The following is a 115,343-nucleotide window of genomic DNA, read 5'->3' as shown; positions in this document are numbered from 1 at the left end:
AAAGCGCGTTGCTGGCGCTGTTCGAGCAGAATGTGCCGAATTTGTATGAGCACATCGAGGAGACGGTGTTCAGGGCGGCGTATCGGTATTGCCACGGCAACCAGTTGCAGACAGGGCGGTTGCTTAACATCAGCCGCAACATCGTGCGGGCGCGGCTGGAGAAGATTGGCGAACTGTCGAAGGCTTGATTTGCTTGTCTTGGGGCTGCTTCGCGGCCCATCGCCGGCAAGCCAGGCTCCCACAGGGACTGCATATGCCCTGAGGCTCATACGATCGGGGTGGGAGCTGGCTTGCCGGCGATGGGCCGCACAGCGGCCCGAAAGTGGCTTGGTTATTTGATGAAGCGCACCTGGCTGTTGATCTTCTCGATCACTGCCCCTTTACGTTCGTTGAAGCGGGCCTTGTTCTGCTCGAACAGGTTGTTGCCCTTGGTATCGATGGAGATGATCAGCGGCCCGAACTCGCGAACACGGTTCACCCAAAGGGTCTCCGGCATGCCCAGGTCCTGCCACTCCGCACGCTCTATCTCTTCCACCTGGGTTGCAGCCAGCACTGCGCAACCGCCCGGGAACACCGCATGCACCGCCTTGTTTTCCAGGCAGCCGGTGGTGGTTTCCGGCCCCATGCCACCTTTGCCGACAATCAGCTTCACACCGGTCTGCTCGATGAACTGCTTCTCGAACTTTTCCATGCGCATGCTGGTGGTCGGGCCAATGGAAACCATCTCGAAGCTGCCATCATCCTTCTTCCTGACGATGGGGCCTGCATGGAAAATCGCACCGCCACGCAGGTCAACCGGCAGTTCGCGGCCCAATTCGATGAGGCGCCGGTGTGCCACGTCACGGCAGGTCACCAGTTGGCCGGTGAGGTAGACGACGTCACCGACGTTGAGGTTGGCCAGGTCTTCGTCGCTGATCGGTGTGCTCAGGATCTTTTTCACAGTACTACCCCTTCGTGCGAGAGGATGTCGTAGGTCAGGTCGGCGTTGATGCGGATCTTGCCGCGGCGGTGCGCCCAGCAACCGGTGGACACTGCCACGCCGATGGTGGAGGGGTGGCGGGCCGAGGACTCGATGTTCACGCCCATTACGCTGCTGTTGCCGGTGAGCCCCTGCGGGCCGATGCCGATTTCGTTCAGCCCGTCCTCCAGCAGCTTTTCCATCATTGCTGCGCTTTCGTTGGGGTGGCTGGAGTCCACCTCGCGCAGGATGGCCTTCTTCGACAGGCGTGCTGCTGTCTCTACCGAGGTCGAAACCCCTACCCCCACCAGCAACGGCGGGCAGGCGTTGACCCCGCGAGAGGTAATCACATCGAAAACGAACTCGGTCACCCCTTCATAGCCTTGCCCCGGCATCAGCACCTTGGCCGAACCTGGCAAGGTGCAGCCGCCACCGGCCATGTACACATCGACGATGGCGTAGTCGGCATCGGGGATGATTTCCCAGTCCAGCCACGGGATTTTCGAGCCCGTGTTGGTGCCGGTGTTCTTCTCGATGAAGGTTTCCACCGCGTTGTGGCGCAACGGCCCCTGGATGGTGGCTTCCTTGGTGGCGTTTTCGAGGATGCTTTCCATCTCACCCAGCAGCGGGAAGCGCGCCCCGGCCGAGACGAAGTACTGGATCACGCCGGTATCCTGGCAACTGGGCCGGTTGAGCTTGTCGGCGTACTCCTGGTTGTCGGCCATCGAGTCGTACACGGCGATGGCCAGCGGGTTGGTTTCGGCGGCGCGCAACTTGGCGGTCTTTTCCTTCACGTCTTTGGGCAGGCGTTTGCCGATATAGGCGGTGAACTTGGCCATCACGTCGGTAAGCGATGACACGGCGGTTTCTTTGTCCATGATTATTTCCTCACTGCATCACAAGGCGGGTTCTTTTTGCTGTTATCGAAAGGTCAGGGTGTGGGCGTGCCGGCCTCCAGTTGTGCAAGGGCAGGGCGGGTATCGGTGGGTTGTGGTTCTGCCGGTAGCTGGCCGTCCAGGGCCTGGGCCATGCGTTGCTTGTCCAGTGCACCGACCCAGTTGGCGATAGCCACGGTGCCGACGGCATTGCCAATGGTGTTGGTGATGGCGCGGGCTTCGGACATGAAGCGGTCCACGCCCAGCAGCAGCACCATGCCGGCCACCGGGATGTTGTCCATGGTCGCCAGGGTTGCGGCCAGGGTGATGAAGCCCGAACCGGTCACCCCTGCGGAGCCCTTGGAGGTGAGCAGCAGCACACCGAGCACGAGCAGTTGGTCCATCAGGGTCAACGGGGTGTTGGTGGCCTGGGCGATGAAGATGGCGGCCATGGTGTAGTAGATGCACTGGCCATCCGGGTTGAAGGTAAGGCCCGAGGGGATCACCAGGCCCACCACCGGTTTGGACACGCCGACCTTTTCCAGCTTGTTCATCAGTTGTGGCACCACCGATTCGGACGAGCTGGTGCCCAGCACCGTGAACAGCTCTTCCTTCAGGTACTTGAGGAACTTCCACAAGTTGAAGCCGGACAACCTGGCAATGGTGCCCAGCACGATCACCACGAACAGGAAGCAGGTCAGGTACATGGTTGCCATCAGCTTGCCCAACGACACGATGGAGCCCAGGCCGTATTTGCCGACGGTGAAGGCCATGGCGCCGCAGGCGGCCAGCGGGGCTACACGCATGATCATGCCGACGATGAAGAACATACCGTGCGAGAACGCCTCCAGCACATCCACCATGGGCTTGCCACGAGGGCCGAGGTGCGAGAGGGCGATGCCGAACAGGGTGCTGAACAGCAGGATCGGCAGGATTTCGTTCTTGGCGAAGGCGTCGGTCACGCTACCGGGTATCACATGCAGCATGAAGTCGATGAAGCCGCCGCTGTTCCCGGCTGCGGCAGCGGTGTAGGTCGAGATGCTCTTGGCGTCGAGGGTGGCAGGGTCGACGTTCATGCCTTGGCCGGGCTGTACGATGTTGACCACCACCAACCCCAGTACCAGGGCAAAGGTGGACAGCACTTCGAAGTAGATCAGCGCGCGCACACCCACGCGGCCGAGTTCCTTCATGTTTTCCATCTTGGCGATGCCCAGCACCACTGTGGCGAAGATGATGGGGGCGAAGACCATCTTGATCAGTTTGATGAAGGCGTCGCCGATGGGCTTCAAGTCTGCGCCCACCTGGGGCCAGAACACCCCGATCAGCACCCCGAGGGTTACGCCGATCAATACCTGTACGTAAAGCTTGCCGAACAATCGCTTGGCCATTGCCGTCTCCGAATTATTGTTGTGAGTCGGATTTATCTGGCGGCCGGGCTGATCGTGGGGTGCAGGTCACACCTGGCCTTGGCGGCCGAAAAGCCCAGCTTCTTTGTGGTTAATCACGCAGGGCAAAAGGTAATGGTTTTTCAAACATGCTGTAATACAATGAAATTCAACTCATTGTTTCCCTCAGGTTAATTATGAATCCGGTATCGGAGCTGGCGTTCTTCACCCAACTGATCAGGGTGGGCAGCCTGGCGGGTACTGCGCGCGAACTGAACCTGACACCGCCCGCAGTCTCCAAGCGCCTGGCGCAGCTGGAACAGCGCCTGGGTGTGCGCCTGCTTAACCGCACAACACGCAGCATCAGCCTTACCGCCGAGGGCGAGACCTACCTGGTGAATGCCCGGCGGATACTGGGTGAGATCGAGGAAATGGAGCGCCAGGTGTCCAGCAGCCGTGCCGAGCCCAAGGGCCTGCTACGGGTCAATGCGCCGCTGGGTTTTGGTCGTACGCATGTGGGGCCGGCAGTGTCGTCGTTTGCCAGGCGCTACCCCGAGGTGGAGGTGCAGTTGCACCTCACCGACCGCCCAATCGCCCTGCCGAACGACGCTATCGATGTGGCCATCCGCTTTGGTGAGCTGCCTGATTCGCGTCTGATCGCGCGCAAGATCGCTGCCAACCGCCGCCGGTTGTGCGCGGCGCCCGGTTACCTGGAGGCCCACGGCACCCCAGAAGCGCCAAAAGACCTGGCCAGCCACAACTGCATCGTGTTGCGCCAGAACGATGCCGCGTTCGGCATCTGGCGGCTCAGCCGTGGCAAGCAGAGCGAGTCGGTGAAAGTGCGCGGCAGCCTGAGCACAAACGATGGCGAGGTCGCCCTGAACTGGGCCCTCGATGGGCAAGGCATCCTGATGCGGGCCGAGTGGAACCTGGCTGACCACCTGCGCAGTGGGCGGCTGGTGGAAGTGCTGGGTGACTACCACACCCCGCCCGCGGACATTTATGCGGTGTACCTGGAGCGCCTGAACCTGTCGGCCAAGGTGTCGTGCTTCGTTGAGCACTTGAGAACGTTCTTCCGACAGGGAGAAACTCTGGCTGCGTGGCAGTGAGCCGATTTGCCGATGGCGTGTGGTCGGCTCAGCATACCAAGGCTTGCCGAAAACCTTGGTTTCCCATGACCGCTGCGCAAAGCAATTGCGAAATCCGGTCAGACTCGGGTTAAATGAGAGTCATTATTAAAGACGCTCTGATCGGTTCTACCATGTCCTATGCTGACCCTTCCCTGCAAAAAGCCGTGCACACGCTCTACGAGGACCATCATTCCTGGCTGTGCGGCTGGCTGCGCAGCAAGCTCGGGTGCATGGAGCATGCGGCCGACCTGGCCCAGGACACGTTCATACGGGTGCTGACCCTGCGCAAGGCCGCGGAGCTGCAACAGCCACGGGCTTATCTGAGCAGCGTGGCCCGCAGCCTGATGATCGACATGTTCCGGCGCCGTGCCGTGGAGCAGGCCTACCTGGAAACCCTCGCGGCACGGCCCGAGCAGGTAGAGGTTTCGCCCGAGGCGCGCCTGCTGATCATCGAGACCCTGCTGGAAATTGATCGGCTCCTCGACGGCTTGGGCACGCGTACCCGCGAGATCTTCCTCATGGCCCAGCTCGATGGCCTGAGCTATGTGGAAATCGCGCGGCGCCTGGATGTTTCGCTCACTACCGTCAAAAAGCATGCAGTGCGGGCGCTGACCCATTGCCTGATGCTGGCCGAGGCGTGAACGATGGCGGGGGCTGAACCGTTGGACCGCAATACCCTGGAGGCTGCCGCACGCTGGTATGTCGAGCTGCGCTGCCAAGCGGATGACAGCACGCGAGCGGCGCATCAGCGCTGGTTGTTGAGTGACCCGCGACACCTGCAGGCCTGGGAGCGCCTGGCACGTTTGCAGGGCAAGCTGGCGCAGGTCACACCCGGTATTGCACGGCCAACGTTAAGCAGCGCCAGGGCCAAGCGGCGTGAGGTACTCAAGGTGCTGTCGGTGCTGCTGGTCGCGGGCGCGACAGGGGGTGTGGTGCTACGTGATGGCGGAGTTGCGCGGTTGATGGCCGACGTGCGCACAGGCGTTGGCGAGCAGCGTTCGTTGCGGCTGGACGATGGCAGCCAGTTGCAATTGAACACCGACACTGCTGTTGATATTCGCTACGACGGCCAGTGGCGCGCACTTGAGTTGCTTAAAGGGGAGATCCTGGTGCAGACCGCATCGGATGCATTATCCCGCCCGTTCATCGTGCATACCGGCCAGGGGAGTGTCCGCGCACTGGGTACGCGTTTTATCGTGCGCTGCGACGCCGACGTTACTCGGGTGTGCGTGCTGCAGCATGCGGTGCAAGTGCGCAGTGCACAGAGCTTGGCGGCTGTGCGGGTAGAGGCCGGGCAACAGTTGCAATTCAGTACCGAAAAGATGGGCAACGTGACACCGCTAGCGGTGATGGCAGACGCCTGGTCCCGCGAGATGTTGATCGTGGATGACTGGCGCCTCGCTGATGTCGTGAGCGAGCTGCAGCGGTATCGGCCCGGGTACCTGGGCTGCGATGAGGCCGTGGGCGGGTTGCGACTGTCCGGGGCGTTTCACTTGGGCGACATCGATATCGTCCTGGAAAACCTGACCACCACGCTGCCTGTGCGCATTCGTCGCTTCAGCCGCTACTGGACGCGCGTCGAGGCTGCCTGAAGCCTGATGCCGGTAGTTGAGCATCTTAGGGCTGCTGCGCAGCCCATCGCCGGCCAGCCGGGCTCCCACAGGTACAGTGCAATGCTTGAGGGCTGCTCCGTACCTTTGGGAGCCCGGCTTGCCGGCGATGGGCCGCAACGCGGCCCCAAAATGCTTGATTGAGTGTCATGGCCTGAAGGCCGGCGATTTTTTTGCCTGGGGGGTTATCGATTGTCGTTCTCGTTCGACTTGTAGGTAGACGCGCACCAAGCGCAATGAAAAAACTGCCGCAGGGCGAAAGGAAACCGCATGCTCGCTGTCAACGATTGCAACCGCATCTTCTTGATCAACTCGACCAAAACCAGACTGGCGCGTGCAGTGCATCGCGCATTGTTCAGTGTGGTGCTGGCCGCGCCATTGGCAACGGTGATGGTCGTCAGCCCTGCGGTTGCGCAAAGCCAGGCTGAAGCTTCGTTTGACATCGCCGCCGGCCCGCTGGCCACGGCGCTTACCCAATTTGCTTCGGCAGCGGGGGTAACGGTGTCCTTTGAACCGTCTTCGGTGCAGGCGCTGAAGTCGCCCGGCCTGCATGGCCGCTACAGCCCCGATGCCGGGCTGCGTCAGTTGCTGGCGGGTAACCGGTTGCAGGTGTTGAAGCAGGCCAATGGCAGCTACTCGCTGCTGCCCATGGTCGGTGACGATTCGACCCTGCAGCTTGATACCACCAGCGTGACCGGCGCGGCCTTGGAGTCCGCCTATGGGCCGGTGAATGGCTACGTTGCCAGCCGCAGTGCCACCGGCACCAAGACTGACACGCCCATCCTGGAGATCCCCCAGGCCATCAACGTGGTCACCGCCGACCAGGTGCAGGCCCAAGGCGCGCGCAACCTGACCCAGGCGCTGCGCTACACCCCGGGCCTGGCCACCGGTGGCTTTACCGATCGCAACAGCATTGCCGACGAAATCACCAGCCGCGGGTTTGCCCCGACCCCGCTCTACCTGGACGGCGCGTACCTGCCGTATGCCGGTAGCCTTGGGGGCGCACCTCAGATCGACCCCTACACGCTGGAGCGTATCGAAGTGCTCAAAGGCCCTTCTTCGGTGCTGTACGGGCAAAACCAGCCGGGCGGGCTGATCAACATGGTCTCCAAGCGACCCACCCGCGAGCAGCGTAACCAGGTGAAGCTTGGCGCTGGCAGCTACAACCGGGTCAACGGTGCCTTCGATACCAGCGGCCCGCTGGACGAGCAGAAGGCGTTTACCTATCGCCTGGTCGGCGTCGCCGACAAAGGCAACGAGATGGTCGCTCACTCGCACAGCGAGCGCTTGTTGCTGGCGCCGAGCCTGACCTGGGCGCCAAATGAAGACACGTCCCTGACGCTGCTCGCCCAAATCCAGCGTGATGATGGCCTGCCCGATTATCAGACGTTGCCGATGATCGGCTCGCTCAAGCGTGGCCCGACAGGCCAGCATATCGACCGAGACTTCTTTTCGGGGGACTCGCGGTACAACGATTACAAGCGCAACCAGTACATTTTTGGCTATGACTTCAGCCACCGTTTCAACGAAGACCTGGCCTGGCGCTCAACGGCGCGATACACCGATGTGCGCGACCGCTACAGAGGCTTCTACCTGCGCAGCTTTGTGACGGATGGCGATGTGGTCGACTACACCCGCGCCAACCGGGTCAAGCTTGACTGGCGCCAGCACAACATCGCCTACACCATCGATAACAACCTGGAGTACACCTTTGACACGGGCGCACTGCGGCACACCTTGCTGGCCGGCGCGGACTACCGTCACTTCTCGCGCAAGTACGATGGTTACAACGCCTACAACGTGTTGCCGGTCGACCTGTATGGCAAGAACAACTACCCCACCAGCAACGTAACGCCGGTGCTGGATACCCGTTGGGACAACACCCTGCGCCAGACGGGGCTGTACGTGCAGGACCAGATCAAGCTGGACAACTGGATCCTGACGGTAGGCGGGCGCCAGGACTGGGCGGAAGTCGACAACAAGGATCTGCTGGCGCACAGCATTGCCTCCCAACGCGACACCAAGTTCACCGGGCGCATCGGCCTTACCTATGTCACCGAGTTTGGCCTGGCGCCGTATGTCAGCTATTCCCAGTCGTTCTTGCCAACCGTGGGCACGGCAGCGCCCGAGCGCGGTGGCAAGGCGTTCGAGCCAAGCGAAGGCGAGCAATACGAGGTGGGGCTGAAGTACCAGCCTGTCGACGGTACCTTGTTCACGGCTTCGGTGTTCCAGGTGAAACAGAAGAACATGCTGACCGGCGATACCGAGTACCCGCAGTACCAGACGCAAAATGGCGAGGTGCGCTCGCGTGGTGTGGAGCTGGAGCTCAAATCCAGCATCGAGAATGTCGATGTACTGGCCGCGGCCACCTACATCGACTCGTTCTATACCAAAAGCACCTATGGCGACCAGGGCAACCGGAATGAGGCGCAGGCCCCGGTGTCTGCCACATTGTGGGTGGATTACCACTTCACCCAGGCCACTCTCAATGGCCTGACGTTTGGCGCCGGCGCACGTTACACCGGCCGCAAGCAGGGTAACTCGGCCAATACCTTCGAAGTACCGGCTTATGCCGTGTATGACGCCACCGTCAGCTACGATCTTGCCAAACTCGACCCAAGCCTGCGCGGCCTGCAGGCCAGCGTGAATGTGCAAAACATCTTCGATCGCGAGTACGTATCCGACTGCAACTATGCGTTCGGCTGCTATTACGGACAGGAGCGGGTTGCGTCGGTAGAGATGACCTACGACTGGTGATCAAGCCCCCGCGCCACGCGGTATACTCCGCGCCATTTTGCCAATGGCGGGAGAACGCTATGCGCCAGGTTTTGCTCATCGTCGATGTCCAGTCCACCTTCAGCCCGCCCGAGTGGCTGGTCGATGGCTTGCGGCGGTTGTCAGCGAACATTCCTACCATTGCCTCGGTCGAGTTGCACGACGAACAGGTCACGCCGTTCGAGCGGCAGCTCGGCTGGCACCCGGCGGCCGAGGACGAAAGCCTGGTCGAGGCCGACCAGGTGTTCATCAAGCATGGCTACGGGCAGAGCGCCGAAGCCATCGAGTACATCAGGCAACTGGGTGTGGAGCGGGTGCTGGTGTGTGGGCTGCAGACCGAAACCTGTGTGCTGGCCGCTGGCTTTGCCCTGTTCGATGCGGGGCTGACGCCCACCCTGGTGACGGACATGACGGTAGGGTCTTCGCTGGACCGGTCCGCCAAGCTGGGTATCGAACTGTGGCAGCATCACTTCCGCCAGGTCACGACCTCGGCTGAAGTGCTGGCCGAACTGGCGGGACAACGCTAAAGACTATTGTCACTTTGCCATCATGCGGCGCCAATGCGTATCATTGTCGATTGCATTCCGCTGATCGAGAAGGATCTCCATGCTTAAAAAGCCATACCTGGCAGCTGTTCTGCTGCCTGTCACAATGCTCTGGGCGGGCCTTGCCCACGCCTTTACCGATGGTATCGACCGTTCAATCACCCTGGAAAAGGTCGCGCAGACGTTCGTCGTGCAGAAGGACGGCAGCTTCCGTCTTGATGTCGACAGCGTCATGCTGATCAACGAAGAACGCGCCATCAAGACCAATGCCCAGCACCCGATAAGCTACAACCGTTCGCTGGAGACGCTGGAGGTGGTCGAGGCCTACACGCAAAAGCCCGACGGCCGCAAAGTGCAGGTGGATGCCGCGCACATCAAGGAGCAGCAGGAGCAGGCTTCTGCGCAGGCGCCGATGTTCCAGGACTCGGTCAACAAGGTGGTCATCTTCCCCGAGGTTGCGGTGGGGGACCGGCTGGTGCTGCGTTATCAACGTAACCGCGCTACGCCGCTTTTCCCTGGGCAGTTCGAAGACATCACCGTGCCGCAGTTCTACCCGGTCGGGCAGTTTTCGCTGACCTACGACCTGCCCCAGGGCATGCCGCTGCAGGCCGATGCCCGTGGTTTCAAGGCGTCGTCACCCGCCAGCGGGGAAGGGCGCACGGTGTATCGCTGGGACTATGTACCGGCGGCGCGGGCGCGGATCGAGACAGGTGCAGTGTCGTACCTGGACTACGGCCACTACCTGGCGGTTTCGACGTTCTCCGGCTTCAAGGACTTCGCCCAGGCCTACCAGGCCAGGGCCACGGTCGAGGTCACTCCGCAGATCAGTGAACTGGCGAAGCGCCTGACGGCCGGCTTGCCCACCGCGCGGGAAAAGGCGCTGACCCTCAGTGACTGGGTACGCGAGAACATCCGCTATGTGGCGGTGTACGTTGGCGCTGGCGGGGTGGTACCGCATGCCGCGCAAACCGTACTGGACAACCGCTACGGGGACTGCAAGGACCATGTTGCGCTGCTGGAGGCGCTGCTGGGCGCGGCAGGCATCAAGAGCACCCCGGCGCTGGTGAACCAGGGCACTGCCTATGTGTTCCCCAAAGTGCCGACCTTGGGTGTGCTGAACCATGTCATCACCTATGTGCCGGGCCTGGACTTGTACCTGGACTCGACTGACCCATCGGTTGCTGCCGGTTACCTGCCGTTGACCGTGCTGAACAAGCGAGTGCTGCTGACTGCCACTGGTGAGTTTGGCAAAACCCCGGCCATGCAACTGAACCAGGTTTCCAGTGACTTGCTGTTCAAGGTCAAGACCGATGGTGGTGCCGACTTCACCAATGTTTCGACGGTGAAGGGCTGGGCCAGCGAGATGAGCCGCTTCGGCTTGAAGTTGATGAAACCGGAAGACCGGGAAATGCTGGTCGAAAGGGTGCTGGCCGCCTATGGGCAGCGTGGCAGTGGTTCGATCAAGATCGAGCCGCCCACCGCCAACGGCGACTTTGTCAGCAATGTGGATGGGCACACGGAAAACCTGGTCAACCTGCCGGGGCCGGTGGGTGTGGCGACCCTTACCAGCCTGGCGGGCGGTATCTCGCAGAACGTCTACAGCTTCACCCTGGAGAAGGAACGCAGCCAGAGCTTCGTGTGCATTGGCAACGACACGGTGGAGACCTCGCGCTTCGAGTTCCCCGCCCAGGTCAACGTGCTGGCAATCCCGAAACCTGTGAAGCTGCATGACGGCAATGTCGACTACAGTGCGCGTTATTCCCAAGAGGGCAACGCAGTGTTGGTGGAGCGGCGTTTCAAGTTCAGCCACCCGGATGTAGTCTGCTCGCCGGAGGACTTTACGGCCATGAAACCGGCGCTGGAGGCAATGATCCGCGACCTGCAAAGCCAGATCATCGTGCAGGCAGGGTAGCTCTGACACCGGCCGGTCAAGCAATCAGGGCCGCTTTGCGGCCCATCGCCGGCAAGCCAGCTCCCACAGGCCCAGCGCAGGTCTCAAGTCCTGCGCGGTTCTTGTGGGAGCTGGCTTGCCGGCGATGAGGCCAGGACGGGCAGCACAAGGCAGTAGCTCTAGAAGTCCCAGCGCGTCGTCACCATCATGTTGCGTGGCTCGCCGTAGTACGTGGTATCGAAGTTGCCAAGCCCGGTCAGGTAGACCTTGTCGAACACGTTGTTGGCATTGACCGTGAAGCTCAGGTGCTCGCTGTACTGATAGCGGGCCATCAGGTCCACCAGGGTGTAGCCGCCTTGTTTGATGCGGGTGTAGTCGTTGGCGATCGGGCTGTAGATGTTGCCGTAGAAGCCGCTCTGCCAGCGCAGCCCACCGCCCACGGTCACCTGGTCGAATGCGCCAGGCAGGCGGTAGGTGTTGAACAGCCGCACTACGTGCTCAGGCTTGGTGGTTGCCAGAGGGAAGCCGAAAATCCGTTGGTCGTCGGCGTCGCGGGTACGGGCGTAGGTGTAGCCGGCGGTGACGTTCCAGCCGGGGGCCAGTTCGCCGGCCAGCTCCAGTTCGACGCCCTTGGTGGTGGCACCGTCGATGGCCTTGTAGATACCTTCGTTGGTCACCGGGTTGGTTCCGATGTTGGAGGCGACGTTGTCTTGCTCGATGCGGAAGAACGCCAGGGTGCCGTTCAGCCTGCCGTCGAACCAGGCAGCCTTCAGCCCGGCTTCATAGCCGTCACCTTCGACGGGGGCGAGGGTGGCGCCGTTGATGTCCTTGTAAACCTGCGGCTGATAGATCGACGTGTAGCTGGCATACACCGAGTAGGTGTCGTCCAGGTCATAGACCACGCCCGCATAAGGGGTGACCACACCGTGTTCCTTGTAGCTTGCGTGGGTGTCGCTCAACGAAGACGTTGGGTAATAGTCCTGATCATCGTTGTACTTGAAGGTGCTGACCCGGGTGCCGAGGATGAGCGAAAGCTTGTCGGTCGGCCTCAGGCGGGTGGCCACGTAGGCGCCGTTCTGGCTTTGCGTGGTGGTGTAGTCGCCGTTTTTCGGGAAGTTCTGTTCCGGCAGTTTGCCATTCCAGTCGAAGATGGAGCCGGGCACCATGGCGAACGCGCTGCCGTCGTAGGTATCGCCGGTCTGCTTCGAATGAGAGGTCATGAAGCCTGCCACCAGGTCGTTCTCGCGGCCGAACAGGGTGAACGGGCCGGAGACATTCACGTCTGCGGTGTTCTGCACGCGGTGACCCTCCCAGCGCCCCCAGTACAGGAACATGCCCTCGCCGGTCGCCGGGTCCGGGTTGCCGCCGCTGGCGGACGCCAGGCGCGTGTCATGATCGCTGATCATGTGGCTGAGGCTGAGCTTGACTTTCCAGTCGTTGGCCAGGGCCTGCTCCAGTGAGGTGAAGTAGGTGGTGGACTGGAAGTCGCGGCGGCTCCAGTCTGCCGCCGGGTTGTGCGAACGCGAGAAATCGGTGCGGCTGCCGTCGGAAAAGTAAGTCGGGTTACCTGTCCAGGACGACCCGCGCGGGGTGGTGGCCTGGTTGTCGATGCCGAAGGTGAGCAGGGTGTCTGGCGTCAGGTCGGCTTCAAGAATGCCGTAGTAGACATCCTTTTTCTGCTTGTAGTGGTCCAGGTACGACTTGCGGTCCTGGTAGGCACCCACCAGGCGGCCACGCACGCTACCGCTGTCGTTGAGCGAACCCGAAATATCACCTTCGGTACGGTAGTTGTCCCAGGACCCTGCACTGGCGGTGATCGACGCCTTGAAGTCTTGAGTGGGCTTCTTGCGCACCAGGTTGACCGTCGCAGAGGGGTCGCCAGAGCCGGTCATCAGGCCGGTCGCACCCTTGATGACTTCGATGCGGTCATAGGCGGCCATGTCGACGTGGGTCACGCCCTCATCGTAGACGCCGTCGTAGATGGTGTTGATGCCATCGTACTGGTAGTTGGTAATGGCAAACCCGCGGGCGGAGTACTCCATGCGTTCGCTGTCGTAAGCCTGAACCGAAACCCCGGGCGTGTTGCGCAGCACGTCGCCGATGTCTTGCGAGCCATGGTCGTCGATCACCTGGCGGGTGATCACGCTGACCGACTGCGGCGTTTCGCGCAGGGTCAGCGGCAGCTTGGTTGCGCTGGTAGAACCGCCGGTGGTGTAGGCGCCGGTACCCTCGGTGACGTTACCCAGCCCCAGGGCATCGACGCGGCTGGGGGCTAACTCCAAGGCATCGCCCTGTTGGGTGCTTGACAGCAGCGAATAGCGCCCGTCGCTTTCCCGGGTAGCCTGCAACCCGGTGCCACTGAGCAGAATCTGCAAGGCTTGGTCGACGTCATAGCGCCCCTCAAGCGCAGGCGAACGTTTACCGCGCGTCCAGTGGGTGTCGAACGACAGCACGATGCCAGACTCAGCAGCGAACTGGGTCAGCGTTTCGCCAAGGTCGCCCTGCGGCAGGTGGTAGTCATGGGCTTGCGCGGCGCTGGCAGCGCCAGGCCCCGCTAGCAGTGCAGTCAGTAACAGGCAGGTGCGCAGGCCTGGCGCAGTGAAAGGCCTGGGGTTGAAGCGGCAGGTCATCGTCGCGTTTCTCTGATAGGTAAAAGTCGGGATACCTATGAGTCGGATAACCCCTGGCAAAGTGATCAGGCGCCCAGCATTTTTTTTACGCCGCCGTGATGGTGACCCAGAAACGCGTACGCACCTGGACCTGCACCGGCAGTGACGTGGTCAGCGCGCGCAGGATCTGGTCGGTATCGTCGAGCCGGTAGGTGCCGCTAATGCGCAGGCCTGCCACGGCTGGCGTGCAGCGCAGCCAGCCCGGGCGGTAGCGTGAAAGGTTGCTGATGAACGCGTCGAGGCGCTGGTCATTGGCGATCAGCAACCCCCGGCCCCACGCATCTGCGGCCAAGGGGACGGTTTCCAGCGCGGCGAAGCCCTGGTCGTTGAACCGACAGCGCTCGCCGCTGTTTACCAGCAGGGTCTGGCCCGAGCTCAGGGTTACACGCGCCTGCCGGGCAAATACCTCCAGGCTGCTGCCGTCATCGAACAAACGCAGGGCGAAGCGGCTTTCGCCTGCCTCGACCGTGCCGTTTCGGGTGCTGACCGTGCAATGCTCGCGAGTTGGCACCGTGACCATGACTTCACCTTGGCGCAGCAGCAAGCGTGCAGGGCCGAGGCCGTCATCCACATCGACTGCAGAGGCGGTATTGAGCATCAACGCAGTGCCATTGCTCAGCATCAGCGAACGCTGTTCGCCCACGCCGGTGCGCACGTCTGCCAGCAGTGGAGACTGCTTGACCTCCCGGTATCCCCCCAGGCCCAGCGCGCCGCCGCCCAGCAGTATCAAGCCAGCCTTGACCACCCGCCGACGGCTAGCGTTGCGGCCGTGGGCTGCCAGCGCCAGTACGCGTGCAGACGCCGGGTTTTCGCTGGCTGCCATGCGCGTTTGCAGGCGCTCTGCCTGCTGCCAGGCCCAGGCATTGACCGGCGTCGCATTCAGCCACAGTTGCCAGGCCGAGTAATCACTGGCCTGCACCTCACCGCTGTTGAGCTGGCTGAACCAGTGCGCGGCCTGGCGCAATGAAGCCAGTTGCTCGGCATTCAGGTTCATGCTCAGTGACCATGCCCAAGGCTGTAGATCATGCAGTGCTCGGCCGCCTTGGCAATGTAGCGGCGCACACTGACTTCGGAAATACCCAGCTGGGTGGCGATGTGTTTGTAGGGCATGCCATCGATCTGCGAAAGCAAAAACGCTTCACGTACCTTGGGCCCGAGCGCGGCTAGCATGGCGTCGAGCTCGAACAAGGTTTGCAGCAACGCCACGCGTTGCTCAGGTGAGATGTCCAGTGCTTCGGGTTGCTCGGCGAGCACCTGTAGCCAGGCCCTTTCCAGGTGCAGCCGGCGTAGGTGATCGATCATCAGGCGGCGAGCGATGGTTGCCAGGTAGCCTTTGGGTTCGCGCACGGCGTCCAGCTTTGCGGCGGCGTCGGCTGCAGACATGACACGCACGAACACATCCTGGACAAGGTCTGCTGCCAGGTGGCTGCAGTTCACCCGCGGTTTCAGCCAGTTATGCAACCATTTGCTCTGGGCGCGGTATAGCTGGCTGACTTGAGAAGTAAAAGCTATATCCGGGATGCTCATCCATGCCGCCTGAAAATGTTTACAAATGTTAATGGTTCGCATTTTAGGCAGAGTATTTCAGGGTTTGCAATCACAGCGCCATTGCCGGCAAGTCAGCTCAAGCAGAGGTAGCACGCTCGGCCGCATCGGCTCCACGCGCCTGGTTTTGCTTGTTCCATCGCGTAAACAGCAGACGCAACAGGGTGTTCCAGCAGTAACCCACCAGTACCCCTCCGGCGAGTGCCAGGGCGACCTCGAACAGCGGATGCCTGAAAACATGGTCCGCCAGCGACTGGAACTGGAAATGCGTCAGGTAGATGAACAAGGTTGACGATGCAATGACCGCACCTCCCCGTGCAACCAGGGCGGGCACTGGCACCGAGCGGACCCAGATAAGGGCCAGCATCGCCGGCAGGGCGATATCGATATAACGCAAGAAAGCCTCCCAGCCAACGCCGGCAACCGCCATCAGGTCCAGCTCGCCGACCACCAGCACGGCCACCGCGCTGGCCACCCACTTGCGCGCGGTGGTATCGGCATGGTGCACGGCCATGCCCAGCACCATGACCGCCAGAAAGTGCTGCGGTACCCGGTTGAGCAGCGCACTGGCGTCGAACACGAAGCGGCTGAGCAGCACATCCAGCGCCACCAGCGCACAGGCCGCAATGATCAGGCAGCGGAACGGGTCGGCGAGGACGGCTTGGCGCACGCGCCTGATGGACAGCACCACACCGATGATCAGGATCATCTGTACCAGCACTTCGATGTACCAGTAATTGAACAGGCTGACCTCGCTGGCCGGGAACCAGTTGGACACCAGCAGCAGCGATTGCCAGTGCAACCGGTCGAACACCAGCTGGATCAGCGCGGTGTACAGCAGTGTGGGCACCACGATGGCCGTCAGCGACCTGAGCAGCGTGCGCGCATCGCCACGCTCTTCGATGGCTTTGAGCTGGAACCGCGCCAGGCTGATGCCGGAGACCAGGAACAGCACCGATGTTTCGCCGACGATCAACCAATGGTCGAACTCGCTCAGGTGGCCGACCACGATCAGGATGATGGCCAGCATCCGCACGAACACCGGCATCTCCATCACCCGCCACGCGCTTTTCGGGGGCGCATTCAGCTCGGCCAGCTGGCACACCGGCAGCGTTTCCCAGCGCTGTGGCAGGTGGCCGATCAGCTCCTCCAGCACCCGCGAGGCTTGCACGAACGACAGCGAGTCGCCGCCCAGTTCGACAAAGCTCAACCTGGCGTCCAGGCGCGGTACCTGGAGGATGCGCGCCCAGGCCGTGCTCAGTTTTTCCGCCAAGGGGGACAAGGGAAGGCTGGCGCTGTCGTCAAATGGCGCAGGCAAGGCGCGTTTGTCCACTTTGCCGTTAGGGGTGAGCGGCAGGGCCTCGAGGAACATGAACAGCGCTGGCACCATGTAGTCCGGCAGCTGGCCGGCGAGCGCCTGGCGCAGTTCATCGGCGCTGGTGGGCTTTTGACCAACGCAATAGGCCACCAGCCGGATCGACGCGCTGTCGTGGTTGGCCACGACCACGCATTGGCCGATGTGGGGGTGACGGGTGATGGCATTCTCGATTTCCGCCAGCTCGATGCGGTGGCCACGGATTTTCACCTGGCTGTCACCGCGCCCCAGGAAACTGGCGCTGCCATCGGCCAGGTAGGTGCCCAGGTCACCGGTGCGGTAACAGCGGTCGCCTGCGTCCCCGGTGAACGGGTTGACGATGAACTTGGCCTCGGTCAGCGCCGTGTCGCCCCAGTAACCCTGCGACAGATAGGGGCTGCGGATGAGGATTTCACCGGTTTCGCCCACGCTGACCAGCTGGTTGGCCGCGTTGACCACCAGCAACTGCGCATTGGCGATACCTTTGCCCAAGGGCACCCGTGAACTGTCCCCGTCAGGGGAGAGGGTATGGAAGGCCATGGCTTGTGGCGTTTCCGTGGTGCCATAGAAGTTGACACTGACAGCGCAGGGCGCAATGGCGCGGATCTGCTGGTACAGCGCCGGGCTGAGCGCATCGCCGCCCCAGAACAGGTAGCGCAGTTGATCGAGTACCTGGCCATTCATGTGTGCGCCGGTCTCGATCAGCTTGCCCAGCGGCGGGGTGAGGTGGATTACGCTCACGCCGTGCTGTTGAATCCAGGCTGCCAGCTGTGACGGGTCGGTCAGGGTCGGCTGGGCGGGGCAGGCGATGGTCGCGCCAATCGACAGGGGCGTGAACACGTCGCGGTACACCGGGTCGTGGCCCAGACCGGAAAGCAGGGAGAAAGTATCAGCCTGGGTAAAGCCATGCTGGCGCACATGCCAGTCGATGAAGTGCACCAGGGGCGCGTGGTGAGTAACGATACCCTTGGGTTCACCGGTGCTGCCCGAGGTGAAGGTGATGTACGCCGGTTGCTCGGGGTTGACGATGGGCAGCGCGACCTGTTGCCAGGGAAAAGCTTGCAGTGCCTCGGCGGGGGCTTCCGGCACCGTAACCACAATGGGACCGGAGACGTCGAGGGGGGCCTCGCCACAGCGCAGGACCACGGCAGGCGCCAGTGTACGGATGATCTGCCCGATGCGCACGGGAGGGTATGCAGCGTCGGCCACGGTAAAGGCCAGGCCGGCACGCAGGCAGCCGAGCATGGCGTACACCAGGGCGGCGCTGCGGCTGGCGACGATGACCACACGATCGGTACCACTGGCAGCGTTTTCTACCAGATACGCGGCAATGCCCTGGCTTATCTGCGCCAGTTGGGCATAGCTGCAGCTGCTGTGCCGGGCAAGGATGGCGGTGGCATCCGGGCAGCGGCCGGCCTGTTCGAGGAAGGCGTGGTGAATCGGCTGGTCGGCACGGTACTCCAGGCGCAGCGTTGGGTTCGGGCGCAGGTCCGGCATGATGGGTGAGGGCTCCGCATGAACGTTGGGGCTGGCTGGTAGCACAACGCTAGTGCAGGGTGGCCGATGGCGCCAATGTTCAGCGGGTTTGGGAGGTGCTTGTCGACAGTCGGGTGCGCAGCGCGCCGCTCTCGTGACACAAGGCGGCTCCCACAAATATGGCGTGGGCCCGGAACCTGTGCAGTCCCTGTGGGAGCTGGCTTGCCGGCGATGAGGCCAGTACAGGTATTGCAAGGCAGCCTGCACCGGCCCGATCCATCAGGCCACATCCACCAGCACGATCTCGCTGTCCTCGATGGCGGTCACCCGCAGCACGTCTTCCTGCTCGATCGCTACACCGTCCCGCGCCTTGGCCCGCAGCCCGTTGACGTCCACCAGCCCCTTGGCCGGCACCAGGTAACCCCTGCGGGCGGCATCGAAGCGGTACTCGGCGGTTTCACCTGCACGCAAGGTGGCGGCCACCAGGCGGGCATCGGTGCGAATCTGCAGGCTGTCTTCGTCACCGGCACGGCCGCTGGCCAGGGTCACGAAGCCTTCGCCACGTTCGCCTTTGGGAAACGGCCGGCTGCCCCACTGCGGTGCTTCACCCGTGCGCTCCGGCACGATCCAGATCTGGAAAATACGCGTATCTACGTCTTCCAGGTTGTACTCGCTGTGCACGATACCGATACCGGCGCTCATCACCTGCACGTCACCGGCTTCGGTACGGCCTTTGTTACCCAGGCTGTCCTGGTGGCTGATCGCGCCTTCACGCACATAGGTGATGATTTCCATGTCGCGGTGCGGGTGCGGCGGGAAGCCGTTGCCAGCCGCGATCAGGTCGTCGTTCCATACCCGCAGGTTGCCCCAGTGCATGCGCGTCGGGTCGTAGTATTCGGCGAATGAGAAATGGTGGTGGGCATCGAGCCAGCCGTGGTTGGCGTGGCCGAGACCTTCAAAGGGTCGCAGTTGCAGCATGGTCGTGCTCCTTGAATCAGTGGAATGACGCCATGATGCGCTAATGAAACATCGAAAATAAGCGTAAATATCGGCTTAAAAATATCATATTGTTCGATGTAAATTGCTGCCATGCTTTATTCGCTTCATCGCCTAATCCACTGATCTGCAAGCATTCGCTGGCGATTTTCCGTCGATGCGGCGAACATGCCAGCTGTTTTTGTTTTTCAACGGAGTGACCGTGGCCCACGAGCAACCCCAGGCCCCCGCCGACCTTACCCCACCCGCGCAATTGCCCTGGTTTCGCCGCCTGGCCGCCCGCCTGCTGGGGCGTGGCCTGACCCGTCTGCAAGCCCAGCACCGTGACTCCTGGTTCCTCGGCCACGCCACCGGCCAGCGAAGTGGCCACGCCGATGGCGTTCGTGAAGGGTTCGACCGCGGGCGGGTGGAGGGTTACGAAGCCGGGCGCCAGGTGCTGGTGATCCGCGATACCCGGCCTGACATCGCTGCCGTGCCCGGTCAGGACGACAACCTGTTCGACGACTGGCGCCTGCCGTTGACAGCCGAGCTGAAAAAGCGCTTCAAAGCCGACGTCGCCCAACGCCTGCCCGCCGAGGCGCAACCCAGCGCCGCGCAGTGGAAACTGATCTTCAGTGACACCCCGTCCACCTGTGTGGTGGCCGGCGCCGGGGCAGGCAAGTCCACCTCGCTGGTGTTGCGCATCCTGCTGCTGCGCCATTATCTGGGTTACGAGCTGGACGCGATGACCGTGGTCACGTTCACCCGCGAGTCGCGCAAGGACTTCATCAAGCGCCTGGTGCAGGTATTCGCCCTGTGGCAGATCAGCCTGCAACCGGTGCAGGCTCGCGAACTGGTGCGTACCTTCCATTCGCGCATCCTGCCGCTGGTACGCAGCCTGCCGGGCTTCGGCCAGGTGCGCGCCTTCGAGACACTGGGCAACGAGATGCCTGCCGGGCGTGATGCCGAGGCCGACAGCAACCCGTTCGACCTGCGCCTGAACGATGCCCAGCGCCAGCAACTGAACCAGTGCTATAGCAGCGTGCTGGGTGAGAGCCCGCGTTTTGCCGAGCTGGTCGGCCTGTTGCGCAGCGAAGCCTTGCAACTCAAACCACTGGACCCGAACAACCCTGACGTGCAGAAGCGCGCACAGGTGACCCAGTTGGCCGCCCAGCGCGACGAAGAACTGTGCGACGTAATCGAGGACCTGTGGTTCGCCGCCGGCGCCTGGCCGATCAAGGGCATCGAGCCTTGCCGCGAAACTGTCGACATCCGTGGCAGCCGCTTCCATGTGCATGGCCGCCTGGCTGGCCAGGGGCCATTGGTGGTGCTGGGCTTCGACCCGGCTGAAAGCCCACAGTACCAGCGCCCCGGCGCCAAGTTGGCAGTGCGTGCCGAGTGGGCGGTCAAGCGAACCCTGTTGCAGGCCTTCTGCGACCGGCCGCTGATCTGGCTCGACAACTATGCCATGGCCCGGCGCCTGGCGGCCTCGTTGGCTGGCGATGCCGTGGCCGGCCCGGGGTTCGAGTACAAGGTCAAGGGCGAACTGGCACCGGCGCCGTTGCTGGACGCCTTTGTCGGCGCGGCCAACTTCATCGAGAACCTTGGCCTGGACGTGAACAACGCGGTGGCGGCGATGAGCTTCCCGCCCGGCGACAGCGATGCCTTGTTTTTCGAGGCCCTGGCCCTGTACTGGAAGGCCCTGGAAGCACACCTGCTGGACCAGTCGCCGCCGGTGATGAGCTACAACCGCATGTTCGCCCTGTTCAGCGAGAACAACCCGGAAAACCTGCAACTGCTGCCCGACCCGTTGTTGCGGCCTCTGGCGCACCTGATGATCGACGAGTTCCAGGACGTGTCGCCGCAGATCGTCAGCTGGCTGCGCGCCAGCCTGGCTGAAATCCGCCGGCGTGGCCCGACCATGCACACCGGGCGCCATGCCCAGCATTCGTCGCTGCTGTGCGTGGGTGACGACTGGCAGTCCATCTATGGCTGGCGGGGCAGTTCGCCCAAGTACTTCATGGAATTCGCCAAAGCCTTCCCGTCGCCGGCCAACACGCGGGTGATGCTGGTCGACAACTACCGTTGCCAGCAGCAGGTGATCGACGCGGCCGAACACCTGGTCAAAGGCACCCCGGCGATTGCCGGCAAGAAAGCCCGCGCCAGTGGCCCGGCAGCCGAATTGCCGGGCTCTGCGGTCAAGGTGTTCGACCGTGACGAGGCCGCCTTGGGTGAAACGCTGATCGAGCACTACCAACGGGGTGAGACGGTCATGATGCTGTACCGCAAGGGCAGCGACAGGGCCTTGATGAGCGACCACCTGCAGAGCGTGCTGCACGCCGAGGCGGCGTTGCCGGCCGAGCAGCGCCGGCTGCGTCAGTTGACCTACCACAGTGCCAAGGGCTTGCAGGCCGATGCGGTGTTCATGCTGGGCGACTGCCAGTACCTGACCAGCTCGCCCTACAAGAACCAGGTGTACCGCCAGGCGGGTCTGGGCAAGGCCGGGGATGCCCAACCGTTCGATACGGCGCAGAAGGAAGAAGTGCAGCGCCTGGCCTACGTGGCGGTGACCCGCGCGGTGCAGCACTGCTACTGGCATGTCGAGCCCGCCAATGGTGATGCGGCGGCTGCCCCAAGGGCGTCGAGCCAGGTGGATGGCAGGCAGGCCTTCTTCGAAGACCTGCGCGGGCAGTAGGCCAAAGTCCAGGCATTACTGGGGCTGCTCTGCAGCCCTTCGCGGGCATGCCCGCTCCCACAGGTTCAGGAATGCGCCGTCCTGGTGGGAGCGGGCGTGCCCGCGAAGGGCCGCAGAGCGGCACCAAATGGCTTGACTGAGAGACTTCAGTTGAACCTGTTCAAAAGAGCGGTTCAGTTGTTCGGATCTTGCGCGCGGGTGAGTGATTCAAACAACGCTTCGCGCTGCTGGTCAAGCCCGGCATTCAGGCGCCGGCAGGCCTGTTTGAAGACCTGCGCGGCGACTGAGTGCGGTTTAACTGCCGAGTGTCTGCAGTTGGCGAGTGAGGCTGGTCAACAGACCGGTTTCAACCTGTTGCTGCTCGGCGGTCAGCATGTCCACGCCCTGGCGATACTGCTGCTCGTTGATCGCCACGCGTCGCAGGATGCCGCTGGCATCTAGTGGGCTTTCAGGCATGACGCTGGCCAGGGCTCGCAGCAAAGAGTTGTCCAGGGACGTCACCGGGTCTGCGGTTTCATCCAGGCAGTAATACAGGTAGTCCAGCCCTGGCCGCCAAAAGTCGGTTATCAGGCTGAATTGCGCTGCATGCTCTCGCCTCAGGTACTCAACCCAGCCCGGCTGCCGGTTCAGCCATTGCTCTCGAGCGGTGGCATCCGTATCCAGTTCAAGGACCGCAGCTTTCACCTTGTCGATGATTGTCTGGTTGATCCTGGCCGTGCTGCGGTACAGCATGCCGCTGCTCGGCTCAGGGTAGTCCAGCACGGTAGCCAAGGACTGGCGCAAGGCCAGGCGCAGCTCGATATCGTCCACCAGCCCGGTTGCCAGGGCGGAGTCCGGAAAGGCAGAGGGTTCGTCGAGCACATCGTATGAGGGTAGATCTTCATCGAAACCATCATTCAGTAGCGCCTGCTTGCGCAAGGACCGTTTCCAGCTGATGCGGTCCGCCAGTTGATTGACCTGATCGCGACGATACAACTTTCGATACAGGTTCAGCAGATCGGCTGGCCGACTACCGGCATGGCCGGCAGCGTCGTGGGCCAGCACTTCTATCTCCAAGGCACTGAATGCGTCGGCACCTGCGTCGCCGCAGGTTGGGGGGAAGTCCCCGGCCACTGTCGCGAGGCGTTCGCGCAACACGGTGTCGTGGGCAGCGTCATCCAGCAGCTCCCATACGCGCTCCCTCAGGGCCTCGGCATCACGCCGCGCCTCTGCCGACTGGGCAACACGTTCAAGCACCCCCAGCAACGCTGCGTTTTCACCTTGGTCAAAGAGGCCGCTCCACAGCTGCTCTTCGGCACTGCTCGCGCCGCCACGGAAAAAACCTTGCCACGGCGGCACGTCTTCTGCGTGCTCGAATACATTGACGCCACTACTGCCCAGGCGCGCACGTGCCTCGGCTTCCAGCGTGTTGTAGTTGAACAGCCAGCGGCGCTCAGGCAAGCGAGCGGCGACATCGCGGGCGAACGGGGTGCGCAGTACACCTGGCAAGTCTGGCAGGGTACGAATGCGGTTGGAGGAGAGGTTCAGATAGCGCAGCTCGTACTGGGGCTGGCTCATGAGGGTTGTCAGGCTGTCGGGCCATTGCTGCAGTTCGCAGCGGTCAAGGTCCAGGTGGCTGAGGCGGGCCATGAAGCGCAGGTCTGGCGCCAGCCGCAGTGGGTTGCCCGACAGGTGTAGTACCTTGGGATGGATCATGTCCTGAAACTGGGCGGCCAGGCTCTCATCAAGTGTGATCTGGTTGCTGCCCAGGCCAAGTCCATCCAGGGGCAAACGCGTCAGGAAGGCCAAGCTGGCATTATCGAGCCGCAGCCGGTTACGGCTGAGGCCGAGCACCCGCAGGCCAGGCATCGCCCCAATGGCCTGCTGGGCAGTGGCTGAAAGGGTAGTAAGGCCATTGCCTGCCAGGCCCAGTTCGCGTAGCCGTGGTGCAGACTTGAGCGCCTCGAACAATGCTTCAGCGTCCATCTCCGGGTTACCGATGATTTCCAGGGTGTCCAGGTCAGGGAAGTTTGCCAGGAAGCCACCCTCCAGGCGTCGCATCTGCAACCCATCAAGGACGAGTTGCCGGATATGCGGCATACGGGCAGTGAACGCTGGCAGCGCTTCCAGTTGCATCTGGCTCAGCACCAGCACTGCGCGTTGCGCGCCGCCTTCACGCCGCGAAGCACTCATCAGTCGCTCGGTGAATTGCTGGCGATCAAAGCGTTCTTCAAGGGTGCGTGAGGTGCTGACCCAGCGGTTGAGATCACGGTTAAGCGTGCGCTGCTCGGCTTCCAGTTGGCTGATTGCACTACCCAGGTCGCCTCCTTGGGCAAGTTCGGTTTGCAGCGCGCTGATCTCCTGGCTGCTGAGTTCGGGGTAGAGTGCCCGAAGTCGACGCGCGGCTGGCAAGGCTCGCGTTTGCAAGCCACGGCCGCTCAGGGGATAGCCAAGCTGGCCGTTGGCCAATCGCAAGGGGGAGCGGAACCTGGGATTGATGGGTTGCTGGCCGAGCAGTGAGGCGCAGTGCTGGCGATCGCCGAGGGCGAGTTCCAGCAACAGGGCAGGGTCAGCCTGCGGGTGTTCGGCTTGCAGCGCCTGTTGCAGGCGCAGGCTGTCGTCGTTGGCCAGGCTGGGCCTGAACAGGCCGAGGAGGGCGCGGTCAAGCCGCACTCGAGCTTGCAGAAGGCGCGCTTCCTCGGCAATGCGAAGCGGCACCCGCCCGTTTGTCAGGCGTTGCCGTTCGGCGTTGCTGATGTTGGCAAGCAATTCTTCAAGCGCGCTGTCCGGTAGCCCGGGAAACTGCCGGGCGAGGGTTTGTGCGGTTGCTGGGCGTGTGGGACGGTGTCTTTGTTGCAGGCTCTCGAACAGCGCCTCGCGATGCTGTTCCAGGTGTTGCGCGAGCTTGTTGTTCAGCGCGTGCGATCGGTGCTCGGCTGGTGTGTCACCTAGCAACTGCTCAATGGCTTCTTCATCCATCTGATCCAGCACGGTCTGGCTCAGCTGGCCATTGTCCAGGTCGGTACGGGTAATTTCGATTTCCACTTGGCCCAGCGTGTACGGGGGGCCGTAGCGCACAGATTCGCCCCAGGGTTCTGGCCCTTGGTAAACCTTGAGCACGTTCCCCTCGGGCCACCCCGGCAGGCGCAGCAACTCAGGCAAGGCGAAGTTCTTGTACGCAGCCAGCGGCAACCCATGGCGTACGCAGTTGATGATCTGTTGAGTTTGATTGTCCAGTTGCAACCGCTGCAGCGCGTCGATCAACAAAGCGGGTGGGCGCAGGCCCCCTGCCTGAGCGCGGCGCAGCACGTCTGGATCGGTACCGGTACCGCGCATGGCATGGTCCAGTTCGCTGTCGTCCAGGCCTGCGCTATGGTCGCCAAGGCGGCGCATGAGCTGTTCGCGGTCCCATTCCAGAGGCTGCTCATGAGCCAGTTGCCAGCGGGCATTACCGTGGTGGAGCAAGCGTGGGGCATAGGCCTGTGCATCCTCGGGGTGGCGCACGTACCATTGCTGGTCTGCGTCCTGAAACACTTCGTACAGCGTCCCATCCAGCTGGAGAAAGGTCTTCCCATCGATGTGCACATGGCCGAGCAGGTCGGGTTGGGCCCCATCAGGGATAGCCGTTTTGCTCGCATAGGGCGTCATGTCGGGGTGCCAGAGCACTTCTTTGTCTTCATGCCACACACTCGTCAGCGCATCGACAAAGCCTGACGCCTGGACGAGCTTGGCGCCGGTAGCAAAGCCGGCAATCACTGCCGCATTGATTGCCAACGATTCCAGTTGCGCCAGTGCTTGCCGGGTATCGCCTTCTTCCCACGCCTCGAACCCGGTGAAAACCGAGCTCATCAGGTCGTAAGCGAAAACGCCGAGCATGACTGTGTTCAACCCTGGTACGAAAAACGCAGCGACGTTCAGCACATTCATGCCCACCTCGAGCCAGTGCTTCAGTCGCTTGTCGCGGGCCTTGGCGTCGACCTCGGCGGTGGGGACCGCAATGGTTCTTGCGTCGGCCTTCATCCGCGCAAGGTGGGCGTTGTACAAGGTCGCCCAAGGGTCGGTTCTGATTGGCGAGAGGGTGAAGGGGATTGCGGGCATTTTTCTGGGTTTGCGTCTGCCTGCTTCATCCTGTTCGAACAGCGCATTTTCCAGTTTGTCGGCCAGTTCCTTTTGCCTGTCTTTGTAGGCGAAATGCACCACGCTTTGGCGAAACTCGCTTTGCAACAGGCGGCTACGCAGGTGTTTGCCGGCTTCCTGGCGAGAAGCAAACTCCCTTATAGGGTGCTCGCTGTCGCCAGGCATATACAGGACGCAGGGGTTTGTCCGGTCAGGATTGTCTGGCCCGATGAACAGCATTTCGTGGACGGGGATACCGAACAGGCTGAAGTTCCAGCAATGCAGTGCCTGTTTTTCATAGGTAGGTTGAGGCTTGCCGTCGCACAGTTGCACAAGCGCATCGAGCCCATGTTCGCTCAGCAGGCCTTTGAGCTTTGCAATCAGTGCCTGAACCCTCAGGGCCTCGCGACTCGCTGCTATTGACAGGCGCTGGACTTCAGCGCGATTGGCACCCTCATGGGTTGCCAGCAGATGTTCCTGATAGCGTGCGCCCAGGTCCAGCCCCCGACAATGGTTGACGAAGTCCGCCATCGCCAGGCCCGGTAGAGGCGAATCGCTGCCAGCAGCGCTGGTGAGCCTGCTGTAAGCACCTACTTCGGCCAGGCCCTCGAAATTGTGCAGGGCAGCCTCCAGCAAGCTGCGTGTTTGCGGTTCGCCCACAGGGCGGGTGGTCAGCACATCCACCTCAAGGTCGGGGACCAAGGGCGTTTCTACGTCGGGTACGCCGACCCAGATGTTGGCGTCTGATTCAAAGGGCTGGAACACATATTGCGCCCTGTCTACGGGCACGCTCACCTTCAAGCGCTTGGTCAGCAGTGGGGTGCAGAAGCCGACGATGTCCTGGAAACCCGCCAGTGCCTGCCTGACTTGTACCAGGCGTTTGTCCCGCGTTTTGATAGCTCTGAGCAACTGCTCACGCGCTGGCTCATCGGCAGTGGCGTACCAAGAGTAAGGGGAGCCATCTTCATCCAGATACTCCTTGCGCAGGCTTTGCAGCACTTTGTGCGTATGTGCGGGCTGAAGAACCTTGCTCCATTTCGGTAATGTTCGGGTTATCTGGCTTTCATGTAACGGCGTGGGGTTGGTCATGGCAACGGTCTCTTGCGTTGGGGGCCAATAGTCCACGCTCATCAAGGCGCCATGGTGCGGTAGATAGTTGTCGTCAAGGGTCGGTGCTGCGCATGCGCGGGTCGGTGAGGGGCTAGCGGCGAGGGGGGATGTGCGAGAGGGTGAGGCAGGCCAAGACGCAGGCAGCCAAGGAGAATTGCAATGCGTTCGCTGTGCAGTCCGAAAGATCACCTGCTCGACCTCGATGGTATTGAAATAGCGGTCCGCACCTGGGGCGCCGAAGACGGTATTCCCGTCCTGGCCTTGCATGGCTGGCTGGATAACGCTGCCTCGTTCGAACGCCTGGCACCGATGCTGGACGGTTGCTTTGTGGTGGCCCCCGACCTGGTCGGCCATGGCCGTTCGGACCATCGCCGCCGCGACAGTGGCTATTACCTGTGGGAGCATGCCGAAGACATGCTGGCGGTGACCGACAGCCTGGGCCTGGCGCAATTCCATGTGCTGGCCCATGGCATGGGCACCGGTGTGGCGTCGCTACTGGCGGCCATGACCAGTGGCATTGCCAGCATGACCTTCCTCGACGGCATGGGTGCCCCGTTCACGGTGGCCGAGGATGACCGCGTGCAGCACCTGGCGCGGGCCTACCGGCTCAAACGTATGGTCCAGCGCAGCCAGCTGCCGGGCTTTGCCGAGCCGGACGTCGGCCGCTTCGACGACCTGGACACCGCCCTGGCGCAACGGCGCGAGCGCCTTGACACCGAACTGTCGGAAGGTGCCGCACGGCTGCTGGCGTTGCGCGACCTGCTGCAACTGGGCGATGGCTATTGCTGGCGCCACGACCCGCGGCTGGTGTTGCCCGAACCCATGCCGCTGACCGAGCGCGACGCATGCGACCTGCTCAACCAGATCCGCTGCCCGCTGTACCTGCTGTTCGGCCGTCAAGGGGCATTCACCGGCGAGGCTTTTACCCGGCGTCAGGCAGCCTTGCCCAGCCATGCCAAGGTTTCCTGGCATCCCGGCGGGCACCACTTCCACCTGGATGCCCCGGACCGGGCGCTGGTCGACCAACTGCTGCGTATCCTGGCGCACCATGAAGGGGGCGTGCTGCAACGCTTGGTAAACGAGTAGCTGGTTCTGTTCACTCCGGGCGAAGCTGGGCTATGGTGGCGAAACTATTCGCACTCACGGCACAAGGAGCCCGGTATGCGACCGTTCGCTATCAAGCACATAGATCATCTTGTTCTGCGGGTCAGCGACCTGCCGCGCAGTGTTGCCTTCTACACCGAGCTGCTCGGTTGCCATGTCAGCCGCGTGCGCGAAGACCTGGGCATGGTGCACCTCGCCACGGGCACGGCGATGATCGACCTGGTGGCCCTGGACGGCCCGCTGGGGCGGCCAGGCGGGGCGGCGCCGGGGCTGGAAGGGCGCAACCTGCACCATTTCTGTCTGCGTATCGAGCCGTTCGACGAGGCCGCCTTGATCGCCTACCTGGAAGCCGCCGGGGTAAAAGTGGAACCGGCAGAAAAGCGTTATGGCGCTGAAGGCGAGGGACCGTCGCTTTACTGCTACGACCCGGATGGCAACCAGGTCGAGTTGAAGGGGCCGGTAGCGGAGGCGGTATGAGCGACCTGCACATGCGCGAGCACTGGGTCGACACCGCGCAAGGCAAGTTGTTCGCCCAGGATTGGACGCCGTTGCAGGCACAGGGGGCGCCCATTGTCCTGCTGCATGATTCGCTGGGGTGTGTGCCGTTGTGGCGCGACTTCCCAGCGCAGTTGGCGCAAGCCACCGGGCACCGGGTAATCGCCTACGACCGCTTGGGCTTTGGCCGTTCGGACGCGCATCCGGGCAGTTTGCGGTGATGCCTTTGCGGACATAGTCGGTCTTGACGGCTGGCGCTCCCACAAAAGTCCGTGATGTGCCGCTACAGCTGCTGCATGCCCGCCCTCTACGCCCCACTGTTCTTCATTGGTTTCATCGCCGCAGCACTGTCATTGGCAGCCCACCCGGTGATGCCGTCTCGTTCATGCCGCCCTCTTGTGTATGGCCAGGCGGGTGGATATCCCGGCAATCCCGATTATGCTTCATTTACCTTGCTGCGATCCGAGGCGGCCCGCCTCGTCGTGCTTCGCGCAACCAAAGCAAGCCCCAGGGCCTGGGTGCGACGGTGAAGTGGTTGTGAGGTGCTCCGGCCTGTATGACGACATGACGGAGGCAACCCATGGCGGTTCTCGACAGCGCATCCACGGGCAGTAGCGCGCCCCAACGCGGTATCACCAAGGAGGAGCGCAAGGTCATCTTCGCCTCATCCCTGGGCACGGTGTTCGAATGGTACGACTTCTACCTGTACGGCTCCCTCGCCGCGATCATCGCCAAGCACTTCTTTGCCGGTGTCAATGAAACCACCTCGTTCATCTTCGCCTTGCTTGCCTTTGCCGCCGGTTTTGCCGTACGGCCGTTCGGGGCAATCGTGTTCGGCCGCCTGGGTGACATGATCGGGCGCAAGCATACGTTCCTTATCACGATTGTGATCATGGGCCTGTCTACCGCGCTGGTGGGCCTGCTCCCGAGCTACAGCGCGATCGGCGTGGCCGCGCCGGTCATCCTGATTACCTTGCGGTTGCTGCAGGGCCTGGCCCTGGGGGGGGAGTACGGCGGCGCGGCCACCTATGTGGCCGAACATGCGCCCAAGGGCCGTCGCGGCTTTTTCACCGCCTGGATCCAGACCACAGCCACGTTGGGGCTGTTCCTGTCGCTGCTGGTGATCATGAGCTGCCGCACGGTCATGGGTACTGAGGTGTTCGAGGCCTGGGGCTGGCGGGTGCCGTTCCTGCTGTCGATCCTGCTGCTGGCGATTTCGGTGTACATCCGCATGCAGCTCAACGAGTCGCCGGTGTTCATGAAGATGAAGGCCGAGGGCAAGGCATCCAAGGCACCGCTGACCGAGTCGTTCGCCCGTTGGGACAACCTCAAGGTGGTGATCATGTCGCTGCTGGGCGGCACCGCCGGCCAGGCCGTGGTGTGGTACACCGGGCAGTTCTATGCGCTGTTCTTCCTGTTGCAGATGCTCAAGATCGAGCCGCAGACGGCCAACCTGCTGATTGCCGGCTCGTTGCTGATCGGCACGCCGTTCTTCATCATCTTCGGTAGCCTGTCCGACCGCATTGGCCGCAAGAAGATCATCATGGCCGGCTGCATCATCGCTGCGCTGACCTATTTCCCGATCTTCAAGGCGCTGACCGAGTACGGCAACCCGGACGTGTTCGTCGCCCAGGAGCAGAACCCGGTCGTGGTAGTGGCTGACCCTGGTCAGTGCGCGTTCCAGTTCGACCCGGTGGGCAAGGCCAAATTCACCAGCTCCTGCGACATCGCCAAGAGCCTGCTGGCCAAGCGCGCCATTCCCTACACCAACCAGGCGGCCGAACCTGGCAGCGTGGCGCAGATTCGCATTGGTGAGCGGGTGCTGCCGAGCTTTGAAGGCAGCAGCATGGCCGCAGCGGACTTCAAGGTGCAGAGTGAAGCGTTTACTGCCACCTTGAGTGGTGCGTTGAAAGAAGCCGGCTACCCGGAAAAGGCCGACCCGGCGAAGATCCACTACCCGATGGTGCTGTTGCTGCTGACCATTTTGGTGATCTACGTGACCATGGTCTACGGCCCGATTGCTGCCTGGCTGGTCGAGCTATTCCCGGCGCGTATCCGCTACACCTCGATGTCGCTGCCTTACCACATCGGTAATGGCTGGTTCGGCGGCTTCCTGCCGACGGTGGCGTTTGCCATGGTGGCGGCGACCGGGGATATCTATTACGGCTTGTGGTACCCGATTGTGATCGCGGTAATGACGGCGGTGCTGGGGATCTTCTTCCTGCCGGAGACCAAGGACCGGGATATCAACCACACCTGAGACTGATGGGGCAGTTGTGCTGGCCTCTTCGCGGGCTCGCCCGCTCCCACAGATACAACACAGATTTCACGGCTTGTGTTGTACCTGTGGGAGCGGGCGAGCCCGCGAAGAGGCCGGTACAGCCCACTAATCAATCGAAGTAGCCGCGCAGGCCAAAGGCATACCCGGTATCCACCTGCGCGGCCTCACCCCGGCTCCAGCGCTTCTTCAGCACGAACTCGAACGCCGGCTCGTACAACCCGTCGCGCACCAGCGCCCCCGCCAGTACCTCCACGTCATACCAGCCATTGTCCAGCTCGATGATCGGCCGCCCCGGCACCTGGTAGCGGGCAATCAGGTCACCCAGGGTCTTGGGCGTGAAGTGCTGCAGGATGCGCCAGGTGTACAGCATCAGCGCACCGTGCTCGACCCGCAAAACATAGCCATTACGCCGGTGCTTCAGGCGGCTGCCAGCTTCGCGCAGGGCCGGGGTATGGCCATCGAGGGTGAACAGAATGCGGTAGGGCAGGTTGTCGACCCCCGCCAGCGGCAGCACGACGCCTTCGCGTACCGCCTTGTCGCCGATGTCACCATGGGTAAAGGCGTAGGCGAGGTCGTCCGGTAGCTCATGCTCCTGCTTGAAACGTTCGAGCAACTGGATATCGCCAAGCAGAAAGTAATCGACCAGGTCGTTCAGTACTTCGCTGAATTCGTGGCGCATCTGTTTTCCTTATTGGTGCGCGTGGGGCTGTCTGTGTTTCTGGGCGATCTGGATCAGGTTGCCACAGGTGTCATCGAACACGGCCACGGTGACGGGGCCTAGGTCGGTGGGCGGCTGGGTGAACTGCACACCCGCCGCGCAGAGGCGGGTGTATTCGGCCTGTATATCGCGCACGCCAAACGAGGTGGCGGGGATGCCATCCTGCTTGAGCGCCGCCTTGTACACCTTGGACGCCGGGTGCGCGTCGGGCTCCAGCAACAGCTCGACGCCGTTGGGATCGTTGGGGGAGGTCAGCGTCAGCCAGCGGTGCCGGCCCATGGGGATGTCGTGCCTGGGCTCGAAACCGAGTACGTAGTGGTAGAAGGCCAGGGCCTTGGCCTGGTCGTCGACAAGAATGCTGGTGACCACGATCTTCATAGGCGTACACCGTAATGCTGAGGCCGTTGGGTATCAGTAAAGACGTTCGGGAGTATTTGGCCAGCAGCTGTTCCCCGGCTCGGGCGATCGCTCTACAAAAAAACTGCTCAAGCCATAGGTAAATCCTTCATCACCCGGCCCCCGTCCGCCAGCCAGCGGGGTTAAAGTGTCAGGCATGATCCCTGCGCGCCCAAACCGGCGTCAAAGAGGTGCCCGTGGCTGCCTATACCCTGCGACAACTCAAGTACTTCGTCACCACCGTGGAGGCCGGTAGCGTTGCCGAAGCCTCTCGCCAGCTGTACATCGCCCAGCCGTCCATTTCCACGGCCATCAAGAGCCTGGAAGAAAGTTTCGGCGTGCAGCTGTTCATTCGCCACCATGCCCAGGGTGTGTCGTTGACGCCCAGCGGCAAGCGTTTCTACGCCAAGACCCGATCCCTGCTGCAGATGGCCCACGAGTTCGAGCAGAACGCCCTGGCTGACAACGACACCGTCGCCGGGCAGATCGACATCGGCTGTTTCGAAACCGTGGCACCGTTGTATCTGCCGCGCCTGATCGCCGCCTTCCGCCAGCGTTACCCAGGCGTGGATATCCGCCTGCGCGACGGCGAGCAGCAGGAGCTGATCCAGGGCCTGACGGCCGGAACGTTCGACCTGGCGTTTCTCTACGATCATGACCTGGACGGCACCATCGAAGCCGAGCCGCTGATGCCGCCGCAAAAACCTTACGTGCTGCTGCCAGAAAACCACCGCTTTGCCGGCCAGGCCCAGGTATCGCTGCGTGACCTGTGCCCGGAGCCGATGATCCTGCTGGACGTGGCTCCCAGCCGCACCTACTTCGTCAGCCTGTTTAACGAGATGGGTTTGACGCCGAACATCGTCTTCAGCTCACCGTCGATCGAGATGGTGCGGGGCATGGTCGGGCAGGGTTTCGGTTTTTCGCTGCTGGTGACCCGACCGCATTCGGAATACACCTACGACGGCCAGCGCCTGGCCCTGCTGGATATCGCCGAGCCGGTGGCGCTGTCGGGGCTGGCGGCGGCGTGGTTGAAGCGGGTGCAACTGACCAAGCCTGCACAGTTGTTTGTGGAGTTTTGCCGGGAAGAACTGGCGAAGTTCTGAGGCTGGCACGCCATGCTGCGCGATCCAGGAGCATGGCGTGCCCGCTGATCAAGGGTTGACCTGATAACCGCGCCCTTGCAGGCAACCGCTGTAGGCACTGGCATGGGCCTGGGTTTTGGCCTGGTCCTGGCTGCGCCGATCCTGTCGCCGGTCCTGACGCTGGCGCATGCCGCCTACCGCCGCACCGGCGGCGGCCGTTTCGCCGGCACGGTTCTGCCGGTATTGCTGTTTGGCATCGTCACTGGCCCGGTCATACAGCTCCTCGTGCTGGTTGCCGCGCACTTGCGCGCCCACGGCACCTGCGGCGGCGCCTGCTGCTGCCCCACGCACCCGGCCACCGACATGGGCTTCGCTGGACGTCGCGGTGCTGTTCGCGGCGTTGGTAGCGACGGTATTGCAATCGTTGATGTCCAGTTGCATCTGCTGGCTGCTCTGGCCCTTGAGCGGCACTACCGACTGCGCCTGGGCTGCGGATGCGGCACACAACAGCACCAGCAGGTAACTCCACGTGAACGTACGCATGGCACACCTCCACCGGGCAGAAAGCCCGTTTCACAGGATAGTCCGTCATCGGTTGGGGATGGCGGATTTGTCTGCATGGTCTACAGGCGTGCTGTACCGGAAAACAGCCGAGGCGGTGCGGGGCAGTGCCGCTCGGGGTAGCTGCTCGCCATCTGCCTGAAGGCCTGTCGACCTGTGTTCACGCCTGCGTGGCCTTGCGCAGCGGCACCTCGCGCAGCAGCCAGGACAGTGCGAAAGCCACGCTGGTGATCACCCCGGCCAGCAGGAACACACCATGCATTGCCCCGGAAAACGCCTGCAGGTAACTGTGCTGCAGGGCCGTGGGCAGGGCATGCACGGCGGCCGGCGAAAGGCTCGCGGCACCCCCGGCACTGGCGGCGAAGTCACTGCCCAGGCCGCCCAGCAAGCTGTGCGAGAACAACGCGCCGAACAGCGACACACCGATGGCGCCGCCAATCGAGCGGAACAAGGTGGCCCCGGAGGTGGCCACGCCCATGTGGCGCAATTCGACGCTGTTCTGCACGGCCAGGATCAGCACCTGCATGACCATACCCAGGCCGGCCCCCAGCAAGCCCATGTACAGGTTCATCAGCGCCATGGGCGTGTCCAGCTGTAGCCGGCTGAGCAGGCCCAGGGCAATCACTTGCAGCAGGGTGCCGATGATCGGGAACACCCGGTAACGCCCCCAGCGGCTGATCAGCCGCCCGGTAACCGCCGACACCACCAGCAGGCCACCCATCAGTGGCAGCATCTGCAGCCCGGCACTGGTGGGCGTGGCGTTCTTCACCACCTGCATGTACAACGGCAGGAAGGTGACGGCGCCGAACAGCGACACCCCGACGATGAAACCGATCAGCCCGGCAAGCACGAAGGTCCGGTGACGGAACAGGTGCAGCGGCATGATTGGCTCGACGGCGCGGCGTTGTTCCAGGACGAAGCCGACCAGGCCGATCAAGGCGAACAGCGCAAGGCACAGCATGTCCAGCGACTTCCACGCCAGCAGGCTGCCGCCGAGGCTGGTGATGAGCACCAGGGCAGCCAATGCCACGGTAAGGAAGAACGCGCCGATGTAGTCCACCGTATGCCGTACCAACGCCACGTGCGGGCGGAACACGCTGCCGATCACCAGCAGCGCCAGCAGGCCCAGGGGCAGGTTGATGTAGAAGATCCAGTGCCACGACAGCTGCTCGACCAGAAAACCGCCGATCAGCGGCCCTACCACGGTGGCCAGGCCGAACACGCCACCGAACAGGCCCTGGTAGCGGCCACGTTCGGCAGGCGGGATGACATCACCGATGGCGGCCATCGCCACCACCATCAAGCCGCCGCCACCCAGCCCTTGCAGGGTGCGGAAGGCGATCAGCTGGGCCATGTCCTGTGCTGCGCCACACAAGGCCGAGCCCAGCAGGAACAGCACGATGGCCACCTGCAGGACACGCTTGCGGCCGAACTGGTCACCGAACTTGCCATACAGCGGTACCACTACCGTGGAGGCCAGCAGGTAAGCGGTGACCACCCACGACAGCCAGCGCAGCCCGCCGAGGTCGCTGACGATGGTTGGCAGTGCGGTCGAGACGATGGTCTGGTCGAGGGCGGCCAGGAACATCACCAACATCAGCGCTGCCAGCAGCAGTGGAATGGAGGTTTGCGCATCCGTTGCGGCGGGGGAGGTATCAGTGGATACAGGTTGCACGGTGCTTACCTCAGCTGGGGGGGGGGGTGGCCTGGGCATGCTGCTGGCCAGCGTCTTGCAGGCCAGCAAGGGCAAAGCGGTAAAGCTGCGCTGCAACGGCCTCGCCGGGCATCTGCAGAATCTCGTGCAGCGCCCCGGAGCCGCCGCGCGGGCCGATCAGCAGCATTGCCCACGGCGCTGTGACGCACAGGATGCAGCGGGTCAGGGCCGGTTCGTCGACGGGGATGGTGCTGACCTCGCTGAACAGCCCCTTGAGCAATGACAGGCGCAGTGGTGCGGCGGCCTGCAGATGCGCCTGGCCGTGAGGGCTGGGCGCGAGGATTTCTGCGGCCAGAACCCGCAAATGCCAGTTGTCCCGATCCTGGGTGGCCTTGTGCACCACCAGTTCCACCAGCACGCGCAGCTTTTCGGCTGGCGCGTGGTTGCCTTGAGTGATGCGCTGCAGGTCGCTGAGGTCGAGGAAGCGTTTGCGGGCCTCGTCAAGCACGGCCAGGTACAGGCCGTTGCGGCTGCCGAAGTGGTAGTTGATCGAGGCCAGGTCGACTTCGGCCTTGGCCGCAACGGCCTTGTTGCTGGTTTCGGCATAGCCGAGCGCGGCGAACAGTTCGCCGGCGGCTTCGAGGATGCGGGTGCGGGTGACGGCGCCGTCCTTGCGGGGTTCGCGGGGGGCTGCGGACATGTTGGGTACTCTGCAAACCAGGAATATGGGCAGAGCGTGGTCGAGTCTTAATTTAAAATCAATTTAAATTTAATTTATACGGCAAACGGCCTATCGCGATTCTTGCAGGAGCAGCCTTGTGCTGCGAAACGGCCGGTACAGGCCACACATCCGTATGCCTCCAATACCGGCCTGTTCGCAGCACAAGGCTGCTCCTACACGTGACGATCTACGGGTGATTACTGGCGGTTTCCTGCACCCGTTCGGGCTTGTCCAGCGGCAGGTGGTCGAACTCGCGCAAGCCATCCTTGCGGTACGGGTCGCCGATCCAGCGCGGTGCCACCACAAATTGCGGGCTCACCAGGCTCTTGACCGGCTCGAAGCGGTCATAGCTCAGCCCGGCCAGGTCGGACAGGGTATGGATCAGGTGCGAGCTGCTGTAAGGGCGGTTGGCCATGGCCTGCAAATCACGTGGGTGCTCGGCCTGCCAGCTGGGCGAGGTCCACAGCAGGAACGGGATGGTGTACATCGGCCGGGTCGGCGCGCCTTCGTTGCGCCCCAGGCGGTCGTGGTTGCCGGAGCTGTACACGTCTTCGCCATGGTCGGACAGGTACAGCAGGAAGCCATTGGGGCTGCCGGCCGAGTAACGCTTGATCAGGCTCGATACCACGTAGTCGTTGTAGCGCACCGCGTTGTCGTAGAAGTTGTAGGTTTCTACCTGGTCTGGCGTCAGCTCTTTCGGTACGCCCTGGCTGTCGGTGAAGTGCGCGTAGTCGTTCGGGTAGCGGAAGCGATAGTCCATGTGCGTGCCCAGCAGGTGGACGATGATGAACTTGTTCGGCGCAGGGTCTTGCAGGGCCTTCTCGAACGGTGCCAGCACCACGTCATCGTACTGGCTGGCGTTCTGGTTGCGCTGGTTGTTCAGGTATACCGGCGCGTCGGTCTGCTGCGAGAACGTGGTCAACATGGTGTTGCGCTTGGTCATGGTCTGCTGGTTGGTGATCCAGAAGGTCTTGTAGCCTGCCTGTTTCATCAGGTTGATCAGTGACGGGTCGGTGAGGAAGCGGTCCGGGTTCTGCTCGTTGCCAAAGGTGAGGATCTGCTGCATCACTTCGATGGTGTACGGGCGCGGCGATACCACGTCGCGGAACACCGTCAGGCCCTTGTCGCTGGCGGCCAGCGCGTCGAGGTTGGGCGTGGTGTCGCGGTTGTAGCCATACAGGTGCATGTGCTCGCGGGTGGTGGACTCGCCCAGCACCAGCACCAGCGTGCGTGGCGCCGTACCGCTGCTGTCACTCAGGTTTTGCAGGGGCGGCAACGCGGCGTTTTGCGCCAGTAACTTCTGCATGTTGTCCAGTTGCTGAAGGTATTGACGGTAGCCGACCAGCAGTTGCCAGGGCACTGCGGGCTCCATGCGCTGCTGCACTTTTTCGGCGGCATCGGCGAAGTTGCGCTCCTGCGTCACCATCTGCTTGTAGAACGGGTACACCAGGTTGGCGACCAGCAACAGGGCCACCACTGGCAGGCGGCTGCGCAGGGGCAGGCTGACCGGACGCACGCGCTTCCACAGCAGCACCGCCACCAGCGTGTACAGCAGCAGCGCCAGGCCCAGCCACACGCTGAAGTACTGGCTGAAGTACTCACCGGCTTCGGCGGTGTTGGACTCGAACATCACGAAGATGACGCTTTGCGAGAACTCCTGGCGATAAATGCCGAAGTAGCTCAAGCCCACCAGCGATGCCGCCCACAGCACCAGGCCGATGACGGCCGCCGTGGCGCGGGTGAAGCGGGGCAGCAGCAGCACCGGGGCCAGCCACAGGCTACTGAGGAAGAACGCATCGCGAAAACCGGCAAAGCCGGTAGTCCCGCTGAACAGCAGCAGCGCCTGGGTAACGCCGGAGAAGTACCAGAAGAACAGCAGCAGCCAGCCCAAGCCGGCCCAGTCCACGCGCGTATGCGCGGCGGGGGATGTAGTGTGTGACACGTATGCCTCGTCGTACCTTGGCGGCCAGCGGATGTGCCCGTGACCGGAAAGGGCGTGACGCTAATCTGCGGCGTGTGAAAATAACGTCAAGGTGGCGAGGAACAGGGGCCGGCGGGTAACCCAGCGCCATGTGACTGGCGCAATGCGCAGGCCGCACAGGTATGATGTGGTCAGCAAAACCGCACTGACAGGCCCTGTGGACTATGAACCGTCGTAAGAAGATCAAGCAGCTATTGGAGGCGCATGCCAAAAAGGCCAATGCCAAACTGGCGCCGCGCAAGCCCAAGTACATCTGCAAGGCTGACCGCTTGAAGATGGAGGCAGAGGCGTCGGGGGATACTCCTCAGCTGGCCGATTGAAACGGACCGAGCGGCCTTGTGTCACGATCGGGCCGCAGAGCGGCCCCTGCGATCTGTGCATCAATATTGAAATTGTGGGGCCGCTTTGCGGCCCGATCGCGACACAAGGCCGCTCCTACAGGGATCGTGTAGGCTTCAACGGCGGTAGTAACGATGCTCGTCATGGTGGCGCTGGTGCATGGCCCGCTCATGGCGGCGCTCCCAATCACGGCGCCGTTCCCAGTCACGCCGCCGCTCCCAGTCCCGCCGGGCTTGCTCGCGCCGCCACTGCTCACGGCGCCAGTCGCTTCTGTGGTCATGCCAGCGGTCGTCGTCGTGCGCCAGCAGCGTGGCCGGCTGTGTATCGGCCACACTGGCCACCCTCGACCACGGGCTGCCGGCAGGCTGCAACGGTGACTGAACAGCCGGTGCCGGCGCCACCGGTGCTTTCATTTGAGTTGCTGATGCCGTGCCCACCGCCGCGAACGAGAACAGGCCGAGCAGCACCAACCTTGCGACATGTATTTTCATGAGCGAAGCCAACCTCTGATAACAATTGAGCCATCTGGCCAGCAGGTGTGGGGCGAACCTTTTCTCGCGTGCCGCGACCTTTCTGTGCCTCCCACATAGACCGGTAAACGGGAAAAAGTTCGCTGCAGCAACAACTTGTAGAACTTTTGACGCCTGATTACCCCTGTCCAGACCCAATGCTCATCGGCCTGCGAATACTTCTCGCAGGTGTGCCCGATAACTGTCGAACGCAGCAATCGCCCCCGTCACAACTTCTGCTTCTTCCTCCTCGTCCAGCACCAGGCCATCAAGCCTGGCCACGAACTCGCGCCAGTGCAGTGCACGACCATCGGGGTGCGGCGCCAGGTGGCGGGCACCCTCATTGCCATTCAGGCCCAGGCGCTGGGTCTGCTTGAACAGGAACGCGGCACCCAGGTTGGAGCCTTCACTGCAATACAGCCACCCCAGGGCCTGGGCCGGGCTGGCACTGACCGGTTGGGGGGGCGTTGGCAGCGGCAGGCCCAGATCGAGCAGGTCTTCCTCGACTGCGGCAAAACGCGACAGCTCAACCAGCCCCGGCAGCCACCGGTTCAGCTGCTCGTCCTGATACAGCGCCAGCAGGCTGCCGTGAAAGCGGTGCTGTACCTGCAGGAAGTGGCCATAACGCTCACGGCTCTCGAAAGGTCGCGCCGCCATCACCAGTTCGTCGACTTTGTCATGGTCGCTGCTGCTGGCCGCTTTCAGGCGTTTGCAGCGTCCTGGCGCTGTGAGAGGGAGTGGGGCAGCGGTCATAGGCGTGTCCGTGAGCGAGTAGGCAATGCGCCAATGATGCGTGCCATCCCAGGTAGGCGGCAAGCACAACGCTACTGGTTTACCATGCTTGACGCTTTCACGTTTCCAAGGAGTCAGCCATGAATACCCCGCAGTTCCGCACCCCCACTGTTGCAGACGCCGAGCGCTGCTACGCCATTGAAATCGGCGCCTATGAAGGGGATGAAGCGGCCACGCTTGAGAAGATCCGCACCCGCATCGCGCAGTATCCGCAAGGCTTCCTGATCCTGGAAAACGCAGGTGAGATCGTTGGCTTCATCAATAGCGGTTGCGCCCACGAAGTCGTCATGTCTGATGAAGACTTCAAGGAATTGATCGGCCATGACCCGGCAGCACCGAACGTGGTGATCATGTCGGTGGTGGTGGACCCGGTGCACCAGGGCAAAGGTTACGCCAAGCGCTTGATGGACGAATTCATCGTCCGCATGAAGGCCTCGGGCAAGCAGACCATTCACCTGATGTGCAAGCAGCAGCATGTGGCGCTGTACCAGAAGATGGGGTATCAGTACGTGAAACCGTCGCCGTCGGATCATGGCGGCATGGCTTGGCATGAGATGGTCATGGCGCTGTAACCACACGAATACGTCAGGCCGGTCGACCGAACAGGCCGTGGATCACTTCCCTGAGCCAGCGGTTGCCGCTGTCCTGGTGGTAGCGCGCATGCCAGTGCTGTTTTACCGTGAAACCCTCTACCGCAAATGGGCAATCGTGTACCTGCAGGTCATGCATGTCGGCAAGGGTGTGGCCGATATGCCTTGGCAGAGTGGCGACCAGGTCGGTGCTGCCAACGATCATCCCCAGCCCCAGAAACCCTGGTAGCTCCAGCACGATCCGGCGCTCGATACCGGCCCGGGCCAGGCCGGCCTCCAGCAACTTCTGGCCGGTCCCCGCGCTGATCTGTACATGGCCCTCGGCGTGGTAACGGGCCACGTCCATGCCGTGTGCCAGGCGCGGGTGCTGGCGGTTGCTCAGGCACACCCAGTCCTGCTCGAACAATACCTGCTGGTACATCCCGCCACCCAGCCAGGGCACAAAGCCAATGGCCAGGTCGGCCTCGCCCGACTCCAGGGCACTTTCGCTATTGCCGTCGATGCGCGCTGCCTCCAGGCGAATGCCTGGGGCATGGTTGCGCAGGTGGTTGAGAATACTGGGTAGCAAGGTGATATGGCTGGCATCGCTGACACACAGGCGAAAGCGCCTCTGCGCGGTGGCAGGGGTGAACTGTGGTTCCCACGCCGTCAGCCGACGCAGTGATTCAAGCACTTCGCGACAAGGCCCGATCAACTGGTCGGCGCGCGGAGTTGGGGCCATACCACCTGGGGTGCGTACGAACAACGGGTCGTTCAGTTGCTGACGCAGGCGGGCTAGCCAGATGCTGACGGTTGGCTGGCTCTGGCCTAACTGTTCTGCAGCGCGGGTGACGCTGCGGCAGTGATAAAGCAGGTCGAACAGTTGCAGCAGCTTGGGTTCAGGCAGTACGTCGGCGGCACTCATTATTGTAAATCTCAATGGGCGTATTAAGGTCATTGTATAGCCCCAATGAGCTGCCCTGCATAAGGTAATCGCAAACCACTGGAGGTCTGCGATTTGAAAATCTGCATTCTGGGTGCCGGCGCCCTGGGCTGCGCGATTGGCGCGGCATTGAGCGAGGCAGGGCACCAAACCTGGCTGCTCAACCGTAGCCGCGAGCACGTCGAAGCCATCAACCTGCACGGTTTACAGGTGCAGGACGAACACGGTGAGCGGCAAGTGCGTGTCAATGCCACCACCGATGCCAACGACGTGGGCGTGACTGACCTGGTCGTGGTGCTGGTGAAGTCGTTCCACACCGCCGAAGCGATTGCCGGTGCCACGGCGCTGCTCGGCCCGCAAACGCTGGTGCTGTCGCTGCAGAACGGCCTGGGCCACGAGGACATTCTGGCCGAGGTGGTCGGGCCGCAGCGAGTACTGGCTGGCAAGACCTATGTGGGCGGTGTGCTGCTGGCACCGGGGTTGATCCGTGCTGGCGTGGCGGGCAAACACACATACATCGGCGAGCTGGACGGGCAACTGACACCCCGCGCGCAGGCCATCGCCGAAGCCTTCAACGCTGCCGGGCTGGCCACCACGGTCAGCGACAACATCCTCGGCACCATGTGGGACAAGCTGCTGGTCAATGTCGCTACCGGCGCGCTCAGCGGTATCACCATGCTCAGTTATGGCCAGCTCTACACCGAGCCTTTGCTGGAGCAAACGGCCAAGGCCGCCGTGGCCGAGGCCATCGCCGTGGCCCGCAGCGCCGGTATCCGCTTGAGCCTGAACAGTCCTGATGCCGCCTGGCATCTGGCTGCCGAAGGTCTGCCATCGAGTTTCCGTACCTCGATGCTGCAAAGCCTGGAAAAAGGCTCGGTCACCGAAATCGACTTCATCAACGGCTCCGTCGTGCGCTGGGGCCAGCGTCATGGCATCGCTACACCCGTCAACGCCACCTTGGTGGCCTGTATCAAGGGCATCGAGCGCGCGATGGCCGATCACCAGAAAAGGGACAACGCATGAGCCAGCCAAAAGCCTACCTCGAACACGTCGCCTTCTGGGTGCGTGACATCCAGTGGCACATCCGCTTTTTCAGTGAAGTGTGTGGCATGACCCTGCGCGAAGTGCAGGGCAGCATCGAGCAGCCCGCTCAGTACTGGACGCTGGGAGGCCTGCAATTCATCCATCAGCCCGATTTCGACGGCCCGGAAGGGCGCATGGCGCACCTGGGCATCATGTGCGAAGACCTGGAGGCGGCGCTGGCTGCGGCGCAGCGCTTCGGTGTCAGCGAAATGCCCCAGGGCCGCAACTGGTTGCGCCTGCCTGATGGCCTGGCAGTGGAATTCATCCAGGCGCTGCCCAGGGCCTGTGTCGCGCAGGCATTGGCGATTGACCCGCGTGCGGAGGTACAGGCATGAGCGTGATTGAAAAGTACTGGGACGATGCCCGCGAAGGCGATGAGTGCATCAGCCCGACCTACACCGTGACCCGCGAGCGTATCCTGGCCTACGCCGACCTGACCGGGGACCACACCCCGGTGCATGTGGACGAGGCCTACGCCAATGCCAGCCACTTTGGTTGCCTGGTCGCCCATGGCCTGTTCGGCCTTTCGATTGCAGATGGCTTGAAGACCCAGTGCGCCTACCGCTTCCTGCCGGGCATGTCGCTGGGTTGGACCTGGGACTTCGTGTTACCCATCAAGGTGAACGATGTGCTGCACGTGCGCATGCGCGTGGGTGCGATGCGCCCGAGCAACAGCCGCCCAGGCTGGGGCATCGTGGTGCTGCCATCGGAACTGATCAACCAGCATGGGCAGGTCGTGCAGCGTGGCGAGCACCGGTTGATGGTGCCGCGGAGGGTGCAGGCATGAGCCAGGCATTGCCATTGGCGGGTATCCGCGTCATCGATTACAGCCACTTCCTTGCCGGCCCTTATGTCGGGCGTTGCCTGGCGGCGCTGGGCGCCGAAGTGATCAAGGTCGAACGACCGGGTAGCGGCGATGCCGGCCGCCAGCACGCGTTTACCCTGGACGATCAGCAGAGTGGCTACTTCCTGCAATTGAACATGGGCAAGCAGGGGGTCAGCGTGAACATGAAGGACCCGCGCGGCAAAGCCTTCATGCAGCGCCTTGCCGACTCGGCCGATGTGTTCATCGAGAACTACCGGCCCGGCGCGCTGGACAAGCTGGGGTTGGGCCATGCCGAGCTGTCGGCGCGTAATCCGCGCCTGGTGTATTGCTCGATTTCCGCCTACGGCCACACCGGCCCGGATGCCCATCGCGCCGGCTTCGGGCTTATTGCCGAAGCCAAGAGCGGGATCATGCAGATGGTCGGCGTGCCGGGTGAAGCGCCGCCACTGCTGCGCATTTCGCTGGGCGACATGTACACCGGCATCCACGCTGTCGCGGCTATCAACGCGGCGTTGCTGGGGCGGGTGAGCAGTGGTCGCGGCCAGCACATCGACATGGCCCTGTACGACACGCTGGTGTCGATGCATGAATACGCCGTGCAGTGCTACACGCTGTCCGACGGCACCGTGCTGCCCGAGCAGACCGGCCATGACATGCCCACGTCCACCTTGTATGGCGTATTCCGCGCCGCGGATGGCGACCTGGTGATTGCTGCCCAGGTCGATGATGCCTGGCAGCGTTTTGCAGCCATGCTCGAAGCCAACGGCGGCCCTGCAGGTTTTGGCAACGACAGCCGTTACCACAGCCTCAACGGCCGCAATGCCCACCGCGAGGCGATTCTGGCAGTGGTCCGTGATTGGGTGGGCGCGCGTTCGGTGGCTGACATCCTCGCCCTGCTCGACGCCATCGATATCCCCAGTGCCAAGGTCCAGCGCATCGACGAGGTGCTGGCCGACCCGCAAATCCAGGCGCGCAATATGGTCATCGAGCAGCAGCACCCGCGTTATGGCACCTTGCGCCTGCCCAACCTGCCGTTTCGCTTTTCCGACTGTGACACCACGATCCACCAAGTGGCCCCGGACCTCGGCCAGCACAATGCCGAAGTGGCCGCGGCGCTTGGCTTCAGCCCTGAAGAAATCACCGCCATGCAGGCAGACGGTGTGCTGTTTACCCACGGAGATGCACGATGAGCGACCGTTACGCAGTGATCGGCCGGCCGATCAACCATACCAAGTCACCGCTGATTCATGGCCTGTTCGCCCAGGCCAGCGGCCAGCACCTGGACTATGGAGCCATCGAGGGCTCGTTGGAAGGCTTCGAGGCCCAGGTGCTGCAATTTCGCGGTGACGGCGGGCTGGGCATGAACATCACTGCGCCGTTCAAGCTGCGCGCCTTCGAGTTGGCTGACCGGCGCAGTGAGCGTGCGCAATTGGCCCGTGCTGCCAACGCACTCAAGTTCGAAGATGGCTGCATCGTGGCCGAAAACTTCGATGGTATCGGGTTGCTGCGCGACATCGAAGACAACCTCGGTGAACCGCTGCGCAACCGCCGCGTGTTGGTGCTCGGTGCCGGGGGTGCAGTACGTGGGTCACTGTTGCCCTTTCTGCAGGCGGGGCCCAGCGAGCTGGTGATTGCCAACCGCGACATGAGCAAAGCCCTTGCGTTGCGCAACGAACTGGATCACCCGAGGTTGCGTATCAGCCGATACGAAGCGCTGCAAGGGCAAACCTTCGACATTGTGGTCAACGCCACTTCCGCCAGCCTGGTCGGGGAACTGCCGCCGTTACCTGGCGCGGTACTGGGCGAGACGCGGCTGGCCTATGAGCTGGCGTATGGCAAAGGCCTCACGCCGTTCCTGCACCTGGCGCGGGAGGCCGGTGTGGCACGCGTTGCTGATGGCGTGGGCATGCTGGTCGAACAGGCCGCAGAGGCGTTTGCCTGGTGGCGAGGGATACGGCCCGAAACCCGTGCTGTGATCGATCGCCTGACGATCCCGCTGGAGTAAGCCATGGCCGCCAATGTCCTGATGCTGCACGGCATCAACCACAACATGTTCGGCAAGCGCGACCCGCGCCAATACGGCTCCGCGACCCTGGCCGACATTGATCAGGCCTTGAAGGCGCTGGGAGAAGAGCTGGGGGCGATGGTCGAGAGCTTCCAGACCAACTTCGAAGGTGCCCTGTGCGAACGTATCCATCAGGCCGTTGAGGACCGGGTGGATGCGGTGCTGATCAATGCCGGGGCGTGGACCCATTACAGCTATGGCATTCGTGACGCATTGGCCATTCTCGAAGCGCCGGTGGTTGAAGTACATATGTCCAACATCCATGCTAGGGAGCCGTTCCGACATCATTCGGTATTTGCCGAAGTGGTGCGCGGGCAGATCTGCGGGTTTGGCGTCGAGACTTACCTGCTCGCATTGCGTGCGGCCATGCGCATGCTCTAAGCCCTGACACCGACCTCTGTGGGAGCGGGCGAGCCCGCGAACACCGGCAAAGCCGGTGCCATGCAACGTGGTGGCTGCTTCGCGGGCATGCCCGCTCCCACAAAGGCTGCACAAGGCCCATGACTGATTACCAACCAAAAGGACCCGTAACCTTGGCCAGCCTGGCAGCAACCAACACCCCCCGCCAAGCCACCTGCATCGCCTTGCTGGTCGCTATCACCTTCTTCATGGAAAACCTCGACGCCACCGTGATTGCCACGGCCTTGCCGCAAATGGCCAGTGACTTCGGTGAAAGCGCTGTCAGCCTGAACATCGGCATCAGTGCCTACTTGCTGGCAGTTGCGGTGTTCATTCCGCTCAGTGGCTGGGTGGCCGACCGCTTCGGACCGCGACAGGTATTTACCGGGGCCATCGGCCTGTTCACCGTGGCGTCGTTGCTGTGCGGCATGGCCCCGACCCTGGAAACCTTCGTCGCTGCCCGGGTGCTTCAGGGCATTGGCGGCGCCCTGATGGTCCCGGTGGGCCGGCTGGTGGTGCTGCGCACGACCGAGAAGAAGGACCTGGTGAACATGCTCGCAGTGATCACCTGGCCCGGCCTGGTGGCGCCAGTATTGGGCCCGCCACTCGGTGGCCTGATCGTCACGCATTGGTCGTGGCCCTGGATCTTCTACCTGAACATCCCCCTCGGGTTGCTGGCCATTGCGGCTGCCTGGGTGCTGATTCCTAATGCGCGGTCAGATGAAAAACGCCGTTTCGACACGCTGGGGTTCGTTTTCCTGGCATCGTCTTGTGCAGCGTGGCTGGTCGGTCTGGAAATGCTTGGCTCGCTGGCGGGTGGCAGCTTGGGCGCCGGGCTGGGACTGGTGTCGCTGGGCGGCTTGCTGACCTGGTTGGCAATCCGCCATTGCCGGCGTCATGCTTCGCCGCTATTGCCACTGGATACCCTGTCTATTCCCACGTTCAGGGTCAGCATCGTGGGGGGGACGTTGTTCCGCCTGTCGATCAGCGCCTTGCCGTTCCTGATCCCGTTGCTGCTGCAGATTGGTTTCGGCTTGTCGCCAGTGGATGCCGGGCTGCTGGTGCTGGCGATCTTCGCCGGCAACCTGGCGATGAAGCCGTTTACCACCGGGTTGCTGCGCCGCTATGGTTTCCGCCGCGTGTTGCTGGTCAACGGGCTGATTGGGGTTGGTTGCATTCTGGCCTGCCTGGGCTTGCAGCAAGGCATGCCGTGGTACTGGATGGCCGTGGTGTTGTTCGTGGGCGGGCTTTCGCGCTCGATGCAGTTCACCACGTACAACGCTGTCGGTTTTGCCGATGTGCCCAAGCAGCAGATGGGCGAGGCTTCGACGCTGTTCAGCATGTGCTTCCAGCTGGCGATGGCGTTGGGTGTGGCGGTGGTGGCACTGCTGTTGCGCGTGGCGATGATGGTGCGGGGCGGCGAAGGCGAGATGACAGTCAGCGACTTCCACTGGGCGTTGATTGGCGTGGCGTTGATTGCCTGCGTGGCGTTGGCAGATGCCATGCGCTTGCCGAGCAATGCCGGGGAACAAGTGCTGCGTACCTGAGACCATGGGCCTGCTTCGCACCCCATTCAACCCTGCAACGTATCGCGTAGCTTGACAACGCCAGCAAGCGCCAGCGCCTGGGCCGAGTAGCACAGGCCGATGCGCCGGCGAAGGTCAAGCTGTGGCAGGGGCTCGATGCGCACGCCGGGGTGCTCGGTGGCCAGCGATTCTGGCACGATCGCGGCACCTAGCCCCGCCGTAACCAGCTCCAGGGCCAGGGTAAAGGTGTCTGCCTCTGCCACCAGAATACCGCTGTAGAAAGGTTGCAGGCGCTGATGGCTGGGCTGTGACGGGCAGGTGATCCAGCGCGCTTCGGTGGTTGCCTGCTGCGCAATCGCCAGCACGAACGGGTCGCTGTGCAGCGGCAAAAACAACTCATCCTCACAGCGCAGTTCTTCGCTGGCCAGGCGCACCGCGCCCATGCAGCCGGTCGCCAGTTGCAAGCGCACCGGGGGCTGCATGGCAGCGGCTGCCAGTACAACCTTGCCCAGTACCGCCGCACTCACATCCTGCTCCACGCCGATCTGCAACGGCGCACGCTCACGATCACCCTTGAAGCGGCCGAGCAGGCGATTGGCGTCGGCGACCATGCGCTGCGCTTCGGGGTAGAGCGCGCGGGCATCCTCGGTCACCTCGACGCCGCGGGCCTGGCGCACGAACAGCGTGGTGCCCAAGGCCTGCTCCAGTGCCCGGATGCTGCCGGAAAGCGCCGGTTGGCTAAGGTGTATCGAACGCGCGGCGGCAGTAATGTTGCGCTCTTCGAACACGGCGATGAAGGCGCGAAGCTGACGATAATCCATGGGTTACCCATAAGTGATGCCGATGGCTGCGAAAAGAATTTCCCATTTTTCGCAAGAAAAACCAGCTTCTATACTCGCTCTACTTCTTACCCCTAGGCAAATCGGATAACAGTATGGTGACCATGACCAACACCCTTAAACCTTTGGTAGTCATTACCGGTGCCAGCTCCGGTATCGGCCTGGCCACCGCCAAGCTGCTATCCAGCCGTGGCCACGCCCTGTTGCTGCTGTCCCGGCGCCTGGCGCCGATGGAGCAACTGCAGCTGCCCAATACCCTGGCACTGGCGGTCGATATCACCGACCGCGCTGCCGTGCTGGCAGCCGTCGCCGAGGGCGAAGCACGGTTTGGCCCGGTGGACGCGATCATCAACAATGCTGGGGTGATGCTGCTGGGCAGTATCGCCACCCAGGACCCGGAGCAGTGGGACCGCATGCTCGACGTGAACGTGCGCGGCCTGCTCAACGGCATTCATGCGGTCGCCAGCGGTATGGTCGAGCGCAGGCAGGGCACCATCATCAACGTCAGTTCCGTGGCCGGGCGCAAGGCCTTCCCCAACCATGTCGCCTACGTCGGCACCAAGTTTGCTGTTACCGGCCTGTCGGAAAACCTGCGAGAAGAGCTGGCACCGAGCAATGTGCGGGTGATCACCATCGAGCCGGGTGCAGTCGATACCGAATTGCTCAGCCACACGACCGATGCCGCCATCAAGGCGGGCTACAACGACTGGAAGCAGGAGATGGGTGGGGTGCTCACGGCCGAGACCATTGCCGAGACCATCGGCTTTGCCTATGGCCAGCCGCAGTCCGTGTGCATCCGCGAAATCGTGGTGTGCGCTACTCGCCAGCAGCAGTAAGCCAGGGCCCGCGGTCTGTCGCCGTTGTTGTGGGAGCGGCCTTGTGTCGCGATAGGGCTGCGCAGCAGCCCCACAAGTTCAGCGACGCGGCATAGATTGCCGGGGCCGCTTTGCGGCCCTATCGCGACACAAGGCCGCTCCCACAGGGTGCACGTCAGCCTTGGTGAGTAGGTGTCAGTGCATAGCAGGCACCTTGGCCGGTTTCAAATGGCCCTCATCAGGCTCCATGATCGGAACCTCGTTGCCATCGCGGTCATACAGCTTGCCATCACGGAACACATCACCTTCATTCAGCCCGGCGATATCCCGGTAGCGCAGGGTGCGTTCGCTGGCGGCAACGAACACCGACTGCTGGTCGGAGTTGCCGGCGCGCAGGTGGTTGAACAGCAGGTTGAGCAGAATCGCCATGATCGCCGCCGAGCTGATGCCGGAGTGGAAAATGGTCTCGAACCAGGTCGGGAAGTGGTGGTAGAAGCCCGGCGCCGCAATCGGGATCATGCCAAAGCCGATCGAGGTGGCGACAATGATCAGGTTCATGTTGTTGCGGTAGTCCACCTGGGCCAGGGTGCGGATGCCGCTGGCCGCGACCGTGCCGAACAGCACCAGCCCGGCACCGCCAAGCACGGCAGTAGGCACCGCGGCGACCAGCCTGCCCATCACCGGCAGCAGCCCCAGCGTGACCAGTATCAGGCCGGCGCTGGCCACCACGTAGCGGCTCTTCACCCCGGTCACGGCGACCAGGCCGACGTTCTGCGCAAAGGCACTTTGCGTGAACGAGCCGAACAACGGCGCCAGGGCGCTGGAGATCATGTCGGCACGCAGGCCATTGCCCAGGCGCTTGGAGTCGACCGGTGTGCCGATGATTTCACCCACGGCCAGGATGTCTGCCGAAGTCTCGACCATGGTCACCACGATGACGATAAGCATCGACAGGATCGCCGCCACCTGGAACTGCGGTGCGCCGAAGTGCAGAACCTCGGGCATGGCCACCCACGGCCCCTGCAGCGCCTGGGAGAAATCGGCCATGCCGGTGGCCATCGCTGCCAGCGTGCCGATCACGATAGCCAGCAGGATCGACAGGCGCGACAGGCTGGCACTGCCCAGCTTGCTCAGCAGCAGTACCGAGGCCAGGGTGAACGCCGCCAGGCCAATGTTCGCCGGGCTGCCAAAATCAGTGGCCTGGCTGTTCCCGCCCATGGCCCAGCGCGCGGTAACCGGCATCAGGGTCAGGCCGATGGTGGTGATGACGATGCCTGTCACCAAGGGCGGGAAGTACTTGATGATGCGTGAGAACAGCGGGGTGATCAGCAGGCCGACCAGTGACGACACGATCACTGCGCCGAACACCACCTGCATGCCGCCGGTGCCGTCATTGCCGATGATCGCAACCATGGTGGCGACGCTGGCAAAGGAAACCCCCTGCACCAGCGGCAAGCGGCAACCGAAGAAGGGAATGCCCAAGGTCTGCAGCAATGTTGCCAGGCCCCCTGCGAACAGCGAGGCGGCAATCAGCAGGCCGACATCGCCAGCGCTGAGGCCTGCGGCCTGGCCGATGATCAGCGGTACGGCGATCATGCCGCCGTACATGGTCAGTACATGTTGCAGGCCATAGGCCAGGTTGGCGCCCACGCCGAGGTTCTCGTCTTCCGGACGAGGTGAAGCGGGAGAAGTCATGGTGAGTAGCTCGCTTTGTTATTTTATGCGTCTAACAGCACGGTCTCAGTCGCATTCGTTGAGTTTTGAATGGGAGGTGTGGGCTACTGCAACCGGCCTTGGCCGCAGCAGCCCGGGTCTATCAGTTGCCGCTGACCAGCTGGTGTGCCAACTGGTTGTGGCGCTCCAGCACGCGTGGCAGGTCGACGGTGGCCAGCTGGCCGTCCTTCACCACGACGCGGCCGTTGATCACGCTGGTGTGCACCTGGGTCGGGGTGCAGAACACCAGTGCCGCCAGCGGGTCGTGGTGGCCACCGGCATAGGCGACGTGGCCGAGGTCGAAGGCGACGAAGTCGGCGACCATGCCCGGGGCAAGGGCGCCGATGTCATTGCGGTTGAGCACCTTGGCGCCGCCGAGGGTGGCGATTTCCAGTGCTTCGCGGGCGGTCATGGCGTCGGGGCCGAAGCCTACCCGCTGCAGCAGCAGGGCCTGGCGCACTTCACCGATCATGCTGGCGCCGTCGTTGGAGGCAGAGCCGTCGACCCCAAGGCCGACCGGTACGCCGTGGTCGCGCATCTTGCGTATCGGGGCAATGCCCGAGGCCAGGCGCATGTTCGAGCATGGGCAGTGGGCGACGCCGGTGCCGGTGCGGGCGAACAGCTCGATGCCGTGCTGGTCGAGCTGCACGCAGTGGGCATGCCATACGTCGTGGCCGACCCAGCCGAGGTCCTCGGCGTACTCGGCAGGGGTCATGCCAAACTTCTCGCGGCTGTAGGCGATGTCGTTGACGTTCTCGGCCAGGTGGGTGTGCAGCGACACCCCGTACTGGCGCGCCAGCACGGCGGCTTCACGCATCAGGTCGCGGCTGACCGAGAAGGGCGAGCACGGCGCTACCACGATGCGGCGCATCGAGCCGTGGCTGGCATCGTGGTAATCCTCGATCAGGCGCTGGGACTCCTTGAGGATGTCAGCTTCCTTTTCCACCACCGAATCAGGCGGCAGGCCGCCCTGGCTCTGGCCGACGCTCATGCTGCCGCGCGCGGCGTGGAAGCGCATGCCGATCTCGGCGGCGGCGTGGATGCTGTCGTCGAGCTTGCAGCCGTTGGGGTAGATGTACAGGTGGTCGCTGGAGGTGGTGCAGCCCGACAGGATCAGTTCGGCCATGGCGGTCTGGGTCGACACCGCGATCATTTCGGGGGTGAGGCGTGCCCAGATCGGGTACAGGTTGGTCAGCCAGTTGAACAGCTCGCCGTCCTGGGCTGCCGGCACCACGCGGGTGAGGCTCTGGTACATGTGGTGGTGGGTGTTGACCAGGCCTGGGATGACCACTTTGCCGGCCATGTCGAGGATGACGTCGGCCTGTTGTGGCAGGGTATCGGTGGGGCCGACTTGTTTGATCAGGTTGTCTTCGATGTACAGCCCGCCGTTCTTGATCTCGCGGCGTTGGCCGTCCATGGTGACCAGAAGTGCAGCGTTTTTGACGAGGAGGGTTTTCTTACCGGTTGCAGATAACATGGCTTAAGCCCGTTGCAATACGCCTTGGCGATTACCGAGGTCGTAGGCGAGGGATAATGTAATCAGGAACCCTGTAAGTTGTATACACTCAAGTGCTATTGATGATTTTGCTTCATTTAATTCGTGAAAAATAACCAGAAATAGGAATTTTATTTATCAATAGACTGGCAGGATCTTTTCTGGAGCCTGTTTCGATGTCTGCTTTTGAACCCCGCCTTGGGGCTACTGCCACTGGCCGTACTGCTGAAATCAGCGTCGCGGTGCTTGCCTTTTCGGCCTTTTTGATCGTGACCACTGAATTCCTGATTGTCGGCTTGTTGCCCGCGCTCAGCCAGGACCTTGGGGTATCCATTTCGATGGCGGGCCAGTTGGTCACGCTGTTTGCCTTTACTGTGATGCTTGCCGGCCCGTTCTTGACGGCGGCATTGGCGCACCTGGACCGCAAGCGTTTATTCATCACCATTCTGCTGGTATTTGCCGCAGCCAATGCATTGGCTGCGGCCTCGACCAGTTTCTGGGTGCTGGCCATTGCGCGGGTCGTCCCGGCACTGGCGTTGCCGGTGTTCTGGGGCACGGCCAGTGAAACGGCTGGCCAGTTGGCCGGGCCCGATAAAGCAGGGCAAGCCATTTCCAAGGTGTACCTGGGCATCTCGGCGGCGATGTTGCTGGGTATTCCGTTGGGCACCGTGGCGTCCAATGCCGTGGGTTGGCGTGGCGCATTCTGGATACTGGCCGCGCTGTCATTGCTGATGGCGCTGGCCATGTGGGTGTGGATGCCGCACGTACCCCGCGCGGCAAAAGTCGACTTCATGCAACAGGCACGCATTTTCAAGGAGCGCTATTTCCTCGCCAATGTCCTGCTTTCGGTGGTGGTGTTCACCGCGATGTTCACAGGCTACAGCTACCTGGCCGAGCTGCTGCAGCGGGTCGCGGATGTACCACCCGCACATACCGGTTGGTGGCTGATGGGCTTTGGCGCAGTGGGCTTGCTCGGCAACTGGATCGGTGGACGGGTCGTGGACCGTTCACCGCTCAGGGCGACGGCGCTGTTTCTGATGTTGCTGGCCATCGGCATGGCGGCGATCGTGCCGCTGGCCCATGCAGGCCTGGTGTTCTGCCTAGCACTGGGGGTGTGGGGTGTGGCCAACACCGCGCTATACCCCATCAGCCAGGTACGGGTGATGGGGTCTGTGACACATGCCCAGGCTTTGGCCGGTAGCACCAATGTGTCGGCGGCCAATGCGGGCATTGGCCTGGGCGCCGTCCTCGGTGGCTTGACCATCCCTGGCCTGGGTATCGAATACCTGGGCTACGTAGCCGCAGGCGTGGCCGTGGTGGCGCTGGGGCTTGTGCCGCTGGTCGGCGGCCTTGGGCGTCAGCGCGCATCGCTGGCCCGGGTACCATGAGGCGCCAGCCGAGGCAGCAGGTAGTCGAGCAGGGCGCGGACCTTGGGTAGCCCCTCGCGGCTTTTGAGCCACACCAGATTCATTGGCAGGCCGTCGGTGGCCAGCCCGGGCAACACTTCGACCAGCCGCCCTTGATCGAGGTGTTGCTGGGTCAGCCAGGTTGGTAGCTGGCCGATACCATGACCGGCCAGCACTGCTGCAACTTCACCTTCACCGTCCCCCACCGCGATGCGGGGTTGGACGCTGCGTCGTTCCATTTCGCCAGGTTGGCGGCCCTTGAACAGCCAGGGGCTGACCATGCCATCGGTATGGCCATAGCCGACGCAGTGGTGGTATTCCAGGTCGCGTTCGTCTTGTGGCACGCCGTGCTTTTCCAGGTAGGCGGGTGCAGCACAGAACATCAGGCGCTGGGCACCGAAGTACTGGTGGCCAAGTGCGGCCGGCCAGGCATCCGGGCCACCGATTCGCACCACGATGTCGATACCTTCGTGCACCGGGTCGACAAAACGGTCGGAGAAAGACACGTGCGGTTGCAGCAATGGGTGCAGGCGGATGAAGTCCAGAATCAAGGGCAGCACATGCAGGCGGCCGTAGGAGGCTGGCAGTTCTATCCGGACCTTGCCATGGGGTTCGTTGTCGCTGGCGACCAGTGCGTGCTCGACCTCTTCCAGGTCGGCCAGGACCGAGGTGCAGGTACGGTAGAAGATGACGCCAGCCTCGCTGAGCGACAAGGTGCGTGTGGTGCGGTTGAATAGCCTTGCGCCCAGGCGGGCCTCCAGCCGGGCCACGCTCTTGCTGATGGCCGAGCTGGTGAGGTTGAGCCGCTCTGCGGCTGCCGTGAAGCTGCCCAGATCAGCGACGGCAACGAATACGTCGATGCCTTTAAGGCGTTCGGAGGAGTACATGGCTGGCCTTGTTGATGAATTGGGTTCCATTGTCAGTGCAGCATATTGAATGCTGACAAGGGCATTTCATCAATGGCGTATGTGTGTATCAGCCCTTCGCGCAGAAGCGGGTTTGCCCGCGAAACGGATAACGCGTTGTTCGCGGACAAACCAGGCCATGCCGTCAGGTTCAACAGCCTTGCGGCATTTCTCCACGCGCCAGGCGGGCATTGATATCGGCGATGACGCCAGGCAGTTCGGTGATGGTGTCGATCAGGTAATGCGGTCGCGCACCTTCGAACAGGCTGCCAATGCGCCGGCGTTGCTGTTCCAGTTCCGCTTCAGGCAGGGCCTTGTATTGCTCGTAGGTCAGCCCGAGAGCGTTGCCTGAGCACGTCAGGGCCACGGTCCACATTCCCGCGCTGCGGCCCTCGAGAATGCCCGGCCAAGTGTCGTCGACCTTGACGCAAGCCGCTACATCGCTGACCCCCAGGGCAATCACGTTGGCCAGTGCCTGCGCGGGGTAGGGGCGACCATTCGGTACCTCATCGGTCGCCACCACGTGGTCGGCGCTGTAGCCGTTGCTCAAGGCCAGGGCCACCACCTTTTCCATCACCACTGCAGGGTAGCCTGAGCAGGAGCCGATTTTCAGCCCTTGCCGGCGTAACTGGGCAATGACTTCCAGGGCCCCGGGAATCAGCGCCGAATGGTCGGCGATCTTCTCGATTTGCAAGGGCATGAAGCGCTCGTAGATGGCTGTTACATCATCGTCGCTTGGCATATGGCCGAATGCGGCCTGGTAGCGCGCAGCAATGGCGGGCACATCGCACAGGGTGCGTATATGGTCCCACTTGCCCATGCCCATGGGCCCGCGGGCTTCCTCCAGGCTGACCTGCACGCCGAACTCGGCAAAGGCCTCGACGAAGATCTGGGTGGGGGCGAACGAGCCGAAATCCACCACGGTGCCGGCCCAGTCAAGAATGGCGGCCTGCAGTTGCTTGGGGTGCTGATAGTGCATGGCAAAGCTCCAGTGGGTAAAAACTCAAGGTGAGCGCGGCCCGCCCGACGCATTGGCAGGCTCGCTGTAGTCAGTGGTGCATCAGTGCGCGCTGAGCGCGTCGAACAGTTCGGCAATGATCGCCCGGTTACGGCGGATGCCCAGGCAGCACAGGTAGTAACTGATGTGGAACGGGTCTTCGATAAAAGCGACAGAACGCGTGCCGGGCCGGTCGGCATACTCCACCGCCGAGACAAAGCCCACGCCGATGCCGTGCACCACCGCATGCACAATGGCTTCGCGGCTGTTCAACTGCATCGCGCAGTCCAGTGAAACGCCATGCCGACGGCAGCCTTCCTCCACAAGCTGGCGGGTGCGCGATGCCGCCTCGCGCAGCACCACGCGCTGACCGGCAATGTCCTTTACGCTGACACTCGTCTGCCCGGCCCAGGGATGGTCGTCGCGCACCACCGCCAGAATCGGGCAGGTACGGTACAGCCGGGTGTTCAGGCGCTGGTCGAACTCCGACAGGGCGAGGATGGCCAGGTCGATGTCGAAGTTGTACAGCCGCTCCAGTGTCCCGGCTTCGCTGCTGAACGAGGTTTCCAGTTCGATCTGCGGGTAGCGCTGCATCAGCTCGTACGTCAGGCTCATGGCGATCGGCGGCGACACCGCGCCGATGCGCAGCATGCCTTGCTTGCGTTGCTGGAAGCTGTGCAGCAGTTGCAACGCTTCGTCCTCCTGGCCGAACAGGCCCTGGGTAATTTCGTAGAGCTGGTGGCCTGCCGGGCTCAGCTCGATGAAGCGCCCGCGGCGGTGGAGCAGTTCCACGCAAAAGCGTTTTTCCAGGCCGCTGACCTGCTCGCTGACAGTCGGCTGGCCGATGCTCAGCAGCTCGGCGGCCTGGGTGAAACTGCCGGTCCGCGCCACGGCATGGAAGGAGCGCAACCACTTGTGGTACTGGTACATGACACCTCTCTGGCAATGGCACGGACGACATGGCAGGCAACCTCAGCGGCGCACGAACAGGGCCACCAGGGCACTGCAGGCGCAGGCTGTGGTGACCACGACGAAGATCAGCGACGTATTGCCGGTGGTATCGAGCATACGTCCGATCAGCGGCTCCGCCAGCCCGGCGAACAGGTACGAGGCGAAATTCATGATTCCTGTGGCGGTGCCGGCCCGGCGGGCGCCAACCAGGTCCGGGCACAACGCCCAGAAGCTCGATGCAGGGCCATAGACAAAGAAACCGCAGAGGAACAGCGCCAGCAGGCCGACCGCGCTGTGTGCCGGCAGGCTCCACATCCACAGGCTGGTGAGCGCGCCCAACACCATGTACAGCATGATTGCCTTGTAGCGCTTGCTACCGAACAGCTTGTCCGACACCCAGCCGTTGCTCAGCGCGCCCACGGCCATGCCCACCGGCAAGGCGATGGTGATCCACTTCGGGTCGATGAAACTGTCGCCTTTCTGCCAGTTGGCACCCAGGAAATGCACCGGTACCCAGACGATCAGCCCGTAGCGCGCAGCGTTCTGGAAGCCCAGCGACACTGCGGCCACCAGCAGGCGCGGGTTTTTCAGAACGGCTAGGTAACGCTGGCGCGAGGTTTCTTCGCCGCCCTGGGTGGCCGCGTTGGCGCTGTCTTCGGCGTTGGCTACGCCGGTGTCGTCCAGCGCGGGGTAGCCCATGTCCTGCGGGCGTTCCCGGGCAACCAGGTAAAAAACGATGCCACCGGCCAGCATCAGCAGCACCGGCAGGCGGAAGATCCACCGCCACTCCAGGTGCAGTACATCAATCACCACTACCGAGGTGACGTACGACAGCACCGAAGCGCAGCCGGCGGCGAACACATAGAAGCCATAAACCTTGCCGCGCTCGGCAGCGCCCCACCAGTTTGACAGCAAGCGGCTGCCGGGCGCCCAGCCCAGGGCCTGGAAGTAGCCGTTGACGCCCCACGGCAGGATCAGGCTGAGAAAACCGCCAGCAAAGCTGGTGACCCAGTTGGCGCCGCACGACAGCACGGCGCCGATGCTCATGATGCGCCGGCCGCCGAACTTGTCGGCGAGGTTGCCATTGATGGCCTGGCCAATGGCATACATCCACAGCATGGCGGTGGAGGCCCAGCCGAGGGTTTCCTTGCTCAGGCCGAACTCGGCCTGGATCCCGGGGATGGCGAAACCGAAAGTTTGGCGCCCGGTGTAGAAGAACAGGTAGCAGAACATCGCGGCCAGCAGCATGCGCCATTGCGCGAGGCGAAACGGCATGGTGCTGGGCAGCGCGCCAGTCAGGGTTTGTGCACGGTTCATGACGGTTTCCTTTTGTTCTCTGGCGCCGGCCCAAGGGGCACGGCGAGTCGGCACTCTTGAAAGGTGCTACAGGAAAAACGCGGGATGTCAGGCGGCTTGGGCGCCGATGAAATTGCGCCCACGGGCGCCCTGCATGGCGGCGTCGATCATCGCCTGGGCCTCGGCGGCTGTCACGCCGTAGTCTGCGAATTCGGTGCGCACGCCCAGCTGATGGAGAAATGCTCGCAAGCGCTGTTGGGCCGCTGCCAGGTCGCGGCCGAAGGCCTTCTGCAGGATCTGGTCACGCCCGGCATCACGGCCCCAGGCCAGGCCCAGCACCAGCGGCAGGGTGAACGAGCAGGCGATACCGTGGGGCAGGCCGTGGCGCAAGGTCATTTCGTAGGAAATGGAGTGGGCCAGGGCAGTCTTGGTGTTGGAAAACGCCAGCCCGGCCTTCAGTGCAGCCAACGCCATGCGTGCCCGCAGCTCGCGGTTGCCCAGGTCCTGCTGCAGGCGTGGCAGGCAGTCGAGAATGTCGTCGATGGCCGACAGCGCGAAGGTATCGGAGAGCGGATTGGCGTTGTGGTTCCAGATCGATTCCAGCGCGTGGGACAAGGCATCCAGCCCGGTGGATACCGTCACCCCGGCCGGCACGCTGAGCATCAGTTCCGGGTCGATAAGCGCCACGCTGGGCCAGGTACAGCTCAGGTGCAGCGAGTACTTCTTCTGCTGGCCCGCGTCCCACAAGGTGGCCCATGGCGTCACCTCGCTGCCGGTGCCTGCCGTAGTCGGCGCGGCCACCAGCGTCTTGTGTCGGGCCGGGGAAAACGGTTTGCCGCTGGCCAGCAGCTCAAGCAGTTCATCGAAGTGGCCAGAAGCGGTACCGACGATCAACGCCTTTGCGGTATCGATGGCGCTGCCACCGCCCAGCGCCAGCACCGTATCGCAGTCGCCGTGCTGTGCCCAGAACGCTTCATGCACACCGCGCAGCCAGGCGACATCGGGGTTGGGTTGCACGTTGTCGATCACGCACACCAGTCGCTCGCCCAGCAGGCTGCGCACCCGCGCAACCAGGCCGAGCTGTTCGGCCTCGGGGAAGGTGACCAGGGCGACTTTGCCGGGGCAGTGTCGGGCGATCTGGTCCAGGCTGCCACCGCCGAAAACGGTGGTGACCGGGTTGTGGAAGCAGGCAGGCATGGGCAGTTCCTTATTGTTGTTGGAAGGTGCAGCCATGCTCGTCGGCTGGCGGGTTTCGATCCAATCGATTGATTGCAGGGTGCTATCGGCTGAGCCGATAACGGACACAAAGTGCATGGGCTTGAGCTCCAGGCATGGTCTGCCCGTCGCGCGCCCAGCGGGCGCACGTGGCAAGGGGTTAAATGGGCGGCGAATCAGTGGCGGGCGTTGCCCTGAATGGCATGCCGCAGGCGGTTGGAGATGAGGTCGGCAAGCACCACCATCACAGTGATTACCAGGATGCAGGTGGCGGTTTCCTGGTACTTGAACAGCTTCAGGCTGCTGACCAGCTCGAAGCCCAGGCCACCTGCACCGACCATGCCCAGCACCGTGGCCGAACGCAGGTTCACCTCGAAGCGGTACAGCACCACGGCGATCCAGGCGGTGATCACTTGCGGCAGCACGCCGAAGGCGATCACCTGCAGTGGCCGCGCACCGGTGGCCCGCAGCGCTTCAATGGGCCCCTGGTCGATTTCCTCGATGCTTTCGGCAAAGAACTTGCCGAGCATGCCCACGCCATGCAGCGCCAGGGCCAGCACGCCTGGGAAGGGCCCCAGCCCTACCGCCGAGACGAACACCAAGGCCAGGATCAGCTCGTTGATGCTGCGGATCACGTTCAGCAGCTGCCGGGTGGCCTGGTACAGCCAGCGGTTGCCATGCAGGTTGCGCGCGGCCAGAAAGCCCAGCGGCACGGCGAGAACGATCCCCAGCAGGGTGCCCCATAGCGCGATTTGCAAGGTTTCCAGGGCCGGGCGCCACAGACTGGGCATTATGCTCAGGTCTGGCGGTAGCGAGCGGCCAAGGAAGTCGCCGATCTGTGGCAGCCCGTTGGCCAGTTCGCCCCATCTCAGCTGTGCCCCTTCGGCGCTCCACTGCAGCACCAGGACGATCGCCAGCAACAGCGCGCCAGCGCCCAGCCAGCTGCGAGCGCGAGTGGGTGTGTTGACCAGCCATTGGTGGCTCTGCGGGTTCATGCCGAGGCTCCTGTGCCAGTGGCCAGCATTGGCCGTGGTGCAGCCATTGCCTGCCCGGGCTCATTGGCAGAGGGGGTGTGATAGATGCGCTGCAGCGCGGCTTCGTCGAGCTGACCGGGTGGGCCGTCGAACACCAGGCGCCCGTTGGCCAGGCCGACGATGCGATCGGCGAATGCCCGCGCCAGTTCCACCTGGTGCAGGTTGCACACCACGGTGATGCCGAGGGTGCGGCTGGCTTCGCGCAGGTACTGCATGACCACATGCGCGGTGTTCGGGTCGAGGCTGGCCACCGGTTCGTCGGCCAGGATCACCTGTGGTCGCTGGGCCAGCGCACGGGCGATACCCACCCGCTGCATCTGCCCGCCAGACAGCGCATCGGTGCGCGACCCGGCCTTGTGCTCCAGCTCGACCCGGCGCAGGCAATCACGCGCCAGGGCCACGTCGTCGCGGCGAAACAGCTGTAGCAGCGAGGCAAGGGTGCTGCAGTGGCCGAGACGGCCGGTCAGCACGTTCTTCAGCACCGACAGCCGCGCGACCACGTTGTGATGCTGGAAGATCATCGCTACCTGCCGGCGCAGTGCGCGTTGGTCGGCTGCACGCATGGCGTTTACCCCGGCCACCTGCAACTCGCCGGTGTCGGCCTGGGCCAGCCGGTTCATGCAGCGCAGCAGGGTCGACTTGCCGGCGCCGGACTGGCCGAGGATCACCACGAATTCACCGGCCTGAACATCCAGGTCGATGCCGCGCAGTACCGGGTTGTCGGCGTAGCCCTTGGTCAGCTGGCGGATACGGATCATTTCAGGCTCCGCAGGTCGAGGTCGAGCACTTTGGCGGTGTCACGAACCACGTTGTAGGCCGCGTCGGTGGTCGGCTGGAAGCCATTGAGCATGCCCTGATCGCCCCATGGCACGTCCTTGATCCCGGCAAACGCGGTGCGCAGCCTGGCCTGCAGTTCGGGGTCGAGGTTGTTGCGCCAGACCATCGGTGATTCGGGAATGTCCGGGGAGGTCCACACCACCTGGAAGTCCTGTTGCTGAACCTGTCCGTTGTTCACAGCCCCGGCCAGGATACGGTCGGCCACGGCCGCTGCATCAACCTTGCGGTTTGCCACGGCAAGAATGCTGGCATCGTGCGAGCCGGAGAAGATCACCCGTGAGAACAGGGTTTTCGGGTCATGGCCAGCGTGCTCGAGGCCGGCCTTGGGGAACAGATGGCCGGAGGCCGAGCTGGGGTCGACGAAGGCGAAGGTGTGGCCCTTGAGGTCGTCGAGCGTTCGAATGCCGCTGTCCTGACGGGCGATGATCAGGCTGTGGTAGGCGCTGCCGGCAGTCTTTTTGGTCACCGCCACGGCAAACGCTTCGGCACCGGCGATCTGGTTGGCCAGTACGTAGGAAAACGGGCCGAGATAGGCCACGTCCAGCTTGCCGGCGCGCAGGGCTTCGATCACACCGTTGTAGTCAGTAGCGACGAATGGCTTGACCGGCATGCCCAGGCGCGCTTGCAACTGGTCGAGCACCTGCTGGCTGCTCTTGATCATGGCCTGGGAGTCTTCCGACGGGATCAGGCCGACGGTCAGCACCTGCTGTGCCTGCACGGCGGGGGCGAGCAGCAGTGGCAGCAGGGCGAGGCGGGCACAGCGCAACAGTTTCGGGAAGGGTGTCATGGCAATACCGGAGTGGTTGTTGTCGGTAACGCCAAAGCTAGGGCTGTCATGTGACAGTCACAGCATCAATTCAATATGCGTTTGGCCAGCCAACCATTCAAAGGATCTATGGATGTCTACCGCTCGCCTGCGCACTTTCCTTGCCGTGGCCCGGCACGCCAGCTTCAGCGCCGGGGCCAGGGCCATCGGCCTCAGCCAGCCGACCGCGACCAACCAGATCCAGGGGTTGGAACGCGAATTTGATGTCGAGCTGTTTCACCGCCGCGGTCGGCGCATCGAGCTGACCGCAGTTGGCCGCGCCTTGCTGCCCATTGCCCAGCAGATGTCGATGCTCGAAGCCGAGGCGACCAGCCTGCTGCGCGACAGTGGCCAGCTAAACCGTGGTGAGCTGAAGATCGGTGCAGTGGGGCCGTTTCATGTGATCGAAATGGTCGACCGCTATCGGCAGGCGTACCCCCAGATCGACGTGTCCATCCGCGTGGGCAACTCGGCGTCAGTGCTGGCCGATCTGCAGGGCTATGTGACCGACATCGGTGTGTTGGCGGGGCTGCACCATGATCCGGCGTTTGTCGCACAACGTTATGCCAGGCACCCGGTGATCCTGTTCGCCCGCGCCGATCACCCTTTTGCCCGCCACGATCAGGTGCCGCTGCAAGCCCTGCAGGGGCAGCCGTTGCTACGCCGTGAGCAGGGTTCGACTACGCGGCTGGCGCTGGACAATGCGCTGGAAGCGGCGCAGGTAACACCGCGCATCGCCATGGAAATCGGCAGCCGCGAGGCGCTGCGCGAGGCGGTGATCCGTGGCATCGGCATCGGCGCGGTGTCCGAGGCGGAATACATTGGCGACCCGCGCCTGAAGATGATCCGCATTGCGCAGGACCCGGTGTACACGGAGACTTACCTGTATTGCCTGGCTGATCGGCAGAGCAGCCAGGTAATTGCGTCTTTCCAACGTTGCCTGCAAGCCTGGCACGGCTAAGCTGCACCGTGCCTGCTCAACATGCGCCGTATCACACTGCGTCGCGGCTGTTCACGCCATCGAGCAACCGCGCAATCCCCAGCGGGTTTGCGTTTTTCAATGCATCCGGCAGCAGTGCATCGGGGTAGTTCTGGAAGCACACCGGGCGCAGGAAGCGGTCGATGGCCAAGGTGCCGACCGAGGTGCCGCGTGCGTCGGAGGTGGCCGGGTAAGGCCCGCCATGCACCATTGCATCGGAAACCTCCACACCGGTCGGGTAGCCGTTGAGCAGCAGGCGCCCGGCCTTGCGCTCCAGCAACGGCACGAGCGAGGCGAAGGCGTGCAGGTCATCAGGCTCGGCAATCAGCGTGGCGGTCAGTTGCCCTTGCAGGTGGCGCAGCGCTTCGGCCAGTTGCTCGGCGTCGGCCACCTCCACCACTACGGTGGTCGGGCCGAATACTTCTTCCTGCAGCAGCGGGTCGCCCTTCAGCAGCAGGCTTACGTCTGCCTTGAACAGCTGTGGCTGGGCCTGGTTGCCGGTGTGTGGCTGCCCGGCCAGGTGCTGGATACCCGGGTGCGCCAGCAGGTGCTGCACACCGTTCTGGTAGCTGCGCAGGGTGCCGGCGTTCAGCATGGTCTGCGGGCCCTGGTCGGCCATGCGTGCCACCAGCGTTTGCACGAAATGCTCGAATTGCGGCGACTGGATGCCCACCACCAGGCCAGGGTTGGTGCAGAACTGGCCGCAACCCATCACCACCGAGGCAGCCAGTTCGCCGGCTACCTGCTCGCCACGGGCTTGCAGCGCCTGGGGCAGGACGATCACCGGGTTGATGCTGCTCATTTCGGCAAATACGGGGATTGGCTGCGGGCGTGCCGCCGCCATGTCGCACAGGGCGCGGCCACCGCGCAGCGAGCCGGTAAAACCGACCGCCTGGATGGCCGGGTGCTTGACCAGCGCTTCGCCCACGCCGGCACCGTAGATCAGGTTGAGAACACCCGCCGGCATACCGCTGCTGGCCACCGCGCGGTCAATGGCGCCAGCCACATGGGCGGCAGTAAGCATGTGCCCGCTGTGGGCCTTGAACACCACCGGGCAGCCACCGGCCAGCGCCGAGGCGGTGTCCCCGCCAGCAGTGGAGAAGGCCAGCGGGAAGTTGCTGGCACCGAACACGGCCACCGGGCCCACGCCGATGCGGTACTGGCGCAGGTCCGGACGCGGCAGCGGGGTACGCTGGGGCAGGGCACGGTCGATGCGCGCGGCGTAGAAGTCACCTCGGCGCACCACCTCGGCAAACAGGCGCAGCTGGTTGCTGGTACGGCTGCGTTCGCCACGGATGCGGGCTTCGGGCAGCGCGGTTTCGCGCATCACATGCTGGATGAAGTCGTCACCCAGTGCGTCCAGCTCGTTGGCAATGGCGTCGAGGAAAGCGGCACGCTGGGCCGGGCTGGTGCTGCGGTAGGCGGGATAGGCGGCGTCGGCGGCCTGCACGGCAGCCTCTACTTCGTCGCCGGTCGCCTGGTGGAAGGCGTAAGGCAGCGGCTCCCCGGTGTGGGCGTCGACGCTGTTCAGCAGCACGTCACCGTTGCCGCTGAGTTGGCCGGCGATATGGTTCAGGCGATGTTCGATGGACATTTCGTTTCCCGTTGGCAATGACAGTCGTTGCACTGGGACTGTAGGGGGCGAACGGGGGGCTGAATAATGATTAATGCGGATCGGGTGATAACGACCAGTTATCACCCAGCGTGTAGCATCACTCCGCCATCTGCAATTCCGGCAGCTTCACCCGAAACGCGCGGGTCAGCCCCATCAGCACCACCAGGCCCATGCCCATCCAGCACAGGCCGATGGTGAACGACAGGCTGGTCAGGCTGCTCCACAGCCACAGCGTGCTGAGAAAGCCCAGGCCTGGGATGGCGCCGTACAGCAGGTAGTTGCGGCCACCGCGCGGTTTCTGGTCGACAAGGTAGTGCTTGACCACCGCCAGGTTCACCGCCGAAAAGGCGAACAGCGCGCCGAAGCTGATCATGTTGGCCACGGTGTCGAGGGTGATCACCAGGGCGATCAGCGACAGCAGGCTGACCACCAGGATGGCAGTGGCTGGCACGCGTTTTTTCGTCACCAGTTGGCCGAACGCCCGCGGCAACGCGCCGTCGCGGCCCATGGCGAACAGCACGCGCGACACGCTGGCCTGGGACACCATGGCCGAGGCGAAGCAGCCGGCCACGTAGGTGGCAGTGAAGGCCGTTACCAGCAGTTCGCCGCCGACACGGCGCATCACATCCACCGAGGCCGAATCCGGGTCGGCGAAGCTGCCCCAGTCGGGGAACACCATCTGCGCGCAGTACGACACCACCAAGAACAGCAAGCCGCCGATCAGCGAAACCGCCAGGATCGCCACCGGAATACGGTAGGTCGGGTTGGTCGTTTCTTCGGCCATGGTCGAGACGGCATCAAACCCCAGGAAGGACAGGCACAGCACGGCAGCGCCGGTCATGATCAGCGGCACGCTGAAGCCTTCGTGATGGAAGGGGGCGAGTAGCGACACCGGCTCCGCGTGCCCGCTGAGCTTGAGCACGGACAGGGCGACGAAGACGATGATGAACACCAGTTGCACCACTACCAGGATCCAGTTGACCCGGGTGATGGACTCGATGCCGATCAGGTTGAGGAAGGTGACCAGGGCAATTGAGCCTGCCACCCACACCCAGGCGTGGATAGCCGGGAAGTATTCCGACATGTAGATGCCGATCAGCAGGTAGCTGAGCAGCGGCAGGAAGATGTAGTCGAGCAGCAGTGTCCAGCCGGTAATAAAGCCGATGTGGCTGCCGAAGGCCTTGCGCGTATAGGTGTAGACCGAGCCGGAGTAGGGGTGGGCCTGAACCATGCGGCCGTAGCTGTAGGCAGTCAGCAGCATGGCGGCGAGGGTGAGCAGGTAGGCGGTGGGCAGGTGCCCTTTGGTCATCTGGGTGACCAGCCCGTAGGTGGTGAATACGGCCAGGGGCACCATGTAGGCCAGGCCGAACAGGACCAGGGCAGTCAGCCCCATGGACTTGCGGAAGCGGCCGGTGTTGGCGCAGGGATGCGCGGCGGTGTCATGTGAGGGGCTATGGGCTGTACTTGTTGTTGTATGCATTGCTAACTCCTGGAAGGGGATGCAAGACACCGCGGTACGCGAGCTGGCTCGTTACCGGTGGGTGAAGTGCAAGGAGGTCGAGCGGAAGGCTCGCAGCGCTGGGGCGGGTTGATGCTCCCACACCCTGCAGGTACCCGGAATCACCCTTTGGGGTGAGCGGGTACAGCCTTGCCCGGCTCACCCCAAAGGGTGATTTCGGCGTCTGCGGTGGCGTGGGAGTATCTGGTCAACAACGCACCGCACTGGCGGCGGTGCCACTGAATAGAAACGGCAGGCCCACAGTGACTAATCAATTGCTTTCAGAACAGTGGTTCGAGCACCTGGCCAAGGTCACCGAGGCAATCGGCCGACCGGGCTTTGCCGCCAACCTGTTTGCCGCACTTGGCGTTATCCGGCCGATCCAGGCGACCACGGTGTACCTGTACCCGCACGACGGCATGCCTTGTGCGCTGTTCGAGCAGGACGACAAGGCGCCCTGGCAGCCTGAGGGCAATGTCAGCCGCTACTTGTCCGGCTTCTACCTGCTCGACCCGTTCTACGGTGCCTGTGTGGAGCAGGTAGCGTCGGGGTGCTATGGGTTGTTCGAAGTGGCACCCGACCATTTCGAGGTCAGCGAGTACTACCAGTCGTTCTACCGGCACTCGCACCTGGAGGATGAGCTCAACTACATCCTGCAGGTTGCGCCGGGGCAGAGCCTGGTGGTGTCGCTGGCGTTCACCGACAAGCTGGATGCACACACCCGCGAGCTGTACGGGCGCATCACGCCTTGGGTGCTGGCGGTGCTGAGCAAGCACTTCGCCGGGCTGGACAGCCGCGCCGCGCGCTTCGAGAACATCCTCGAACAACGCATCCACGCCGCGCTGAACAACTTTGGCAGCTCGCTGCTGACCGAACGTGAATGCCGTATCGCCCAGTTGATCCTGCGTGGCCACTCGACCAAGTCGCTGGCCGAGCGCCTGGGCGTGTCGGAAGACACCATCAAGTCGCACCGCAAGAACGTCTACGCCAAGCTCGACATCGGCACCCAGTCCGAGCTGTTTTCCCTGTTCATCGACGCGCTGGCCAATGCCCAGGGCGTGCTGGGCAAGGACCCGCTGGAAAGCTACATGGGCAAGCTGCGCTGAGCGCCAGCCACCCTGCAACCCCACCGCAAAGGAAAACCAACAATGAATGCGCCTTTCGCCCCGCAACGCCAGACCCGCGACTACCAGGCAGCCGATGCCGCGCACCATATCCATGCCTTCCTCGACCAGAAGGCGCTGAATGCCGAAGGGCCGCGGGTGATCGTCGGTGGCGAACGCCTGCACCTGTGGGACAGCGAGGGCAAGCGCTACCTGGATGGCATGTCTGGCCTGTGGTGCACCCAGCTCGGCTACGGGCGCCGCGACCTGACTGTCGCTGCCGCCACGCAGATGGACCAGCTGGCGTACTACAACATGTTTTTCCACACCACCCACCCGGCGGTGATCGAACTGTCCGAGCTGCTGTTCAGCCTGCTGCCCGGCCACTACAGCCATGCGATCTACACCAACTCCGGCTCTGAAGCCAACGAAGTGTTGATCCGTACCGTACGCCGCTACTGGCAAGTGGTCGGGCAGCCGAACAAGAAGGTCATGATTGGCCGCTGGAACGGCTACCACGGCTCGACCCTGGCGGCCACGGCGCTGGGCGGCATGAAGTTCATGCACGAAATGGGCGGGCTGATCCCGGATGTGGCGCACATCGACGAACCGTACTGGTACGCCGAGGGTGGCGAGCTGACCCCGGCCGAGTTCGGCCGCCGCTGCGCCTTGCAGCTGGAGGAAAAAATCCTCGAACTGGGCGCCGAGAACGTTGCCGGCTTTATCGCCGAGCCGTTCCAGGGCGCAGGCGGCATGATCTTCCCGCCGGAAAGCTACTGGCCGGAAATCCAGCGCATCTCCCGCCAGTATGACGTGCTGTTGTGCGCCGATGAGGTGATTGGTGGCTTTGGCCGCACCGGCGAGTGGTTTGCCCATGAATACTTCGGATTCGAGCCCGACACCCTGTCGATCGCCAAGGGCCTGACCAGCGGCTATGTGCCCATGGGTGGCCTGGTGCTGAGCAAGCGCATTGCCGAGGCGCTGGTGGAACGTGGCGGGGTGTTTGCCCACGGCCTGACCTATTCCGGCCACCCGGTGGCGGCGGCGGTGGCGATTGCCAACCTGAAGGCGCTGCGCGACGAAGGCATCGTCACCCAGGTGAAGGATGACACCGGGCCGTACCTGCAGCGCATCCTGCGCGAGGTGTTCGCCGACCACCCGTTGATCGGCCAGGTGCAGGGCGCCGGGTTGGTGGCAGCGTTGCAGTTCGCCGAGCACAAGCCGACGCGCAAACGCTTCGCCAACGAGAACGACCTGGCCTGGCAATGCCGCACCTTTGGTTTCGAGGAAGGCGTGATCATTCGCTCGACCCTGGGCCGGATGATCATGGCACCGGCCTTGATCGCCAACCACAGCGAGCTGGATGAGCTGGTAGAGAAAACCCGCATTGCCGTGGACCGCACCGCTCGGTTGGTTGGCAAGCTCTAAGCCGTTGCCAAGGGCAACCGGTTTCCCCTGTAGGAGCGGGCATGCCCGCGAACACCGGCGAAGCCGGTGCCATCCTTCGTGTCGCCTGATTCGCGGGCACGCCCGCTCCCACAGAGGAGGCGCGGCGTGCTTGCGGACTGTGTGGTACCTGTTACTTCCGCAAAAATGATCGCCACTGCGGTCGCCTGGAGTACAAATGTACACCCTCGAATTCTGGCAACAACGCGCCTCGGACCTGTACCTGCCATCCCAGGCGCTGATCAACGGCAAACCCGTCAACGCACAGGATGGCGCCACGTTCGCCGCCATCAACCCCGCAACCAACACCGTACTGGCCCAGGTCGCTGCCTGCGGCCAGGCCGAGGTCGACCTTGCCGTGGCCAGCGCACGTCGGGCCTTCGAACAAGGCCCCTGGCCGCGCATGGCCCCAGGCGAGCGCAAGAAGGTGCTGCTGCGCCTGGCCGAGCTGATCATGGCCCATCGCGAAGAACTGGCATTGCTTGACTCGCTGAACATGGGCAAGCCGGTGATGGACGCCTACAACATCGACGTGCCGGGCTCGGCCCATGTGTTCGCCTGGTACGGCGAGGCGCTGGACAAGCTGTATGACCAGGTGGCGCCCACTGCTGCCAATGCGCTGGCTACCATCACCCGCGAAGCCCTCGGCGTGGTCGCTGCCGTGGTGCCATGGAACTTCCCGCTCGACATGGCCGCCTGGAAGCTCGCCCCGGCGCTGGCTGCCGGTAACAGCGTGGTGCTCAAACCTGCCGAGCAATCACCGTTCTCGGCCCTGCGCCTGGCCCAGCTGGCGCTGGAAGCCGGTGTGCCGGAAGGTGTGCTGAACGTGGTGCCTGGCTTGGGCGAGCGGGCTGGGCAGGCGCTGGGCCTGCACCCGGATGTGGATTGCCTGGTGTTCACCGGCTCCACCCAGGTGGGCAAGTACTTCATGCAGTACTCGGCGCAGTCCAACCTCAAGCAGGTGTGGCTGGAGTGCGGCGGCAAGAGCCCCAACCTGGTGTTCGAAAACTGCCAGGACCTGGACCTGGCGGCGGAAAAGGCCGCATTCGGTATTTTCTTCAACCAGGGCGAGGTGTGTTCGGCCAACTCGCGGCTGTACGTTCAGCGCTCCATCCATGACGAATTTGTCGAGCGCCTGCAAGCCAAAGCCCGCCAGTGGTTGCCGGGCAACCCGCTGGACCCGGCGAGCCGTGCTGGTGCCATTGTCGATGCCGAACAAACCGGCCGCATCGAAGCCGCCATTGTGCGCGCCGGGCAAGAGGGCGCACGGTTGGTGTGTGGCGGTCGGCGCCTGACCATCGAAGGGTCGGACAACTACATCGAGCCGACCATTTTTGCCGGTGTCCATGGCCGCATGAGCCTGGCGCGGGAGGAAGTGTTCGGGCCGGTGCTGGCAATCAGCGCCTTCGACACGGAAGAAGAGGCGGTGCGCCTGGCCAACGACAGTATCTATGGCCTGGCGGCTTCGGTGTGGAGCGATGACTTCAACCAGGTGCACCGGGTAGCGCGGGCGTTGAAAGCCGGTACCGTGTCTGTGAATACAGTCGACGCGTTGGATGTGACGGTGCCTTTCGGCGGTGGCAAGCAGTCGGGGTTCGGACGCGACCTGTCGTTGCATTCGTTCGATAAGTATTCGCAGCTCAAGACCACCTGGTACCAGCTGCGCGGCTGAGGTTCGCAGAGCACCTGGTCGGTTGCAGGAGCGGCTTGTGTCGCGAAAGGGCCGCAGAGCGATCGGAGAGGAAGCGGGGTTGCCTGAGGGCATGCAGGCGCTGATTGTCGGGGCGTTGGTCATGCTGGAACAGCGGGTTTGAAGCTTATGTAACGACTGTGCGGCTTTTACTGGCCCAGGTTAATTTTTTTTGCCATCCCGGCAGAAAGCCCACGTGCGCTCTACACTGCTGCCAAGATGGACCAGGGCTACTTGCCACCATTCGGCCCGTCACGCTGCCTGCGAATGGCCCTGGCCTGCATGATCGTTCTGGCTGCTCCTTCAAACTGCCACACATGGAGTACCTGGAATGGGCTGCGTGTCGAATGGCCGTGTTGCCGGTAAAGCCGGGCGTGGCATCTCGCTGCAATGGCTGGTAGCGCTGGCCGTCGTGCTGGGCATGCTGTTGCTCGGCGCCGCCCTGGCCTGGCAGGGTTATTACGGCATTCGCCAGACCCTGGTAGCCGCCGCCGGCGATGCCGCCCAGCAAGTTGGCAAGACCATCGACGAACGCGCCCGGCGGCTGATCGACCCGGCACAAAGCAGTATCCGCCTGCTGGCCCACAACCCCGCTGCACATACCCAGGCACAGCGCTTCGAACGGCTGCCACAGCTGGTCGAGACGCTGGATGCCAACCGCATGCTCAGTGCTGCCTACATCGGTTACACCAATGGTGATTTCCTGCTGGTGCGCCGGCTGCGGGACCCACAGCTGCTGCAGCGCTTTGCCGCGCCGGCGGGCACGGCGTTTCTGGTGCAGAGTGTCAGCCGGGGTGAAGGCGGGGTGGTACAGGGCGAGTGGCGCTACTACGACAGGGCGTTGAACCTGTTGCAGGCTCAGGCCAAACCCGATTACCGCTACGACCCACGCACGCGCCCGTGGTTCGCCGAAGCCAGCGCACAGCGCGGTACCGCGCTAACCCCGCCCTATGTGTTCTTCACCACCCGCGAGATCGGCCTGACCATGGCGCAGCGCAGCGTTGACGGTGGTGCAGTGATCGGCATGGATGTTTCGGTCAACGACCTGGCCAGCGAAACCCAGGGGCTGCGCATCACCCCCGGCACAGAGATTGCGGTGGTCGACGACCAAGGCAGCGTCGTGGCCTACCCGAACCTGCAGCGGGTAATCGTGCATGAAGGGCAGGGCCTGCGCCTGTCGCGTGTCGGCGAACTGGGCGTTGCAAGCCTGCAACACCTTTACGCTGACCAGCAGCAAGGCACCCGGGCACAGCCCTATCAGGTGCAGGGCCAGACCTGGTATGGCATGCGCATCCCGCTGACCAACCTGGCCGGGCAGGACCTGCAGGTGCTGATTGCCGTGCCGGCCCATGAGTTGTTGGCCGGTGCGCGCAAGGTGCTGTTCGAACAGTTGCTCTGGACCGCTGCGCTGATGGCCGTGCTGCTGGTGCTCGGCGGGGTACTTGGGCGGCGCATCGGTCGCCCGTTGAAGGTGCTGGCCGAGCAGGTGCAAGGCTTGGCCGGCTTCGACTTCAGCCGCGAAGTGGGGGTGAAGTCGCGGGTGACCGAAGTACGCGAACTGAGCCATGTACTGAGCCGCATGTCTGGCACCATCCGCAGCTTTCAGGCCATTACCCTCGCGCTCAGTCGCGAGCGCGACCTCGAGCACATGCTCGATGGCGTACTCACCCACCTGGTGCATGCTGCCGGGGCCGATGCTGGTGTGGTGTACCTGTTTGACGCCGAGCACGCGCTGCTGCGCCTGGCCGCCTCCTGCCGCGGTGAGCAATACCCGGCCGAGCTGGCCGTGGATGAAGCTGCCCGGCCCACGCTGCCCGCTGCCGTGAACCAGGCCCTCGGCCTGCACGAGCGCAGCCTGGCTGTGGTGCTGAAAGACCGTAGCCAGGCGCTGTTGGGCATCCTGGTGCTGCAACTGGACGACGACCAGCTGGGCCAGCCGTTCCGGCAGTTTGTCGAAGAGCTGTCGGGTGTGGTGGCTGTGGCCATCGAGACGCGGCAGCTGGTCGAAGCCCAGCAACGCCTGATGGATGCCATGATCAAGCTGCTGGCCGACGCCATCGATGCCAAAAGCCCCTATACCGGCGGCCATTGCGAGCGGGTGCCGCAGCTGGCGCAGATGCTGCTGGACCAGGTAGTTGCCGCCGACACCGGCCCCTATGCCAGCTTCAACATGACCGAAGCCGAGCGCTATGAATTTCGCGTGGCGGCCTGGCTGCACGATTGTGGCAAGGTCACCAGCCCCGAGTATGTGGTGGACAAGGCGACAAAGCTGGAAACCCTGCACAATCGCATTCACGAGGTGCGCATGCGCTTTGAAGTGCTGTGGCGCGATGCCGAGCTCGCGTACTGGCAGGGCCTGGCCAGCGGTGCCGATCAGCGGGCGCTGCAAGCCAGCCTGGTACAAAGCCAGGATCGGCTGCAGAATGACTTTGCCTTCGTCGCCCAGGCCAACATCGGCGGCGAGTTCATGCAGGACGCCGACATCGAGCGTTTGCAGCAGATTGGCCAGCGCCGCTGGCAGCGCCACTTCGACAACCGCCTGGGCATTTCCCGCGACGAGGCGGAGCGTTTTGCAGGTTTACCGCAACCTGCACTCCCGGTAGACGAACCCCTGCTGGCCGACCGGCCGGAGCACCGCGTGCCCTGGGGTGAACGCAAACCACCGGTGGCCAAGGGCGACCCGCGCAACCACTGGGGGTTCGACATGCGCCTGCCAGCCCATGCCAGCGACCATGGCGAGCTGTACAACCTGTCGATTCGACGCGGTACGCTGAATGACGAGGAACGCTTCAAGATCAATGAGCACATCGTGCAGACCATCATCATGCTCAGCGCGCTGCCGTTTCCACGCCAGCTGAAAAGGGTACCGGCCATTGCCGGCAACCACCACGAGAAGATGGATGGCAGCGGTTACCCGCGCCGGCTGGGCGAGCACGACCTGGGCATTGCCGAACGGGTGATGGCGATTGCCGACATCTTCGAAGCGCTGACCGCTGCCGACCGGCCGTACAAGCCACCGAAGACGCTGTCCGAATCAGTAAAAATCCTGGTGTTCATGGCCCGCGACAGGCACATCGACGGGCAACTGCTGCACCTGTTCTTGAGCAGCGGGGTGTACCGCCAGTATGCCGAGCGTTTCCTGCGCGCCGAGCAGATCGACGAGGTCGATGTGCCTTACTGGCTGGCGCAGATATCCGCTTCGAGCGCAGCAATGCCTGCCACCTGATGCAAACCTTTCGGCGTACCTCACTCGTACCCTTGCACCCCGGCAATGTGCCGCCCGGCCACATAACCAAAGGTCAGCGCCGGGCCCAGGTTGATGCCACCCGACGGGTACCAGCCCCCAAACACGCTGGCCATGTCGGTACCTGCAGCATACAACCCCGGGATCGGCTGCCCGGCCTCGTCCAGCACGCGGGCATTGCCATCGGTGCGCAGCCCGGCAAAGGTGCCAAAGCAGCCAGGCTTCACCTTCACCGCGTAGAACGGCCCATGCTCAATGGGCGCTACACAAGGGTTGGGCCCTTTGTGCTGCGGGTCGCCCTGTTTGCGGTTGAACGGTGTGGAACCACGGCCGAATGCCGGGTCCTGGCCGTTGCGGGCGTGGCTGTTGAAGTCATCGACCGTGGCGCGTAACCCGGACGGGTCGATGCCACACGCCTGGGCGAGTTGTTCGAGCGTGGCGCCGCGCTTGAGGTAGCCGCTGCGCACATGCGGCGCTACCGGCAGCGGTGCCGGGCGGGCGTAACCCAGGCCATAGCGGCGCAAGAAGCGATGGTCGCAAACCAGCCACGAGCACACTTCCTCGTCCGACGGCACCGCCGCGACCATGGCTGACACATAGTCGTAATAGCCATGCGCTTCGTTGACAAAGCGCTTGCCGTTGGCCAGCACGCCAATGATGCCGGGCTTGCCGCGCTCGATGATGTGCGGGAAGTGGCCGACGCTGCCGTCGCGGTGCGGCACCTGCGAAACCGGTGCCCACGCCACTGGCGATTTGAGGTCGGTGGCAACCACGCCCCCGGCCGACTCGCCCAGGCGCAGGCCGTCACCGGAACAACCCTGCGGCGGCAGGGCCAGGTTGTCGTGGCCGCTGGCATCACGCGGGAAAAGCTGCCGGCGCCGGGCGCTGTCGTTGGGGAAGCCACCTGCCGCGAGTACCACGGCCTTGGCCCGGATCTGCCGGTCGCCCTGCGGTGTGCCCACCAGCACCCCACGTACCTGGCCTTCTTCGACCAGCAGGCGTTTGGCCGGCGCCGACTCCTGCAGGTGCACGCCCAGGTCTTGTGCCGACTTGGCCAGGCGCGCCACCAATGCCACGCCGTTGACCAGGTGCATCGCCCGGCCATGCCGGGCCAGGTGATACAGGTGGCGGCCAAAGCGCTTGCACACGTGCAGCAAGGCCTTGGGCGAGCGGGTCATGTTGAGGAAGGCGGCCAGGTCTGCGCCGGCCATGATCGGCATGCCCATGAATGAGGTTTCGCGCAGGGTCTTGCGCAGGCGCGGCAGCAAGGCGCCCACCTGGCGGGCGTCGTACGGCGCGGCAATTACCTGGTGGCCGCCCTGGGCCGCACCGGGTGTGTCGCCATGCATGTCCGGGATGCCGTTGCCGTCGGCAAACTGCAGCGCTGTGTGTTTTTCGAAGAACGCCACCATGTGCGGGCAGGCTTCGAGAAAGGCATCCACTCGCTCGGCGTTGTAATTCGCCCCCAGTTCATTGCGCAGGTAGGTGCGTGGCTGCTCGATGTCTTCCACAATGCCAGCCCGCTGGGCCAGCGGGTTGCGTGGCACCCATGCCCAGCCGCCCGACCACGCGGTGGCGCCGCCAAACACGGGTTCCTTCTCAAGCACGATCACCTTCTGCCCGTGCCAGGCAGCTGTCACGGCCGCAGCCAGCCCGGCGGCGCCAGAGCCTATGACCAGTACATCGTATTCGGTATCGAGAGCAGCAGAAGGCATTGCGGCGTTCCTGTTTTGTTATTAGAACAAGGTTCCATATTTTTATCCGCAGTGGGTCGGCCCGCAATGGCCTGGCAGCCTGGAAGGGCAACTACTGGGCGATAACCGGACATTTCAAGGGAGGCTGGCTGCGCGCTCTACCGCTCATATGGAATCATCTTCTAGAATCCGCAAAAAAATCAGGGAACTGTGTCATGGCTGGTAGTCAGATCGAACGCGCCTTCAGTCTTGTAGAGAGCCTTACCGGCGAACCCCAGGGGCTGCCCTTGCAAACCCTGGCCGAGCGCCTGGACATCCCCAAAAGCGCGGCCCACCGCATGCTCACCGAGCTGGTGCGGCTAGGCTACGTGCGGCAGAACCGCGACAACAGCCGCTACCAGCTGTCGGCCAAGCTGGTGGCCCTGGGCTTTCGTTACCTGTCCAGCAACGGTGCCGACATCATCCAGCCGATTCTCGACCGCCTGGCCCAGGACAGCGGCGAGCTGGTGCGCCTTGGCGTGATCGACGGTACCCGCCAGACCTGGATCGCCAAGTCCCAGGGCGCCCGCTCCGGGCTGCGCTACGACCCCGACATGGGCCGCGATGCTCCACTGTTCTACACCGCCTCCGGGCATGCCTGGCTGGCCAGCCTGGACGATGAACAGGCGCTGCAGATGGTGTTGCGCCAGGGCATTGCCGACCCTGCGCAGTTCGGCCCCAACGCACCACGTTCCACTGAGGAACTGCTTGCCTACCTGCACCGTGCCCGCGAGCAGGGGTATGCCTGGGTGGAGGAAACCTCGGCCATCGGTACCTCGGCCCTGGCGGCGGTGGTGCGTCGCCCGCAAACGGACGAGGTGATTGGCGTATTGAGCATCGCCGGGCCTAGCGCACGGATGGCGCAAAGCCGCCTGGCAGAGCTGGCGCCGCTGTTGCTGGCGGCGGCGCAGGAGCTGTCTGCAGCCAGCCGGGCAAGCGAATTGTTTGCCTGAAGGCACATTACTGGTCGATTACCGCACAGTCTGTTCTAACAGTTCTTCTGAAAAGCTGAACTTGGTTCTAAATTGTCGAGTGTTGATTCTGGAATTCGGTTTCAGAATCTGCCAAAAAACAACGACAAGAGGACAGGCTGTTGAATGCACCCCTTCGTATTGCCTTGATTGGCGCCGGCATCATGGGCCGCCAGCACTATCAGCACCTGCGTAACGTGCCGCAAGCCCAATTGTGCGCGGTGGCCGACCCGGGCCCGCAGGCCGAGGCCTTTGCCGCCGAGTGCGGCGTGCCCTGTTTTGCCGACCACCGGCAGATGCTGGAGCGTGTGCGCCCCGAGGCGGTGATCGTTGCCAACCCGAACAACCTGCATGTGGCTACCGCGCTGGATTGCATCGAGGCCGGCGTGCCAGTGCTGGTCGAGAAGCCGGTGGGCGTGCACCTGGATGAAGTTCGTGCATTGGTAGAGGGCTCGCGCAGCCGGGGTGTGCCAGTGCTGGTCGGCCATCACCGGCGGCACAATCCACTGATCGCCAAGGCGCACCAGGTGATTGCCGACGGCAAGCTGGGCCGGCTGATCAATGTCACCGCACTGTGGCAACTGCAAAAGCCAGACAGCTACTTCGACACCCCATGGCGTCGCGAGCCAGGGGCCGGCTTCTTGCTGACCAACCTGATCCACGACCTCGACCTGCTGCGGCATCTTTGCGGCGAGGTGGTGCAGGTGCAGGCGTTCACCCGCAACGATGTACGCGGTTTTGCCAATGAAGACAGCGCCGCGGTGCTGTTGCAGTTCGCCAACGGCGCATTGGGCAGCCTGACCGGCTCCGACGCGGTGGCCGCGCCGTGGAGCTGGGAGCTGGACTCCGGCGAAAGCCCGATCTACCCGCGCCAGGATGGCCAGCCTTGCTACCTGCTGGCTGGCACCCAAGGGGCGCTGAGTATTCCCCAGCTCAAGCGCTGGCACTACGCCGAGGCGGGGTCTGGCTGGCACACGCCGCTGCTGCAGAGCGAAGAAACCATTCCTGATGGCGAGGCATTGACCCTGCAGTTGCAGCATTTCGTGCGGGTTGCCCGCGGTGAGCAGGCGCCACTGATCGACGCTGCCGACGGTGGCCGCACGCTGGCGCTGATCGAAGCCATCCGCCAGGCGGCGCAAAGCGGCCGGGCCTGTGCCCCCGAGCAGATTGCCTAAGCCGACCTTGAGTTATTTTTGGTGACTAACAATGACTGATCGAATTTTCTCCCTCGCCGCCCTGACGGTGCTCGAACTGTCCCCGCCGGACATGGTTGAGGCAGCTGCCCGCGCCGGTTACAGCCACGTTGGCCTGCGCCTGGTGCCGGCCACCGAACAGGAGCAGCACTTCCCGCTTGTGGCCGACGCCGACCTGCGCCGGCAAACCCAGGCGCGCCTGCGCGACACCGGTATCAAGGTGCTCGACCTGGAAATACTGCGCCTGAAGCCCGAAACCTGCGTGGCCGATTTCGAACCGATTCTGGCGGTAGGCGCCGAGCTAGGTGGCACAGAGCTGCTGGTGGCCGGCAACGACCCGGATGAAGCCCGTCTGACCGAGCGCTTCGCCGCGTTGTGTGACCTGGCAGCGGGGTATGGCATTTACCCGCATCTGGAGTTCATGCCCTGGACCGATGTGCGCGACCTGAGCCGGGCCATGCGGGTGGTGGCCAACGCCGACCGCAGCAATGGCTGCGTACTGGTGGATGCCTTCCACTTCAATCGTTCCCGGTCTTCGCTGGACGACCTGGCACAACTGGCGCCGCAGCGCATGCGCTACGCCCAGCTGTGCGACGTCGCCGGCCCGGTACCCGCCGACATGGACGAGATCCTGCGGCAGGCGCGAAACGAGCGGCGCTTCCCCGGTGACGGCGATGCCGACCTGGTCAGCCTGCTGCGCGGCCTGCCGCCCACCGTGCCGCTGAGCCTGGAAATCCCCACACGGCAGCTGCTGGAGCAAGGCGTCAGCGGCGAACAGCGCGCGCGCATGGCGCTGGAGAAGGCCATGGCGGTGCTGGCCATTGTCTGATTTCGGAACCATCACGCAGTCTCCCGCTTCACCCCTGTAGGAGCAGCCTTGTGCTGCGAAGAGGCCGGTAAGGCTAAAGATTATCCTCGGCTGCAATGGCCTCTTCGCAGCGCAAGGCTGCTCCTACAGGACTTGTGATTCCCTTGCAGTCAACGCTGCCCCACAGAAAACGCGCTTTCACGGTCTGATCATCAGACCAAAAAAAGGGCCCGCAAGGGCCCCGTAGAGGTAAGTGGCTAGCGCCCTCAGGCGCTCTCGACCTTGCGTGGTGCCATGAAGTACATCCACACCAGCGCCAGGAAATACATGGCCGGAATCATCGTGAACAACACGGCATAGTTGTTGTTGGTGGCGGTCAGCACGCTGCCGACGATCTGCGTCATGAACATCCCGCCAATCGCCGCGCACATGCTGCCGAAGCCGAACACCGTGCTCACCAGGTGCTTGGGCGTGTAGTCCATCACCAGGCTCCAGATATTCGCTGTCCACGCCTGATGCGCGCCGACCGCCAGCGAGATGGCGGCCACTGCGACCCACAGGCCACTGGCGTTGGCGGCAAAGACGACGCTGACCATGGTGCAGGCAAAGATCAGCATCGACACCAGCCGTGCGGTGGTGGCCCGCACGCCACGGCCGATCAGCCAGGACGACAGGATGCCGCCGCCGATGCTGCCAAAGTCCGCCGTCAGCCAGATGATGATCAGCGGGATGCCCATCTGGGTCACGTTGATGCCCAGGCTGTATTGCTGGTTCAGAAACGGCGGCAGCCAGTACAGGTAGAACCAGAACACCGGCGCGGTGATCGCATAGGCCACCGCAAACGCCCAGGTGCCACGCAGGCGCAGGATACGGCTGAACGGCACGCGGGCAGGCTCGGGTTCATCGTCCTGCTGGATGTACTGCACCTCGCTCTGGCGCACGCTGGGGTGGTCTTCAGGGTTGTAGTACTTCAACACCCACAACACCACCCACACCAGGCCCAGGCTGCCCATGGCGATGAACGCGGCCTGCCAGCCCCACACGGCGAGGATCAGCGGCAGCAGGGCCGGGGTGACCATGGCGCCGACGTTGGTGCCGGCGTTGAACAGGCCGGTAGCGATGGCCCGTTCACCCGCCGGGAACCACAGCCGCACGGTCTTCACGCAGGCCGGGTAGTTGGCGGCCTCGGTCAGGCCCAGGATGAAACGGCAGACCATGAAGCCGGCTGCCGAAGTGGCCAGGCCATGGGCGCCAGTGGCCAGGCTCCACAGCAGTACGGCGAAGAAGAAGGCGCGTTTTACCCCAACCTTGTCGATCAGCCTGCCCTGCAGCAGAAAGCCGATGGCATAGCCGACCTGAAACCAGAAGTTGATGTTGGCGTAGTCCATCGCCGTCCAGCTCATCTCCTTGGCCAGCACGGGCTGCATGATGCCAAGGGCGGCTCGGTCGATGTAGTTCAGGGTGGTGGCGAAGAACACCAGGGCAAGCATGCCCCAACGGGTCTTGCCGACGCCGAAGGCGCCACGAAGCTTGTCGCCAATCGAACCCTGGTGCATCCGGGGCGCGGCGGGGGTGGTCTTGGTGTGGTTCATAAACTGCTCGTTTCTTGAAATTGTATTCAGCTGCGGTACTACAGGTGCGTGACCAAGTCCCAGGCAGGGGGCACGCAAGGCCGGTGCATGGTGCGCAGTGAAGACGGCAGCGTCAATTCGAGAGACGGGCTACTGTTCGGTTACCGAACGGTTGCGTTGCCCTGTGGGCGCGGCAGGGATTCACGTCATTAAAGGTTAGAAGGCTTTCACCCTTGTTGCTTGATGGGCGCAGGCCAGGCAGGGAAGGGCAGGCTGTGCTGCACAGCAATGGCTACAGGCCAGGTTTGTGCGTGCACACCGACCATGCAGTTGCCCAGCTTTCGACCTCGGCACGGCCGTACTGCTTTATCCACAACCTTACGGTTTTGTGCAGGGTGCTTTTTGCTTCTACTTCCTCCCCGGTATGAGGGTTTATGTAGTATTTGCTTTGCCGAGCCCTGTAACGTGCGGGCGATACGACCGGGGGCGGTTGTTGATAGACACCGTAACCCTGGGTTGCGATTTCACTCTCGATGATGGCCAGTATGTTCGAGAGATTGAACTGATATTCGGCAAGCAGGTTGTGGAGTTTGCTTTCGAACTCGAATTCGCGGATGAGGCGCGGGTCGATTTGTATGAATGAGAGTTCGGACTTTTTAGTCGCGAGTAGTCGTTCGAGGGCGCGGAACTCGGCGAGGCGGGACATGGTTAATCTCCATCGACTGATGGGGTTAGTGTTAAGGGTTGCCGAACGGAAATGCAAGCGGCGAAATAATTTGAAGGATTTTTCTTGGTTAACCACCATGGCTTTGTGATTCGTGGAGTTGTTTAGTTTTATGAGCTTTGTGTAAGGATATTCTGACGCCGGAGGAACTATTGGTATCAGGGAATTACCGTTGGTTAAACTGCCTGTGAGCGCTTGTTGGGTGATTGGGCCGAAAGACGGCCTAATCACGTGACTGACAGGTTTAGAGTTAGGGGAATGATCTCGTTTGGGTGCTGGCGTGTATTCGGGCAAAAGGAAGCGCGCATGACTAACGCCTCCGTCAGCAATGCCACCTCCGGCCCTGCCTGCAGCGCACGCATCTCTGTAGGTGCTGGCCTAGTTATGTCTTTCGAGAACACGCTAGCCAACCAAAATAACATCTCACTGCATCTCGCTTACAGCGCCAATCAAGGGTTAGACAAAGACAATGAGACCCATACAATCTTTCGTCTGGAGCGCTGATCATGACAACCACCTGGATATTTAGCCCAACCTCAGACTCCCGAACTAAGCCGGCCATTGGCGGACAGCTTCTAAGCTTATCCGGAGACACTTTATGCCTGCGAAACCCATGGGTGACAGATTCCGTATTCATGGGAAAACTGTACTGCGCATTGATAATAGTATTGATAATTTTCCTCTACCCTGATTTGCTATCCAACGAAGCTTGGGAACCATACACTTTCAGCCCAATCTTGCTCATTGGAACGGCAACAGGCCCTTTCATTTTCCTTCCATTTCTAATTTACCGAATATATTTCATTAAACACTTATCAAGTTTCTGCCTCAATCGCTCAACTCAAAAAATCTACTACCGACGCTTGAGCAAGGTATTAGTCTTTGAGTGGAGCAACACCGGAGGTGGTATTTTCAAGCGCACCGAATACGGCGGTTCATCATTCAGCACCGGTTACGCCCTCGCATTCACTCGCGCAGTGGTGGTCAGTTCTATCGATATTGTCCGGCTACCCGAGATGCGCAGTTGTTTCATTTCCTCAACCTGCGCCATACCGCTCTTCAAATACTTCTGTGCCTCCTGGCTAAATGGATTGTCCGTGATGGTCTGTTCGGTGATTCGATAGCGCGCTGCCAACAGCCCCAACGCCTTCTCGGCATTCGCCTCCCGTGCCGCCAACAGCACCTGCTGACGCAGGCCATGACTGGCAGCCCACCGCGTCTGGCCACGCAGGCGCTTGAGCGCTACGGTATTGACCGCCTGGGCGGTAAGGTCGGTGATGTCGGCCATGGCCGGGAAGCGACCCGCCAATCCTTCGATGACGTTGTCGCTGGCGCCGAACAAAGAGCCGGCCGAATTCGTCGAGAGCAGCTGCCTCCAGCTGTGCCGCGCCCTGTTGCTGCAGGTGATTGAACGCCGCCTGCGCCGCCGCTGCATGAGTAGGACTAAAGGTGAAACGGTCAAGACGCGGTAGCGCCTCGACCAAGCGGCTGACTACCAGGCCAACCAGCTTGCGCTTGCCCAGAAAGCCTTTCGGCCCCGGCTTGGGGTGAGCAGGTTCCCAGTAGCACTCGATCATGCCGGCCAACAGCGCCAGGCTGAATCCCCAACGCTCCCAGCAGCCGCTACGCAGCCATGCGGCACTCAGGTGCGCAACAATTCGCAAATGCTTGCATTGCTGGCTCAGGTACTGACGGGACGCTTCTTCGATGTAGACCCAGTCGATCGAGGCGTGCTGCAGCCCGCCTTCCTCTGCGAGGGCGACTTGTACCTGTTCAGCTGCGTGCTCGCCCACTTCTTCGCCCTGTACGCCAGCATCAACTCCTTCCATCAGCTGGAAGTGATCAACACCACCAATAACGAGCACTACACATGGCCAATACAGACCGGCAAGCAACCGCTGATCTAGCCGACAAGCTGCTCTCGGAGGCGCATCAGTACAACTTCTTCCAGTTGCTGGAGCGGCTGCACGGGCTGCATGGCGATGACCTCGAACCACGTTGGCCGGACGAAGTCACCCGGCGGCGGGTGCGCCTGGCCTGCGACCCACGGCTGAGCTTCCCGGTGTCAGACGTGTACAAAGCCCAGAGGATACCCGCTGAGCAAGAACGCTACCGCGTCGTTGCCACGTTTCTGGGCTTGCACGGCACCGATTCGCCATTGCCCACCTACTACCTGGAACAGGTGGCCTATGAACATGCGCAGGGCAGCCCTACAAGACGAAACTTCCCCTGCGTGAGGGCAAGGCGCAGGGCAAGGCGTTGGTCTACTTCATCCAGCAAGCATTCAGGCGGGTTATCTACCAGGAGGCCGGCCTGGCGGGCGACAACGTCCGGGTAGCGCGCAGCAAGCGCCAATTGCTGTGGATTGGTTCTGGCGTAGGCCTCCTGGCGTTCAGTATCGCCATCGCCAGCTGGCAGCGCTACTTCGATATCAATAGCTCCAAGGCTGCCAGTGTGTTCGCCAAAAGCCAGGAGTACAGCCGTCACGAAGTCGATCTGCGGCTTGATCCGACCGGGCGCAACCTGCTGGAGCCACTGGACCAGATTCGCGATGCGGTGGCGGTGTTTGGCGACTATCGCGCGGCGTGGCTGGGTGTTGCCGATTTTGGTCTGTATCAAGGGCGCAACATTGGCCCCCTGGTTGATGAGGCGTACCTGAGCTTGTTGTCCAGGCGTTTCTTGCCGGCGTTGGCCAGTGGTGTGATCGATGCCATGAACGCAGCGCCCTCTGGCAGCGAGCAGCAAATGGCCGCGCTCAGGGTTTACCGGATGATCGAGGATCGCGACAGCCGCCGGCCCGAATGGGTCGAGGACTGGATGGCCCGTCATTGGCAACGGGCATTTCCTGGGCAAGGGCAACTGCAGCGTGACCTCATGCAGCATTTGAAGTACGCCTTGGCCTATGCAGACACGGATTTGCCGCAGTACCGTCAGCGTGTCAGCGAAGTGCAGCAGGCGTTGCGCAAATTGCCGTTGCCACAGCGGGTCTATGCAGTGCTGAAGCAACAGGCGCAAGAGCAGTTGCACAGCGGTCTGGACCTGCGCCACCAGGTAGGGCCTGCGTTCGATGTGGTGTACCAGCCGTCTTCCGGGGCCAGTCAAGGGGAGAAGGAGGTACTGCTGGCCGCCATGCTTACCGCCAAAGGCTTCAGGGAATACTTCGAGCCGCGCAGCCAGCGGTTCGCTGAAATGGCGATGGTCGATCAGTGGGCCTTGGGCGAGCGCAGCCAACTCGACTATTCGGACGTCGACCGCAATGCGTTGACCGAACGGCTGCATAACCTCTACAGCGCCGATTACATTGACAGCTGGCGACGCGCCTTGAATGCATTCACCGTCGCCGACTTCCGTGATCTGGACCATGGTGTCACGGTCCTGCAGCAGTTGACCGGCCCAGCAGCACCTTTACAGCGGCTGCTGGATACGGTCAGGGATAACACCTCACTCGCTTCACCGGCTGGTGTTGAAGTAACGGGTGAACTGAATACGCTGCCCTCAGCAACGGGCAAACACGAGCAACAGCAAGCGTTGGCCATCCAGCGGGCGTTTGCAGGCTTGGGCGCGATGCTGCAGGCGACAGGAGAAAAGCCGAGCTACTACGATGAAACCCTTGGCGCTGTTGCGGCCCTGCTGGACTACGCCAAGGCCGTACAGGACAGCCCGGACCGCGGCAAGGCCGCACTGCAAGCTGTGCATCAGCGCTTTGCGATGACCGGGCATGACCCGATAGGCACCCTTCAACGTATTGCCACAGGCTTGCCGGAGCCCATCAACCACCAGGTCCGAAAGCTCGCCGACCAGACCGCCCAGGTGCTGAACGTTGAAGCACTGCGCGAACTGGAGCGGCGTTGGGATGCTGAAGTGTACAGTTTCTTCCAGCAACGTCTGGCAGGCCGCTACCCCTTTATGGTGAAGGCACCCGATGCTTCACTGGATGACTTCGAGGCGTTCTTCGGGCCGAAAGGGAGGCTGCAGCAGTTTCATGATCAGTACCTGGAGGTCTTCCTGAAGGAGAACCTTGAGGCCTTGCAGTCTGCTCAGCACGGGCAATCCTTGATTCGCGCCGACGTGATCGAGCAACTCGAGCTGGCGGATCGCATCCGCGAAACCTTCTTTGACCAGCGCGGCAAGTTGAGTGTGCAGTTCAGCATCGAGCCGTTGGGGCTCAGCGCTAACCAGCGCACCAGTCTGCTGGACCTCGATGGTCAGCTGATTTCCTACACCCATGGGCCAAGTCAGATCACCGGGATCGTCTGGCCCAATACTTTGGGGCAGCAGGTGCGCAGCAACCTTACCTTGCTGAGGCAGAACGGTAACAGCAGCAGCCTGGAGTACCGCGGGCCATGGTCGATGTTCCGCTTGCTCAGCCGCGGCTCACTCAATGGGCGGACGCCAACCAGCGTAGACCTGAGCTTCCGGACCGGTGATGGCGTGATGCGCTATCGACTGAATGCTGAAAAAGCCTTCAATCCCATCACCCAGCAACCGTTCAAAAGCTTCCGGTTGCCGCGAGGGTTGTTGCAACAGCCGCCCAAGGTGGCTCAGGTAGAGCAGGCGCATGGGCAGCCTTTATGAAAATCAGCCCTTGCGGTGTTCACTGTGAACGCAGGCCACTTAACGCTTTACCGGCCAGATACCCAAAGGTCATCCCCGGGCCAAGGGTAATACCACCACTCGGGTAATACCCGCCCATCACGCTGTGCATGTCGTTACCCACCGCAAACAGCCCGGGTATCGGCTGCCCCGCGTGGTCCAGCACCCGGGCCGAGGCGTCGGTGCCCAGGCCAGCGAAGGTGCCAAGGCTGCCTGGCAGCAGTTTAACCGCATAAAACGGCCCCTCCAGCAACGGCCGAAGCGACGGGTTGGGTGCCTGCTGCGGGTCACCCTGGGCCCTGTTGTAGGCCGATGCGCCGCGCTGGAAGGTCGGGTCTTCACCCTGTGCCGCAGCGTGGTTGAAACCGTCCACAGTGCGTTGCAACTGCGCGGCATCGATCCCGCAGCACTTCGCCAACTGTGCCAGCGTAGCGCCGCTGTGCAGGTAGCCACAGCGTTGGTAAAAGCGGGTGGGGAAGGGAAACGGCTTGGCCCAGCCGATGCCGTAGCGGCGTTGCGCGGGGTGGTCGCAGATCAGCCAGGCCTCAGGTGGCTCGCCTTGCGGCGTGGCAGCGAACAGTGCGTTCATGAAGTCATGGTAGCAATCGGCTTCGTTGACGAAGCGCCGGCCATCGCGGCGCACGGCGATGAAGCCGGGTTTGGCGCGGTCGATCAGGTGCGGGAAATGGCCGAAGGTACCATCTTTGCGTGGTACCCGCGAAACCGGTGCCCAGGCACCGGATTGCGCCAGCTTGGTACTTACCAGGCCACCGGCCTGTTCACCCAGGCGCAGGCCGTCGCCGCTGTTTTCTTTGGGCGCTGCAGAGTAATGCCGGGTGCCATCCGGCGCATGCGCCATCAATTGAGCGATGCGCTTGCGGTCGTGCGGGAAGCCGCCACAGGCCAGCACCACACCCCGGCGTGCTTGAATCGCCTGGCCATCGGCAAACAGCGCGCCGCTGACCCGGCCTTCCCCCAACAGGCGGCTGGCCGGCTTGTCGGTCAGCAGCGTCACACCCAGGTCCAGGGCGCTGCGCAGCAGGCGTGCCACCAGTGCGTTGCCGTTGACCAGTTGCTGGCCGCGTCGGTGCAGCAGCAGGTCGCGCCCGTGGCGCAGCAGGCGTTTACCTACATGCAACGCTGCCTTGGGCGAGTGTGTGGCATTGAAAAAGGCGGCCATGTCGGCGCCGCCGGCAATGCCCATGCCGGCCAGGCTGACGATGTCCAGCGGCGGGCGCAGCTTGTGCAGCCAAGGCCCGAGCAGGCGGCCGTCGTAGGGCAATGCGCACAGCGAACGGCCGCCGTTTGCGCTGCCGTCACCTTCGCGCATGTCAGGCATGCGGCTACCGGATTGAAACTGTACAGCGGTGTGCTGTTGGAAAAACGCCACCATTTCGGGGCCGTAGCGCAGGAACGCACGCTGGCGTGGGTCCAGCTCGTGCGTATGGGTTTGCGCACGCAGGTAGCGTTCTGGGGCATCGTCGTTTTCGACGATGCCTTCGGCAACGGCCAGCGGGTTGCGCGGAACCCACAGCCAGCCCCCCGACCAGGCGCTGGTGCCGCCCAGCTGGCGGGCTTTTTCCGCAACGATCACGTGCAGGCCGTGATGCGCGGCGGTAACGGCGGCCGCCAGGCCAGAGGCACCGGAACCGATAACGAGTACGTCGCATTCGAGGGGTTGCATGCAAGGGTTCCGCTCAGGCGTTGGCAGGAGATGGCTTACGGTTTACTGCAGCGGCGAAAATCCGGTGGGCCGCATCAGCCGCGATTGCAGGCGTACTACTGCCGCCAGTTCGCGGTTGCGCCGGGAGAATTCCGCCCAGCGCGGGTCGGCTGCCATCGCGGCGCGGCGAGCGATGCGCTCGTCGAGGCTGGCATAGCCCCAGATGTGCACCACCTGGTTGACGTCGCCGAACTCGCTGGTGAAAAAGCCCACCAGGTTACCCAGGTGCTCGCTTTGCACTTCCAGCGCATGGCTTTGGTACAGGGCCAGCCAGTCGGCCATTTTCAGTGGGTCGAGGGTGTAGGTTCTCAGTTCGTAGTACATGCCGGGGTCTCCGTTTGGGTGGCCGGCGCCTGCAGGCGCGCGGTGATGTGGTTGGCAGCGAGCCAGCCGAAGGTGAGGGCGGGGCCCAGGGTGATGCCGGGGCCGGGGTAGGTGCCTTTCATCAGTGAGTTCATGTCGTTGCCGACCGCATAAAGCCCGGCAATTGGCTGGCCGTCGCGGTTCAGCACGTTGGCCTGGGCGTCGGTCACCAGGCCGCAGGCCGAACCGAGGTCGCCGGTGTGGATACGGATGGCGTAGTACGGCCCGCTGGCAAGCGGCGCCAGGCATGGGTTGGGGGTGTGCTGCGGGTCGCCCATGTAGCGGTTGTAGCTGTTGCCGCCTTTGCCGAACGCGCGGTCGATGCCGTTGCAGGCGTCGGCGTTGAATTGCTCCAGGGTGTGCACGAATACCTGCGGGTCGACTCCGATGGCCTTGGCCAAGGCTTGCGGTGTTGCCGCCTGATACAGGTAACCGGCGTCGATCAGCGCCTGGTTGTTCACCGGCTTTGGCCGCGCCAGGCCCAGGCCATAGCGGTTCATGGCCTCGGCGTCGCAGACCAGCCAGCAGCTGGAAAGGCCGTTGGCGAACATGGTCTGCACGAAGTGGTGGTAGGAGTCGGATTCGTTCACAAAGCGCCGCCCGGCCGGGTTCACCGCGATCACGCCGGGTTTGGCGCGGTCTGTAACCAGATGCGGGAAGCGCTCACGCTCGCCACTGGCGTGGCGCAGTTCGGAAACCGGCGCCCAGAAGAAGTTGGCCGCCAGGCCCTCGCCCTGCGCTGCCGAAACAGCCCGGCCAAGGCGCAGGGCAGCGCCGTCGTTGGCAGCGGGTGACATGGTCAGGTGCGGTGTTTGCTGGGCTGGCCGGTAGCCAGCGGCGAGTGCGCCCGCCGCGAACCCGCCCATGGCGCACACCACACCGCCGCGGGCCAGTACCCGTTCACGGCGCCCCTCGTGCTGTACCACCACGCCCGTGACCGCGCCCTGTTCAACGATCAGTTCCAGGGCCTCGCTGCGCAGCCACAGCTGTGTGCCATGGGCAAAGGCACTGGTGGCCAGGCGGGCGATCAGTGCGTTGCCGGTAGTCAACCGGGTGCCACGCGGGTGCTGCAGGCGGTCCCGTGCGTAACGTGCCATCAGTTTCAGGCAATGCCACAACGACCTGGGCGAGCGGCGAATGCTGAGGAAATGCTGGATATCCACGCGGTTGACCATCATGCCGCCGAACAACAGCATGCCAGGCGGTGGCATTTGCAGGTCCTTGAAGCGTGGGCCGAGGTGCTTGCCGTCGTACTCGACCATTTCCAGCGCCCGACCAAACTGGGTGGCGCCAGGGGCGTCGGGGTAATAATCCGGGGAGTGCGGTCGAAGGGCGTAGCGCAGCTCGGTGTGCTGTTCCAGCCAACGCAGTGCCTGGTGGCCATGTTCGATGAAGGCGTCCGCGAGGGCTGGGTCGTAGCCGTCGCCGATCACATGTTTGAGGTAGGTGCGCATGGCCTCGGGTGAATCCTTGGCCCCCGCGGCGCGAGCTTGATCGGTGCCATACAGCCACACCGCGCCGCCGGATATCGCCGAGGTGCCGCCAAAACGTTCGGCCTTTTCCACTACCAGCACCTTCAGCCCGCGGCGAGCCGCCGTGGCGGCAGCGGCAAAACCACCGGCGCCGCTGCCCAATACCACCAGGTCAAAGCTGTGTTGTATGTGTTCAAGAGTCGCCATGGCCTCAGATCTCCTGCGGCGTCACGCCCATGAAGGCGCCAAGGTGGCCGAGTTGGGCGAAGGCCATTTCCGGGCCGGTCTGGATCGCGCAGCCTACTTGCCGGGCGCGGTTCAGCAGCGGGGTGATTTCGGGCGAAGTGACCACGTCGGCGACCAGGGTGTCTGGCTGCAACGTGGCCAGCAGGGCAGCGGACAACGGCAGTTCTGCGCCTGTGCCCATGCCGACCGGGGAGGCGTTGGCCACCAGATCGAAGTCTTCCAGCCCACTTAACTGCGTGCTGACCGAAAGCCCCGGGAAGGCATTGCCGAGCAGTTCGCACACAGCGCCCATGCGCGCTGTGCTGGGGTCGCTGAGGGTAATGCTGACGATACCTGCCTCGCCCAGTGCGTAGCTGATGGCGCTGCCAACACCGCCGCAACCGATCACCAGCGCCCGTTTGCCCGCCGGGTCAAAGCCGTGCTTGCGCGCAGCACCGAGGAAGCCGGCGCCGTCTACGTTGTCACCCAGCAGGCGCCCGTCGCGCTCGCGGCGTATTACATTGACCGAACCCAAGGCAGCCGCACGTTCGCTCAAACCGTCCAGGCGGCTGGCCAGGGCCTGTTTGTACGGCACGGTGACCACGCACCCGCGCAGGTTCTGCCAGCCGCGCAGGCTGTCGGCAAAACTGCCCAGCTCGGCTTCGTGCAGGTCGATGGGCAGCATGGCGACGTTGCAGTTGTTGTTGGCGAACCAGGTGTTGAAGTTCTCGGGGGACTTCACCTGGGCAATGGGCGAACCGACGATGGCAACCAGTTCAGTGGAACCACGAATCATGCTGACCTCCTTATTGATGTTGTTGTGGAGGCAAGCGTGATGCAGCGGCGCAAGAGCAACAATGCGTTGATCGAGCTTTTGATGCGATAATCGCAATCATGATCCGGTTATCGCAGTAATCGGCTGTTTTTTTTCACTTGCGAGTCGTAAAGATGAACACGATCCACCCCCGCGACTTGATCGCCGGGTTGCAGAAAGGCCTGGCCCTGATGCAATTGTTCAGCGCTGAGCAACCGCGCCTGAGCGTGCCGCAGGCGGCCAGGTTGTCTGGCCTTACGCCGAGTGCCGCACGGCGTTTTTTGCTGACTTTGGTGCACGAGGGCTTTGCCGAAACTGACAGCCGCGAGTACTGGCTGACGCCCAAGGCTTTACGTATTGGCCAGGCGTACGTGGACTCGGCGCAACTGCCGCGCATGCTGCGGCCGATTGTCGAGCAGGTGGCGCGCCAGACCCAGGAGCATGTGTCGGTGGGTACCCGCGATGGTGACGAGATCATCCACCTGGTGCGCAGCCGGTATAGCCATGTGGCGTCGTTGTCGATCAGGCCCGGTTCGCGGGTGCCAATGTATTGCACGGCCGGCGGGCGGATCTGGCTGGCCTGGCTGGGTGAGGGGGAGCGAGGTGAGTACTTTGCACGCAACCCGTTGCGGGTGTTGACGCCCTACACGCTCACAGACCGGGCACAGCTGGAGGCGGAATTGCACCGGGTGAAGGGGCAGGGCTTCTGTATTGTTGATCAGGAATATGAAATCGGTATGCGGGTGCTGGGTGTACCGTTGCTGGACCGTGCCGGGCAGTTGAAAGCGACGCTGACCATCACGACTCATGCCTCGCGGTTGAGTGTTGATGAAATCCGCATGCGTTATTTGCCGCCACTGTACGAGGCGCAGGCGCTGTTGCGGCCAGTGCTGGATTGAGGCGCCATGCAGGCGGGGTTGCGGTGCCCGCTGGCCGGCACCTGGGGCGCCGGCAGCGGGCCAGGGGGCCTCGGCCTATCGCTCGATCTGGCGATTCCAGCGGGCGTTCCATTCCGGGCGCTGGGTGTTGACCTGGTCCCAGTCGATGGTCACGGCAGTTTGCAGGTAGGTCTGCATGGCCTCGACCTGGCCACGGGTCTTGTCGCTGGTCGGGGTATTGGGGTTGGACGGGATCTGGTCACCCAGCTCCAGTGCCGGTGCTTGCGCCTCAGGGCTGAGCAGGAACTGGGCAAGCTTTTGCGCCAGCTCCGGCTGGTCGTTGTTGGCGGTGACGCATTCGGCCTGGTTGAGCACCACGGCGCCTTCCTTGGGCGCGGCGTATTCCACCGGGATGCCCTTGAGCTTCAGCGCCGTCACCTGGGTAGGGGTGAGCGGGAACAACGCGGCCTCATCGGTTTGCACCATTTCCGAAAGCTTGGCCGAGTTTGGGATGTACTCCAGCACGTTCGGGCCAACGTTCTTCTTCCAGGCCGTGAAGCCCGGGTTGACGTCGGTATCGCTGCCACCGTGCAGGCGGTTGTACATCAGGAAACCGTGCAAGCCGAAGGTGGATGACGCCATCGACTGGAACACCACTTTGTCCTTGAAGCGCGGGTCGGCCAGGTCGTTCCAGGAGGTGGGTGTTGCCCAGCCTTTTTCCTTGAACAGGCGGCTGTTGTAGGCAAGCCCGGTCACCCCCAGGCTGACGGCGGCGGCCTTGTCCTTGATCAGGGCCTTTTCCGGCAGCTGGGCCAGCGTCGGGTTGGGCTTGAGCGTGCTGCACAGGCCCATGCCGATGGCGCGGTACATGATGCCGTCATCCAGCACCATCACGTGGATCGACGGCTTGTTCGGCGTGGCCTGGACCTTGGCCAGGATGTCGGCCGAAGTGCCGGGGACGATCACCACTTTCACCCCGTTGGCCTTCTCGAACGGGGGCAGGATGTTGTCGCTGAACAGCCGCTCCATGGTGCCGCCATTCATGCCCAGGTACAGCGTGGGTTGCGCCATGGCGGGCAGGCAGGCGAACAGGCCAGGTACGGTGCAGAACAGCGCGAGCAAACGTTGCTTGTGCGTCATGACAGGTTTTCCTTGTAGTGGTGGCTGGGCTGAAAACGGTTGATGGAGAAGGCCGCCAGGCTGATGGCCGGCGCGCCAATAAGGACGCATTGCGCCAGGGCTTCCCCGGCTGCCGGGCCAATCTGAAAACCGGCGCCGGCAAAGCCGAAGCCATGCAGCAGGCCGGGTCGGCGCAGGCTGGGGCCGATCACGGGTTCGTCATCGGGCAGGTAGCCTTCGGTGCCGCTCCAGGTGCGAATCGCCTGGGCGCCGGCCAATGCCGGGTACAGCTCGGTGGCGTTATGCAGGATGTCGAGCACTGCGGCTTGCCCCGGGCGGGCGGTGGTCGGGGTCAGGGCAAAGCCGCGTCCACCGCCCAGTACGCAGTTGCCGCGCGCCACCTGGCGGGCGTAGATACCGCCGCCTTCGACCCCGGTGCTGGCAGTCATGAACAGCGGCAGTGGTTCGGTGACCAGCATGGCCGGGTGGGCCGCCGTCAGCGGCACCGCTTCGCCGAAGTACTCGGCCAGTTGCGCCGACCAGGCACCGGCGCAGTTCAGCAACCAGGGTGCCCTGAAGCACTGGCCTGTGCTGGTGCGCACGGTGAAGCGCTGGCCGTCGTGGTCTACCTCCAGCACTTTGCATTGTTCGTGCAACTGGGCGCCGCTGTGCCGGGCCGCCTGGGCGAAGGCGGGTGACACCAGGCGCGGGTTGGCATGGCCGTCCTCGGGGCAATATGACGCGCCGACGGCGATATCGCCCACCCAAGGAAAGCGCTGGCGCAGTTCGCGGTGCTCCAGCAGTTGCAGGCGCAGGTCAAAGGCCTGGGTCCGACGGGCATAGGCCTTCAAGGCGTCGAAGTCGGTTTGGCTGCGTGCCAGCTTCAGGTGGCCGCTGCGGGTGTACTCGCCGTCGATGCCGATCCACTCGCGCAACTGCCCCCAGATGGCATGGGCACGCATCGACAATGGCAGCTGGGCCAGCGAGCGGCCTTGGCGACGGACCCCGCCATAGTTCACCCCGCTGGAATGCGAGCCACAGAAGTCACGTTCCAGCAGCGCCACCTGTTTGCCACCGCGGGCCAGGGTCAATGCAGCGCTGCTGCCGACGATGCCACCGCCGACGACAATGGCGTCCACCTCGATCCGCTTCATGGCTTGATCTCCAGGCCAAAGGGCAGGGGCTTGACCGGTGCCTGGCCACGCAGGCGCCCGACCTGGTCAATGGGCCGACCGCTTTCGCAGGCAATCAGTTCGGCGGCGGCGGCCCCGCACACACGGCCCTGACAACGGCCCATGCCGACCCGGCACATGGCTTTGACCCGGTTGATTTCCCAGTGCCCGGCGCGCACGGTGGCGCGGATTTCGCCAGCGCTGACCTGTTCACAGCGGCACACGGTCAACGGGTCCGGGGCCTGCCGCGCCCACTGCTCGGGGAACGGAAAGGCCTGTTCCAGGCCCTGGCGAAAGCGCTGCAGGGTAGCCAGGCGTTTTGCCAGCTGTTGCTGGCGTTGCGGGTTGCCAGGTTTGCCGAGGTCGGCCAGCAGCGTCAGGGCGGCGAGTTCACCGGTCATTTCGGCGCCGTCGGCACCGAGGATGCCGGCGCCGTCGCCAGCCAGGTACACACCGGGGCTGCTGGCGCGGCCTTGGGCGTCACGTACCGGTAGCCAGGCGCGGTTGAGGCTGTTCCAGGCAAACTGGCAGCCCAGCAGGTCCGCCAGCTGGGTTTCGCTGCGCAGGGCGTGGGCGAATGCCACGGCGTCGCACGCCAAGCTGTGTTGCTGGCCATTGCGCGACCAGCGTACGGCGCTGGCGCGTAGCTCGCCTTCGATGCCCAGCAGGGTCACCCCCCATGCACCGGCACGCCTTTGCGGGTGAGCCAGGCGCGGTAGTACAGGCCCTTGGCAAAGGTGCCCGGCTGCAGCAACAGGCGCGGCAGGGCGCGTACCTGGGCGCTGAACGGCGAGGTGTCGAGCACTGCGCTGACAGTGGCGCCGGCCTTGGCGTACTGGTAGGCCACCAGGTACAACAGCGGCCCGCTGCCAGCCAGCACCACCCGCTCGCCGATGGCGCAGCCCTGAAACTTCAGCGCGATCTGCGCGGCGCCCAAGGTATACACCCCGGGCAAGGTCCAGCCGGGGATCGGCAACACGCGGTCGGTAGCGCCAGTGGCGACGATCACCCGATCGAATGCCAGGCGATCGGCCAACCGGCCCTGCTGCAAGGTGTCCAGCACCTGCTGCTCGGCATTCCACACCAAGGTTTCCGGGCGGTAGTCGATCTGCTCGCGCAGTTGTTCAAGGGTGTTGTGCAGGGCCCGGGCCTTGTCCGCCTCGAAGCCGTACAACGCTTTGGCCGAGCGGCGGAAGTTGGCCGGCTGCTGGCGGTAGATCTGCCCGCCGCCACGGCTGGCTTCGTCCAGCAGCACTGGGCGCACGCCATGGGCCACGAGGGTTTGCGCGGCGCGAATGCCGGCGGGGCCTGCACCAATGATGACGGTTGCGCTCATGGCTGGCGCCCCGGTTCGCGGGTGACACAGTGGCCCGGTTCCAGAAAGGTCGAGCAGGCGCGCACCCGGCGGCCGTCCTGCAGGCGTACCCAGCAGTCCTGGCAGGCGCCCATCAGGCAGAAACCGGCGCGCGGTTCGGCGCTGAAGTCGCTGCCGCGCAGGTGGGTGGCGTTGGTCAGGATGGCGGTCAGCAGGGTGTCGCCGTTCATGCCTTGAGCCGGTTGGCCGTCGAGCAGGAAGGGCAACGGTTCGCGGTCGTGTTCGGCCACGCGCTTGAACAGCGGCATAGGGGCATTCCTTGTCATTGCTTGCCCACCAGCACGCGGTCCAGGCCATACACGCGGTCCAGGGCGATCATGGTCAGGGCGGTGACGGCAATCACCAGCGCCGAGACGGCGGCCATCATCGGGTCGATGGACTCGGTGGCGTATACGTACATGCGTACCGGCAGGGTCTGGGTGGCAGGCGAGGTGACGAAGATCGACAGGGTCACTTCGTCGAAGCTGTTGATGAACGCCAGCAGCCAGCCACCGGCCACGCCGGGCAGAATCATTGGCAGGGTGACCTTGCAGAACAGCGTGATGCGCCCGGCGCCCAGGCTTTGCGCGGCCTGTTCGGCGCTGCGGTCGATGCCGATGGCGGCAGCCAGTACCAGGCGCAGCACGTACGGAGTAATGACCACCACGTGGGCGAACACCAGCCAGGTGAAGCTGCCATTGACACCAAGCAGGGCGAACAACCTCAGCAAGGCCACACCCAGCACCAGGTGCGGGATGATTATCGGCGACAGCAGCAGGCCGTTGACAAAGCCCTGGCCAGGGAAGCTGTAGCGGGTCAGCGCCAGGCCCGCCGGCACGGCGATCAGGGTGGCCAGCGAGGCCGCCAGGGCGGCGAGTTTCAGGCTGTTGTAAAACGCGTCGAGGAAGTCGGCACGCTCGAACACAGCGCTGAACCAGCGCAGCGAGAAGCCGGCAGTGGGCAGGCTCAGGGTGTTTTCCGGGGTGAACGCCACCAGGCACACAACCCCCAGCGGGGCGAGCATGAACAGCATCACCAGGGCATGAAAGGACAGGGCCAGCGGGCCGTTACGGGTCATCGGTTCACACTCCAAGTGCACGTTTGTAGCGGCGTTCGACCAGCCGGTTCCAGCTGAGCATCACCAGCAGGTTGATCAGCAGCAGGGCGACGGCGATGGTGGCGCCCATGGGCCAGTTCAGTTCGGCCAGGTACTGGTCGTAGATCATGGTGGCGACCATCTTCAGCCGCCGCCCGCCCAGAAGGCCCGGGATGGCGAACGAGCTGGCGGCCAGGCCGAACACGATCAGCGTGCCCGACAGCACACCGGGCATGATCTGTGGCAGCACGATCCGGCGGAATACCGTCCACTGGCTGGCGCCCAGCGACAGCGCGGCCTGCTCGGCGGCCGGGTCGAGCTTTTGCAGCGAGGTCCACACCGGAATGATCATGAACGGCAGCATCACGTGGACCAGGCCGATGATCACCGCAAACGGGGTGTACAGCAGCTTCACCGGCTGCCCGCCGAGGGCGCTGATGCCTTGGTTGATCAGGCCGTCGGACCCCAGCAGCAGGCTCCAGCCGAAGGCGCGCACCACCACCGAAATCAGCAGCGGGGTCAGCACCAGGATCAGGAAGATCGAGCGCCACGGCGCGCCCATGCGGCTGAGGACCATGGCTTCGGGGATGCCGATCAGCACACACAACAAGGTGACCAGGGCACTGATCCAGAAGGTGCGAAAAAAGATTTCGTAGTAATAGGTGTCGGTCACCAGGCTCAGGTAATGGCTGAAAGTGTACTGGCCGGCCTGGATACCACTGGTGTAGTCGAACGCGTTGAACGACAACAGCACAGTCAGCCCCAGCGGCATCACCAGCAACGCCAGGAACAACAGCAGGGCTGGGCTGCTCAGGCCGTAGCCCCAGGTGTTGCTACGCAGTTTTGCCGTACTCATGCGGCCACCTCGGCTGTGTTCAGCACCCGCAGCAGGGCATCGTTCCAGTCCAGGCCGACCGGGGTACCTTCGTCCAGCGGCGCGCTGCCATCGTTGGCGCGCACCACCGCCAGGTTGCCCAAGGCGGTGTCAACGCGGTACAGCCACTGGCTGCCAAGGAAGTAACGGCAGCTGACGCGGCCTGCCAGCTTGCCGCTGCCGGCTGCACCCAGGCTGATCTTTTCCGGGCGCAGGCTGAGGGTCAGCGGGCCCTGGGCGGCTGCCTGCGGTAACCCGCCGGGGCCGGTGACGCCATGCAGGCGGTTTGCCTTGCCGACAAAGTCGGAAATGAACGGCGTGCCCGGGTGCTCGTAGAGACGGTAGGGGTCATCGATCTGGGTGATGCGACCGGCTTCCATCACCACTACCCGGTCGCTGATCGACAGGGCTTCGGCCTGGTCGTGGGTGACCATCAGTGTGGTGATGCCGACTTCGTTCTGGATACGGCAGATTTCGAACTGCATCTCTTCGCGCAGGTGCGCGTCCAGGTTTGACAGCGGCTCGTCCAGCAGCAGCACCGGCGGTTCGATCACCAGTGCGCGGGCCAGGGCTACACGCTGGCGTTGGCCGCCGGACAGTTCACGCGGGTAGCGTTCGGCGTGCTTGTCCAGGCGTACCAGCGCCAACGCCTGGTCGACGCGCCGAGCGATCTCGGCGTTGGCCACCTTGCGCATGCGCAGGCCGAAGGCAACGTTGTCGCGCACGGTCATGTGCGGGAACAGCGCGTAGCTCTGGAACACCACACCCAGGCCCCGGCTGGCCGGCTTGGCGTGGGTGATGTCGCGGCCGTCGAGGACGATGCGGCCACTGGTGACCTCGACGAAGCCAGCAATCATCTGCAGGGTGGTGGTCTTGCCGCAGCCAGAAGGGCCGAGCAGGGAGACAAACTCGCCTTTTTCGATGGCCAGTGACGAACTGGCCACTGCCTCCGTAGCGCCATAGCGCTTGCAAAGCTTGTCGATCAACAGAAAGGTCATGGCTGTGCTCCATCGCAAACGGAACCGGGGTAACCCGGCAGTTTCAGGGTGGGCAGAGCGCCAGCGGCGAAAAGCAAAGCTTTTACGGACGTTGGCGCTCGCTTCTATGGCGGCGGCCGATGTTGTGATATCGCCCTATGGACCGGAGAGTAGGGCAATGATTAGGATGGCGACAAAGAGTAATTTCACTGAGTGACAGCTATTTTGAAATTATTCCACTCAATGAAATTTCCAAGGGTTTAACGAAAAATGGATTCCGGTAAACGAAATGAACACGCCAAGGAAGTTGGCGTAAGTGCAGTGTCGCGTTTGTTCGCCGTGCTGCGCGCGCTAGGTCATTGCGGGGGGGAGGGCGAGAAGGTCAGCCAGCTGGCGCTGCGGGTTGGCCTGGCGCAGCCCACCACCCATCGGCTGTTGCGTAGCCTGATCGAGGAGGGCATGGTCGACCAGTGCGCCACCAGCAAGCGTTATCGGCTGAGCCTGGATTTCTTCGCACTGGCGGCCAAGGCCGGGCAGGCGGGCAACCTGCGCGATGTGGTGCGCCCCAGCCTGCTGCGGTTGTCGGCTTCGCTGGGCGATTCGCTGTTTCTGCTGGCGCGTTCGGGGTTCGATGCCGTGTGCCTGGACCGCAGCGAAGGGCCGTACCCGATCCGTACCTTTACCGGGGACATCGGCGGCCGCGTAGCGTTGGGCGTGGGGCAGGGCAGCCTGGCGATCCTGGCCTTCCTGCCAGAGGAGGAGCGGGACGAGGTGATCCGCTACAACCTGCCGCGGTTGAAGGACTTTCACCATTACGACGAAGTGTTGCTGCGTGCCGAAATCGACAACGTGCGCAGCCTCGGCTACGCCGGGCGCAACACCGGAGTGCTCGACGGCATGGCCGGCCTGGCAGTGCCGATCCTGGACCGGAACGGCCATGCGGTGGCAGCGTTGAGCGTGGCGACCATCAGCGACCGCCTGGGGCCCAACCGCATGCCCACCGTGGTGGCATTGCTCAAGCGCGAGGCGGCGGCGATTGGCGAACGGATCAACCCCTTCGACCCGGTGCTGCGCCGGCCCTCGCATGTGTTTGGTTGAAGTACCAGATTCAGGTAGGCGCGATCTCAGTGGGGGCAACTGCCTTGCACAACATCTAAAAGCTGGCGCGACCATTGGGGAGCGGGCATGCCCGCGAACACCGGCGTAGCCGGTGCCATCCATCGCATCGCCAGCTTCAGGTGAGCCTATTCAATCGCCTCGGCCACGCCCTGGTCTTCACCCAGGAACCCACCACTCTGGTGCTGCCACAGCCGGGCATAAGTACCGTTCTTCGCCAACAGCTCGGCGTGGGTACCTTGCTCGATGATGCGCCCTTCATCCATCACGATCAGCCGGTCCATGGCGGCAATCGTCGACAACCGGTGGGCGATGGCGATGACGGTCTTGCCCTGCATCATTTCGTCCAGGCTTTCCTGAATCGCCACTTCCACTTCCGAGTCCAGCGCACTGGTGGCTTCGTCCAGCAGCAGGATCGGTGCGTTCTTCAGCATTACCCGGGCAATGGCGATGCGCTGGCGCTGGCCGCCAGACAGCTTGATACCGCGCTCGCCCACCAAGGTGTCGTAACCGTTGTGGCCCTGGCGGTCGCTGAGCTGGCTGATGAAACCATCGGCCTGGGCATTGGCTGCAGCGGCGCGGATTTGCGCGTCGGTTGCGTCCGGGCGCCCATAGGCGATGTTGTCACGGATCGAGCGGTGCAACAGCGAGGTGTCCTGGGTGACCATGCCGATGGCGCTGCGCAGGCTGTCTTGCGTCACCTTGGCGACGTTCTGCCCATCGATGCGGATTTCGCCACTGTCCACGTCGTAGAAGCGCAACAACAGGTTGATCAAGGTGGACTTGCCGGCGCCGGAACGGCCGACCAGCCCCACCTTTTCGCCCGGGCGAATATGCAGGCTCAGGTCGTTGAGCACCTGGCGCTCGCCGTTGTAGTTGAAGCAGACCTTGTCGAAGCTCACCGCGCCGCCGCCGGTTACCAGCTCGGTGGCACCCGGCGCATCCTGTACCTTGGGGCCGCGGGTGAGGGTGGCCATGCCGTCCTGCACGGTGCCGATGTTCTCGAACAGCGAGGTCATCTGCCACATGATCCAGTGCGACATACCGTTGATACGCAGGGCCATGGCGGTAATGGCCGCGACCGCCCCTGTGCCGACCTGGCCCTGGTGCCACAGCCACAACGCGTAGCCGCCTGCACCAAAGATCAAGCCCACTACCAGTGCCTGGTTGACGATTTCGAACTGGCTGACCAGGCGCATCTGGCGAAAGCCGGTTTGCTTGAAGTCCTCCATGGCAGCGCGGGCAAAGTGCGCCTCGCGTTTGGAGTGCGAGAACAGCTTTACCGTGGTGATGTTGGTGTAGGCATCGGAAATGCGCCCGGTCATCGAAGACCGTGCGTTGGCCTGTTCTTGTCCGACCTTGCCCAGGCGTGGCACGAAATACAGCATGGCCAGCCCGAACAGCACGAGCCAGGCAATGAACGGCAGCATCAGTTTCAAGGCAAAGCCACCGGCCAGGGCGATGATTGCAATGAAGTACACGCCGATGCCGGGCAGGATCTCGATGAGCGTGAATAATACCTCGCGCACCGCCAGCGCTGTCTGCATCACCTTGGTGGTAACACGGCCAGAAAACTCGTCGGAGAAGAACGACAGGCTCTGGCGCAGCATCAGGCGATGGAAGTCCCAGCGCAGGCGCAGCGGCAAATTGATTGCCAGCACCTGATGCTGCACCAGGGTGCGCAGCGCCACTAGCCCGATGCTGGTAACCAGGACGATGCCTATCCCCCACAGTACGTGGCTTTCCTGTGTGCTGGCGGCGGCGCCACCGGCCTGCCAGGCCGAAAGCAGGTCGACCACCTGGCCGAGGAACGCAAACAGCCAGGCTTCGTAAATCGACACCCCGGCACTGAGCAGTGCCAAGGCAAGAATGTAACCGCGAGCGCCCCGGGTGCAGGCCCACATGAAGCGCAACAGGCCAACGGGCGGCGGCGGTACTTCGTCAGGGGGGAAGGGGTCTAGCCAGCGTTCAAAAATGCGAAGCATGCGTGTCTCCGGTAAATCAGCATCTGCCTGACAGGTAACCTTAACGCACATCCAAACATTCGCATGCAGCATCCTGCCCTTGGTGCAGCGTTCGACACACCTTTGCAATTCATTACATTTGCGGTTGACATTATTTTGCCTTGCTGCTGTAGAATTGACGCACTTAAATGGTGCGTCGGTGTTTCTGTCGTTTTTTTGACGAGGGTCAAAAGCCGTCGACGACCCATGTGCAAATCTAGCTTCAAGGCCGTTTAATTTTTTGACGTAGAGCCACTGTTTTGACTAATGGAATGCCGTTGTTGGCTATTTCCGGCATAGGCGCCGAAAGCAGCTGCCTTCATGAACAAGGACTGTACTGGGTAGCCTGTGACGCCACGGAAGACGCCACTTTGCTATGCCGCCAAGTGCTTGCAGGCATGCTCGACGACGTTCGGGCAACCTTGATCACCGATGCGCAAGCCATGGGTGATGTGCTGGGTGCGCTCGATGCGGCGCAGGGCCCGGCCGAGCTGGCACTGTACGAGACCACCCCGCAAGCCACCCTGCACCTGGTTGATGACTTGCCACGCATCGACGTGCCCGGGCGTGTGCTGTTGCTGCTGGCGCCACTCGAGGCCTGGGCGGGCGATGACGTTGCCCGTTGGTGCAATGCCCTGCGGCCCTTATTGCTGGCCGAGGCTGCACTGCTGCTGGTCATCAGCAGCGGGCAGGGTGTTGGACGGGTGGAGCAGCTGCGCGCGTTCAATCAGGGCGTAGACGGGCTGGCCCAGGTGTACCGCGGCAAAGGTGGGGTGCGCTACCTGCAGCATTTCTGGAGCAACCCACTCGGCAAGGCCGGTACCCGAGACCTGGAGCTGGCGCGCCTTGACGCCGGGTTTGCCGTTACCGGAGCGCCGCAGGTGCCATCCGACACCGGTGGTGATGAGTTGCTGTGCCTGGCCCAGCGCCCGGTGCTGGAAGGCGCGCCCGCCTTCTCCGAGCACTGGCAGGTCTGCGAAAACCTTGAAGAACTGAGCGCCAAAGCCAGCAGAGCGGTGTCTGCCACGGTGATCTTTGCCATGGATGGCGGGCAGCGCCTGGACAGCCTGGCACGCCAGCTGCACCGCCTGCGCCAGTTACGTGGCAATGCCTTGAAGCTGGTGGTGCGCGAGATGGCGCCAACCCTGCGCTATCAGGACGAGCAACTGCTGCTGGCCTGTGGTGCCACCCAGATCGTGCCGTTCGGTGCCAGCCTGTCGCGTTTCCTGACCATGGTCGAGAGCATCCAGGGTTACGTATGGCGGCGGCATCTGCCGGGCAACTTCGATGCCTTGCTCGCACGGCTGCGGCCGCTGGCCATTTGCGGGCTGGTGGCGCCCCGTGCATTTGCGCAAGCCGTGAACACCATGTGGCACGGTGTGCGCAACGGCGAAATCGTCCACCAGTTGCTGGTATTGCGCCCGGCCCCTGGCCTGACCCCGCTGCAGGCCTGTTCGCGCACGGTATTCCGCCGCGATGGTGACATTGCCTGTGTGGTGGGCGAAGTCCTGTTCCTGTTCCTGTTCGCCTGCCGCTCTGAAGGGGTCGAGCAAGCGCTTGACCACATCTTCCAGTTGTCGTGGAAAGAACTGTTCATCAGCCAAGAGGTACTCGCCGGGGTCGACAGCCTGGCCACCCCGGCCTTCCTCGACGACAGCGCACCGCAGCCACCGCGGCTGGATGCAGCGGCGCAACAGCCTGCGCACCCAAGGTCGGCCCTGGCGCCACGCCGGATTGCCCTGGGCAAGCGGGGTACAGCATGAACTTCGTGCAGCTCCTGCAAGTAATTGCCATCACTGCGCTGGTGACGTTTGCCCTGGCCTTGCTGGTGCTGCGCCTGCGCGTTGCATTGCGCGGCTGGTTGCGCCGCCGCCTTGCACCCCGTTACCTGAAACCGCTGGGCGTCCGCCACCGCGCTGCACGCCAGGAACCCCGTAATGACTAAGACCATCGCCTCCCTCCCGGTACTGGCCCGCTGGCCTGGACTGGGAGGGTGGAACCTCTATTTCCTGGCAAAATTCCTGCTGGTCGCCCTCGGCATGCTGGACTTCCAGGCGCTGCCGAACCTGCTGTTCGCCGCTTTCCTGCTGCTGCCTTTGCCGGGGAGATGGCTGTGCATCGCGCGGCAGCTGGTGGCGGTGCCGATTGGTGTCGCGTTGTTCTACCAGGACACCTGGTTCCCGCCGTTCAGCCGCCTGCTGGCACAGCCGGGTGTGCTCGACTTTTCATGGGACTACATGCTCGAACTGCTGGGCCGTTTCATCAACTGGAACCTGCTCGGTGCGTTGGCGCTGTTGCTGGTGGGCTACCTGTACTTGCGCCATTGGCTGCGCCTGAGCACCTTGAGCCTGCTGGGGCTGGCGTGGCTGGCCGTGGGCGGGCTGCCTTCACTGGCCGTCAACGCCGGCCAGCCGTCCGGCAATGTGGCTGCCGGCCCCGGCAAGCCCGTGCAGGCCGCAGCGCTTGCCGACAATGCCACGCTCGACAGCTGGCTCGAACGTTTCTTCGCCAGTGAGCGGGAGCGGGTGACGGCATTCCCTGCCATCAATGTTGATGAGCAACCGTTCGACCTGCTGATCATCAACATCTGCTCGCTGGCCTGGGATGACCTGTCTGCCGCGGGGCTGCGTGACAACCCGCTGCTGTCGCGCCTGGACGTGGTCTTCGACCAGTTCAATTCGGCCACCTCCTACAGTGGGCCGGCGGCCATCCGCGTGCTACGTGCCAGCTGCGGGCAGTCGTCCCACGCGGGCCTTTACCAGAGCGCCCCGGAGCAGTGCCTGTTGTTCCAGAACCTGGCCAAGCTCGGCTTCCAGAGCAATACCTTGCTCAACCACAGCGGCCAGTTCGACAACTTCATCGGCGACATCACCCAGCAGCACATGCCGCAGCCCGGCTTGCGCAATACCGACTTTCCGCGCGCGCTGGTCGGTTTCGACGGCTCGCCGATTGCCAGTGACCTGGACGTGTTACGCCGCTGGTGGGGGCAGCGCCAAGGCAGCGCCGCCGAGCATGTGTCGCTGTTCTACAACAGCATCAGCCTGCACGACGGCAACCGTATCGTTACCGCCGACGGCGGTACCCGCGTGGCCGATTACGCCACCCGCGCCAACCGGCTGTTTAGCGAGCTGGGCACCTTTCTCGACGAGCTGGAGCGCAGTGGCCGCCGCGTGGTCGTGGCCATTGTCCCGGAACATGGCGCTGCGCTGCACGGTGACCGCATGCAGCTGTCAGGCATGCGTGAAATCCCTACGCCGTCGATCACCCATGTACCGGTCGGCCTGAAGTTCATCGGCATGGGGCAGCCGGCCCGCAGCGAGCCGCTGCGTGTCGCGGCACCGACCAGCTACCTGGCACTGTCCGAGCTTGTGTCGCGCGTTTACGCCGGCCTGGGCCAGCAGCAGGCGCTGGATGTGCCCGGCCTGCTGGCCGACCTGCCGACCACAGAACAGGTTGCGCAAACCTCCGGGGCGGAGGTTGTGAACTATCAGGGGCGCGCCTACATGCGCCTGCAAGGCCAGCCCGACTGGCAGCCCATCCCCGAGGAGCGCCCATGAACACTGGCAAAGCAGACCCGTCCGACCGCAGCGACGATATCGCCCAGTTGCGCCAGCACCTGGCGATGCCAGACCTGAACTACCAGGACATTTCCATGTTGGTGGGGGTTCAGCAGGCGTTGCAGCGCTGGCCGTTGCTGGGTGAAAGCTATCGGGCCAGCACGCCGGGCGCGTTGCACGCGGCTGCAGCGCAGCGCGAGGGTGTGTCCGCATGACCAGCCTGGCCTTGCACGGCGTGCGTGGTGGCCTGGGGCGCAGCGCCTTGCTGGCCGCGCTGGGCTATGCGCTGCAGGGCGTGGGCGAGCGGGTGCTGCTGATCGACCTGTGCCCAAGCAACTTGCTCGGGCTGCACTTCAACCTGGCGTTAGGTACGCAAGAAGGCTGGGCGTTGGCCGAGCGGCAAGGGCGGCCGGTTGGCGATGCCGTGTATGAAGTACTCGATGGCCTATGCCTGCTGCCGTTCGGCAACCTGCCAGATGGCGTGGCGCGCCCCATGCCCGACGCGCAGGCATGGCGCGCGCGTCAGGCCGAGCTGGCCGGGCATTTCGACTGGGTGTTGTTCGACCTGCCGCAACTGCCGCCTGATACCGCTGGCCACAGCATCGAGACCGATGTGCGAGTACTGGTGGCCGAGGCCGAGATGGCCAGCCACTTGTTGCTCGGCCGCCAGCCGGTCGAGCGCTACGACATGCTGCTGGTCAACCGTTACGACCCGGCCAGCCGCTTGCAAAGCGACTTGTTGATGGTATGGCGTGACCTGTTCCGTGATCGCCTGCCGATTCAGGTGGTGCACCGCGACGAGGCGTTCCTCGAAGCGCTGGCATGCAAGGCACCGCTCGGCCATTACGCGCCGCATAGCCTGGCCTGCCGAGATGTGCAGAGCCTGGCGGTACGTTGCCTGACGAGGCGCCAGCCGTGACGTTGAGCCCCCTGTCGACCTACACCTGGTTCAGCGCGCGCGGTGCGCGCTTACCGGTAGCCTGCCTGTTTACCCTCGGCGTATGGCTGGCCTTCCTGTTTCTGCGCCTGGAGTCCCCCGCCTGGCAGGCGCTGTTGGCCGAGCGCCAGCGCCTGTACCCGCAACTGGGGGGCAAGCGTCCGAGCCTGGGCGACCCGGTCCGCCTGTTGATCCAGAGCCTGTGGCTGCTGCTAAGGCAGCAACCGGCGCAACACCGGCCAGGGTTCGCGCGGCGGGTCTGGGCCACCGTGCGCGAGCAGTTGCGGAATGCGCGACAGGTTGCGGGCCATTACCGCAGCCTGGTGATCGGCAGGTTGCAGCAGGTACCTGCCCGCTACCGTGGCAGTGCCTTCAGGCATGAAGCCTCGGCACGCTTGCGCGGCTTGAGCGTGTTCGCCCGGCGGGCGTTCTACAGTGCGCTGACGCTGTGCGCGACCGGCCTGGCCCTGCTGTGCGTGACGGAGCCCTTCGGCTACCTGGCACAGCTGGTGTTCATCGGCCTGCTGCTGGGCATTGCCATGCTGGTGCGGCACATGCCGGGGCGTTTCCCGACACTGATGCTGATCGTGCTGTCGACGATCATATCCTGCCGGTATCTATGGTGGCGCTACACCGCGACCCTGAACTGGAACGACACCACTGACCTGGTGTGCGGGGTGATCCTGCTGGCGGCCGAAACCTATTCGTGGTTCGTGCTGATCCTGGGCTACATCCAGACCAGCTGGCCGTTGCAGCGCAAGCCGGCGAACCTGCCTGCCAACCCGCAGCACTGGCCAACCGTAGACCTGATGATCCCCACCTACAACGAAGATTTGTCGGTAGTGCGCACCACAGTACTGGCGGCCCTGGGCCTGGACTGGCCACGCGAATGCCTGCGGATCTATATCCTCGACGACGGCCGCCGCGATGCGTTCCGCGCGTTCGCCGACGAGGTGGGGGTGGGCTACATCGTGCGGCCGGACAGCAAGCACGCCAAAGCCGGCAACCTCAACCATGCGTTGGGTGTGACCGACAGCGAGCTGATTGCCATCTTCGACTGCGACCACGTGCCGGTGCGCTCCTTCCTGCAAATGACGGTGGGCTGGTTCCTCAAGGACCCGAAGCTGGCACTGGTGCAGACGCCGCACCATTTCTTTTCGCCCGACCCGTTCGAGCGCAACCTGGGTTCGTTCCGTCGCCGCCCCAATGAAGGGGAGCTGTTCTACGGCCTGATCCAGGACGGTAACGACATGTGGAACGCGGCGTTTTTCTGCGGCTCGTGCGCGGTACTGCGCCGCACCGCGCTGGAAAGCATCGGTGGTTTTGCCGTGGAGACGGTGACCGAGGATGCCCACACCGCCTTGCGCATGCACCGCCAGGGTTGGTCATCGGCCTACCTGAGCATCCCGCAGGCGGCCGGCCTGGCTACCGAGAGCCTGTCGGCGCACATCGGCCAGCGCATTCGCTGGGCACGCGGCATGGTGCAGATCTTCCGCACCGACAACCCCCTGTTCGGGCGTGGGCTGAGCCTGTTCCAGCGGGTGTGCTATGCGAATGCGATGCTGCACTTCCTGGCTGGCCTGCCGCGCCTGGTGTTCCTGACCGCACCGCTGGCGTTCCTGCTACTGCATGCCTACATCATCTACGCACCGGCGTTGATGATCCTGTTGTATGTGCTGCCGCACATGATCCACGCCAGCCTGACCAACTCGCGCATGCAGGGCAAGTACCGGCAAACCTTCTGGGGCGAGGTATACGAGACCGTGCTGGCCTGGTACATCGCCCGCCCCACCACGGTCGCGCTGTTCGCCCCAAAAAAAGGCAAATTCAACGTTACCGCCAAGGGCGGCCTGATGGAGCAGGAGCAGTTCGACTGGCACATCGCCCAGCCGTACCTGTGGCTTGCGGCACTCAATGTAGCGGGCCTGGGCTTAGCCGTGTGGCGCCTGTTCACCGGCCCGGCGGCAGAAATCGGCACGGTGATCGTCAGTTCGCTGTGGGTGGTCTACAACCTGCTGATCATCGGCGCCGCGGTTGCCGTGGCCGCCGAAGTGCGCCAGGTGCGCCGCGCCCACCGGGTGCAGATGCGCCTGCCGGCAGGCCTGGTGCTGGCCAGCGGTCACGCCTACCCGTGCACCCTGGTCGATTACTCCGATGGCGGTGTCGGCCTGCAACTGCACGACGGCCTTGCGCTGAAACCGGGGGAGCAGGTGCGCCTGCTGCTCAACCGTGGCCAGCGCGAGTTCGCCTTCCAGGCCTGTGTCACCCGTAAGGTCGGGCAGCACGTGGGCCTGGTATTCAACGCGCTAAGCCAACAGCAGCGTATCGACCTGGTGCACTGCACGTTTGCTCGCGCCGATGCCTGGCTGGGCTGGAGCGAGCAGCATGAGGTCGAGCGCCCGCTGCGCAGCCTGGTCGATGTGCTGAAGTTGGGCGGTGTCGGTTACCTGCGCCTGCTAGAGCACCTGCCGCCGTGGGTACACGCGTGGCTGCAGCCACTGCGCGCGCTGGCACGTTGGCTGGCCAGCTACTGGCCCCGCACACCACGGGCTGTTCCTTCTTTGAACCTTGTTGATCGAGACGCATGATGACTGGTTATCCCGCGCGTACCTGGGGCCTGGCGATGGCGCTGCTTGCCGCCTTGTCGCAGCCTGCTGCTGCCGCCTCTGTAGCCCCGCTTGCCGAGCCAGCCGTACCCACGGTACCGAACTGGCCAGTGATGAAAACCTTCGAGCAGCTCGGGCATGCATCCGACAGCCTGTTGCTGGGGGTGCGCAACACTGAATACATCGAGTTCGGCGTGCGTCGCGACCGTCTGGCCACTGACGCCAGTCTGCAACTGGACTACACGCCTTCGCCAGCCCTGCTGCCGAACCTGTCGCATTTGCGCGTCTACCTCAATGACGAACTGATGGGCGTGGTGCCCGTGGAGAAGGACCAGCCTGGCCAGCGCGTGCGCCGCCAGTTGCCGCTGGACCCGAAGCTGCTCGGCGACTTCAACCGGGTACGCCTGGAGTTTGTCGGGCACTACACCGACATCTGCGAAGACCCGGCGCATAGCGGCCTGTGGCTGAACCTCAATCGCAAGAGCCAGGTGCAGTTGCACGAGCAGGCCCTGGCGCTGGACAACGACCTGGCGTATTTCCCGCTGCCGTTCTTCGATGCGCGTGATACCGGCAAAGTGGAACTGCCGGTGGTATTCAGTGGCGTGCCGAGCCTGGGTGAGCAACGCGCGGCGGCGATCCTGGCGTCGTACTTCGGCAGCCAGGCCGGTTGGCGCAAGGCAACCTTCCCGGTGCTGTACAACCGCCTGCCGGCGCGGGCGGGCACGCCAAAGCCAAGCATCGTGTTTGCCACCAACGACCGTCGCCCGGCCTTCCTCGCCGACCTGCAGCAGTTCCCGCCGGTGGATGGCCCGGTGCTGCAGATGATCGACCACCCGGATGACCGCTGGAGCAAAGTGCTGCTGGTACTGGGCCGCAACGACGATGATCTGGTCAAGGCTGCGTCGGCGCTGGCGGTTGGCAACAACCTGTTCCGCGGCGCCCGGGTGAAAGTGGAGCAGATGACTGCCTTGCAACCACGTCAGCCTTACGACGCGCCCAACTGGACGCGCACCGACCGGCCGGTACGCTTTGCCGAGCTGCTGGACTACCCCGAGCAGCTGCAAGTCAGTGGCCTTCAACCTAGGCCGGTGACGCTGGAGCTGAACCTGCCGCCCGACCTGTTTGTCTGGCGAAACCAGGGCATCCCGCTGCGTACCCTGTACCGCTACACGGCGCCTGCGGTGACCGACGAATCGCGCCTGAGCATCAGCGTCAACGACCAGTACATTACCAGTATGCCGCTGGTGGGCAATGACCGGCGCAGCGGCACCCTCGAAGAAATGCGCCTGTCGGTGTTGTCCGGCGACAGCACGGCATTGACCGAAAAATCACTGGTGCCGGCGCTGAAGATTGGCGACCGCAACCGCCTGCGCTTCGATTTCAGCTTTGCCAGCACCTTGGGCAGCGCCCAGCGCGACCGGTGTCAGACCTCGCTGCCGGTGGATGTGCGCGCAGCAATCGACGACAACTCCACCATCGACCTGTCCGGTTATCACCACTACATTGCCATGCCCGACCTGCGTGCCTTTGCCCGCAGCGGCTTCCCGTTCAGCCGCATGGCCGATCTCTCCGAAACCCTGGTCATCATGCCGTCCAAACCCACGGCGATGCAGGTCGGCACCTTGCTCGACACCGTTGGCGGTGTAGCAGGCCAGGTCGGTTACCCGGCGCTGGGCCTGCAACTGGTGGATGACTGGAAGCAAGCCGCAGCGGCCGATGCCGACTTGCTGCTGATCGGCAACCTGCCCGAAGCCCTGAGCGATGCGCCCAACCTTGGCCTGCTGCTCAGCGCCCAGCGTGACTGGTTGCTGCAAGGCCGTAGCGCAGGGCTGCCGGGCAGCCAGCGCTTCGACACCGCGCCGGTGGCTGCAAGCAGCCGCGTGGCTGTGAGCGCTCAGGCGCCCATCGCGGCGATCACCGGGTTGAAATCGCCGTTCCACGAGCAGCGCAGTGTCGTCGCCCTGTTGGCCAGCAGCGACAGCGACTATGGCTTGCTGCGCGATACGCTCGGCGATGTAGGCAAGCTCGACGCAGTGGCCGGTTCGGTAACGCTGGTGCGCAGCAGTGGCCTAAGCAGCCAGTTTGTCGGCGAGCATTATTTCGTAGGCGCCTTGCCGTGGTGGCTGCTGTTGTGGTTCCACTTGTCCGAGCACCCCGTGCTGCTGGCGGCGATCGCGGCTGTTTGCGTGGTGTTGTTTGCTTTCCTGCTATGGCGGGCACTGCGTTGGGCGGGCAAGCGCCGCCTGGGTGAGGCGGGGTGATGATGCGCCGATTGCTGGTGGGGCTGGTCACCTTCGGCCTGCCTTTCTTCGCCAATGCCGCGCCGGCCTGCCCGTGGCCGGCCTGGGACCGCTTCAAGGCCGAGCTGGTGAGTGTGGACGGCCGGGTCATCGACCCGAGCGACGAGCGCCTGATCACCACCTCGGAAGGGCAGAGCTATGCATTGTTCTTTGCCCTGGTAGGCAATGACCGGCAGGCCTTCGCGCAATTGCTGCGCTGGACCACCAACAACCTGGCCGAGGGTGACCTGGCCCGGCATCTTCCCGCTTGGCTGTGGGGCCGTAACAGCCAACAGCAGTGGCAGGTGCTGGATACCAACAACGCCAGCGACGCCGACCTGTGGATTGCATACAGCCTGCTGGAAGCGGGGCGGTTGTGGGGCGAACCGGCCTACACGCAACTGGGCCAGCGCCTGCTGTGGCGCATCGCTGCGCAGACCATGCGCAAGCTGCCAGGCCTGGGGGTGATGTTGCTGCCGGGCGACTACGGTTTCGAGGATGCCCGTGGCACACGCTTGAACCCCAGTTATCTGCCGTTGCAACTGTTCGACCGCTTCAACCTGGTAGACCCGCTGTGGGGTGAGTTGGCGACCAATACGCGGCGCTTGTGGCTGGCGTCATCGCCCAAGGGCTTCGCCCCGGACTGGCTGCTGTGGACGCCGGCCGGTGAGCTGGCCGCGGACCCACAACATGGCAGCGCCGGTGATTACGACGCCATCCGGGTTTACCTGTGGGTCGGCATGCTGGCCAAGGACGCTCCCCAGCGTGCCGACCTGGTGGCCCGCTATGCCCCGATGGCGGCATTGACGACGCTTGACGGGCTGCCGCCCGAGCACGTGGATGCGCGCAGCGGTGCTGCGAGCGGCCATGGCCCGGCAGGCTTCTCTGCGGCCCTGCTGCCTTTGCTGGCGGCTTCTCCCGAGCACGTGGCTGGCCTGGCAGCGCAGCGGCAGCGTTTGCATCAGCAGCCGGTCGAAGCCAAGGCGTACTACAGCCAGGTGCTGGCGCTGTTTGGCCAGGGTTGGGACGAAGCCCGTTACCGTTTTGACCCGCACGGCCGCCTGTTGCCGGCCTGGAGCAAGCCATGCAGCGAATGATCGGCGTGCTGATGCTGGCGACGGTGGCTTGCCAGGCCGTTGCACAACCCAAGGATGCCGGGGAGCAGCGACAATGGCTGCTGGACCAGGTGCGCCGGGGCGAGGCGCTGCACCGCGACGACCTGGTGCGTGATGCGCTGCGCCGCCTGCAGCTGCTGGAACCGCGCAATCCGGATGTGTTGCTGGCGGCCTTGAACCTGGCATTGCGCGAAAAGAACATCACCGAGGCCGAACAGCTGAGCGCCAGGATCACCGCCCTGGCACCCGGTAGCCTGCAAGCGCGCCAGGCGGCGCGCTTGCTCGCGTTGCAGCAGCCAGAGACGGCTCGGCGCTTGCAGCAGGCACGCCTGCTGGCCGTTACCGGGCGCAATCAGGAGGCGCTGGCGGTTTATGAGCAGCTGTTCGCCGGGCAGCCGCCCAGCCTTGAGCTGGCTCTCGATTACTGGCGCGTGCGCGGCAACCTGCCAGGCCAGCGGCCTGAGGCGATCAGGCAGTTACAGCAGCTGGACCAGCAGTACCCCGGCAGTGCCGGGTTGCGCCAGACACTGGCCGGCTGGCTGTTCGCCGAAAAGCGTGACCGCGAAGCGCTGGCACTGCTCGATCAGCTGGCGCGCGACCCCGGCGCACGGGATGCTGCCGCCCAGCGTGAGTTCGAATACCTGTCGGGGCAGGCGGTGAGCAGCGCCAGCGCGGCGGCCTGGCAAGCCTTCCTCCAGCGCTACCCAGCTTCGCCGCTGCTGGCACAGGCCAGCGCCAACCTGCAACAACAGCGCACGCTGTTGGCCGACCCGTCCTGGCAGGCAGGCCAGCGGGGCAAGAATTTGCTCGACAAGGGCCGTAACGCCGAAGCCGAAGCGCAACTGCGTCGGGCCCTGCGCAAGTACCCTGAGGACGCCAGCTTGTACGGCGCCCTGGGCTATGCGCTGATGCGTCAGGGCCGCTACGAAAACGCCAATGCAGCGTTCCGGGCGGCGAGTGCCAAAGAACAGGACACCTACTGGATCAGCCAATGGAAGGACCTGGAATCGTCCAGCCAGTATTGGGCGCAGCTAGACAAAGCTGAGCGCGCCCTGCAGGCCAACAACCTGCGAGGCGCCCGCGCACTGTACCTGCAAGCGCGCCAGCAACGCCCGAAAGATGAGTACGCCATGCTCGGCCTGGCCGATGTGTCGCTGGCCGAGGGCGACGCGGCTGCTGCCGAGCAGCAGTTCCTGCAAGTGAGGCGCATGGCGCCGGATAATGAAAGTGCCGTGCGTGGCCTGATGCGTGTGTACCAGGCGCAATCGCCCGCCAAGGCGCAGGCGTACCTGGACAGCCTGCCGCCTCGCCAGCAGGTGCAGTTCGCCAGTTTGCGTCGCAGCCTGGAACTTGCACGCCTGCGTCAGCAGGGTGAGCAGTCGCTGCAACGCGAAGACTGGGCAGCGGCCAGCCAGGTGCTGGCCCAGGCCACTGCCTTGGCCCCCGATGAGCCTTGGCTGATGTATCAGTTGGCCAACAGCCTGCGTCACCAGGGCCGCACCGCCGAGGCCGATGCGGCCTTCGCCAGGCTGGTGCAGCACCAGCCGCGCGACCCAGCAACCCGCTATGCCCATGGCCTGTTCCTGGAGTCCAGCGACCGTGATGCCTTGGCCCTGGACAGCCTGGGTGCAGTGCCGCAGGCAGCCTGGAGCGCTGACATGCATGCCCTGCAGCAGCGCATTCAGCGCCGCGTGACCCTGGCCTCGGCGCAGCAGCTGCAGGCTCAAGGCCGCGTTACTGAGGCGACAGCCATGCTTGAGGCCAGCCTGGCGCGTGGAGAAGGCGGCCCCGACGACCTGATATTGTTGGCCGACTGGGCGGCAGCGCGCGGTGAGCCTGAAAAGGCGCGTGGTTATTACCAGCGTGTGCTGGCCATACAGCCCGGGCGACCGGAAGCGCGCCTTGGCGTGATCGAAAGCGCGGTGGCTGGAGGCAACCTGACCAAGGCCCGGCACATGATGACCGTGCAGGTGCCACAGGTGGCCGCCGATGACAGCAACGCCCAGCGGCGCCTGGCGGCTGTCTGGGTGGCCTTGGGCGATCACGACCAGGCGGCCGTGCTGCTCGACCGGATTGCAGCGCAGCAGCCCCGGCCTGACCCATTGTTGCGCCGTGACGCCGCCCGCCTGGTGGCGCAGCACGAGCCGCAACGGGCGCTGGACCTCTACGCCGCAGCAATGGCCGATGCGCAGTTGCTGGACCGTGCTGCCGCCTCGCCACGGGATGACCGTGCCCTGACGCTGGCCAGCCGTGAACAGGACGCCGACGACTGGCTGGCGCGTAGCCTGCGCAGTGACGTCGATGCGTTGTATCGCCAGCGCAATACCCATGTGACGCTGATGCACGACTACGGTTGGCGCCAGGACGACGGTACGCCGGGCACCTCCGAGCTGAGTACCCAGTCGACCTTGTTGCATGTCGATACCCCTTGGCAGGACGGCACCGCCTTTGCCCGTGTTGAGCGCATCGGCATAGATGCAGGCTCGTTCGAGCAGAACGATCAGGGCCGCTACACCCCCGACTTCGGTAGCTGCCAGTTTGTCGGCCGGACCGCTGACGGGAAATCGCTGCCTGCGTGCACCGCCGGCTCGCAGACCGCTGATGGCAGCGTGCTGGCGCTGGGTTGGCAGGGCAGCCGCTGGGCGTTCGACCTGGGCACCACGCAGGGCTACGCAATCAACAACTGGCTGGGTGGCGCAACGCTCAACGGCGACCTCGGCCAGATCGGCTGGTCGCTGACGGCGTCGCGGCGGCCCATGAGCAACTCGCTGTTGTCGTTCGCCGGGGCACGCGATCGCCCGACGGGCGTGCGCTGGGGCGGGATCACAGCCAATGGCGGCACGCTTGGCCTGAGCTGGGACCAGGGCGGTGACAACGGTGTCTGGGCCAGCCTGGGGCATCACTGGCTGTATGGCGAGAACGTTGCCGAAAACCAGCGTACCCGGGTCATGGCGGGCTATTACCACCGCGTGGTGGAAAGGGCCGACGAGCGCGTGCGTGTTGGCGTGACGCTGATGCACTGGCGCCATGACAAGGACCTGGGCGGCTACAGCCTGGGGCAGGGCGGTTACTACAGCCCGCAGCGCTACGCGTCCGTCGGCGTGCCGGTCAGCTACGCCTGGCGCAATTACGACTGGTCGCTGTTGCTCGAAGGTTCGGTCAGCTGGTCCCAGGCCCACAGTGGCAGCAGCCGGTTGTACCCGGATGCGCACATCAATCGCAAAGTGCTGGCGCAGTATGACGTTGACTCCAACATCGATGCCATGAGCGAAGCCAGCGACAGCAGCGGGTTGGGCTACCGCCTGCGCGGCCTGTTCGAACGGCGCCTGAGTGATCGGTGGGTACTGGGCGGCGGCTTCGACTGGCAGCACAGCGATGACTATGCACCTAGCCATGGCATGCTTTACCTGCGTTACCTGTTCGAGCCGTGGCGGGGCAACCTGGCCTTGCCAGTAACGCCGCTGGAGCCTTACAGCGAGTGGCGGTGACGGCGATACCCGCCTTGTGAGGTCCTACAGGTGCCGATGCAGACCAAGGGTTGACACCCACTACGCCGCCCCACCATTATCCAGCCATACCTACGCAACGGGCTTTCTCATGATGTCCACATCCAACCACGCCATTTCCGCTTCGGGCTTCATTGCCCAGGCAGGCGCGTGCGTTGCCGTTGCCAAGAAATCCAAGAAACAGCCGCTCATCTGACCGAGGCGCGCTGTCTCGTCAGATGGGCTGACGAGACAGAAGGCGCCAGGTATCCCTGCCAGACCACTTCGACTCTTCACCCGCTGACGCTGACTTTCGGTCAACATCAGGAGTTTTTGCATGTCGAATTTCCGTGGTATCTTGCGGTACCACGGGCGAAGCGGCAGCACTGTCCAAGGCCGAGCAACTGGCCGTGCTGGACGCGGTGCTGGCCTGGGTGACGCCAGGCCAGGTGGTGATGGGCCTGTCGGGTTACAACCTGCGCGAACTGTTGGCGTTCCAGGCTGAAATCCAGCAGCGCGACATTGGCGGGCTGCTGGTGCCGGCACCTTGCTACATCCGCCCTTCGCAGGCTGGCATCGAAGCGTTCTTCAATACCGTAGCCGATGCCGCCAGCGTGCCGCTTATCGTGTACGACATCCCTTACCGCACCGGCGTTCGCATCGAGCGCGAAACCTTGCGCCGGATTGTGCGCCACCCACGCATCGCGGCAGTCAAGGACTGCGGCGGCGACAGCGAAACCACCATGGCCCTGATCCAGGACGGCCACGCCCAGGTGCTGGCCGGTGAAGACCTGCAAATATTCAACAACCTGTGCCTGGGCGGTGCAGGGGCCATTTCGGCTTCGGCGCATGTGCATGCCGACCTCTACGTGCGCATGCTGCGGCAGGTCGATAGCGGTGACTGGGCGGCTGCGCGTGGCACGTTCTACCAGTTGCTGCCCTGGATCAAAATGGCTTTCGCCGAGCCCAACCCTGCCGTGGTCAAGGCCGCATTGCAGTTGCAGGGGTTGATGAGCGACGAGCTGCGCGAGCCGATGCAGCCATGCACTCAACCAACCAGAGACAAACTGCTGGCGGTGCTGGCGCTACCCGGTGCCCTTTAGGCGATGGCCCAGCGCCTTTGGCTCCCACGAAAAAGGCAGGCATCAGCCTAATACCAGTCAGTTAAGCAATTGGGGCCGCGTTGCGGCCCTTCGCGGGCTCGCCCGCTCCCACAGGTTGTGCGCTCGGTGCGCAATTACGCTATCTCTGTGGGAGCGGGCAAGCCCGCGAAGGGCTGCACAGCAGCACCAATAATGCTGGGCGGTTTTTACTATCAGAAGTCTTTGCTTACTGCCGTTTGTGGGTGGGTTGGTTGCTGCTGTTGTCTGGCTTGCACCTGGGCGATCTGCTGTTTCTGCTCGGCCGCGTCATTGCCCCAGAGGCGTGCCTGCTCCGCCAGGAAGTTCTGCTTGAACTGTTCAGCCCGCTGAGAGCCGTCTTCAGCATGCACGGCGCCGGCCAGGCCAAGCAGCACACTGCCAATCGCGATGGTTTTTATCAGTTTCATGATGCACCTCGGTTTCCTTGC

At 63.5% G+C, this 115,343-nt stretch carries 90 protein-coding genes and 9 pseudogenes (1 of these 99 running past the window's edge); 49 read left to right on the top strand and 50 right to left on the bottom strand.

Going from position 1 to position 115,343, the window contains the following annotated elements; translation table 11 throughout:
* Positions 1–188 carry the 3' end of a sigma-54 interaction domain-containing protein gene (locus PP4_RS16650; protein WP_016500368.1) on the top strand. Its footprint begins 871 nt before the window's first position, so only the last 188 of its 1,059 coding nucleotides appear in the window; its start codon lies beyond the left edge, outside the window; it ends in the stop codon at positions 186–188.
* Positions 189–331: 143 nt separating this feature from the next.
* Here the strand turns inward: PP4_RS16650 and ttdB are convergent, their stop codons facing one another.
* The 3 genes from ttdB to PP4_RS16635 are packed head-to-tail and all read right to left on the bottom strand — an operon-like array spanning position 332 to position 3,221.
* Entirely contained in the window at positions 332–940 is a 609-nt protein-coding gene (gene ttdB / locus PP4_RS16645) for a L(+)-tartrate dehydratase subunit beta (RefSeq protein WP_003259286.1), read from the bottom strand.
* Positions 937–1,836: a L(+)-tartrate dehydratase subunit alpha gene (gene ttdA / locus PP4_RS16640; RefSeq protein WP_016500367.1), complete on the bottom strand. Its 900-nt coding sequence runs from the start codon at positions 1,834–1,836 to the stop codon at positions 937–939. Before ttdA ends, ttdB begins: the two co-directional genes overlap by 4 nt.
* Positions 1,837–1,889: 53 nt before the next feature.
* Positions 1,890–3,221: a dicarboxylate/amino acid:cation symporter gene (locus PP4_RS16635; RefSeq protein WP_016500366.1), complete on the bottom strand. Its 1,332-nt coding sequence runs from the start codon at positions 3,219–3,221 to the stop codon at positions 1,890–1,892.
* A 194-nt stretch (positions 3,222–3,415) separates the two neighbouring features.
* Here PP4_RS16635 and PP4_RS16630 point away from each other — a divergent pair, with 194 nt between their 5' ends.
* The 6 genes from PP4_RS16630 (at position 3,416) to PP4_RS16605 (ending at position 11,190) form a co-directional block, all read left to right on the top strand.
* Positions 3,416–4,327: a LysR substrate-binding domain-containing protein gene (locus PP4_RS16630; RefSeq protein ID WP_016500365.1), complete on the top strand. Its 912-nt coding sequence runs from the start codon at positions 3,416–3,418 to the stop codon at positions 4,325–4,327.
* 152 nt (positions 4,328–4,479) lie between these two features.
* Positions 4,480–4,989: a sigma-70 family RNA polymerase sigma factor gene (locus tag PP4_RS16625; protein WP_041167783.1), complete on the top strand. Its 510-nt coding sequence runs from the start codon at positions 4,480–4,482 to the stop codon at positions 4,987–4,989.
* A gap of 3 nt (positions 4,990–4,992) precedes the next feature.
* Positions 4,993–5,940 carry a FecR domain-containing protein gene (locus PP4_RS16620; protein WP_016500363.1) on the top strand — a complete coding sequence of 316 codons (948 nt, stop codon included), beginning with the start codon at positions 4,993–4,995 and terminating at the stop codon, positions 5,938–5,940.
* Positions 5,941–6,228: 288 nt separating this feature from the next.
* A complete protein-coding gene (locus PP4_RS16615) occupies positions 6,229–8,715 on the top strand; it encodes a TonB-dependent siderophore receptor (RefSeq protein ID WP_016500362.1) in 2,487 nt (828 codons plus the stop codon).
* A gap of 59 nt (positions 8,716–8,774) precedes the next feature.
* Positions 8,775–9,260 (top strand): isochorismatase family cysteine hydrolase, encoded by a 486-nt coding sequence (locus PP4_RS16610; protein ID WP_016500361.1) that lies wholly within the window; start codon positions 8,775–8,777, stop codon positions 9,258–9,260.
* Positions 9,261–9,339: 79 nt separating this feature from the next.
* Positions 9,340–11,190 (top strand): DUF3857 domain-containing transglutaminase family protein, encoded by a 1,851-nt coding sequence (locus PP4_RS16605; RefSeq protein ID WP_016500360.1) that lies wholly within the window; start codon positions 9,340–9,342, stop codon positions 11,188–11,190.
* 158 nt (positions 11,191–11,348) lie between these two features.
* Here the strand turns inward: PP4_RS16605 and PP4_RS16600 are convergent, their stop codons facing one another.
* From PP4_RS16600 to PP4_RS16580, 5 genes are all read right to left on the bottom strand, one after another.
* A complete protein-coding gene (locus PP4_RS16600; RefSeq protein WP_016500359.1) occupies positions 11,349–13,799 on the bottom strand; it encodes a TonB-dependent siderophore receptor in 2,451 nt (816 codons plus the stop codon).
* Positions 13,800–13,884: 85 nt separating this feature from the next.
* A complete protein-coding gene (locus PP4_RS16595) occupies positions 13,885–14,832 on the bottom strand; it encodes a FecR domain-containing protein (RefSeq protein WP_016500358.1) in 948 nt (315 codons plus the stop codon).
* A 2-nt stretch (positions 14,833–14,834) separates the two neighbouring features.
* Positions 14,835–15,365: a sigma-70 family RNA polymerase sigma factor gene (locus tag PP4_RS16590; RefSeq protein ID WP_016500357.1), complete on the bottom strand. Its 531-nt coding sequence runs from the start codon at positions 15,363–15,365 to the stop codon at positions 14,835–14,837.
* A gap of 97 nt (positions 15,366–15,462) precedes the next feature.
* Positions 15,463–18,234: an amino acid adenylation domain-containing protein gene (locus PP4_RS16585; RefSeq protein ID WP_016500356.1), complete on the bottom strand. Its 2,772-nt coding sequence runs from the start codon at positions 18,232–18,234 to the stop codon at positions 15,463–15,465.
* A gap of 258 nt (positions 18,235–18,492) precedes the next feature.
* Entirely contained in the window at positions 18,493–19,191 is a 699-nt protein-coding gene (locus PP4_RS16580) for a pirin family protein (protein WP_016500355.1), read from the bottom strand.
* Between the two features lie 175 nt (positions 19,192–19,366).
* Between PP4_RS16580 and PP4_RS16575 the strand changes: the two genes are divergently transcribed.
* Complete coding sequence (locus PP4_RS16575) at positions 19,367–21,883, top strand: UvrD-helicase domain-containing protein (protein ID WP_041167782.1); 2,517 nt, start codon at positions 19,367–19,369, stop codon at positions 21,881–21,883.
* Positions 21,884–22,177: 294 nt separating this feature from the next.
* Here the strand turns inward: PP4_RS16575 and PP4_RS16570 are convergent, their stop codons facing one another.
* Positions 22,178–27,067: an NEL-type E3 ubiquitin ligase domain-containing protein gene (locus tag PP4_RS16570; protein WP_016500353.1), complete on the bottom strand. Its 4,890-nt coding sequence runs from the start codon at positions 27,065–27,067 to the stop codon at positions 22,178–22,180.
* A 180-nt stretch (positions 27,068–27,247) separates the two neighbouring features.
* On the opposite strand from PP4_RS16570, the gene PP4_RS16565 reads away from it, so the two are divergent.
* The 4 genes and pseudogenes from PP4_RS16565 (at position 27,248) to PP4_RS16550 (ending at position 30,947) form a co-directional block, all read left to right on the top strand.
* Positions 27,248–28,174: an alpha/beta fold hydrolase gene (locus PP4_RS16565; RefSeq protein WP_016500352.1), complete on the top strand. Its 927-nt coding sequence runs from the start codon at positions 27,248–27,250 to the stop codon at positions 28,172–28,174.
* Between the two features lie 75 nt (positions 28,175–28,249).
* Positions 28,250–28,669, top strand: a complete 420-nt coding sequence (locus PP4_RS16560; RefSeq protein WP_016500351.1) for a VOC family protein — start codon at positions 28,250–28,252, stop codon at positions 28,667–28,669.
* Positions 28,666–28,902: pseudogene (locus PP4_RS16555) on the top strand (alpha/beta fold hydrolase); the annotation flags it as partial. The gene PP4_RS16560 and the pseudogene PP4_RS16555, both read left to right, overlap by 4 nt.
* A gap of 365 nt (positions 28,903–29,267) precedes the next feature.
* Positions 29,268–30,947 carry an MFS transporter gene (locus PP4_RS16550; RefSeq protein ID WP_016500349.1) on the top strand — a complete coding sequence of 560 codons (1,680 nt, stop codon included), beginning with the start codon at positions 29,268–29,270 and terminating at the stop codon, positions 30,945–30,947.
* A gap of 130 nt (positions 30,948–31,077) precedes the next feature.
* On the opposite strand, the gene PP4_RS16545 is transcribed toward PP4_RS16550, so the two are convergent.
* Together PP4_RS16545 and PP4_RS16540 are read right to left on the bottom strand one after the other, a co-directional pair.
* Positions 31,078–31,647 carry a hypothetical protein gene (locus PP4_RS16545; RefSeq protein WP_016500348.1) on the bottom strand — a complete coding sequence of 190 codons (570 nt, stop codon included), beginning with the start codon at positions 31,645–31,647 and terminating at the stop codon, positions 31,078–31,080.
* A 9-nt stretch (positions 31,648–31,656) separates the two neighbouring features.
* A complete protein-coding gene (locus PP4_RS16540; protein ID WP_016500347.1) occupies positions 31,657–32,064 on the bottom strand; it encodes a VOC family protein in 408 nt (135 codons plus the stop codon).
* A 215-nt stretch (positions 32,065–32,279) separates the two neighbouring features.
* Between PP4_RS16540 and PP4_RS16535 the strand changes: the two genes are divergently transcribed.
* Positions 32,280–33,185, top strand: coding sequence for a LysR family transcriptional regulator (locus PP4_RS16535; protein ID WP_016500346.1), 906 nt, complete (start codon positions 32,280–32,282; stop codon positions 33,183–33,185).
* Between the two features lie 48 nt (positions 33,186–33,233).
* Here the strand turns inward: PP4_RS16535 and PP4_RS16530 are convergent, their stop codons facing one another.
* The 4 genes from PP4_RS16530 to PP4_RS16515 all read right to left on the bottom strand — a co-directional run bounded on the left by PP4_RS16530 (position 33,234) and on the right by PP4_RS16515 (position 38,042).
* On the bottom strand, positions 33,234–33,707 hold the full coding sequence (locus PP4_RS16530; RefSeq protein WP_016500345.1) for a YMGG-like glycine zipper-containing protein: 474 nt from the start codon (positions 33,705–33,707) through the stop codon (positions 33,234–33,236).
* A 178-nt stretch (positions 33,708–33,885) separates the two neighbouring features.
* Positions 33,886–35,400 carry an MDR family MFS transporter gene (locus tag PP4_RS16525; protein WP_016500344.1) on the bottom strand — a complete coding sequence of 505 codons (1,515 nt, stop codon included), beginning with the start codon at positions 35,398–35,400 and terminating at the stop codon, positions 33,886–33,888.
* A gap of 10 nt (positions 35,401–35,410) precedes the next feature.
* Positions 35,411–36,079, bottom strand: a complete 669-nt coding sequence (locus tag PP4_RS16520) for a TetR/AcrR family transcriptional regulator (RefSeq protein ID WP_016500343.1) — start codon at positions 36,077–36,079, stop codon at positions 35,411–35,413.
* 208 nt (positions 36,080–36,287) lie between these two features.
* The gene (locus tag PP4_RS16515) at positions 36,288–38,042 is read right to left on the bottom strand and encodes a phosphoethanolamine transferase CptA (RefSeq protein WP_016500342.1); all 1,755 of its coding nucleotides are present in this window, start codon (positions 38,040–38,042) and stop codon (positions 36,288–36,290) included.
* Between the two features lie 203 nt (positions 38,043–38,245).
* Here PP4_RS16515 and PP4_RS27595 point away from each other — a divergent pair, with 203 nt between their 5' ends.
* Complete coding sequence (locus tag PP4_RS27595; protein WP_016500341.1) at positions 38,246–38,401, top strand: DUF2986 domain-containing protein; 156 nt, start codon at positions 38,246–38,248, stop codon at positions 38,399–38,401.
* A gap of 135 nt (positions 38,402–38,536) precedes the next feature.
* Here PP4_RS27595 and PP4_RS16510 read toward each other — a convergent pair whose 3' ends face one another.
* Positions 38,537–38,911, bottom strand: coding sequence for a hypothetical protein (locus PP4_RS16510; RefSeq protein ID WP_041167779.1), 375 nt, complete (start codon positions 38,909–38,911; stop codon positions 38,537–38,539).
* A 180-nt stretch (positions 38,912–39,091) separates the two neighbouring features.
* A complete protein-coding gene (locus PP4_RS16505) occupies positions 39,092–39,682 on the bottom strand; it encodes a biliverdin-producing heme oxygenase (RefSeq protein WP_016500339.1) in 591 nt (196 codons plus the stop codon).
* A 119-nt stretch (positions 39,683–39,801) separates the two neighbouring features.
* Between PP4_RS16505 and PP4_RS16500 the strand changes: the two genes are divergently transcribed.
* Positions 39,802–40,293: a GNAT family N-acetyltransferase gene (locus tag PP4_RS16500; RefSeq protein ID WP_016500338.1), complete on the top strand. Its 492-nt coding sequence runs from the start codon at positions 39,802–39,804 to the stop codon at positions 40,291–40,293.
* 13 nt (positions 40,294–40,306) lie between these two features.
* Here the strand turns inward: PP4_RS16500 and PP4_RS16495 are convergent, their stop codons facing one another.
* On the bottom strand, positions 40,307–41,215 hold the full coding sequence (locus tag PP4_RS16495) for a LysR family transcriptional regulator (protein WP_016500337.1): 909 nt from the start codon (positions 41,213–41,215) through the stop codon (positions 40,307–40,309).
* Between the two features lie 93 nt (positions 41,216–41,308).
* On the opposite strand from PP4_RS16495, the gene PP4_RS16490 reads away from it, so the two are divergent.
* The 7 genes from PP4_RS16490 (at position 41,309) to PP4_RS16460 (ending at position 47,153) form a co-directional block, all read left to right on the top strand.
* Positions 41,309–42,256: a ketopantoate reductase family protein gene (locus PP4_RS16490; protein WP_016500336.1), complete on the top strand. Its 948-nt coding sequence runs from the start codon at positions 41,309–41,311 to the stop codon at positions 42,254–42,256.
* The gene (locus tag PP4_RS16485) at positions 42,253–42,651 is read left to right on the top strand and encodes a VOC family protein (protein WP_016500335.1); all 399 of its coding nucleotides are present in this window, start codon (positions 42,253–42,255) and stop codon (positions 42,649–42,651) included. The genes PP4_RS16490 and PP4_RS16485 overlap by 4 nt, the downstream gene beginning before the upstream one ends.
* On the top strand, positions 42,648–43,103 hold the full coding sequence (locus PP4_RS16480; RefSeq protein ID WP_016500334.1) for a MaoC family dehydratase: 456 nt from the start codon (positions 42,648–42,650) through the stop codon (positions 43,101–43,103). The genes PP4_RS16485 and PP4_RS16480 overlap by 4 nt, the downstream gene beginning before the upstream one ends.
* Positions 43,100–44,332 (top strand): CaiB/BaiF CoA transferase family protein, encoded by a 1,233-nt coding sequence (locus PP4_RS16475; RefSeq protein ID WP_016500333.1) that lies wholly within the window; start codon positions 43,100–43,102, stop codon positions 44,330–44,332. The genes PP4_RS16480 and PP4_RS16475 overlap by 4 nt, the downstream gene beginning before the upstream one ends.
* Positions 44,329–45,147, top strand: coding sequence for a shikimate dehydrogenase (gene aroE / locus PP4_RS16470; RefSeq protein ID WP_016500332.1), 819 nt, complete (start codon positions 44,329–44,331; stop codon positions 45,145–45,147). The genes PP4_RS16475 and aroE overlap by 4 nt, the downstream gene beginning before the upstream one ends.
* 3 nt (positions 45,148–45,150) lie before the next feature.
* A complete protein-coding gene (gene aroQ / locus PP4_RS16465) occupies positions 45,151–45,588 on the top strand; it encodes a type II 3-dehydroquinate dehydratase (RefSeq protein WP_016500331.1) in 438 nt (145 codons plus the stop codon).
* A gap of 119 nt (positions 45,589–45,707) precedes the next feature.
* Complete coding sequence (locus PP4_RS16460) at positions 45,708–47,153, top strand: MFS transporter (protein ID WP_256610574.1); 1,446 nt, start codon at positions 45,708–45,710, stop codon at positions 47,151–47,153.
* A gap of 26 nt (positions 47,154–47,179) precedes the next feature.
* On the opposite strand, the gene PP4_RS16455 is transcribed toward PP4_RS16460, so the two are convergent.
* Complete coding sequence (locus PP4_RS16455) at positions 47,180–47,953, bottom strand: LysR family transcriptional regulator (protein ID WP_016500328.1); 774 nt, start codon at positions 47,951–47,953, stop codon at positions 47,180–47,182.
* A gap of 122 nt (positions 47,954–48,075) precedes the next feature.
* Between PP4_RS16455 and PP4_RS16450 the strand changes: the two genes are divergently transcribed.
* The gene (locus PP4_RS16450; RefSeq protein ID WP_041168078.1) at positions 48,076–48,807 is read left to right on the top strand and encodes an SDR family oxidoreductase; all 732 of its coding nucleotides are present in this window, start codon (positions 48,076–48,078) and stop codon (positions 48,805–48,807) included.
* 174 nt (positions 48,808–48,981) lie between these two features.
* Here PP4_RS16450 and PP4_RS16445 read toward each other — a convergent pair whose 3' ends face one another.
* Both PP4_RS16445 and PP4_RS16440 read right to left on the bottom strand, forming a co-directional pair.
* The gene (locus PP4_RS16445) at positions 48,982–50,481 is read right to left on the bottom strand and encodes a nucleobase:cation symporter-2 family protein (protein ID WP_016500326.1); all 1,500 of its coding nucleotides are present in this window, start codon (positions 50,479–50,481) and stop codon (positions 48,982–48,984) included.
* A 121-nt stretch (positions 50,482–50,602) separates the two neighbouring features.
* Complete coding sequence (locus tag PP4_RS16440) at positions 50,603–51,976, bottom strand: 8-oxoguanine deaminase (protein WP_041167777.1); 1,374 nt, start codon at positions 51,974–51,976, stop codon at positions 50,603–50,605.
* Between the two features lie 194 nt (positions 51,977–52,170).
* Here PP4_RS16440 and PP4_RS16435 point away from each other — a divergent pair, with 194 nt between their 5' ends.
* Positions 52,171–53,382, top strand: a complete 1,212-nt coding sequence (locus PP4_RS16435) for an MFS transporter (protein ID WP_016500324.1) — start codon at positions 52,171–52,173, stop codon at positions 53,380–53,382.
* Here PP4_RS16435 and PP4_RS16430 read toward each other — a convergent pair.
* From PP4_RS16430 to phnD, 8 genes are all read right to left on the bottom strand, one after another.
* On the bottom strand, positions 53,352–54,287 hold the full coding sequence (locus PP4_RS16430) for a LysR family transcriptional regulator (protein WP_016500323.1): 936 nt from the start codon (positions 54,285–54,287) through the stop codon (positions 53,352–53,354). The genes PP4_RS16435 and PP4_RS16430 overlap by 31 nt on opposite strands.
* A gap of 169 nt (positions 54,288–54,456) precedes the next feature.
* The gene (gene phnX, locus PP4_RS16425; RefSeq protein ID WP_016500322.1) at positions 54,457–55,284 is read right to left on the bottom strand and encodes a phosphonoacetaldehyde hydrolase; all 828 of its coding nucleotides are present in this window, start codon (positions 55,282–55,284) and stop codon (positions 54,457–54,459) included.
* An 81-nt stretch (positions 55,285–55,365) separates the two neighbouring features.
* A complete protein-coding gene (locus PP4_RS16420; protein ID WP_016500321.1) occupies positions 55,366–56,232 on the bottom strand; it encodes a LysR substrate-binding domain-containing protein in 867 nt (288 codons plus the stop codon).
* A 42-nt stretch (positions 56,233–56,274) separates the two neighbouring features.
* A complete protein-coding gene (locus PP4_RS16415) occupies positions 56,275–57,570 on the bottom strand; it encodes an MFS transporter (protein WP_016500320.1) in 1,296 nt (431 codons plus the stop codon).
* A gap of 87 nt (positions 57,571–57,657) precedes the next feature.
* On the bottom strand, positions 57,658–58,746 hold the full coding sequence (gene psrA / locus PP4_RS16410) for an iron-containing alcohol dehydrogenase PsrA (protein WP_041168077.1): 1,089 nt from the start codon (positions 58,744–58,746) through the stop codon (positions 57,658–57,660).
* 194 nt (positions 58,747–58,940) lie between these two features.
* On the bottom strand, positions 58,941–59,759 hold the full coding sequence (phnE, locus tag PP4_RS16405; RefSeq protein WP_016500318.1) for a phosphonate ABC transporter, permease protein PhnE: 819 nt from the start codon (positions 59,757–59,759) through the stop codon (positions 58,941–58,943).
* The gene (gene phnC, locus PP4_RS16400) at positions 59,756–60,556 is read right to left on the bottom strand and encodes a phosphonate ABC transporter ATP-binding protein (protein WP_016500317.1); all 801 of its coding nucleotides are present in this window, start codon (positions 60,554–60,556) and stop codon (positions 59,756–59,758) included. The genes phnE and phnC overlap by 4 nt, the downstream gene beginning before the upstream one ends.
* The gene (phnD, locus tag PP4_RS16395; protein ID WP_016500316.1) at positions 60,553–61,422 is read right to left on the bottom strand and encodes a phosphonate ABC transporter substrate-binding protein; all 870 of its coding nucleotides are present in this window, start codon (positions 61,420–61,422) and stop codon (positions 60,553–60,555) included. The genes phnC and phnD overlap by 4 nt, the downstream gene beginning before the upstream one ends.
* A gap of 112 nt (positions 61,423–61,534) precedes the next feature.
* Here phnD and PP4_RS16390 point away from each other — a divergent pair, with 112 nt between their 5' ends.
* Complete coding sequence (locus PP4_RS16390; protein ID WP_016500315.1) at positions 61,535–62,401, top strand: LysR substrate-binding domain-containing protein; 867 nt, start codon at positions 61,535–61,537, stop codon at positions 62,399–62,401.
* A gap of 31 nt (positions 62,402–62,432) precedes the next feature.
* Here PP4_RS16390 and PP4_RS16385 read toward each other — a convergent pair whose 3' ends face one another.
* Both PP4_RS16385 and PP4_RS16380 read right to left on the bottom strand, forming a co-directional pair.
* Positions 62,433–64,013, bottom strand: coding sequence for an aldehyde dehydrogenase (NADP(+)) (locus tag PP4_RS16385; RefSeq protein WP_016500314.1), 1,581 nt, complete (start codon positions 64,011–64,013; stop codon positions 62,433–62,435).
* 118 nt (positions 64,014–64,131) lie between these two features.
* Entirely contained in the window at positions 64,132–65,514 is a 1,383-nt protein-coding gene (locus PP4_RS16380) for an APC family permease (protein WP_016500313.1), read from the bottom strand.
* A 281-nt stretch (positions 65,515–65,795) separates the two neighbouring features.
* On the opposite strand from PP4_RS16380, the gene PP4_RS16375 reads away from it, so the two are divergent.
* The 4 genes from PP4_RS16375 to PP4_RS16360 all read left to right on the top strand — a co-directional run bounded on the left by PP4_RS16375 (position 65,796) and on the right by PP4_RS16360 (position 72,997).
* Positions 65,796–66,638 carry a helix-turn-helix transcriptional regulator gene (locus PP4_RS16375; protein WP_016500312.1) on the top strand — a complete coding sequence of 281 codons (843 nt, stop codon included), beginning with the start codon at positions 65,796–65,798 and terminating at the stop codon, positions 66,636–66,638.
* A 42-nt stretch (positions 66,639–66,680) separates the two neighbouring features.
* Positions 66,681–68,063 carry an aspartate aminotransferase family protein gene (locus tag PP4_RS16370; protein ID WP_016500311.1) on the top strand — a complete coding sequence of 461 codons (1,383 nt, stop codon included), beginning with the start codon at positions 66,681–66,683 and terminating at the stop codon, positions 68,061–68,063.
* Positions 68,064–68,259: 196 nt separating this feature from the next.
* Complete coding sequence (locus PP4_RS16365) at positions 68,260–69,753, top strand: aldehyde dehydrogenase (protein ID WP_016500310.1); 1,494 nt, start codon at positions 68,260–68,262, stop codon at positions 69,751–69,753.
* Between the two features lie 349 nt (positions 69,754–70,102).
* Entirely contained in the window at positions 70,103–72,997 is a 2,895-nt protein-coding gene (locus tag PP4_RS16360) for an HD domain-containing phosphohydrolase (protein WP_016500309.1), read from the top strand.
* Positions 72,998–73,017: 20 nt separating this feature from the next.
* Here PP4_RS16360 and PP4_RS16355 read toward each other — a convergent pair whose 3' ends face one another.
* Entirely contained in the window at positions 73,018–74,730 is a 1,713-nt protein-coding gene (locus PP4_RS16355; protein ID WP_016500308.1) for an FAD-dependent oxidoreductase, read from the bottom strand.
* 194 nt (positions 74,731–74,924) lie between these two features.
* On the opposite strand from PP4_RS16355, the gene PP4_RS16350 reads away from it, so the two are divergent.
* The 3 genes from PP4_RS16350 (at position 74,925) to PP4_RS16340 (ending at position 77,741) form a co-directional block, all read left to right on the top strand.
* A complete protein-coding gene (locus tag PP4_RS16350; RefSeq protein ID WP_016500307.1) occupies positions 74,925–75,701 on the top strand; it encodes an IclR family transcriptional regulator in 777 nt (258 codons plus the stop codon).
* A 140-nt stretch (positions 75,702–75,841) separates the two neighbouring features.
* Positions 75,842–76,894 (top strand): Gfo/Idh/MocA family protein, encoded by a 1,053-nt coding sequence (locus PP4_RS16345; RefSeq protein WP_016500306.1) that lies wholly within the window; start codon positions 75,842–75,844, stop codon positions 76,892–76,894.
* A 31-nt stretch (positions 76,895–76,925) separates the two neighbouring features.
* Entirely contained in the window at positions 76,926–77,741 is an 816-nt protein-coding gene (locus PP4_RS16340; RefSeq protein WP_016500305.1) for a sugar phosphate isomerase/epimerase family protein, read from the top strand.
* A gap of 245 nt (positions 77,742–77,986) precedes the next feature.
* On the opposite strand, the gene PP4_RS16335 is transcribed toward PP4_RS16340, so the two are convergent.
* Complete coding sequence (locus PP4_RS16335; RefSeq protein WP_370453635.1) at positions 77,987–79,276, bottom strand: MFS transporter; 1,290 nt, start codon at positions 79,274–79,276, stop codon at positions 77,987–77,989.
* A 307-nt stretch (positions 79,277–79,583) separates the two neighbouring features.
* Positions 79,584–79,997: a histone-like nucleoid-structuring protein, MvaT/MvaU family gene (locus tag PP4_RS16330; protein ID WP_016500303.1), complete on the bottom strand. Its 414-nt coding sequence runs from the start codon at positions 79,995–79,997 to the stop codon at positions 79,584–79,586.
* 324 nt (positions 79,998–80,321) lie between these two features.
* Here PP4_RS16330 and PP4_RS16325 point away from each other — a divergent pair, with 324 nt between their 5' ends.
* Together PP4_RS16325 and PP4_RS29865 are read left to right on the top strand one after the other, a co-directional pair.
* Positions 80,322–80,519 (top strand): hypothetical protein, encoded by a 198-nt coding sequence (locus tag PP4_RS16325; RefSeq protein WP_016500302.1) that lies wholly within the window; start codon positions 80,322–80,324, stop codon positions 80,517–80,519.
* 2 nt (positions 80,520–80,521) lie between these two features.
* A pseudogene (locus PP4_RS29865) lies at positions 80,522–80,983 on the top strand (hypothetical protein); the annotation flags it as partial.
* Here the strand turns inward: PP4_RS29865 and PP4_RS16320 are convergent.
* Both PP4_RS16320 and PP4_RS28090 read right to left on the bottom strand, forming a co-directional pair.
* Positions 80,983–81,372, bottom strand: a pseudogene (locus PP4_RS16320) (T6SS effector BTH_I2691 family protein); the annotation flags it as partial. The pseudogenes PP4_RS29865 and PP4_RS16320 overlap by 1 nt on opposite strands.
* Positions 81,359–81,763: pseudogene (locus tag PP4_RS28090) on the bottom strand (type VI secretion system ImpA family N-terminal domain-containing protein); the annotation flags it as partial. The pseudogenes PP4_RS16320 and PP4_RS28090, both read right to left, overlap by 14 nt.
* On the opposite strand from PP4_RS28090, the pseudogene PP4_RS29585 reads away from it, so the two are divergent.
* The 3 pseudogenes from PP4_RS29585 to tssM all read left to right on the top strand — a co-directional run.
* Positions 81,752–81,922 (top strand): annotated as a pseudogene (locus PP4_RS29585) (type VI secretion system baseplate subunit TssF); the annotation flags it as partial. The pseudogenes PP4_RS28090 and PP4_RS29585 sit on opposite strands and share 12 nt — an antisense overlap.
* Positions 81,886–82,242 (top strand): annotated as a pseudogene (locus PP4_RS28085) (type VI secretion system baseplate subunit TssG); the annotation flags it as partial. The pseudogenes PP4_RS29585 and PP4_RS28085, both read left to right, overlap by 37 nt.
* Positions 82,215–84,590: pseudogene (gene tssM, locus PP4_RS16310) on the top strand (type VI secretion system membrane subunit TssM); the annotation flags it as partial. The pseudogenes PP4_RS28085 and tssM, both read left to right, overlap by 28 nt.
* Positions 84,591–84,609: 19 nt before the next feature.
* Here the strand turns inward: tssM and PP4_RS16305 are convergent.
* From PP4_RS16305 to PP4_RS16290, 4 genes are read right to left on the bottom strand one after another with little or no spacing between them, the layout of a single operon-like run.
* On the bottom strand, positions 84,610–86,292 hold the full coding sequence (locus PP4_RS16305; RefSeq protein ID WP_016500296.1) for an FAD-dependent oxidoreductase: 1,683 nt from the start codon (positions 86,290–86,292) through the stop codon (positions 84,610–84,612).
* Positions 86,293–86,334: 42 nt separating this feature from the next.
* Positions 86,335–86,655 (bottom strand): NIPSNAP family protein, encoded by a 321-nt coding sequence (locus tag PP4_RS16300; RefSeq protein WP_016500295.1) that lies wholly within the window; start codon positions 86,653–86,655, stop codon positions 86,335–86,337.
* Positions 86,640–88,373, bottom strand: coding sequence for an FAD-dependent oxidoreductase (locus PP4_RS16295; protein ID WP_016500294.1), 1,734 nt, complete (start codon positions 88,371–88,373; stop codon positions 86,640–86,642). The genes PP4_RS16300 and PP4_RS16295 overlap by 16 nt, the downstream gene beginning before the upstream one ends.
* 4 nt (positions 88,374–88,377) lie before the next feature.
* Positions 88,378–89,187 carry a shikimate dehydrogenase family protein gene (locus PP4_RS16290; protein ID WP_016500293.1) on the bottom strand — a complete coding sequence of 270 codons (810 nt, stop codon included), beginning with the start codon at positions 89,185–89,187 and terminating at the stop codon, positions 88,378–88,380.
* A 152-nt stretch (positions 89,188–89,339) separates the two neighbouring features.
* On the opposite strand from PP4_RS16290, the gene PP4_RS16285 reads away from it, so the two are divergent.
* Positions 89,340–90,104, top strand: coding sequence for an IclR family transcriptional regulator (locus tag PP4_RS16285; protein ID WP_016500292.1), 765 nt, complete (start codon positions 89,340–89,342; stop codon positions 90,102–90,104).
* 75 nt (positions 90,105–90,179) lie between these two features.
* Here the strand turns inward: PP4_RS16285 and PP4_RS16280 are convergent, their stop codons facing one another.
* From PP4_RS16280 to PP4_RS16250, 7 genes and pseudogenes are all read right to left on the bottom strand, one after another.
* Entirely contained in the window at positions 90,180–91,223 is a 1,044-nt protein-coding gene (locus PP4_RS16280; RefSeq protein ID WP_016500291.1) for an ABC transporter substrate-binding protein, read from the bottom strand.
* On the bottom strand, positions 91,220–92,356 hold the full coding sequence (locus PP4_RS16275) for an NAD(P)/FAD-dependent oxidoreductase (protein ID WP_016500290.1): 1,137 nt from the start codon (positions 92,354–92,356) through the stop codon (positions 91,220–91,222). Before PP4_RS16275 ends, PP4_RS16280 begins: the two co-directional genes overlap by 4 nt.
* Positions 92,353–93,710, bottom strand: a pseudogene (locus PP4_RS16270) (FAD-dependent oxidoreductase). Before PP4_RS16270 ends, PP4_RS16275 begins: the two are co-directional and overlap by 4 nt.
* Positions 93,707–93,997: a (2Fe-2S)-binding protein gene (locus PP4_RS16265; protein WP_016500287.1), complete on the bottom strand. Its 291-nt coding sequence runs from the start codon at positions 93,995–93,997 to the stop codon at positions 93,707–93,709. The pseudogene PP4_RS16270 and the gene PP4_RS16265 overlap by 4 nt, the downstream one beginning before the upstream one ends.
* A 14-nt stretch (positions 93,998–94,011) precedes the next feature.
* A complete protein-coding gene (locus tag PP4_RS16260; protein WP_016500286.1) occupies positions 94,012–94,806 on the bottom strand; it encodes an ABC transporter permease in 795 nt (264 codons plus the stop codon).
* A 4-nt stretch (positions 94,807–94,810) separates the two neighbouring features.
* Complete coding sequence (locus tag PP4_RS16255; protein WP_016500285.1) at positions 94,811–95,680, bottom strand: ABC transporter permease; 870 nt, start codon at positions 95,678–95,680, stop codon at positions 94,811–94,813.
* Complete coding sequence (locus tag PP4_RS16250; protein ID WP_016500284.1) at positions 95,677–96,696, bottom strand: ABC transporter ATP-binding protein; 1,020 nt, start codon at positions 96,694–96,696, stop codon at positions 95,677–95,679. Before PP4_RS16250 ends, PP4_RS16255 begins: the two co-directional genes overlap by 4 nt.
* A gap of 249 nt (positions 96,697–96,945) precedes the next feature.
* Here PP4_RS16250 and PP4_RS16245 point away from each other — a divergent pair, with 249 nt between their 5' ends.
* Entirely contained in the window at positions 96,946–97,773 is an 828-nt protein-coding gene (locus PP4_RS16245) for an IclR family transcriptional regulator (RefSeq protein WP_016500283.1), read from the top strand.
* A 146-nt stretch (positions 97,774–97,919) separates the two neighbouring features.
* On the opposite strand, the gene PP4_RS16240 is transcribed toward PP4_RS16245, so the two are convergent.
* The gene (locus PP4_RS16240; protein WP_016500282.1) at positions 97,920–99,776 is read right to left on the bottom strand and encodes an ABC transporter ATP-binding protein; all 1,857 of its coding nucleotides are present in this window, start codon (positions 99,774–99,776) and stop codon (positions 97,920–97,922) included.
* Positions 99,777–100,066: 290 nt separating this feature from the next.
* On the opposite strand from PP4_RS16240, the gene PP4_RS16235 reads away from it, so the two are divergent.
* Genes PP4_RS16235 through bcsC form a run of 9 tightly spaced genes read left to right on the top strand, consistent with a single transcriptional unit; the run spans position 100,067 to position 113,776 of the window.
* The gene (locus PP4_RS16235; RefSeq protein WP_041167775.1) at positions 100,067–101,557 is read left to right on the top strand and encodes a BcsE family c-di-GMP-binding protein; all 1,491 of its coding nucleotides are present in this window, start codon (positions 100,067–100,069) and stop codon (positions 101,555–101,557) included.
* Positions 101,554–101,739 (top strand): cellulose biosynthesis protein BcsF, encoded by a 186-nt coding sequence (gene bcsF / locus PP4_RS16230; RefSeq protein WP_016500280.1) that lies wholly within the window; start codon positions 101,554–101,556, stop codon positions 101,737–101,739. Before PP4_RS16235 ends, bcsF begins: the two co-directional genes overlap by 4 nt.
* A complete protein-coding gene (bcsG, locus tag PP4_RS16225) occupies positions 101,732–103,351 on the top strand; it encodes a cellulose biosynthesis protein BcsG (RefSeq protein ID WP_016500279.1) in 1,620 nt (539 codons plus the stop codon). The genes bcsF and bcsG overlap by 8 nt, the downstream gene beginning before the upstream one ends.
* Positions 103,348–103,566: a cellulose biosynthesis protein BcsR gene (bcsR, locus tag PP4_RS16220; RefSeq protein WP_016500278.1), complete on the top strand. Its 219-nt coding sequence runs from the start codon at positions 103,348–103,350 to the stop codon at positions 103,564–103,566. The genes bcsG and bcsR overlap by 4 nt, the downstream gene beginning before the upstream one ends.
* Positions 103,563–104,270 (top strand): cellulose biosynthesis protein BcsQ, encoded by a 708-nt coding sequence (gene bcsQ / locus PP4_RS16215; protein ID WP_016500277.1) that lies wholly within the window; start codon positions 103,563–103,565, stop codon positions 104,268–104,270. Before bcsR ends, bcsQ begins: the two co-directional genes overlap by 4 nt.
* The gene (gene bcsA, locus PP4_RS16210; protein WP_016500276.1) at positions 104,267–106,876 is read left to right on the top strand and encodes a UDP-forming cellulose synthase catalytic subunit; all 2,610 of its coding nucleotides are present in this window, start codon (positions 104,267–104,269) and stop codon (positions 106,874–106,876) included. The genes bcsQ and bcsA overlap by 4 nt, the downstream gene beginning before the upstream one ends.
* A complete protein-coding gene (gene bcsB, locus PP4_RS16205; RefSeq protein ID WP_041167774.1) occupies positions 106,873–109,155 on the top strand; it encodes a cellulose biosynthesis cyclic di-GMP-binding regulatory protein BcsB in 2,283 nt (760 codons plus the stop codon). The genes bcsA and bcsB overlap by 4 nt, the downstream gene beginning before the upstream one ends.
* Complete coding sequence (gene bcsZ / locus PP4_RS16200; protein ID WP_016500274.1) at positions 109,155–110,270, top strand: cellulose synthase complex periplasmic endoglucanase BcsZ; 1,116 nt, start codon at positions 109,155–109,157, stop codon at positions 110,268–110,270. Before bcsB ends, bcsZ begins: the two co-directional genes overlap by 1 nt.
* On the top strand, positions 110,258–113,776 hold the full coding sequence (gene bcsC / locus PP4_RS16195; protein ID WP_016500273.1) for a cellulose synthase complex outer membrane protein BcsC: 3,519 nt from the start codon (positions 110,258–110,260) through the stop codon (positions 113,774–113,776). Before bcsZ ends, bcsC begins: the two co-directional genes overlap by 13 nt.
* Before the next feature lie 90 nt (positions 113,777–113,866).
* Here bcsC and PP4_RS29295 read toward each other — a convergent pair whose 3' ends face one another.
* Complete coding sequence (locus PP4_RS29295) at positions 113,867–114,112, bottom strand: hypothetical protein (RefSeq protein ID WP_162471772.1); 246 nt, start codon at positions 114,110–114,112, stop codon at positions 113,867–113,869.
* A 14-nt stretch (positions 114,113–114,126) separates the two neighbouring features.
* Here PP4_RS29295 and PP4_RS16185 point away from each other — a divergent pair.
* Positions 114,127–114,876: pseudogene (locus PP4_RS16185) on the top strand (4-hydroxy-tetrahydrodipicolinate synthase family protein); the annotation flags it as partial.
* 212 nt (positions 114,877–115,088) lie between these two features.
* Here the strand turns inward: PP4_RS16185 and PP4_RS16180 are convergent.
* Entirely contained in the window at positions 115,089–115,322 is a 234-nt protein-coding gene (locus tag PP4_RS16180) for a hypothetical protein (protein WP_016500271.1), read from the bottom strand.
* Positions 115,323–115,343: the final 21 nt, after the last annotated feature.

The sequence above is a fragment of the Pseudomonas putida NBRC 14164 genome (assembly GCF_000412675.1).
GTDB lineage: Bacteria > Pseudomonadota > Gammaproteobacteria > Pseudomonadales > Pseudomonadaceae > Aquipseudomonas > Aquipseudomonas putida.
Note: the sequence above shows the minus strand (reverse complement) of the source record. Positions and strands in the feature narration are given on the sequence as shown.

Coding starts and splice junctions, on each gene's coding strand:
- PP4_RS16570 (WP_016500353.1), bottom strand. CDS start 27,067: ATGACCAACCCCACGCCGTTACATGAAAGCCAGATAACCCGAACATTA.
- PP4_RS16575 (WP_041167782.1), top strand. CDS start 19,367: ATGCGGCGAACATGCCAGCTGTTTTTGTTTTTCAACGGAGTGACCGTG.
- PP4_RS16500 (WP_016500338.1), top strand. CDS start 39,802: ATGAATACCCCGCAGTTCCGCACCCCCACTGTTGCAGACGCCGAGCGC.
- PP4_RS16260 (WP_016500286.1), bottom strand. CDS start 94,806: ATGACCCGTAACGGCCCGCTGGCCCTGTCCTTTCATGCCCTGGTGATG.
- PP4_RS16455 (WP_016500328.1), bottom strand. CDS start 47,953: ATGGATTATCGTCAGCTTCGCGCCTTCATCGCCGTGTTCGAAGAGCGC.
- PP4_RS16630 (WP_016500365.1), top strand. CDS start 3,416: ATGAATCCGGTATCGGAGCTGGCGTTCTTCACCCAACTGATCAGGGTG.
- PP4_RS16615 (WP_016500362.1), top strand. CDS start 6,229: ATGCTCGCTGTCAACGATTGCAACCGCATCTTCTTGATCAACTCGACC.
- PP4_RS16460 (WP_256610574.1), top strand. CDS start 45,708: ATGACTGATTACCAACCAAAAGGACCCGTAACCTTGGCCAGCCTGGCA.
- PP4_RS16335 (WP_370453635.1), bottom strand. CDS start 79,276: ATGCACCAGGGTTCGATTGGCGACAAGCTTCGTGGCGCCTTCGGCGTC.
- PP4_RS16560 (WP_016500351.1), top strand. CDS start 28,250: ATGCGACCGTTCGCTATCAAGCACATAGATCATCTTGTTCTGCGGGTC.
- phnE (WP_016500318.1), bottom strand. CDS start 59,759: ATGAACCCGCAGAGCCACCAATGGCTGGTCAACACACCCACTCGCGCT.
- PP4_RS16265 (WP_016500287.1), bottom strand. CDS start 93,997: ATGCCGCTGTTCAAGCGCGTGGCCGAACACGACCGCGAACCGTTGCCC.
- PP4_RS16600 (WP_016500359.1), bottom strand. CDS start 13,799: ATGACCTGCCGCTTCAACCCCAGGCCTTTCACTGCGCCAGGCCTGCGC.
- PP4_RS16330 (WP_016500303.1), bottom strand. CDS start 79,997: ATGTCCCGCCTCGCCGAGTTCCGCGCCCTCGAACGACTACTCGCGACT.
- PP4_RS16550 (WP_016500349.1), top strand. CDS start 29,268: ATGGCGGTTCTCGACAGCGCATCCACGGGCAGTAGCGCGCCCCAACGC.
- PP4_RS16245 (WP_016500283.1), top strand. CDS start 96,946: ATGGATTCCGGTAAACGAAATGAACACGCCAAGGAAGTTGGCGTAAGT.
- PP4_RS16325 (WP_016500302.1), top strand. CDS start 80,322: ATGACTAACGCCTCCGTCAGCAATGCCACCTCCGGCCCTGCCTGCAGC.
- PP4_RS29295 (WP_162471772.1), bottom strand. CDS start 114,112: ATGCAAAAACTCCTGATGTTGACCGAAAGTCAGCGTCAGCGGGTGAAG.
- PP4_RS16255 (WP_016500285.1), bottom strand. CDS start 95,680: ATGAGTACGGCAAAACTGCGTAGCAACACCTGGGGCTACGGCCTGAGC.
- ttdA (WP_016500367.1), bottom strand. CDS start 1,836: ATGGACAAAGAAACCGCCGTGTCATCGCTTACCGACGTGATGGCCAAG.
- bcsF (WP_016500280.1), top strand. CDS start 101,554: ATGAACTTCGTGCAGCTCCTGCAAGTAATTGCCATCACTGCGCTGGTG.
- PP4_RS16235 (WP_041167775.1), top strand. CDS start 100,067: ATGCCGTTGTTGGCTATTTCCGGCATAGGCGCCGAAAGCAGCTGCCTT.
- PP4_RS16590 (WP_016500357.1), bottom strand. CDS start 15,365: ATGAGCATCCCGGATATAGCTTTTACTTCTCAAGTCAGCCAGCTATAC.
- bcsQ (WP_016500277.1), top strand. CDS start 103,563: ATGACCAGCCTGGCCTTGCACGGCGTGCGTGGTGGCCTGGGGCGCAGC.
- PP4_RS16585 (WP_016500356.1), bottom strand. CDS start 18,234: ATGCCGGACCTGCGCCCGAACCCAACGCTGCGCCTGGAGTACCGTGCC.
- phnX (WP_016500322.1), bottom strand. CDS start 55,284: ATGCACTATCAGCACCCCAAGCAACTGCAGGCCGCCATTCTTGACTGG.
- PP4_RS16300 (WP_016500295.1), bottom strand. CDS start 86,655: ATGTACTACGAACTGAGAACCTACACCCTCGACCCACTGAAAATGGCC.
- PP4_RS16610 (WP_016500361.1), top strand. CDS start 8,775: ATGCGCCAGGTTTTGCTCATCGTCGATGTCCAGTCCACCTTCAGCCCG.
- PP4_RS16305 (WP_016500296.1), bottom strand. CDS start 86,292: ATGCAACCCCTCGAATGCGACGTACTCGTTATCGGTTCCGGTGCCTCT.
- PP4_RS16415 (WP_016500320.1), bottom strand. CDS start 57,570: ATGAACCGTGCACAAACCCTGACTGGCGCGCTGCCCAGCACCATGCCG.
- PP4_RS16520 (WP_016500343.1), bottom strand. CDS start 36,079: ATGTCCGCAGCCCCCCGCGAACCCCGCAAGGACGGCGCCGTCACCCGC.
- PP4_RS16505 (WP_016500339.1), bottom strand. CDS start 39,682: ATGACCGCTGCCCCACTCCCTCTCACAGCGCCAGGACGCTGCAAACGC.
- aroE (WP_016500332.1), top strand. CDS start 44,329: ATGAGCGACCGTTACGCAGTGATCGGCCGGCCGATCAACCATACCAAG.
- PP4_RS16430 (WP_016500323.1), bottom strand. CDS start 54,287: ATGTACTCCTCCGAACGCCTTAAAGGCATCGACGTATTCGTTGCCGTC.
- PP4_RS16240 (WP_016500282.1), bottom strand. CDS start 99,776: ATGCTTCGCATTTTTGAACGCTGGCTAGACCCCTTCCCCCCTGACGAA.
- PP4_RS16370 (WP_016500311.1), top strand. CDS start 66,681: ATGAATGCGCCTTTCGCCCCGCAACGCCAGACCCGCGACTACCAGGCA.
- phnC (WP_016500317.1), bottom strand. CDS start 60,556: ATGATCCGTATCCGCCAGCTGACCAAGGGCTACGCCGACAACCCGGTA.
- PP4_RS16380 (WP_016500313.1), bottom strand. CDS start 65,514: ATGCATACAACAACAAGTACAGCCCATAGCCCCTCACATGACACCGCC.
- bcsC (WP_016500273.1), top strand. CDS start 110,258: ATGCAGCGAATGATCGGCGTGCTGATGCTGGCGACGGTGGCTTGCCAG.
- PP4_RS16495 (WP_016500337.1), bottom strand. CDS start 41,215: ATGAGTGCCGCCGACGTACTGCCTGAACCCAAGCTGCTGCAACTGTTC.
- PP4_RS27595 (WP_016500341.1), top strand. CDS start 38,246: ATGAACCGTCGTAAGAAGATCAAGCAGCTATTGGAGGCGCATGCCAAA.
- PP4_RS16435 (WP_016500324.1), top strand. CDS start 52,171: ATGTCTGCTTTTGAACCCCGCCTTGGGGCTACTGCCACTGGCCGTACT.
- PP4_RS16250 (WP_016500284.1), bottom strand. CDS start 96,696: ATGACCTTTCTGTTGATCGACAAGCTTTGCAAGCGCTATGGCGCTACG.
- PP4_RS16595 (WP_016500358.1), bottom strand. CDS start 14,832: ATGAACCTGAATGCCGAGCAACTGGCTTCATTGCGCCAGGCCGCGCAC.
- PP4_RS16290 (WP_016500293.1), bottom strand. CDS start 89,187: ATGATTCGTGGTTCCACTGAACTGGTTGCCATCGTCGGTTCGCCCATT.
- PP4_RS16365 (WP_016500310.1), top strand. CDS start 68,260: ATGTACACCCTCGAATTCTGGCAACAACGCGCCTCGGACCTGTACCTG.
- PP4_RS16450 (WP_041168078.1), top strand. CDS start 48,076: ATGACCAACACCCTTAAACCTTTGGTAGTCATTACCGGTGCCAGCTCC.
- PP4_RS16540 (WP_016500347.1), bottom strand. CDS start 32,064: ATGAAGATCGTGGTCACCAGCATTCTTGTCGACGACCAGGCCAAGGCC.
- PP4_RS16285 (WP_016500292.1), top strand. CDS start 89,340: ATGAACACGATCCACCCCCGCGACTTGATCGCCGGGTTGCAGAAAGGC.
- PP4_RS16620 (WP_016500363.1), top strand. CDS start 4,993: ATGGCGGGGGCTGAACCGTTGGACCGCAATACCCTGGAGGCTGCCGCA.
- PP4_RS16485 (WP_016500335.1), top strand. CDS start 42,253: ATGAGCCAGCCAAAAGCCTACCTCGAACACGTCGCCTTCTGGGTGCGT.
- PP4_RS16440 (WP_041167777.1), bottom strand. CDS start 51,976: ATGTTATCTGCAACCGGTAAGAAAACCCTCCTCGTCAAAAACGCTGCA.
- PP4_RS16580 (WP_016500355.1), bottom strand. CDS start 19,191: ATGCTGCAACTGCGACCCTTTGAAGGTCTCGGCCACGCCAACCACGGC.
- phnD (WP_016500316.1), bottom strand. CDS start 61,422: ATGACACCCTTCCCGAAACTGTTGCGCTGTGCCCGCCTCGCCCTGCTG.
- aroQ (WP_016500331.1), top strand. CDS start 45,151: ATGGCCGCCAATGTCCTGATGCTGCACGGCATCAACCACAACATGTTC.
- PP4_RS16420 (WP_016500321.1), bottom strand. CDS start 56,232: ATGTACCAGTACCACAAGTGGTTGCGCTCCTTCCATGCCGTGGCGCGG.
- PP4_RS16625 (WP_041167783.1), top strand. CDS start 4,480: ATGTCCTATGCTGACCCTTCCCTGCAAAAAGCCGTGCACACGCTCTAC.
- psrA (WP_041168077.1), bottom strand. CDS start 58,746: ATGCCTGCCTGCTTCCACAACCCGGTCACCACCGTTTTCGGCGGTGGC.
- PP4_RS16530 (WP_016500345.1), bottom strand. CDS start 33,707: ATGCGTACGTTCACGTGGAGTTACCTGCTGGTGCTGTTGTGTGCCGCA.
- bcsB (WP_041167774.1), top strand. CDS start 106,873: ATGATGACTGGTTATCCCGCGCGTACCTGGGGCCTGGCGATGGCGCTG.
- PP4_RS16510 (WP_041167779.1), bottom strand. CDS start 38,911: ATGAAAATACATGTCGCAAGGTTGGTGCTGCTCGGCCTGTTCTCGTTC.
- PP4_RS16385 (WP_016500314.1), bottom strand. CDS start 64,013: ATGTCCATCGAACATCGCCTGAACCATATCGCCGGCCAACTCAGCGGC.
- PP4_RS16180 (WP_016500271.1), bottom strand. CDS start 115,322: ATGAAACTGATAAAAACCATCGCGATTGGCAGTGTGCTGCTTGGCCTG.
- PP4_RS16475 (WP_016500333.1), top strand. CDS start 43,100: ATGAGCCAGGCATTGCCATTGGCGGGTATCCGCGTCATCGATTACAGC.
- PP4_RS16605 (WP_016500360.1), top strand. CDS start 9,340: ATGCTTAAAAAGCCATACCTGGCAGCTGTTCTGCTGCCTGTCACAATG.
- PP4_RS16360 (WP_016500309.1), top strand. CDS start 70,103: ATGGGCTGCGTGTCGAATGGCCGTGTTGCCGGTAAAGCCGGGCGTGGC.
- PP4_RS16355 (WP_016500308.1), bottom strand. CDS start 74,730: ATGCCTTCTGCTGCTCTCGATACCGAATACGATGTACTGGTCATAGGC.
- PP4_RS16545 (WP_016500348.1), bottom strand. CDS start 31,647: ATGCGCCACGAATTCAGCGAAGTACTGAACGACCTGGTCGATTACTTT.
- PP4_RS16445 (WP_016500326.1), bottom strand. CDS start 50,481: ATGACTTCTCCCGCTTCACCTCGTCCGGAAGACGAGAACCTCGGCGTG.
- PP4_RS16295 (WP_016500294.1), bottom strand. CDS start 88,373: ATGGCGACTCTTGAACACATACAACACAGCTTTGACCTGGTGGTATTG.
- PP4_RS16275 (WP_016500290.1), bottom strand. CDS start 92,356: ATGAAGCGGATCGAGGTGGACGCCATTGTCGTCGGCGGTGGCATCGTC.
- PP4_RS16280 (WP_016500291.1), bottom strand. CDS start 91,223: ATGACGCACAAGCAACGTTTGCTCGCGCTGTTCTGCACCGTACCTGGC.
- PP4_RS16340 (WP_016500305.1), top strand. CDS start 76,926: ATGACTGATCGAATTTTCTCCCTCGCCGCCCTGACGGTGCTCGAACTG.
- PP4_RS16635 (WP_016500366.1), bottom strand. CDS start 3,221: ATGGCCAAGCGATTGTTCGGCAAGCTTTACGTACAGGTATTGATCGGC.
- PP4_RS16390 (WP_016500315.1), top strand. CDS start 61,535: ATGTCTACCGCTCGCCTGCGCACTTTCCTTGCCGTGGCCCGGCACGCC.
- bcsZ (WP_016500274.1), top strand. CDS start 109,155: ATGATGCGCCGATTGCTGGTGGGGCTGGTCACCTTCGGCCTGCCTTTC.
- PP4_RS16350 (WP_016500307.1), top strand. CDS start 74,925: ATGGCTGGTAGTCAGATCGAACGCGCCTTCAGTCTTGTAGAGAGCCTT.
- bcsR (WP_016500278.1), top strand. CDS start 103,348: ATGAACACTGGCAAAGCAGACCCGTCCGACCGCAGCGACGATATCGCC.
- bcsG (WP_016500279.1), top strand. CDS start 101,732: ATGACTAAGACCATCGCCTCCCTCCCGGTACTGGCCCGCTGGCCTGGA.
- PP4_RS16565 (WP_016500352.1), top strand. CDS start 27,248: ATGCGTTCGCTGTGCAGTCCGAAAGATCACCTGCTCGACCTCGATGGT.
- PP4_RS16480 (WP_016500334.1), top strand. CDS start 42,648: ATGAGCGTGATTGAAAAGTACTGGGACGATGCCCGCGAAGGCGATGAG.